The organism is Streptomyces sp. NPDC002754, assembly GCF_053592315.1.
In genome coordinates this window covers 1066942-1180228 of sequence record NZ_JBSFVM010000001.1, presented here as the reverse complement: position 1 = coordinate 1180228, position 113287 = coordinate 1066942, and the positions used below count along the sequence as shown (strand labels likewise).

At 71.3% G+C, this 113287-nt stretch carries 105 protein-coding genes, 1 pseudogene and 1 riboswitch (2 of these 107 running past the window's edge); of the genes and pseudogenes, 51 read left to right on the top strand and 55 right to left on the bottom strand.

Annotated features, from left to right (window positions below; genetic code table 11):
• Positions 1–763, top strand: the 3' portion of a protein-coding gene (locus ACWD2L_RS05680; protein ID WP_351331446.1) for an ABC transporter permease. 17 nt of this gene lie to the left of the window's left edge; only the last 763 of its 780 coding nucleotides appear in the window; its start codon lies off the left edge, out of view; its stop codon occupies positions 761–763.
• Here ACWD2L_RS05680 and ACWD2L_RS05675 read toward each other — a convergent pair.
• Positions 750–1187 (bottom strand): MarR family winged helix-turn-helix transcriptional regulator, encoded by a 438-nt coding sequence (locus ACWD2L_RS05675; RefSeq protein ID WP_351331445.1) that lies wholly within the window; start codon positions 1185–1187, stop codon positions 750–752. The genes ACWD2L_RS05680 and ACWD2L_RS05675 overlap by 14 nt on opposite strands.
• A gap of 111 nt (positions 1188–1298) precedes the next feature.
• Between ACWD2L_RS05675 and ACWD2L_RS05670 the strand changes: the two genes are divergently transcribed.
• Complete coding sequence (locus ACWD2L_RS05670) at positions 1299–2084, top strand: alpha/beta fold hydrolase (protein ID WP_351331444.1); 786 nt, start codon at positions 1299–1301, stop codon at positions 2082–2084.
• Here the strand turns inward: ACWD2L_RS05670 and ACWD2L_RS05665 are convergent.
• Both ACWD2L_RS05665 and ACWD2L_RS05660 read right to left on the bottom strand, forming a co-directional pair.
• Positions 2047–2562 carry a DedA family protein gene (locus ACWD2L_RS05665; RefSeq protein ID WP_351331443.1) on the bottom strand — a complete coding sequence of 172 codons (516 nt, stop codon included), beginning with the start codon at positions 2560–2562 and terminating at the stop codon, positions 2047–2049. The genes ACWD2L_RS05670 and ACWD2L_RS05665 overlap by 38 nt on opposite strands.
• Positions 2563–2803: 241 nt before the next feature.
• Positions 2804–2956, bottom strand: a complete 153-nt coding sequence (locus tag ACWD2L_RS05660) for a hypothetical protein (protein WP_451187277.1) — start codon at positions 2954–2956, stop codon at positions 2804–2806.
• 636 nt (positions 2957–3592) lie between these two features.
• On the opposite strand from ACWD2L_RS05660, the gene ACWD2L_RS05655 reads away from it, so the two are divergent.
• The 13 genes from ACWD2L_RS05655 (at position 3593) to ACWD2L_RS05595 (ending at position 16436) form a co-directional block, all read left to right on the top strand.
• The gene (locus tag ACWD2L_RS05655) at positions 3593–3967 is read left to right on the top strand and encodes a hypothetical protein (RefSeq protein ID WP_351331440.1); all 375 of its coding nucleotides are present in this window, start codon (positions 3593–3595) and stop codon (positions 3965–3967) included.
• A gap of 49 nt (positions 3968–4016) precedes the next feature.
• Complete coding sequence (locus ACWD2L_RS05650; RefSeq protein WP_351331439.1) at positions 4017–4514, top strand: glutathione peroxidase; 498 nt, start codon at positions 4017–4019, stop codon at positions 4512–4514.
• 72 nt (positions 4515–4586) lie between these two features.
• On the top strand, positions 4587–6122 hold the full coding sequence (locus tag ACWD2L_RS05645) for an ATP-dependent DNA ligase (RefSeq protein ID WP_351331438.1): 1536 nt from the start codon (positions 4587–4589) through the stop codon (positions 6120–6122).
• A 179-nt stretch (positions 6123–6301) separates the two neighbouring features.
• Complete coding sequence (locus tag ACWD2L_RS05640) at positions 6302–6787, top strand: cation:proton antiporter regulatory subunit (RefSeq protein ID WP_351331437.1); 486 nt, start codon at positions 6302–6304, stop codon at positions 6785–6787.
• Between the two features lie 4 nt (positions 6788–6791).
• Entirely contained in the window at positions 6792–8117 is a 1326-nt protein-coding gene (locus ACWD2L_RS05635; protein WP_351331436.1) for a cation:proton antiporter, read from the top strand.
• Between the two features lie 191 nt (positions 8118–8308).
• On the top strand, positions 8309–9844 hold the full coding sequence (locus ACWD2L_RS05630) for an MFS transporter (RefSeq protein ID WP_351331435.1): 1536 nt from the start codon (positions 8309–8311) through the stop codon (positions 9842–9844).
• A 245-nt stretch (positions 9845–10089) separates the two neighbouring features.
• On the top strand, positions 10090–10617 hold the full coding sequence (locus tag ACWD2L_RS05625) for a GAF domain-containing protein (RefSeq protein ID WP_351331434.1): 528 nt from the start codon (positions 10090–10092) through the stop codon (positions 10615–10617).
• Positions 10618–10769: 152 nt separating this feature from the next.
• Positions 10770–11495, top strand: a complete 726-nt coding sequence (locus ACWD2L_RS05620) for an ABC transporter ATP-binding protein (protein ID WP_351331433.1) — start codon at positions 10770–10772, stop codon at positions 11493–11495.
• The gene (locus tag ACWD2L_RS05615; protein WP_351331432.1) at positions 11492–12289 is read left to right on the top strand and encodes an ABC transporter permease; all 798 of its coding nucleotides are present in this window, start codon (positions 11492–11494) and stop codon (positions 12287–12289) included. Before ACWD2L_RS05620 ends, ACWD2L_RS05615 begins: the two co-directional genes overlap by 4 nt.
• The gene (locus ACWD2L_RS05610) at positions 12282–13583 is read left to right on the top strand and encodes a sensor histidine kinase (protein ID WP_351331431.1); all 1302 of its coding nucleotides are present in this window, start codon (positions 12282–12284) and stop codon (positions 13581–13583) included. Before ACWD2L_RS05615 ends, ACWD2L_RS05610 begins: the two co-directional genes overlap by 8 nt.
• Before the next feature lie 120 nt (positions 13584–13703).
• On the top strand, positions 13704–14363 hold the full coding sequence (locus ACWD2L_RS05605) for a response regulator transcription factor (protein WP_351331430.1): 660 nt from the start codon (positions 13704–13706) through the stop codon (positions 14361–14363).
• Positions 14356–14844 carry an NUDIX domain-containing protein gene (locus ACWD2L_RS05600; RefSeq protein WP_351331429.1) on the top strand — a complete coding sequence of 163 codons (489 nt, stop codon included), beginning with the start codon at positions 14356–14358 and terminating at the stop codon, positions 14842–14844. Before ACWD2L_RS05605 ends, ACWD2L_RS05600 begins: the two co-directional genes overlap by 8 nt.
• A gap of 197 nt (positions 14845–15041) precedes the next feature.
• Positions 15042–16436 (top strand): NADP-dependent succinic semialdehyde dehydrogenase, encoded by a 1395-nt coding sequence (locus ACWD2L_RS05595; RefSeq protein WP_351331428.1) that lies wholly within the window; start codon positions 15042–15044, stop codon positions 16434–16436.
• On the opposite strand, the gene ACWD2L_RS05590 is transcribed toward ACWD2L_RS05595, so the two are convergent.
• The 4 genes from ACWD2L_RS05590 to ACWD2L_RS05575 all read right to left on the bottom strand — a co-directional run bounded on the left by ACWD2L_RS05590 (position 16411) and on the right by ACWD2L_RS05575 (position 22422).
• Complete coding sequence (locus ACWD2L_RS05590; RefSeq protein WP_351331427.1) at positions 16411–17286, bottom strand: DUF2877 domain-containing protein; 876 nt, start codon at positions 17284–17286, stop codon at positions 16411–16413. The genes ACWD2L_RS05595 and ACWD2L_RS05590 overlap by 26 nt on opposite strands.
• Positions 17283–18797, bottom strand: coding sequence for a YlbE family protein (locus tag ACWD2L_RS05585; RefSeq protein WP_351331426.1), 1515 nt, complete (start codon positions 18795–18797; stop codon positions 17283–17285). The genes ACWD2L_RS05590 and ACWD2L_RS05585 overlap by 4 nt, the downstream gene beginning before the upstream one ends.
• Positions 18798–19056: 259 nt before the next feature.
• Positions 19057–20661: a transcriptional regulator gene (locus ACWD2L_RS05580; protein ID WP_351331425.1), complete on the bottom strand. Its 1605-nt coding sequence runs from the start codon at positions 20659–20661 to the stop codon at positions 19057–19059.
• A 192-nt stretch (positions 20662–20853) separates the two neighbouring features.
• A complete protein-coding gene (locus tag ACWD2L_RS05575; protein ID WP_351331424.1) occupies positions 20854–22422 on the bottom strand; it encodes a PucR family transcriptional regulator in 1569 nt (522 codons plus the stop codon).
• Positions 22423–22624: 202 nt separating this feature from the next.
• Between ACWD2L_RS05575 and ACWD2L_RS05570 the strand changes: the two genes are divergently transcribed.
• The 6 genes from ACWD2L_RS05570 to ACWD2L_RS05545 all read left to right on the top strand — a co-directional run bounded on the left by ACWD2L_RS05570 (position 22625) and on the right by ACWD2L_RS05545 (position 28312).
• The gene (locus ACWD2L_RS05570; RefSeq protein ID WP_351331423.1) at positions 22625–23719 is read left to right on the top strand and encodes a carbamate kinase; all 1095 of its coding nucleotides are present in this window, start codon (positions 22625–22627) and stop codon (positions 23717–23719) included.
• 81 nt (positions 23720–23800) lie between these two features.
• Positions 23801–24181, top strand: a complete 381-nt coding sequence (locus tag ACWD2L_RS05565; protein ID WP_351331422.1) for a hypothetical protein — start codon at positions 23801–23803, stop codon at positions 24179–24181.
• Entirely contained in the window at positions 24169–24933 is a 765-nt protein-coding gene (locus ACWD2L_RS05560; protein ID WP_351331421.1) for an acetamidase/formamidase family protein, read from the top strand. Before ACWD2L_RS05565 ends, ACWD2L_RS05560 begins: the two co-directional genes overlap by 13 nt.
• 82 nt (positions 24934–25015) lie before the next feature.
• Positions 25016–26299 carry an amidohydrolase family protein gene (locus ACWD2L_RS05555; protein ID WP_351331420.1) on the top strand — a complete coding sequence of 428 codons (1284 nt, stop codon included), beginning with the start codon at positions 25016–25018 and terminating at the stop codon, positions 26297–26299.
• 1 nt (position 26300) lies between these two features.
• On the top strand, positions 26301–26870 hold the full coding sequence (locus ACWD2L_RS05550) for a DUF1097 domain-containing protein (protein WP_351331419.1): 570 nt from the start codon (positions 26301–26303) through the stop codon (positions 26868–26870).
• 89 nt (positions 26871–26959) lie between these two features.
• Entirely contained in the window at positions 26960–28312 is a 1353-nt protein-coding gene (locus ACWD2L_RS05545) for an esterase-like activity of phytase family protein (protein ID WP_351331418.1), read from the top strand.
• Between the two features lie 18 nt (positions 28313–28330).
• Here ACWD2L_RS05545 and ACWD2L_RS05540 read toward each other — a convergent pair whose 3' ends face one another.
• Both ACWD2L_RS05540 and xylA read right to left on the bottom strand, forming a co-directional pair.
• A complete protein-coding gene (locus tag ACWD2L_RS05540; protein WP_351331417.1) occupies positions 28331–28588 on the bottom strand; it encodes a hypothetical protein in 258 nt (85 codons plus the stop codon).
• Between the two features lie 278 nt (positions 28589–28866).
• Entirely contained in the window at positions 28867–30033 is a 1167-nt protein-coding gene (gene xylA, locus ACWD2L_RS05535) for a xylose isomerase (RefSeq protein WP_351331416.1), read from the bottom strand.
• A gap of 120 nt (positions 30034–30153) precedes the next feature.
• On the opposite strand from xylA, the gene xylB reads away from it, so the two are divergent.
• The 8 genes from xylB (at position 30154) to ACWD2L_RS05495 (ending at position 39767) form a co-directional block, all read left to right on the top strand.
• Positions 30154–31593 carry a xylulokinase gene (gene xylB / locus ACWD2L_RS05530; RefSeq protein WP_351331415.1) on the top strand — a complete coding sequence of 480 codons (1440 nt, stop codon included), beginning with the start codon at positions 30154–30156 and terminating at the stop codon, positions 31591–31593.
• Positions 31594–31786: 193 nt separating this feature from the next.
• Entirely contained in the window at positions 31787–32977 is a 1191-nt protein-coding gene (locus tag ACWD2L_RS05525; RefSeq protein WP_351331414.1) for an ROK family transcriptional regulator, read from the top strand.
• Positions 32978–33258: 281 nt separating this feature from the next.
• On the top strand, positions 33259–34281 hold the full coding sequence (locus tag ACWD2L_RS05520) for an acetamidase/formamidase family protein (protein WP_351331413.1): 1023 nt from the start codon (positions 33259–33261) through the stop codon (positions 34279–34281).
• A gap of 60 nt (positions 34282–34341) precedes the next feature.
• Positions 34342–34947 (top strand): N-acetylmuramoyl-L-alanine amidase, encoded by a 606-nt coding sequence (locus tag ACWD2L_RS05515; RefSeq protein ID WP_351331412.1) that lies wholly within the window; start codon positions 34342–34344, stop codon positions 34945–34947.
• Between the two features lie 212 nt (positions 34948–35159).
• Positions 35160–36419, top strand: coding sequence for a GAF domain-containing protein (locus tag ACWD2L_RS05510; RefSeq protein WP_351331411.1), 1260 nt, complete (start codon positions 35160–35162; stop codon positions 36417–36419).
• A gap of 111 nt (positions 36420–36530) precedes the next feature.
• Positions 36531–38054, top strand: coding sequence for an acetaldehyde dehydrogenase ExaC (exaC, locus tag ACWD2L_RS05505; protein WP_351331410.1), 1524 nt, complete (start codon positions 36531–36533; stop codon positions 38052–38054).
• 139 nt (positions 38055–38193) lie between these two features.
• Positions 38194–39276 (top strand): NAD(P)H-dependent amine dehydrogenase family protein, encoded by a 1083-nt coding sequence (locus ACWD2L_RS05500; protein WP_351331409.1) that lies wholly within the window; start codon positions 38194–38196, stop codon positions 39274–39276.
• A gap of 11 nt (positions 39277–39287) precedes the next feature.
• Positions 39288–39767 (top strand): carboxymuconolactone decarboxylase family protein, encoded by a 480-nt coding sequence (locus ACWD2L_RS05495; protein ID WP_351331536.1) that lies wholly within the window; start codon positions 39288–39290, stop codon positions 39765–39767.
• 40 nt (positions 39768–39807) lie between these two features.
• On the opposite strand, the gene ACWD2L_RS05490 is transcribed toward ACWD2L_RS05495, so the two are convergent.
• From ACWD2L_RS05490 to ACWD2L_RS05480, 3 genes are all read right to left on the bottom strand, one after another.
• Entirely contained in the window at positions 39808–41451 is a 1644-nt protein-coding gene (locus ACWD2L_RS05490; RefSeq protein ID WP_351331408.1) for a GMC oxidoreductase, read from the bottom strand.
• 135 nt (positions 41452–41586) lie between these two features.
• On the bottom strand, positions 41587–42717 hold the full coding sequence (locus ACWD2L_RS05485) for a fatty acid desaturase family protein (protein WP_351331407.1): 1131 nt from the start codon (positions 42715–42717) through the stop codon (positions 41587–41589).
• 7 nt (positions 42718–42724) lie between these two features.
• The gene (locus ACWD2L_RS05480; protein WP_351331406.1) at positions 42725–43780 is read right to left on the bottom strand and encodes a ferredoxin reductase; all 1056 of its coding nucleotides are present in this window, start codon (positions 43778–43780) and stop codon (positions 42725–42727) included.
• A gap of 87 nt (positions 43781–43867) precedes the next feature.
• Between ACWD2L_RS05480 and ACWD2L_RS05475 the strand changes: the two genes are divergently transcribed.
• Both ACWD2L_RS05475 and ACWD2L_RS05470 read left to right on the top strand, forming a co-directional pair.
• The gene (locus tag ACWD2L_RS05475) at positions 43868–45007 is read left to right on the top strand and encodes a PucR family transcriptional regulator (RefSeq protein ID WP_351331405.1); all 1140 of its coding nucleotides are present in this window, start codon (positions 43868–43870) and stop codon (positions 45005–45007) included.
• 65 nt (positions 45008–45072) lie between these two features.
• Positions 45073–45411: a thioredoxin family protein gene (locus ACWD2L_RS05470; RefSeq protein ID WP_351331404.1), complete on the top strand. Its 339-nt coding sequence runs from the start codon at positions 45073–45075 to the stop codon at positions 45409–45411.
• A gap of 6 nt (positions 45412–45417) precedes the next feature.
• Here ACWD2L_RS05470 and ACWD2L_RS05465 read toward each other — a convergent pair whose 3' ends face one another.
• The 3 genes from ACWD2L_RS05465 to ACWD2L_RS05455 all read right to left on the bottom strand — a co-directional run bounded on the left by ACWD2L_RS05465 (position 45418) and on the right by ACWD2L_RS05455 (position 47205).
• Positions 45418–46038: a TIGR03086 family metal-binding protein gene (locus tag ACWD2L_RS05465; protein WP_351331403.1), complete on the bottom strand. Its 621-nt coding sequence runs from the start codon at positions 46036–46038 to the stop codon at positions 45418–45420.
• The gene (locus tag ACWD2L_RS05460; RefSeq protein ID WP_351331402.1) at positions 46035–46484 is read right to left on the bottom strand and encodes a hypothetical protein; all 450 of its coding nucleotides are present in this window, start codon (positions 46482–46484) and stop codon (positions 46035–46037) included. Before ACWD2L_RS05460 ends, ACWD2L_RS05465 begins: the two co-directional genes overlap by 4 nt.
• 76 nt (positions 46485–46560) lie before the next feature.
• Positions 46561–47205, bottom strand: coding sequence for a TetR/AcrR family transcriptional regulator (locus ACWD2L_RS05455; RefSeq protein ID WP_351331535.1), 645 nt, complete (start codon positions 47203–47205; stop codon positions 46561–46563).
• 151 nt (positions 47206–47356) lie between these two features.
• Between ACWD2L_RS05455 and ACWD2L_RS05450 the strand changes: the two genes are divergently transcribed.
• Entirely contained in the window at positions 47357–47761 is a 405-nt protein-coding gene (locus tag ACWD2L_RS05450) for an FKBP-type peptidyl-prolyl cis-trans isomerase (RefSeq protein ID WP_351331401.1), read from the top strand.
• A 72-nt stretch (positions 47762–47833) separates the two neighbouring features.
• Positions 47834–48739 carry an alpha/beta fold hydrolase gene (locus tag ACWD2L_RS05445; RefSeq protein ID WP_351331400.1) on the top strand — a complete coding sequence of 302 codons (906 nt, stop codon included), beginning with the start codon at positions 47834–47836 and terminating at the stop codon, positions 48737–48739.
• Between the two features lie 26 nt (positions 48740–48765).
• Here ACWD2L_RS05445 and ACWD2L_RS05440 read toward each other — a convergent pair whose 3' ends face one another.
• Genes ACWD2L_RS05440 through ACWD2L_RS05425 form a run of 4 tightly spaced genes read right to left on the bottom strand, consistent with a single transcriptional unit; the run spans position 48766 to position 52351 of the window.
• Entirely contained in the window at positions 48766–49791 is a 1026-nt protein-coding gene (locus ACWD2L_RS05440; RefSeq protein WP_351331399.1) for an NAD(P)-dependent alcohol dehydrogenase, read from the bottom strand.
• Positions 49788–50507, bottom strand: coding sequence for a metal-sulfur cluster assembly factor (locus tag ACWD2L_RS05435; RefSeq protein WP_351331398.1), 720 nt, complete (start codon positions 50505–50507; stop codon positions 49788–49790). Before ACWD2L_RS05435 ends, ACWD2L_RS05440 begins: the two co-directional genes overlap by 4 nt.
• A 1-nt stretch (position 50508) precedes the next feature.
• Entirely contained in the window at positions 50509–51510 is a 1002-nt protein-coding gene (locus tag ACWD2L_RS05430; RefSeq protein WP_351331397.1) for an amidohydrolase family protein, read from the bottom strand.
• Between the two features lie 46 nt (positions 51511–51556).
• Positions 51557–52351 carry an acetoin reductase gene (locus tag ACWD2L_RS05425; protein ID WP_351331396.1) on the bottom strand — a complete coding sequence of 265 codons (795 nt, stop codon included), beginning with the start codon at positions 52349–52351 and terminating at the stop codon, positions 51557–51559.
• A 219-nt stretch (positions 52352–52570) separates the two neighbouring features.
• On the opposite strand from ACWD2L_RS05425, the gene ACWD2L_RS05420 reads away from it, so the two are divergent.
• Positions 52571–54361, top strand: a complete 1791-nt coding sequence (locus ACWD2L_RS05420; protein ID WP_351331395.1) for a sigma-54-dependent Fis family transcriptional regulator — start codon at positions 52571–52573, stop codon at positions 54359–54361.
• Positions 54362–54385: 24 nt separating this feature from the next.
• Here the strand turns inward: ACWD2L_RS05420 and ACWD2L_RS05415 are convergent, their stop codons facing one another.
• Positions 54386–55816 carry a DEAD/DEAH box helicase gene (locus ACWD2L_RS05415; RefSeq protein ID WP_351331394.1) on the bottom strand — a complete coding sequence of 477 codons (1431 nt, stop codon included), beginning with the start codon at positions 55814–55816 and terminating at the stop codon, positions 54386–54388.
• Between the two features lie 282 nt (positions 55817–56098).
• On the opposite strand from ACWD2L_RS05415, the gene ACWD2L_RS05410 reads away from it, so the two are divergent.
• A complete protein-coding gene (locus tag ACWD2L_RS05410) occupies positions 56099–56797 on the top strand; it encodes a phosphatase PAP2 family protein (protein WP_451187739.1) in 699 nt (232 codons plus the stop codon).
• A gap of 15 nt (positions 56798–56812) precedes the next feature.
• Here ACWD2L_RS05410 and ACWD2L_RS05405 read toward each other — a convergent pair whose 3' ends face one another.
• The 25 genes from ACWD2L_RS05405 to rpmB form a co-directional block, all read right to left on the bottom strand.
• On the bottom strand, positions 56813–58150 hold the full coding sequence (locus ACWD2L_RS05405) for a glutamate-1-semialdehyde 2,1-aminomutase (RefSeq protein ID WP_351331393.1): 1338 nt from the start codon (positions 58148–58150) through the stop codon (positions 56813–56815).
• Between the two features lie 31 nt (positions 58151–58181).
• A complete protein-coding gene (locus tag ACWD2L_RS05400) occupies positions 58182–58733 on the bottom strand; it encodes a dTDP-4-dehydrorhamnose 3,5-epimerase family protein (RefSeq protein WP_351331392.1) in 552 nt (183 codons plus the stop codon).
• Positions 58730–59938, bottom strand: coding sequence for a polysaccharide pyruvyl transferase family protein (locus ACWD2L_RS05395; RefSeq protein WP_351331391.1), 1209 nt, complete (start codon positions 59936–59938; stop codon positions 58730–58732). Before ACWD2L_RS05395 ends, ACWD2L_RS05400 begins: the two co-directional genes overlap by 4 nt.
• The gene (locus ACWD2L_RS05390) at positions 59935–60882 is read right to left on the bottom strand and encodes a glycosyltransferase family 2 protein (RefSeq protein ID WP_351331390.1); all 948 of its coding nucleotides are present in this window, start codon (positions 60880–60882) and stop codon (positions 59935–59937) included. The genes ACWD2L_RS05395 and ACWD2L_RS05390 overlap by 4 nt, the downstream gene beginning before the upstream one ends.
• Positions 60879–62171, bottom strand: coding sequence for an MATE family efflux transporter (locus tag ACWD2L_RS05385; protein ID WP_351331389.1), 1293 nt, complete (start codon positions 62169–62171; stop codon positions 60879–60881). Before ACWD2L_RS05385 ends, ACWD2L_RS05390 begins: the two co-directional genes overlap by 4 nt.
• Positions 62168–63451 carry a DUF4910 domain-containing protein gene (locus ACWD2L_RS05380; RefSeq protein WP_351331388.1) on the bottom strand — a complete coding sequence of 428 codons (1284 nt, stop codon included), beginning with the start codon at positions 63449–63451 and terminating at the stop codon, positions 62168–62170. The genes ACWD2L_RS05385 and ACWD2L_RS05380 overlap by 4 nt, the downstream gene beginning before the upstream one ends.
• The gene (locus ACWD2L_RS05375) at positions 63439–64464 is read right to left on the bottom strand and encodes an NAD-dependent epimerase/dehydratase family protein (protein WP_351331387.1); all 1026 of its coding nucleotides are present in this window, start codon (positions 64462–64464) and stop codon (positions 63439–63441) included. The genes ACWD2L_RS05380 and ACWD2L_RS05375 overlap by 13 nt, the downstream gene beginning before the upstream one ends.
• Positions 64465–64467: 3 nt before the next feature.
• Positions 64468–65145 (bottom strand): PIG-L deacetylase family protein, encoded by a 678-nt coding sequence (locus tag ACWD2L_RS05370; protein WP_351331386.1) that lies wholly within the window; start codon positions 65143–65145, stop codon positions 64468–64470.
• Positions 65142–65936, bottom strand: a complete 795-nt coding sequence (locus ACWD2L_RS05365; RefSeq protein ID WP_351331385.1) for a sugar phosphate nucleotidyltransferase — start codon at positions 65934–65936, stop codon at positions 65142–65144. The genes ACWD2L_RS05370 and ACWD2L_RS05365 overlap by 4 nt, the downstream gene beginning before the upstream one ends.
• Entirely contained in the window at positions 65933–67186 is a 1254-nt protein-coding gene (locus ACWD2L_RS05360; protein WP_351331384.1) for a class I SAM-dependent methyltransferase, read from the bottom strand. Before ACWD2L_RS05360 ends, ACWD2L_RS05365 begins: the two co-directional genes overlap by 4 nt.
• On the bottom strand, positions 67183–68418 hold the full coding sequence (locus tag ACWD2L_RS05355) for a glycosyltransferase (RefSeq protein ID WP_351331383.1): 1236 nt from the start codon (positions 68416–68418) through the stop codon (positions 67183–67185). Before ACWD2L_RS05355 ends, ACWD2L_RS05360 begins: the two co-directional genes overlap by 4 nt.
• Positions 68419–68420: 2 nt before the next feature.
• Entirely contained in the window at positions 68421–69674 is a 1254-nt protein-coding gene (locus ACWD2L_RS05350; protein ID WP_351331382.1) for an O-antigen ligase domain-containing protein, read from the bottom strand.
• Position 69675: 1 nt separating this feature from the next.
• Positions 69676–71214 carry a right-handed parallel beta-helix repeat-containing protein gene (locus ACWD2L_RS05345; RefSeq protein ID WP_351331381.1) on the bottom strand — a complete coding sequence of 513 codons (1539 nt, stop codon included), beginning with the start codon at positions 71212–71214 and terminating at the stop codon, positions 69676–69678.
• A gap of 15 nt (positions 71215–71229) precedes the next feature.
• Positions 71230–73167: a heparinase II/III family protein gene (locus tag ACWD2L_RS05340; protein ID WP_351331380.1), complete on the bottom strand. Its 1938-nt coding sequence runs from the start codon at positions 73165–73167 to the stop codon at positions 71230–71232.
• Complete coding sequence (locus ACWD2L_RS05335) at positions 73164–75335, bottom strand: bi-domain-containing oxidoreductase (RefSeq protein WP_351331379.1); 2172 nt, start codon at positions 75333–75335, stop codon at positions 73164–73166. The genes ACWD2L_RS05340 and ACWD2L_RS05335 overlap by 4 nt, the downstream gene beginning before the upstream one ends.
• Before the next feature lie 19 nt (positions 75336–75354).
• Complete coding sequence (asnB, locus tag ACWD2L_RS05330; protein ID WP_351331378.1) at positions 75355–77289, bottom strand: asparagine synthase (glutamine-hydrolyzing); 1935 nt, start codon at positions 77287–77289, stop codon at positions 75355–75357.
• Positions 77290–77293: 4 nt separating this feature from the next.
• Complete coding sequence (locus ACWD2L_RS05325) at positions 77294–78814, bottom strand: Wzz/FepE/Etk N-terminal domain-containing protein (protein WP_351331377.1); 1521 nt, start codon at positions 78812–78814, stop codon at positions 77294–77296.
• Positions 78811–80169, bottom strand: coding sequence for a Wzz/FepE/Etk N-terminal domain-containing protein (locus tag ACWD2L_RS05320; RefSeq protein ID WP_351331376.1), 1359 nt, complete (start codon positions 80167–80169; stop codon positions 78811–78813). Before ACWD2L_RS05320 ends, ACWD2L_RS05325 begins: the two co-directional genes overlap by 4 nt.
• Entirely contained in the window at positions 80166–81413 is a 1248-nt protein-coding gene (locus tag ACWD2L_RS05315) for a glycosyltransferase family 4 protein (RefSeq protein WP_351331375.1), read from the bottom strand. The genes ACWD2L_RS05320 and ACWD2L_RS05315 overlap by 4 nt, the downstream gene beginning before the upstream one ends.
• Positions 81414–81417: 4 nt before the next feature.
• Positions 81418–82743: a nucleotide sugar dehydrogenase gene (locus tag ACWD2L_RS05310; protein ID WP_351331374.1), complete on the bottom strand. Its 1326-nt coding sequence runs from the start codon at positions 82741–82743 to the stop codon at positions 81418–81420.
• 72 nt (positions 82744–82815) lie between these two features.
• Positions 82816–84339 (bottom strand): sugar transferase, encoded by a 1524-nt coding sequence (locus tag ACWD2L_RS05305; RefSeq protein ID WP_351331373.1) that lies wholly within the window; start codon positions 84337–84339, stop codon positions 82816–82818.
• A 556-nt stretch (positions 84340–84895) separates the two neighbouring features.
• On the bottom strand, positions 84896–86902 hold the full coding sequence (locus ACWD2L_RS05300) for a beta-N-acetylhexosaminidase family protein (protein ID WP_351331372.1): 2007 nt from the start codon (positions 86900–86902) through the stop codon (positions 84896–84898).
• Positions 86903–87018: 116 nt separating this feature from the next.
• Positions 87019–88863 carry a SpoIIE family protein phosphatase gene (locus ACWD2L_RS05295; protein ID WP_351331371.1) on the bottom strand — a complete coding sequence of 615 codons (1845 nt, stop codon included), beginning with the start codon at positions 88861–88863 and terminating at the stop codon, positions 87019–87021.
• A gap of 150 nt (positions 88864–89013) precedes the next feature.
• A complete protein-coding gene (gene rpsN / locus ACWD2L_RS05290) occupies positions 89014–89319 on the bottom strand; it encodes a 30S ribosomal protein S14 (protein ID WP_351331370.1) in 306 nt (101 codons plus the stop codon).
• A complete protein-coding gene (gene rpmB, locus ACWD2L_RS05285) occupies positions 89319–89555 on the bottom strand; it encodes a 50S ribosomal protein L28 (RefSeq protein ID WP_351331369.1) in 237 nt (78 codons plus the stop codon). The genes rpsN and rpmB overlap by 1 nt, the downstream gene beginning before the upstream one ends.
• A gap of 82 nt (positions 89556–89637) precedes the next feature.
• On the opposite strand from rpmB, the gene rpmG reads away from it, so the two are divergent.
• From rpmG to rpsR, 4 genes are read left to right on the top strand one after another with little or no spacing between them, the layout of a single operon-like run.
• On the top strand, positions 89638–89802 hold the full coding sequence (rpmG, locus tag ACWD2L_RS05280) for a 50S ribosomal protein L33 (RefSeq protein ID WP_351331368.1): 165 nt from the start codon (positions 89638–89640) through the stop codon (positions 89800–89802).
• Positions 89803–89848: 46 nt separating this feature from the next.
• The gene (locus ACWD2L_RS05275) at positions 89849–90103 is read left to right on the top strand and encodes a type B 50S ribosomal protein L31 (RefSeq protein ID WP_351331367.1); all 255 of its coding nucleotides are present in this window, start codon (positions 89849–89851) and stop codon (positions 90101–90103) included.
• Positions 90103–91257 (top strand): CobW family GTP-binding protein, encoded by a 1155-nt coding sequence (locus ACWD2L_RS05270; protein WP_351331366.1) that lies wholly within the window; start codon positions 90103–90105, stop codon positions 91255–91257. The genes ACWD2L_RS05275 and ACWD2L_RS05270 overlap by 1 nt, the downstream gene beginning before the upstream one ends.
• A gap of 25 nt (positions 91258–91282) precedes the next feature.
• On the top strand, positions 91283–91519 hold the full coding sequence (gene rpsR / locus ACWD2L_RS05265; RefSeq protein WP_351331365.1) for a 30S ribosomal protein S18: 237 nt from the start codon (positions 91283–91285) through the stop codon (positions 91517–91519).
• A gap of 21 nt (positions 91520–91540) precedes the next feature.
• Here the strand turns inward: rpsR and ACWD2L_RS05260 are convergent, their stop codons facing one another.
• The 3 genes from ACWD2L_RS05260 to ACWD2L_RS05250 form a co-directional block, all read right to left on the bottom strand.
• Positions 91541–92806, bottom strand: coding sequence for an amidohydrolase (locus ACWD2L_RS05260; protein ID WP_451187239.1), 1266 nt, complete (start codon positions 92804–92806; stop codon positions 91541–91543).
• Positions 92807–92872: 66 nt separating this feature from the next.
• Positions 92873–93661 carry a class II aldolase/adducin family protein gene (locus ACWD2L_RS05255; protein WP_351331363.1) on the bottom strand — a complete coding sequence of 263 codons (789 nt, stop codon included), beginning with the start codon at positions 93659–93661 and terminating at the stop codon, positions 92873–92875.
• Positions 93658–94671 carry a C-terminal binding protein gene (locus tag ACWD2L_RS05250; RefSeq protein ID WP_351331362.1) on the bottom strand — a complete coding sequence of 338 codons (1014 nt, stop codon included), beginning with the start codon at positions 94669–94671 and terminating at the stop codon, positions 93658–93660. The genes ACWD2L_RS05255 and ACWD2L_RS05250 overlap by 4 nt, the downstream gene beginning before the upstream one ends.
• Before the next feature lie 157 nt (positions 94672–94828).
• Between ACWD2L_RS05250 and ACWD2L_RS05245 the strand changes: the two genes are divergently transcribed.
• Complete coding sequence (locus ACWD2L_RS05245) at positions 94829–95728, top strand: Lrp/AsnC family transcriptional regulator (protein ID WP_351331361.1); 900 nt, start codon at positions 94829–94831, stop codon at positions 95726–95728.
• Positions 95729–95865: 137 nt separating this feature from the next.
• Positions 95866–96820: pseudogene (locus ACWD2L_RS05240) on the top strand (IS481 family transposase).
• Positions 96821–96992: 172 nt separating this feature from the next.
• Here ACWD2L_RS05240 and ACWD2L_RS05235 read toward each other — a convergent pair.
• Both ACWD2L_RS05235 and ACWD2L_RS05230 read right to left on the bottom strand, forming a co-directional pair.
• Positions 96993–97583: a hypothetical protein gene (locus tag ACWD2L_RS05235; protein WP_351337997.1), complete on the bottom strand. Its 591-nt coding sequence runs from the start codon at positions 97581–97583 to the stop codon at positions 96993–96995.
• Entirely contained in the window at positions 97583–98677 is a 1095-nt protein-coding gene (locus ACWD2L_RS05230) for a baeRF3 domain-containing protein (RefSeq protein WP_351337999.1), read from the bottom strand. Before ACWD2L_RS05230 ends, ACWD2L_RS05235 begins: the two co-directional genes overlap by 1 nt.
• Positions 98678–98860: 183 nt before the next feature.
• Here ACWD2L_RS05230 and ACWD2L_RS05225 point away from each other — a divergent pair, with 183 nt between their 5' ends.
• From ACWD2L_RS05225 to ACWD2L_RS05200, 6 genes are all read left to right on the top strand, one after another.
• Positions 98861–100312, top strand: a complete 1452-nt coding sequence (locus ACWD2L_RS05225) for a basic amino acid/polyamine antiporter (RefSeq protein WP_351338002.1) — start codon at positions 98861–98863, stop codon at positions 100310–100312.
• A 35-nt stretch (positions 100313–100347) separates the two neighbouring features.
• Positions 100348–101610, top strand: coding sequence for an arginine deiminase (locus tag ACWD2L_RS05220; protein WP_351338005.1), 1263 nt, complete (start codon positions 100348–100350; stop codon positions 101608–101610).
• A 30-nt stretch (positions 101611–101640) separates the two neighbouring features.
• Entirely contained in the window at positions 101641–103827 is a 2187-nt protein-coding gene (locus ACWD2L_RS05215; RefSeq protein WP_351338007.1) for a hypothetical protein, read from the top strand.
• 53 nt (positions 103828–103880) lie between these two features.
• Positions 103881–104070, top strand: a riboswitch (cobalamin riboswitch).
• A gap of 36 nt (positions 104071–104106) precedes the next feature.
• Positions 104107–105159: an ABC transporter substrate-binding protein gene (locus ACWD2L_RS05210; RefSeq protein WP_351338010.1), complete on the top strand. Its 1053-nt coding sequence runs from the start codon at positions 104107–104109 to the stop codon at positions 105157–105159.
• 59 nt (positions 105160–105218) lie between these two features.
• Complete coding sequence (locus ACWD2L_RS05205) at positions 105219–106232, top strand: FecCD family ABC transporter permease (protein WP_351338117.1); 1014 nt, start codon at positions 105219–105221, stop codon at positions 106230–106232.
• Positions 106229–107014 (top strand): ABC transporter ATP-binding protein, encoded by a 786-nt coding sequence (locus ACWD2L_RS05200; RefSeq protein WP_351338013.1) that lies wholly within the window; start codon positions 106229–106231, stop codon positions 107012–107014. The genes ACWD2L_RS05205 and ACWD2L_RS05200 overlap by 4 nt, the downstream gene beginning before the upstream one ends.
• A gap of 1 nt (position 107015) precedes the next feature.
• On the opposite strand, the gene ACWD2L_RS05195 is transcribed toward ACWD2L_RS05200, so the two are convergent.
• Positions 107016–107636, bottom strand: a complete 621-nt coding sequence (locus ACWD2L_RS05195; protein ID WP_351338015.1) for an L-threonylcarbamoyladenylate synthase — start codon at positions 107634–107636, stop codon at positions 107016–107018.
• 158 nt (positions 107637–107794) lie between these two features.
• Between ACWD2L_RS05195 and ACWD2L_RS05190 the strand changes: the two genes are divergently transcribed.
• Entirely contained in the window at positions 107795–108943 is a 1149-nt protein-coding gene (locus ACWD2L_RS05190; RefSeq protein WP_351338018.1) for a hypothetical protein, read from the top strand.
• An 80-nt stretch (positions 108944–109023) separates the two neighbouring features.
• On the opposite strand, the gene ACWD2L_RS05185 is transcribed toward ACWD2L_RS05190, so the two are convergent.
• The gene (locus ACWD2L_RS05185) at positions 109024–109389 is read right to left on the bottom strand and encodes a hypothetical protein (RefSeq protein WP_351338021.1); all 366 of its coding nucleotides are present in this window, start codon (positions 109387–109389) and stop codon (positions 109024–109026) included.
• Positions 109390–109463: 74 nt separating this feature from the next.
• Here ACWD2L_RS05185 and ACWD2L_RS05180 point away from each other — a divergent pair, with 74 nt between their 5' ends.
• Positions 109464–109820 carry a DUF779 domain-containing protein gene (locus ACWD2L_RS05180; RefSeq protein ID WP_351338024.1) on the top strand — a complete coding sequence of 119 codons (357 nt, stop codon included), beginning with the start codon at positions 109464–109466 and terminating at the stop codon, positions 109818–109820.
• Here ACWD2L_RS05180 and ACWD2L_RS05175 read toward each other — a convergent pair.
• On the bottom strand, positions 109817–110248 hold the full coding sequence (locus ACWD2L_RS05175) for a MarR family winged helix-turn-helix transcriptional regulator (RefSeq protein WP_351338027.1): 432 nt from the start codon (positions 110246–110248) through the stop codon (positions 109817–109819). The genes ACWD2L_RS05180 and ACWD2L_RS05175 overlap by 4 nt on opposite strands.
• A gap of 96 nt (positions 110249–110344) precedes the next feature.
• On the opposite strand from ACWD2L_RS05175, the gene ACWD2L_RS05170 reads away from it, so the two are divergent.
• Together ACWD2L_RS05170 and ACWD2L_RS05165 are read left to right on the top strand one after the other, a co-directional pair.
• Positions 110345–111166, top strand: coding sequence for an SDR family NAD(P)-dependent oxidoreductase (locus ACWD2L_RS05170; RefSeq protein WP_351338030.1), 822 nt, complete (start codon positions 110345–110347; stop codon positions 111164–111166).
• Positions 111167–111210: 44 nt separating this feature from the next.
• On the top strand, positions 111211–112443 hold the full coding sequence (locus ACWD2L_RS05165) for a phosphodiester glycosidase family protein (protein WP_451187237.1): 1233 nt from the start codon (positions 111211–111213) through the stop codon (positions 112441–112443).
• An 89-nt stretch (positions 112444–112532) separates the two neighbouring features.
• Here the strand turns inward: ACWD2L_RS05165 and ACWD2L_RS05160 are convergent, their stop codons facing one another.
• Both ACWD2L_RS05160 and ACWD2L_RS05155 read right to left on the bottom strand, forming a co-directional pair.
• On the bottom strand, positions 112533–112727 hold the full coding sequence (locus ACWD2L_RS05160) for a hypothetical protein (RefSeq protein ID WP_351338033.1): 195 nt from the start codon (positions 112725–112727) through the stop codon (positions 112533–112535).
• A 111-nt stretch (positions 112728–112838) separates the two neighbouring features.
• Positions 112839–113287, bottom strand: partial view of a phosphatidylinositol-specific phospholipase C/glycerophosphodiester phosphodiesterase family protein gene (locus ACWD2L_RS05155; protein WP_351338036.1) — the 3' portion only. It continues 433 nt past the right edge of the window; the window shows 449 of its 882 coding nt (coding positions 434–882); its start codon lies off the right edge, out of view; it ends in the stop codon at positions 112839–112841.

Here is a 113287-nt window from a genome sequence, read left to right as displayed (position 1 = left end):
GGCTGCGGCCACCCTCCTGCCCGTCAACGGAACTCTCGTGGCGGTGCTCGTCGTTCTCCTCGTGATCGCGGCGGCGGTGACGGCGGTGTACCGCCTCTCCCCGGACGGGTCGCGCCGCCGGGCCCGCGACATCGCGATCGCCGGGGTCCGGGCGGCGGTCCAGCTGGCCGTGGTGTCGCTCCTGATCGGCTGGGTGGTGCGCCACGAAACGGCGCTGCTGGCCTTCCTGCTGCTCATGCTGGCGGTGGCCGCGCGTACGGCGGGCCGCCGCCTCACCCCGAACCGGACGTGGGTCTGGGCGGCCCTGCCGATCGCGGCGCCGGTGATTCCGCTCGTGGCCTCGCTCATCGCCTGCGGCCTCCTGCCCCTCCGTGGCATCGCCGTGATCCCGGTGGCCGGCATCCTGATCGGCGGCGCGCTCACGGCGACCGTGTTGGCGGGGCGCCGCGCCCTCGACGAGCTGACCGCGCGCAAGGGCGAGGTGGAGGCGTGCCTGGCGCTCGGCCTGCTCCCCCACGAGGCCCGCCTCGAGATCGCCCGCCCCGCCGCCTCCGACGCGCTCCTCCCGGGTCTCGACCAGACGCGGACGGTAGGTCTGGTGACGCTCCCGGGCGCCTTCGTGGGCATGCTCCTGGGCGGGGCGTCACCGGTGACGGCCGGGGCGGTGCAACTCTTCGTCCTGGTGGCGCTGATGGCCGTACAGGCGATCGCGGTGGCGACGACGGTGGAGCTGGTGGCGCGGGGGCGGCTCAGTCGTCCATGACGGCGAGGAGGCCGGAGAGGACGCGCAGGCAGGTCTCGACGTCGTCCTCCGTGAGCTCCCCGTCGACGCCCCGCAGGGTTTCCCGCTCGCGGTCGAGCACGGCGCCGATGACGGTGCGCCCCTCCTCGGTCAGCCGGATCAGGGAGGACCTCTTGTGGGCGGGGTTGGGTGCGGTCTCGACGAGTCCGCGGGCGGCGGCGTCGTTCACCATCCGCTGCACGAACTGTCGGCTCAGCGCCTGGAACCGCCCCATCTGAGGAACCGTCATGGGGCCCCGCCCGTGCAGCATGCTGAGCACGGCCCGCACGCCCACCGACAGCCCTTCGGCCGCGACGTCCCGCTCGACTCTGACGTACGCGCGCCGGTACAGCGGCCCCACGAGGTCGAACACCTCGGAGAGCCGGTCGGCCACGTCTGCGGACACCGGACTGCGCCCTGTCTTGTCGCTAGCAGGCTTGTCACTCACCTCGCCATCATGACACCCAAGTTGTCATTCTGCTTGTAAGTGCACGGCGGTAATGACAACCTGGTTGTCATGTCTGATCTCTCCGACCTCTTCTGGATCGACGAAGGCACCGGCCGCCCCCTCGTCCTGCTGCACGGCGGCTTCCTCGACCACCACATGTGGGACGACCAGATCGCGCATCTGGCGGCGGCCCACCGCGTCATCGCCCCCGACGCCCGCGGCCACGGCCGGTCCCCCAACGCCGCGGGGCCGTTCCGACACACGGACGATCTCGCCGCGCTGCTGCGCCAGTTGGGCGTTGGCCCGGCGGTCCTGGTGGGCATCTCGATGGGAGCCAGTATCGCGATCGACACCGCGCTGGAGCACCCGGCGTTGGTCGGCGGCGTGGTGATCAGCGGCGCCGGCACCAGCGAGCCGTACTTCACGGACCCGTGGACGACCGGGATCTGGACCACCTGGCAGGCGGCGATGGCCGCGGGCGATGTGGCGGCCGCGGTGGAGGCGTTCACCGTCTTCGGGGCAGGCCCGCACCGCACCCTGAGCGACATCGACCCCCGCGTCGTGGACCGCCTGCGCACGATGACGTGGAACACGATGTCCAAGCACACCGCGGAGGAGCCCGACTGGAGCGTCCCCCTCAAGGACACCTGGCTCCGCGCCGCCGCGATCCCGGTCCCGGTCCGCGCCGTCAACGGCGCGCTCGATTCCCCCGACCACATCGGCATGGCGGAGCGCCTGACGAGCAGCGTCACCGACGGCCTGGCGGTCTCGATCCCCGACGTCGCGCACTATCCGAACATGGAACATCCGGAGGCCTTCAACCAGGCGCTCGCGGCGTTCTTGCGCGACATGTGACGGCGCCCGCCAGGATCGCCACGACTCCCGAGATCGCCAGCCCGAGCAGCGCGCCGGCGAACGGCCCGCCCGCGGCGACCCCGCCGAGCAGGCCCACACCTATCGAGTACGAGGCCCAGGCCGCCTCGGCGACACCAGAGGCGACGAGAAACCGGCCCGGCCGTACGTCGACGAGCCCGGCCGACACCGCGCCGACGAACCGCCCGGTGGGCAGGAACCGGATGCCGATGATGAACGGGATCCCGTGCCGACGCACCCGTACAGCAGCCCAATCGAGCAGCACGGCACGCCGCCGCTTGCGCCGCAGCCGCCGCACCACCGGCCCTCCGAACCGCCGCGTCGACCGATACACCAGCAGGTCGCCGAGGATGGCGGCGCCCATCACCACCAGCAGCACCAGGACGAGTTGGAGACGGCCGTCCGCCGCCATGGCCCCAGCACTGACGAGCAGCCACGAATTGGGCACCAGCGGGGGCATGACGCACAGAAAAAGAAGGCCGTAAACCAAGTAGTCGGGCATAACTACAGGTAAAGGTACGAAAGTTAATAAAACGAGAGGGGGCGACGTATCTCGGGGAAACCTCTGGGAGTGACCCCTAGGGGGCGCGGAGTGCGGCTTCACGACCGAAGGGACCGACGCCCAAGTGCCGGTCCAGGACACCACGATGCCCGCGCACGACACGAGACACACTGGGGCAGCCACCCCAAACGAGGTGGGGCTACCCCCCGGCAGCCTCGTACTCGTGCGCGCGCCCGCCGCGCCACTGGATGATCGGCGAGTCCCCGGACACCAGTTGATCGGCATCATCCAGTCCGGCCCGGCGCAGGAACTCGACCAGGTCGTGGTCGTCACAGGCGAGACCGAAGTCCACGCCGCCGACCGTGACCCTTCGCCCTCCGCCCGACGCGGACGACCTGTGCACGACTATCTCCGGCACCATGCACCCACCGCCACCACGAGCTTCGCCCTGCGAGCCAGAGGCGGCGTCACGCCCGACTCCGCGCCCGCCGGCGCAGTTCCGCTTTCTGCGTCGGAGTGAGCTTCTCGCCCGCCAACACCCGGGACAGATACAGCAGACGCCGCCGCAGAGCGGTACGACCGGGCCGATCGGCAAGCTGCCGGTAGGTCGCGTCCCACTCCCGCTGTGTCTGAACGAGGTCTTCAGTGATCGTGTTCCGCATAACCCAGATTAGATCGCGTGTTCGATTTTCAACGCAAGCCGACACGCACGGCGCGGTCGGCACGCGCGCTTATGATCACGCCACGTCAACCAAGGGGCGCTGCTCACCGGATGCAACTCGGGGGAGGGCGCGAGCGATGGGGCGGCCGCCCAGAAAGCAGCACGCGCGAAGCCTGCCGCCAAGCCAGTCGCTGTACTGAAGGCCGGCCATCTCAAGCGCGCGCTGCCCGATGGGCGATCCCTCCCGGGATGGAAGCGGATCGGGCAACCCCTGACGGAAAGTGATGGCTTCCTGTGTGCGCCGTTCGGCGGTTCAGATGCTCGGACGTGGTCGTCGACGGCAACATCAACTTCACACGTGGCGCGCTCAGAACGCCCGACTGGCTCCGCTTCAGGTTCAACGTCTATTCGTGCAGCACCCCAGGTGCGGCCCATGGCCTCTACGAGAAGCTCGACACCGGCGACGAGAAGTTTCCTTCCATGGGTGACGAAAGCAACGCGGAGCGCAAGATGGTCGGCAAGCAGGCGTACTTCGGCACCAAGGTGCGCGTAGGGACGACGCTTCTCTGGGTCTACGTCACAGGCTCGAAGGAAGCTGTCACGGCTGAACGGGCCGAGGCGGCGACGCGGCTACTGACCAAGCGGGTCCAGCAGGCCCACCAGGGTCTGCCCCCTGACGCACAGGCACGCGTCGTCTCCTGAGCGGGGACAGGTCGCGATCACGGCGTGGCAGCGGCGTACGCTCCGGATCATGACCGTTTACGACGCAGTAGAAATCAACAGCCTGCAGGGCGGGTCCGCCGACCCGAGCCAGTACCTCGGCAAGGCCGTCCTGATCGTCAACGTCGCCTCGAAGTGCGGGCTCACGCCGCAGTACACCGCCCTGGAGGAGCTCCAGAAGCAGTACGCGGACCGTGGGTTCACGGTGCTGGGCGTGCCCTGCAACCAGTTCATGGGGCAGGAGCCCGGTACCGCCGACGAAATCTCCGAGTTCTGCTCGGCGACGTACGGCGTCACGTTCCCCATGACGGAGAAGGTCGACGTCAACGGCGAGGAGCGGCACCCGTTGTACGCGAAGCTTGTGGACACGGCGGATGCCGAGGGGCACACAGGCGATGTTCGTTGGAACTTCGAAAAGTTCTTGGTGAACGGTTCCGGTGACGTCGTCGCCCGCTTCTCGCCCCAGACGACGCCGGACGCCCCGGAGGTCGTGGCGGCCATCGAGCGGGAGCTCTCGACCGGCAGCTGAACGAACCGGGAGCGGGCAGGAGGTGCCGGCGGTCCTGCTGCGCCTCCACCTCCCCCGTAGCACCATGGCTACATGCTGTTCGCCCGGCTCGCTCAGGTGTCCCAGGACGTCGCCGCCGCCTCCGCGCGGTCGCGGAAGATCGCGCTGCTTGCCGAGTTGTTCCGGGACGCCGATCCGGACGACGTGCCGATCGTCATCCCGTATCTGGCGGGGCGGCTGCCCCAGGGGCGGCTCGGCGTCGGGTGGCGGGTGCTGAGCGAGCGGGTCGAGGCGGCGCCGGAGCCCCGACTGAGCGTGCAGGACGTCGACGCACTGATGACCGAGCTCGGGGATGTGTCCGGCGCCGGGTCGCAGGCCGAGCGGAAGCGGCTCGTCGGGCAGCTGATGGGGGCCGCGACCGAGGGTGAGCAGCGGTTTCTGTTCGGGCTCGTGACCGGTGAGGTGCGCCAGGGCGCCCTGGACGCCGTCGCGACCGAGGGCCTTGCGCAGGCGACGGGCGCGGCCCCCGCCGACGTACGGCGTGCCGTGATGCTGGCGGGTGGGCTGCAGGACGTCGCGCAGGCGCTCCTCGCCCGCGGACCCGAGGCGCTCGACGAGTTCCGGCTCATCGTCGGCCGGCCCGTGCTGCCGATGCTCGCGCACAGCGCAGGTGGCGTCGGCGAGGCGCTCGCCACGTTGGGTGCCTGCGCCGTGGAGGAGAAGCTCGACGGCATTCGCGTGCAGGTTCATCGGGACGGCGATGTCGTACGCGTCTACACACGGACGCTCGATGACATCACCGGCCGGCTTCCCGAAGTCACCGACGCCGTACGGGAGTTCCCCGGTGACCGGTTCATTCTCGACGGGGAGGTCATCGCGCTCGGCGAGGACGGTCGGCCGCGGGCGTTCCAGGATGTCGCGGGGCGGGTCGGTTCGCGGGTCGACGTCGCGCGTGCGGCGAAGGCGCTGCCGGTCTCCCCCGTGTTCTTCGATGTGCTGTACGTCGACGGGCGGGATCTGCTGGACCTGCCGTTCGCCAGGCGGCACGAGCAGCTGGCCCGGCTCGTGCCGGAGGCGATGCGGGTACGGCGCCTCGTGGTCGAGGACGACGGCGCGGACGCCGCCGAGGCGTTCTTCGCGGACACCCTCACGCGCGGCCATGAGGGGGTTGTACTCAAAGGGCTCGAGGCCCCGTACAGCGCGGGCCGCCGCGGCGCGTCCTGGGTGAAGGTCAAGCCCGTGCACACGCTGGACCTGGTCGTCCTCGCCGCCGAGTGGGGGCACGGGCGGCGCACCGGGAAGCTGTCCAACCTGCACCTGGGCGCTCGCCGCCCCGACGGCACGTACGCGATGCTCGGCAAGACGTTCAAAGGGCTCACCGACGCGCTGCTGACCTGGCAGACGCAGCGGCTGCGCGCCCTGGCCGTCAGTGACGACGGTCACGTCGTGACCGTGCGGCCCGAGTTGGTCGTGGAGATCGCCTACGACGGGTTGCAGCGCTCGACGCGCTACCCGGCAGGCGTGACGCTCCGCTTCGCGCGCGTGGTGCGGTACCGGGAGGACAAGCCTGCCGAGCAGGCGGACACGGTGGAGGCGGTGCTCGCCGCGCATCCCCCGCTCGGCGCGTGACCGTGTCGATGCACGACCGCTCGGCGTACGGCCTCGTATGACTTCGTACGGCCTTTTCTACGCCTGACCGTTTTTTTGCCAAAGCTTGGCGCGTATAGGGTGACGGACATCCATCTAAAGTTGCATCTGCCATCTATTGGTCGCCGGGACAGCGGCCACGCACGGACAAGGGGAGAGACGTGCCCGCTTCACGCCTTAGCAGGACACCATTGCCGGGAATCGGCTACCGCTACGACCTCACGACCCGCGAGCAGCGTCAGCTGTCGGTCGTCGCCCATCGGGACGGGGGCCGCACCCTCAGCGCCTACCGGGCGGACGACCCGGACGCCTGCGACCTGTCGCTCAAGCTGACGTCGGGGGAAGCGACGTATCTCATCGACGCGCTGATGCCCTCGCACCACAGCCCGAACCTGCTGCACACCACCGACCTGGGGCTCGTCGCCGAGCGCATCGAGATTCCGGGCGCCTCGATCTGGAACGGGCGGCTGCTCGGCGAGACGAAGATGCGGACCGATACCGGCGCGTCGATCGTGGCCGTACTGCGCCGCGCCGACGCGATTCCGTCGCCGACGCCGGACTTCCGGCTCGCGGGCGGCGATACGGTCATCGTCATCGGTACCCGCGAGGGCGTCGACGCGGCGGCCATGATTCTGGGGCGGGAGTGACCGCATGCACAGTGCTCTCTTTCTGATCGAATTCGGTGCCATCACCTTGGCACTCGGGCTGCTCGGGCGGCTCGCGGGACGGCTGAGATTCTCACCGATCCCGCTGTACCTCCTGGCGGGACTCGCGTTCGGCGAGGGCGGTCTGCTGCCGCTCGGCGCGAGCGAGGAGTTCGTCGCCATCGGCTCCGAAATAGGCGTGATCCTGCTGCTGTTGATGCTCGGTCTCGAGTACACGGCCAGCGATCTCGTCACCAATTTGAAGACGCAGTATCCCGCCGGCCTCGTCGACATGACGTTCAACGCGCTGCCCGGTGCCATCGCCGCGCTGCTCATGGGGTGGGGTCCCGTGGCGGCCATCGTGCTCGCCGGTGTCACCTGGATCTCGTCCTCGGGCGTGATCGCCAAGGTGCTCGGGGACCTGGGCCGGCTCGGCAACCGCGAGACGCCGGTGATCCTCAGCATTCTGGTGCTCGAGGACCTGGCGATGGCGGTGTACCTGCCCATCATCACGGCGCTGCTCGCCGGTGTCGGCTGGGCGGCCGGCGGACTCACGCTCGCCATCGCGCTCGGCGCCGCGGGTCTGGTGCTGTTCATCGCGGTGCGGTTCGGGCGGCACATCTCGAAGTTCGTCTCCAGCGACGACCCGGAGAAACTGCTCCTCGTGGTGCTCGGTCTGACCATCCTGGTCGCGGGCCTCGCACAGCAGCTCCAGGTGTCCGCGGCCGTGGGCGCGTTCCTCGTGGGCATCGCGCTGTCCGGTGAGGTCGCCGAGAACACGCATACGCTGCTGTCCCCGCTGCGCGACCTGTTCGCGGCCGTCTTCTTCGTCTTCTTCGGCCTGCACACCGACCCGGCGAGCATTCCGCCGGTGCTGCTGCCCGCGCTGCTGCTGGCCGTGGTCACGGCCTGCACGAAGATCGCGACGGGGTACTGGGCAGCGCGCCGGGCGGGGATCTCCGTCAAGGGACGCTGGCGGGCCGGTGGCGCCCTGGTGGCGCGCGGCGAGTTCTCCATCGTGATCGCGGGCCTCGCCGTGACCTCCGGAATCGAGCCACGCCTCGGCCCGCTGGCCACCGCGTACGTGCTGATCCTGGTGATCGTGGGCCCGCTCACCGCGCGGTTCGTCCAGCCCCTCGCGCAGCGGCTTTTCCCGCAGCGCCAGGCGGCGGTCGTGGGCGCGGGTACGGGTACGGGTACGGGTGCGGTTCCCGAGCCGCGCGCGATCGAGCAGTCCGCGCAGGGGGACGCGAAGCCGGACGCGGAGCCGGACACCGAGCCGGGCGGCAAGCCCGACGAGAAGCCGGCCGCCCTGGACGAGCACAGCCGCTGACGAACCTCCGCTGACGCTCAGCACAAACCGCCGAACTCGGCATCCGACGGGGCCGCCCTCCAGACATGGGGGCGGCCCCGTTCTCCATGTCTGCGGAACGGCCCCGTTCCCTCTCCAGTCGCCTGCCATGACCAGGGCGCTTAGCGTGGTGGGCGAAGTCGATCGGGGGGTCCGGTCGTTTGGAGGCCACGATGGATCGCTCGTCCGACACCTCGCAGGCAGGCGCCGAACCCGGCATACAGAACTCCCCGCCCGACGGCGGCTCCGTGCCGTACGCGGGCGGGGGCAGGCACGAGCACCGATGGCTGATCCTCGCCGTGATCGGCCTGGCACAGCTGATGGTCGTCCTCGACGCCACCATCGTGAACATCGCGCTGCCGTCCGCCCAAAAAGACCTCGGGTTCTCCGACGGAAACCGGCAGTGGATCGTCACCGCCTACTCCCTTGCCTTCGGCAGTCTGCTGCTGCTCGGCGGACGGATCGCCGACCTCGTCGGCCGCAGGGCCGTTTTCCTCGTGGGCCTCGTCGGCTTCGCGGTGGCCTCGGCGCTCGGTGGTGCGGCGACCAGCTTCGAGATGCTGGTCGCGGCGCGCGCACTGCAGGGCGCGTTCGGCGCGCTGCTCGCGCCGGCCGCGCTCTCCCTGCTGACGACGACGTTCACCGACCCCAAGGAGCGGGCCAAGGCCTTCGGCATCTACGGCGCCATCGCCGGTGCGGGCGGTGCGGTCGGGCTGCTGCTCGGCGGTGTGCTGACCGAGTATCTCGACTGGCGCTGGTGCCTGTTCGTGAACCTCGCCTTCGCCGCCTTTGCGTTCCTGGGCGGCCTGCGTCTGTTGCACGGCGGGCGTCCCACGGACCGTCCGAAGCTTGACGTACCCGGCACGATCCTGGTGTCGGCGGGCCTGTTCTGCATCGTGTACGGGTTCTCCAACGCCGAGACCCATGACTGGAGCGCGTTCGCGACGTGGGGCTTCCTGGTGATCGGCGCGGTGCTGCTGGCCGCGTTCGCCTGGTTCGAGACGCGCGCCACGCATCCACTGCTGCCGCTGCGCGTGCCGCTCGACCGGGATCGCGGCGCGTCGTACCTGGCGATGTTCATCGCCGGTGCGGGCATGTTCGGCGTATTTCTCTTCCTGACGTACTACTTGCAGCAGATCCTGGGGTTCTCGCCGGTGCAGACCGGTGTGGCGTTCCTGCCGATGGTCGCCTGCATGATCTTCTCGTCGATGATCACGCAGAACTCCCTCGCGCCGAGGTTCGGGCCGAAACCGATCGTTCCGCTGGGCATGGCCCTGGCGGTGGGGGCGATGATCTGGCTGACCTTCCTCGACATCGACAGCACGTACGCCGGTCATGTGCTGCCGCCGACGTTGGTGATGGGCCTCGGCATGGGCATGATCTTCGCGACGGCCATGAACCTCGCCACCTCCGGTGTCGCGACGCACGACGCGGGAGTCGCCTCCGCGATGGTCAACACCAGCCAGCAGGTGGGCGGTTCGATCGGCACGGCGCTGTTGAACACGCTGGCCACGACCGCCGCGACCAGCTACCTCGTCGGCAAGCGGCCCACACCGCTGGTGCGGGCACAGGCCGCGATCGAAAGCTATTCGACCGCCTACTGGTGGTCGGCTGCCTTCTTCGGCGTCGGCTTCGTCGTGACGCTCCTCCTGTACCGGCCGGGGCCGCCGAAGGTGATGTCCGGCGAGGGGTCGGCCGTGCACATGTGAGGCGGGGCGGGGCGCGCGGCGGCTGCGCCGGTGCGATCGGCTCGTACGCCGTCGATTCGTGTGGCTTCGGTTCTCCCGACTTCGGTTCGTACGCCGTCGGTTCGTACGCCGTCGGTTCGTACGCCGTCGGTTCGTACGGTCCGCCCAGGGGGCATACCCCCTGAGCACAGTCCGCCCGCCGGGCAAGTGGCAGGACGGGTGGCTGCGTCGCGCGGGGCGGACGAGACAGTGGCAAGGGGACCGTCATGCGTGGCGTGCCGTACGAGGCGAACCAGGTGGACAGCGAGCGGCTGGCGACGGCGTTCGTGGAAGTGGCCGACGCCGCCGTACACGGTGGTGCGCAGGCCCTCGGTGCACTCGTCGGCAACTGTGTGTCGCTGCTCGGAGTCGCGTCGGCGGTGGCGGTGCTGAACCCGCCCGCGACCCGGGTCGAGGTCGCGGCGTCCGACCCACGCGGCCTGCGCCTGGAGCGGGCCGCACTGACCTGGGGCGAGGGCCCCGGTCTGGACTGCCGCAGCTCCGCCACGGCCATCAGCGGCGTTCCGCTGGCGCATCCGTACGCGCGCGCCAACTGGCCGTCGTACACGGCGATGGCGCGCAGCCTGGGCTTCGCGTGTGTGGTGGCGGTGCCGCTGCGGGCCTCGGACCGGGCGGTGGGCTCGCTGAGCCTGCTGTCGGAGCGGCCGGGGCCGATCGGGCCCCTGCGGTTGCGTCTGGGGCAGCATCTCGCGGACGCGACGGCGTTAGGGGTCGTGCCGCGGGGGCGGGCCTGAACGAGCACCTGCTCCTCCCCCGCGTCCGCGGCCTGGGGGTTTTCCCCCAGCAAGGTCGGAGGACAACCTCGTTCCGGCGGATCGTCCCGCTTCCTAGCGTGGATGTCACACGAAAGATGCGACGTCGGAGCACGCGGGCAGAGGGAGTCGGGATGATCGAGGCCAGGGGTCTCACCAAGCGGTACGGCGAGACGGTCGCCGTTGAGGACCTGAGTTTCCGGGTGCGCCCCGGGAGCGTCACGGGCTTCCTCGGGCCGAACGGGTCGGGGAAGTCCACGACCATGCGCATGATCATGGATCTCGACCGGCCGGACGCCGGGCACGCCACCATCGACGGCCGCCCGTACGCGGAGCTGGACTGGCCGTTGCGCCAGGTCGGCGCGTTGCTTGAGGCCCGCACATTCCATCCGGGCCGCAGCGCGCGCAGCCATCTCGCGGCGCTCGCCGCGGGCGGTGGCATCGACCCGGCGCGGGTGGACGCGGTCCTTGAGACCGTCGGTCTGGCCGCAGTCGCGCACAAGCGGGCGGGTTCGTTCTCGCTCGGCATGGCGCAGCGCCTCGGGATCGCGTCGGCGCTCCTGGGCGACCCGGCGGTGCTGCTGTTCGACGAGCCGGTGAACGGCCTGGACCCCGAAGGCGTCCGCTGGGTACGGGAGTTGCTGCGCTCGCTGGCCGCCGAGGGACGTACAGTCCTGCTGTCGAGCCATCTGATCAGCGAGATGGCCCTCACGGCCGACCATCTCCTGGTGATCGGCCAGGGCAGACTGCTCGCTGACACATCGGTCGCCGAACTCACTGCGGACGGACGGTCGTTGGAGGAGTCGTTCTTCGCGCTCACCGGCGGCGCGGCCGTGTACCAGGCAGGAGGAGCCCGATGAGCACCATGCCGTACACGCCCGCCTTGGCGGGGCACTACGGCTTCCGGCAGGCCGCCCGGATGGAGTGGATCAAACTGCGGAGCCTGCGCTCGACGATGTACGCGCTGCTCCTCACCGTGGTCGGCATGATCGCCATGGGCGTCGTGACGATCGCCAACACCAAGGCGCCGCAAGGGGCTTCGAAGGTGGCGTCCTTCGACCCGACGAACAACGTCTTGGCGGGCGTGGCCCTCGGTCAGCTCATCATCGGCGTGCTGGGCGTCCTCGTGATATCAGGCGAGTACTCGTCGGGGACGATCCGCTCGACGTTGGCCGCGGTCCCCGACCGGCGGCTCGCGCTGGCGGCGAAGGCCGCGGTGTTCGGCGGGCTCGCGCTGGCCATCGGCGAGGTGGTGACGTTCGTGACGTTTCTCGCGGGGACCGCGGCGCTCTCCCCCGGTGTGCCGCGGCCCTCGCTCGGTGACCCCGTCGTGCTGCGCGCCGTGCTGATGTCGGGCGCGTATCTGGCGATGGTCGGCCTGATGGGCCTTGGGATCGGCGCGATCACCCGGCACACGGCGAGTGCGATAGGTGTCCTGGTCGGCATCACGTATGTGCTGCCCGCGCTGCTGGCCGGGACCACGGGGCCGGCGGTCGCGAAGTTCTTCCCGACGATGATCGCCGGCAATTCGCTGGCGGTGACGGTGCCGGTCGACGGGATGCTGTCGCCGTGGGCCGGGTTCGGGGTGCTGTGCCTGTACACGGCGGCGTTCCTCGCCGTGGGCGACCGGCTGCTGGCGCGCCGCGATGCCTGACTTCCCCTTCGTCGGCCTGCCGACCGTGCGGGCGGCGCTGACGGCCTGCGTGACGCGGCGGGCGTGGGCGGAGGCGGCGTACTGCCTCCTGTGCTACGCCCCCGCGCTGGCGGGTTTCCTCCTCGTCGTGGTCGCCCTGGCTCTGGGGTCCGCGCTGACTCTGACGGTGGTCGGGGCGGTTCTCGGCGCGGTGTTCCTGCTGGCCGGGCTCTACCTGGCCCGCGGCCTCGGCGCGCTGCATCGAAGCCTTGCCGGTGTGCTGCTCGGCGAGCGGGTGCTGGCGCCGGGCCCGCCGCCGGCCGAGGGCGGGATGTTCGCGCGCGTGGAGGCGCGACTGCGGGACGGGACTGCGTGGCGGGCGGTCGCGTACGTGCTGGTGAAGCTGCCGCTGGCGACGGTGGGCCTGTACGGGGTGATGTGGTGGGTGATCGGCGCGGTGAACATGGCGGCGCCGGTGCGGTGGGCGTTCACGCCGGAGGACCTGACGCTGGTGACGCCGTTGCCATGGGGTGGGCAGCCGCAGGTGCACTCGCTGACCGGTGCGTTCGGTGCCGCGCTGCGGGGTGTGCTGATCGTAGTGATCGCGCCGTGGCTGATACGGATCGCCGTCAAGGCGGATCGCACGCTGATGCCGGCGCTGCTCGGTCCCGGCGAACTGGCGGACCGTGTACGCGACTTGGAGGAGAAGCGGGCGCTGGCGGTGGAGGAGGCCAATGAGCGGCTGCGCCGGCTCGAGCGGGATCTGCACGACGGGGCGCAGGTCCGTCTGGTGGCGCTCGCGATGAGTCTGGACATGGTGCGTGAGCAGTTGGACGACCGGGACCGGCCGGAGCTGCACCGCATGGTGGAGGCGGCGCGGGACAACGCGACGGAGGTCCTCACGGAGCTGCGCGATCTCTCGCGTGGCCTGCACCCGCCCGCGCTCGACGGCGGGCTCGGTGACGCGCTGAGCACGCTCGCGGCGCGCAGCACGCTACCGGTGGACGTCAGCGTGGATCTGCCGGAGCGGCCGGCGCCCGCGATGGAGAGCCTGGCCTACTTCTGCGCGGCGGAACTGCTGGCCAACGCGATAAAACACAGCGGGGCGCGGCACTGCGGGGTGGAGTTGGCCGCCGGGGACGGCACGTTGCGGCTGCGGGTGACGGACGAAGGGAAGGGCGGTGCACGCGTGGAACCGGGCGGCGGTCTCGCGGGCCTGGTGCAGCGGACCCGGACGGTGGACGGGTCGCTGGAGGTGACGAGCCCGCCGGGCGGGCCGACAGCGGTGACGGTGTCGCTGCCGCTGCACACGTAGGCGCGGCGGAGGCGAGAGCGGGCGGGAGGCGGGAGGCGAGAGCGCGAAGTGAATACGGACAGAACTACGGACGGAACTACGGGCAGGACTACGGAGAGATCACGTGAGACGATCCCGGCCATGCGCGTAGTCATCGCCGAGGACGCCGCTGTGCTGCGGGAGTTGCTGGCCCAGATGTTGTCCATGCGGGAGCACGAGGTCGTGGCGGCGGTGAGTGACGCGGATGCGCTGCGAGCGGCGGTCGCGGAACACCGGCCCGACGTGACAGTCGTCGACATCCGCATGCCGCCGACGCACACCGACGACGGGCTGCGCGCGGCGATCGACATCCGGCGCGAGCAGCCAGGGACCGGTGTGCTGCTGTTCTCGCAGTACGTGGAGACGAAGTACGCCACGCGACTGCTCGCCGAGGGCTCGGCGGGCGTCGGATATCTGCTGAAGGAACGGGTGGCGAACGTCGCGGAGTTCACGGACGCGCTCACCCGGGTCGCGGCGGGCGGCACCGCGCTTGACCCGGAGGTGGTGACGCAGCTCGCGGGCGCGGGCCGGGCGACCGAGGAGCTGAGTTCGCTCACGGAGCGGGAGCGGGACGTGCTGGAGCTGATGGCGGAGGGCCGGTCGAACGCGTCGATCGCCGAGTCGCTGCATGTGTCGGCGGGCACGGTGGAGAAGCACGTCGCGGCGGTCTTCGGGAAGCTGGGGCTTCCCGTGTCGGAGGATCACAATCGCCGTGTACTCGCGGTCATCCGGTTCCTGCACCGAGACTTGGCGCATGGCTGATGGGACGAGGCGAGGAAAGCGCAGCGCGGGCCTGCTTCTCTTCCGGCGCGCGGCGGGAGGGGCGGAAGGGGTCGAGGTGCTGCTGGGGCATATGGGCGGCCCGTTCTGGGCGCGAAGGGACGCGGGCGCGTGGGGTGTGCCGAAGGGCGAGTACGAGCCGGGTGAGACGCCGTGGGAGGCGGCGCGGCGGGAGTTCCAGGAGGAGCTGGGACTCCCGCCGCCGGCAGGGACCGCGCTGCCGCTGGGTGAGACGGTGCAGTCCGGCGGCAAGCACGTGACCGTGTGGGCGGTGGAGGCGGATCTGGATCCGGCGGAGATGGTGCCGGGGACGTTCACGATGGAGTGGCCGCGCGGTTCCGGTCGCATGGCGGAGTTTCCCGAGCTGGACCGGGTGGCCTGGTTCGGCCTCGATCCGGCGCGGGACCGGATCGTGAAGGCGCAAGCGATCTTCCTCGACCGGCTCGCGGCTCAGGTGTTCTGAACCGGGCGATCGTGCCAGCGGCTCTTCAGGCGTGCGCCGCGGTGCGGTGACTGCGGACAGTGATCAGCGGCGATGATCCAAGGGGCGGGCGTCTGACGGGCCTGCCCGCGGGTACCCGGGATCGCCCCGCGGCCCGCGTTGCGCGCGTCCGTGGCGCGCGGGAAGGTCATAGGAACCCCGCAGAGGAGGTCGGCAGCATGCCCATCGCGACGGTCAACCCGGCGAACGGCGAGACCCTCAAGACGTACGAGGCCCTGTCCGCGAAGGAGATCGAGCGCAGGCTCGCCCTGGCGGCGCGCGCCTTCGACTCGTACCGGACGACGACGCTCTTCGATCGGGCGAGGCTGCTGCAGCGGGCCGCGGACCTGCTGGAGGCGGACGCGCCCGACGTCGCCCGCACGATGACGACCGAGATGGGCAAGCCGGTCGCGGCGGCTCGGGCCGAGGCGTTGAAGTGCGTGAAGACGATGCGTTGGTACGCGGAGCACGCGTCGGAGCTGCTCGCGGACGAGCATCCGGCGGAGTCTGACGTGCACGATTCGGGCGCGGTGCGGGCGCACGTGCGCTATCGGCCGCTCGGCCCGGTGCTCGCGGTGATGCCGTGGAACTTCCCGCTGTGGCAGGTCGTGCGGTTCGCGGCGCCCGCTCTCATGGCCGGGAACGTGGGCCTGCTCAAGCATGCGTCGAACGTGCCGCAGACCGCCCTCTACCTGGAGGATCTCTTCCACCGGGCCGGTTACCCCGAGGGTTGTTTCCAGACGCTGCTGATCGGTTCGGGCGCGGTCGAGGGGATTCTGCGCGACGAGAGGGTGGTCGCGGCGACGCTCACCGGCAGCGAACCGGCCGGCCGTTCCGTGGCCTCGATCGCGGGCGACGAGGTGAAGAAGACGGTCCTGGAGCTGGGCGGCAGCGACCCGTACGTGGTGCTGCCGTCGGCGGACGTGGCGAAGGCGGCGGAGAAGGCCGTTACGGCGCGCGTGCAGAACAACGGTCAGTCGTGCATCGCGGCCAAGCGGTTCATCGTGCACGAGTCGGTGTTCGAGGAGTTCCGGGACGCGTTCGTGTCCGGCATGCGGGAGCTGCGGGTGGGCGATCCGCTCGACGAGGACACGGACGTCGGCCCGCTCTCCAGCGAGCAGGGGCGCAGCGATCTGGAGGAGCTGGTCGACGACGCGGTGGAGAGCGGCGCGACCGTGCTGTGCGGCGGGCAGCGACCGAAGGACTTCGCCGACCACGGCTGGTTCTACGAGCCGACCGTCATCGCCGATGTGACCCCGGAGATGCGTATCCACCTGGAGGAGACGTTCGGTCCGGTGGCGACCCTGTACCGGGTCGCGGACCTGGACGAGGCGATCGCCGTCGCCAACGACACGCCCTTCGGGCTGAGTTCCAACCTGTGGACCGGTGACGAGGACGAGATCGAGCGCTTCGTGCGCGACAGCCAGGCCGGCGGCGTCTTCGTCAACGGCATGACGGCCTCGCACCCGGCCCTCCCCTTCGGCGGCGCGAAGCGTTCCGGCTACGGCCGCGAGCTGTCGGACCACGGCATCAAGGAGTTCTGCAACATCACCACGGTGTGGATCGGGGCCTGACAGCAACACGTCGACGGCTCCCCCGCGGCGAGCCGTCGACGCACGGGCGACCCGCCCCGGCGAGCCGCGCCCCCGCGCACAGCCCGTGCAACAGGTCGCTCCCGGAGCTGTGGCCGACGGCGAGCAGGTCGCTGACCGGTGCGGCCAGATCCGCGCCGGTTGCCGCCGCGTGCAGCAGCGCCGCCACCTGCGGAATGCAGTGACCGTCGGCGGCGTGCCGCAGGAGCGCGGCCGAGACCGGAGGTGTACGTGTTCCGGCCTGTTCCGCGGTGGCTACGAGGACGGGCAGCCAGGTGGCTGGCAGCGGGGAGAGGCGGGCGGCGAGCAGCAGGCCGCACAGAAAGTCGTCGCCGGATGGAGTGGCTCCGGGCCCCAGACCCAACAGGTCATCGGCAGCGCGGCGTCCCGCACCGACGGCCCCGTGCGCGAGGGCGCGGACGAGCACGGTCGCCGCGGGGCGGGCCTCGGCGGCCAGGGGGCGGGGCGGACGCAGCCGTGCGAGCCGGTCGAGGGCGGGGCCGTGCGGGGTGTCCTGGACGCGGGGCGGCGCCCAGAACTCCCCAGCGGCCAGCCGCAGATGCCCGACCGCGACGCGCCCGCCCCCGATCCGGCCCGCGTCCCCGACCGCCACGCCGCCGAACGGCCGCTCCCCCGCCGCCCGCGGCAGCACCACGGCGGTCGGCACGCGCACGGCTCCGGGCACGATCACGGCGAGCGCGGTGTCACCGTCGTACGGCAGCAGGTACAGGGCCTGCCGGGCGACGGCCATGACACGGGCGGGGCGTGGCGGCCCGGCCAGCAGGGTGCGGGTCAGGGTGCTGACGGTGCAGGGCAGGTGGGCGGGGCTCATGCCCGGGGAGCAGCCATGTCGCCGGCCGCCTCCGAAACCGCGAACCCCTCCGGAATCGAGGCCGCCTCCGGATCCCCGAACGGCTCCGGAACCCCGAACGCCTCCAGCGCCTTGCGGAAGCACTCCAGCGGCGCGTGTGCCAGGCCCGCGCCGATCTGGCCGATGCCGGGTTCGCGGTGTGCGATGCCCGTGGTGACAACCGGTTCGATGCCGGTGTCGAGGACGGCCCGCACGTCGATGCCGACCGGTGAGCCGATGCCGCCGAGGGCCGGCAGCCGGTAGGCCTCGTGCCGGGCGAGCGTGATGCGGGCCATGTCGCGGCTGGTGCGCAGCGCCTCCTCCACGGTGCCGCCGACGAAGCCGGTGATGGCGGGCGCGGCGGCGAGGGCGAAGCCGCCGAGGCCGTTGGTCTCGGTGATGGCGCTGTCGCCGATGTCGGGGTTGGCGTCCTCGGGCCCGTATCCGGCGAAGTACAGGCCCCGCACCTCGGCGGCGGGCGCCGTGAACCAGGCGTCGCCGAGGCCGCTGACGCGGATGCCGACCTCGACGCCGTTGCGGGCGAACGCCGTGACGAGTGTGGAGTGGGCGACGCCGTGGGCGGCGGAGGTGGCGAGTTTGGCGGCCGCCATCGAGAAGTTGAGGAACCAGTAGTGGTTCCCGGCGAGGAACTCCAGGACCTCGGGGCCGTGCGGAACGCGCGCGAGCGGCGCGGCGATGTCCCGCAGCAGCAGCGCGGAGGCGGCGGTGTTGCGGCTGTGGCACTCGTCGCCCATCTGGAGTGCCTGGGCGACGACGGAGCGCAGGTCCACGCCGTCGGGCCGGTCGGCGAGGGCGGCGCGCAGCGCGGGGGCGAGTACGTCGGCCATCCAGCGCAGCCGGTCCATCACGTCGTCGCCGAGCGCCCCGTAGCGCAGGCAGCGGCCCGCTCCCTCGTTGAGGTTGGCGTAGGCGCGTCGCCCGGTGGCCGGGTCCTCGACGACGAGCACGGACATGGACGGGGAGGTGATGCCGCCCATGGGGCCGACGGCCTCGTGGTGGTGGCACGGCTCGAAGCGCAACGCGCCCGAATTCGCGAGGAGTTCGGCCTGTTCCGGGGTGTCGGCCCAGCCTTCGAGCAACGCGGCACCGATGACCCCCGCACGCATCGGGCCGCACATGTGGGCCCAGTCGACGGGCGGTCCGGCGTGCAGGAGGACGCGTTCGCCGGTGGCCCGGTCGTCGAGCACCGGCAGGACGTCGCGGGCGGTGCGCACGTCGCGCCACACGGGTCGCACGGCGAGCAGCCGGTCGACTGCCGTGCGGTTGGCCGCCTCGACTGCTTCATGGCCGGTGAGTTCGGCCAGCTTCCAGGCGAGGTCGGGGTCGCCGCCCGCGGGCGGCCGCCAGTCGAGGGTGCTGACGTGGGCGCCTGCGGTGCGAGGCACATCACTGAAGTCGGCCACGCCGACGGCGGCGATACGTGGCGGGGTGTCGCCCGCGTTGAGCAGATCGGAAACGAGGTGAGGGGTCATGTGCGGCCTCCTGGATGAAAGTTGGCGTGGGGCGGGACGGGCGGGCGTCACGCGATGGCTGGCGGGCGGTGAGGCGAACTGGCGTCACCCAACGGACGGCGTGCGGTGAGGCGGAGGCCCTCACGCGACGGTCGGCGCGGGCCGGTGTTCGGCCGTCTCCGGCAGCGGCACCCGGGACCCGGCGTCCGCCCGCACCTGGCGGCGCGAAAGGCGTCAGCCGCAGCGTCGAGCAGGCGGCTTCAGCCGCGTCGAAGCGGCATCACTGTCCCGCCCTCGCCGCAGGCACCAACTCCGCCGCGTCCCGTCGCGGTTCGTCCCCCGCCTCCACCAACGACACCGCCCACTCCGCCGCATCCGTGCTGGTCGGCGCCAACAGCGCACCCGCCTTCTCCAGGCGCGCCCGCACCGCGTCGACGTCCTGTGGGTCGCCATCCGTGCCGACGACGAAGGCGATGACCGGCGGCCGCCCCCGCTCCCCGGCCCGTTCCAGCTCGGTCGCGAGCGGCCCGGCAGGGTCTGCGCCCGCGCCGTGTCCGAGGACGACGTCCAGGACCACGGCCGCGGTGTCGGGATCGGACAGTGCGGCGCGCAGATGGGCGGCGCGCACCGTGGGGTCGATCATCGGGTGGGGGCGGCCCGCGGTGTAGGCGTCGTCGCCGAGGTCGAGCACCACGTGGCCTCCAGGCAGGGCAATTTGGCGACCGGGAACGTAGGGGTCGACGGCTGTAACAGCCCCCGGCAGCAGTTGCCGCGCCTCGTAGGCGAAGGTTCCGCCCGCGTACAGGGCGCGGAGGTACCGTCCGGGTCCCGCGTCCACGGCGGGCGGCGCCCACTGCGGTGCCCGTACGCCGCCGAGGGTGCGCACCACCGCGCGGACCGCGTCGCGCAGGGTGCCGACAACGGTGACGGAGCCCGACGCCCCGTGCCGCCCGGCGCCCGCGAGATCGCCGAGCGCGGCAGGCCTTTCGGTACCGAGGAACGCGGCGACGACCGGCTTGCCCGTACGTCCTGCACGGGCGATGACGCGCTCGGCCACCTCGGGCGCGGGCGGCTTCGACACCAGCACGATCAACTCGCAGCCGGGGTCGGCGGCGAGCAGGTCGAGCGCGTCGAGCGTGGTGCGCGCGCCGACCTCCGCGCCGAGGTCGCGGCCGCCGGTCCCGATCATCTGCCGGACCCCTTCGCCTGCGGCGTCCAGTAGGCAGGACACCTGCTGAAGTCCCGTTCCAGAGGCGCCGATCAGGCCGACGCGGCCGGGGCGCAGGACGTTGGCGAAGCCGAGCGGGACACCGTCCAGGACGGCGGTGCCGCAGTCGGGTCCCATGGCGAGCAGGCCGCGACGGTGTGCCTCGTCCTTGATGCGGATCTCCTGTTCGACGGGGACGTTGTCGCTGAAGACGAAGGCGTGCATGCCGCAGCGCAGCGCCTTGAGCGCTTCGGCCGCCGCGTACGGGCCGGGGGTGGAGATCAGCGCGAGGGCGGTCGCCGGGTCGGCCTCGGTGAGGGCGCGCGGCACCCGGGCGTCGGGCTCGGCGCTCTCGGAGGCGGCGGGCTGTTCGAGCAGCGCGGGCACCTCGCCCAGGGCGTGCTCGATCGCGTCGGCGGTGCCGCGCAGCGCGACGATCAGGTCGGCGGGGCGTGCGACGCGGCCGTCGTCGGTGAGGAGTTGGGCGTCGGCGAGCAGCCGCAGGTTGGGTTCGGTCGCCATGACGAGGCTGGCGGCCGTGATGCCGGGCAGCCCGGTGAGGTGCTGGGCCGCGCGCATGAGCGCGACGGAATCGGCGTAGGCGTCGCACCGCACGGAGTTCGACGTCAGGGTGTCCGGGGCGGGGTGGCCGTCGGTGGCGGGCGGGGTGGGCTCCATGGCAGCGACGCTACGGCCGCCACCCGGGCGCGGTCTTCGGCGAGCGGTGCCAGCGCGCGGGTGTGGATCACCGGCACCGGCTGACAGTGACCGGGCCGCCGACGACGCACCAGCATGTTCGGGGACACCCGCAGCCCTACCCCGCCGCGTACCGACGCCGCCACGGTGGCCGAAGCGCCGGTCCGGCCACCGTCAGTGCGCGCGTGCGCTGAGCAACCGGTGGGCGTGGACGGCCAGTTCCGTCTGGAGGCGGCGCATCGGGTCCTTGTCGGGTGCGCCGGTAAGACGTTCGATCTGCTTCAGGCGGTAGCGCAGCGTGTTGTAGTGGATGTGGAGTTCCTCGGCTGCCTCGACGCCGTTGCGGTCGTGTCGCAGATACACGGTGAGGCTGTGCACGAGGCTGCCGTCGTGCCCGGCGTCGTAGGTCAGCAGGGGGCCGAGGGCGTCGTCGACCAGTGCGTGGAGTTCGCCCGCGGGCAGCTGGTCAAGCAGCCGGTACACCCCGCTCTCCTCGTGGAGCCGGACGAACGAGCGGGCGGGGCCCTCCAGCTCACGGCCGAGCGCGAGCGCGCTGAGTGCCTCGCTGTGGCTGAGGTGGAGTTCGGTGAAGTCGCCGCGGATCGTGCCCGCCGCGACGGCCACGGTGCGCCCCGGGCAGGCGGCGGCAACTGCGCGTCGCAACGCCTCGCAGCGACCGCGCAGTTCGGCGCCGTCGGGGGCCACGAGGGCGGTGAGGCCTCCGGGGGTGCCCCAGGCGGGCGTGTGGGCTCCCAGTGCGGTGCGGGCGGCGGCGAGCAGGCGTTCCTCGGCGAGGCGGGCGCCGCCGCCGTCCGGGGGCGCCGCGGCCTCGACGACCACGGCGGCGCGCGGGCGCTCCAGGTCCCAGCCGAGGGCCGCGGCCCGGCGCGCCGACTCCGCGCGGTCGCGCGGCGGGTGGGAGACGAGTTCGGTCAACAGCAGGGTGCGGTACCGGCGTTCGCGCTCGGCCAGTACGCGTTCCTGCACGGCGAGCATCCCGGCGAGGCTGGCCACGTGGTCGGCGGCGGTGCCCCACTCCTCGCCGGGCGTGCAGCCGGGCCCGGCCCATAGGGCGACCTCGCCGGCGCTGCGGTGCCCGACGGCGATCGGCCGGGTCACGGACGCGGGGGTGCCCTCGGGCACGTCCCCCGCCGCCGCGAGGAGAGTGCCGTCCGGGCCGCGGATCGCCGCGGGGCAGCCGGTCTCCGCCGCCAGCAGGACGACGAGTTCGCCGTAGGAGCCGCCCCCGAGGACGGCCTGCGAGAGCCGGTCGCGCAGCGCCTGCGAACGCTCCAGGCTGAGCGCCTGCCGGTTGAGTACGGTGCCGATGACCTCGGAGAGGATGTCGTTCAGCATGACGTCGCCGAGCAACTCGACGATGGGGAAGCCCAGTTCGTCGGCGCTGCGCAGCATCGGGGCGGGCAGCCGCGGCAGGTAGGGGCCGACCTTCACGCCGAGGGCCGCAAGTCCGCGGTCGGCGAGTTCGGGCACCAGGCCGGTGAGCGCCTGCTCGTCGTCGCGGACCGCGTAGGCGGTGGTGAGGAGGAACTCGCCGCCGCGCATCCAGCGGATGATGTCCGGCACTTCCATGATGTTGGCGACCCTGATGCCGCGGCGCGCGCCCGCCTCCCCGGCCACCAGACGGGCACCCGCGAGCGCGGGCAGCTCCAGCGCCTGTGCCACGGTCAGGGCCGCGGCGCCGGCGGGGCCGGGTGCCGTCACAGTGCGCGGAACAGGGGTCACGCAGCTCACTATGGGCGCCCCCGCGAGGGCTGTAAACGCTCATGACACGAGGTTGTATACGATCCTCGGATACGGTGACGGTGCCGACGCCCACCCCCATCCGGCCGCCCCTGAAGCACTGTCAGCGAGCGTCAACACCCCCGCGTACACGCTGGCACCGGCTGCCCATGACCGCCGCGCCCGGCGTTCCTATCGTCCTGACATGCCTCCAGGAACCGCGCCCCCACCAGCCGCTTCCCCCGTGCGGCCGCCGGCCGTCACACACCCTGCCGCCCCTGTCACCGTCCTCGCCATCGGCGGCAACGCGCTCCTCAGCGGCGGACCGCGCGCCACGATCGCGGAACAGTTCGCCGCCGCCCACCAGTTGGCGCGTCCGGTGGCCGAGCTCGTCCGCGCCGGGCACCGCGTGGTCGTCACGCACGGAAACGGCCCGCAGGTCGGCTTCATCAAGCGGCGCGCCGACCTCGCGGCCGAGCTCGCCCCCGAACTCCCGTTGCTCGACCTCGACATGTGCGTCGCCGACTCGCAGGGCAGCATCGGCTACATCCTCGTACGCGGCCTCTCGGACGCCCTGCCGGCCGGGTCGCGGCCCGTCGCGCTGCTCACGCACACCGTCGTCGACCCGGACGACCCGGCGTTCGCCCGGCCCACCAAGCCCATCGGCGCCCACTACGAGCGCGCGGAGGCGGAGCGGCTGGCCGCCCGGTACGGGTGGGCCGTCGCCGATGACGCGGGGCGTGGGTGGCGCCGCGTGGTGCCCTCGCCGGCGCCACAGGCCGTCGTCGAACTCGATGCCATCGGCGCCCTGTTGGACGCCGGCCACGTCGTGGTGGCGGGCGGGGGTGGCGGCATCCCCGTCACGCGCGGGCCCGACGGAGCACTGTGCGGCGTGGAGGCGGTCGTCGACAAGGACGCGACGTCCGCGCTGCTCGCCTCCGCGCTCGGCGCGACCGAGCTGATCGTGACGACCGGAGTGGAGCGGATCGCCCTCGACTGGGGCACCCCGCAACACCGCGACCTCGACCGCATGGACGCGGCGCAGGCCCGCGAGCATCTCGCGGCGGGGCAGTTCCCCGAGGGCAGCATGGGGCCGAAGGTGCGCTCGGCCCTGGACTTCCTCGCGTCCGGCGGCCACCGTGTGCTGATCACGTCGCCGGGCGCGCTGAGCGAGGCACTGCGCGGCACGACGGGCACACGCATCGTCCCGACGGCCGGGGCCGCCCGGCCGGTCAACGGCGATTTCCCCAGCAATGCCTACAGCAGCGGCAATGGCAACACGACGGCTTCGGAGCCGTAACACAACGACAGCAAGATCATCTGTCTGTGCCGCGACTCCCCCGCGCCCGCTCACAGCCCCCTCACGGCCGAAGGACCTCATATGACGCTGACCTCCGCCGCCCCCTCCCCCGACGCCATGCCCGTCGACGGCCGCCACCACCTCGCCACCACACCCGACACCGCCCGCTGGGGTGTGCTCCCCCGCGCGGACAGCGCCCCGGTGCTCAAGGTCGACGACGGTGACACGGTCACGTTCGACCTCGTCTCCCACGAGGGGATCCTGCCGGACCAGGGCCGCGACCCGGTGGAGTTCTTCGGCGGTTACGGAGTACCGGCCCACCAAGTGCCGCGCGACGCACAGGAGATCGCGGCGTGCGACCTCGGGCGCGGGCCGGAGAGCCTGATCGGCCCGCACATCGTCACGGGCCCCGTCGCGGTGCGCGGCCCCGGCCCGGTGATCTGTTGTGCGTGCGCACCCTGAGCCTGCACCGGCGTACCCACTACGGCATCGTCTCCAACCGGCACTCCCGCGGCTCGCTGCCCGGCGAACTCCCGGATCCGGCCGCCGAGTTCACGAGCCCGGACACCAAGCGCGCGGCGGAGGGCACGGTCTCCTCGTTCTGCACGGTCGAGCGGGACGGCGACGGCGCCGAGTTCGGCGTCCTGCGCTGCACGCCGACGCTGAGCGCACGCTTCCCGCTCGGCCCGTTCGTGGGGATCATGGGCGTGACGGACGACCGCTCGGACACGCTCAGTTCGGTGCCGCCAGGACCCTTCGGCGGCAACCTCGACATCAAGCACCTGACCTGCGGATCGAACCTGTACTTGCCGGTACGTACCGACGGCGCGGGCTTCTACGCGGGTGACCCGCACTTCGCGCAGGGCAACGGGGAGGTGGCCCTCACCGCGCTGGAGGCGCCGCTGCGCGCGACGGTCCAGCTGTCGGTGGTGCGCGGTGCGGCGGCGCGCCGGGTGACCGGGCTGCTCGCGGAGCCGTTCGCCGAGAACCGTACGCACTGGATCGCGCTCGGGCTCGACGCCGACCTCGACGAGGCGATGCGCCAGTGCGTGCGCTCCGCGCTCGGCTTCCTCACGGCGCGCACCGGCATGGACCGTGCCACCGCGTACGCCTATCTCAGCGCGGCAGCCGACTTCGAGGTTTCGCAGGTGGTCGACCAGGTCAAGGGCGTCCACTGCCTGATCCGCAAGGCGGACTTCCCCGCCGAGACGTAACCACCAATCCCCCCAGGTCGCGCCCGCACGCACCGCACCCGCACTTGCCCGTCACGCATCTCTCGACCGAAGGAGAACCACCGTGACCGCTCTGCTGCTGCGCCACGCGCGTGTGGAGGACTCGCCCGACCCGACCGACATCCGTGTACGCGGCGGACGGATCGAGGCCATCGGCCCCGCTCTCGCTCCGCCGGAGGACATCGGAGCCGAGACCCTCGACTGTGCGGGCCGTGTCGTCGTGCCCGGTCTCATCGAGGCCCATCTGCACCCGGACAAGGCACTGCTCGACGGGCTGACCCCGGAGGGCACCGGTTCGCTCGCGGACGCCATCAGGATCACCGCGCAGTGCAAGGCCGGGTTCACCTACGACGAGGTACGCGCGCGTGCCGAGCAGGTGCTCCGGATGTGCGTCCTGCACGGCACCACCGCGATCCGCACCCACCCCGACGTCGACCCGGTGGCGGGCCTGACCGGGCTCAACGTCCTGCTGGAACTGCGCGACAAGTGGGCGGCCCTGGTCACCCTCCAGGTCGTCGCGTTCCCCCAGGAGGGCATTTTCAAGGCGCCCGGCACGGAGAAGCTGCTCCGTGAGGCGCTCGACTCGGGCGCCGATGCCGTCGGTGGGTGCACCTACAACGAAGCCTCCCTCGCCGACTGCCACCGGCACGTGGAGCTGGTCCTCGATCTCGCCGTCGAGTACGGCGTGCCGGCCGACCTGCACGCGGACTTCGGCGACGACCACGGCGACGGCCGCTTCGCCCTCGCCGAGTTCATCGCCGCCCGCACCGCCGAGCGCGGCCTCCAGGGGCGGGTGACGCTCGGCCACGCCACCTCGCTCGCCGGGCGTCCGCCGGCAGAGCGACGCGCGGTCCTCGCCGCGCTCGCGGCCGCCGGGGTCGCGGTCGTGCCGCTGCCCGCCACGGATCTCTTCCTCGGCGGTCGCGGCGACGACACGGCGCCGCGCCGGGGCCTGGCCCCCGTGCGCGAACTCTGGGGCGCGGACGTCCTCACCGCCTGCGCCACCAACAACATCCGCAACGCCTTCACCCCGTACGGCACCGGCGACGTCCTGGAGACCGCGCTGCTGCTCGCCCGGATCGCGCAGCTTTCGGGCCCCGCCGACCTGCGCCGGGTGCTGCGCATGGTGACGTACGACGCCGCGCGCGTGCTCGGCATTCCGGAAGCGGACTACGGGGTGCGCGAGGGCGCGGTCGCGGACCTGGTCGTCCTGGACACCCGCGATTACGACACGCTGCTCCTGGACCGGCCCGCGCGCACCGCGGTGGTCAAGTCGGGTCGGGTGGTGGCCCGTTCGACGGCCTCCGCAGAACTCGACGGTTCCCTCATCGCGGGCGGGGTGGTCTGACATGGCCGAGGCGACGACAGGGACGAACACGTCCGCTCCGGTGACACCCGTGGTCCGGGAGCGGATTCCGCACGAGATCGTGGCGTCGGTGCTCGCCGCGACGACCGCGTTCGTGGGCGGGACCGCGCTGCATCTGCCACCGTGGGCGATCTTCATTTCGTGGGCGGGCATGTTCCTGATGGGCGGCCCGAACCTCGCCGGCGCGCGCAAACTGTGGTGCGCGATGCCGGTGGGTTCCACGTACGCGCTGCTCATCGTGCTCCTGGAGACCCACGCGGGCACGGCCTTCGGCGAGAGCCAGCTGGCCAAGAACACCTTCGGGGCGCTGTGCATCCTCGTCCTGAACAGCGCGCTCATGTACACCGGCCGGGTCCGGTTCTTCTCCCTCATTCCCGGCATGTTCTTCGGTTTCGCCAGCTACTTCGCGACGTTCTTCGGCGGGTTCGGCTTCGAGGCGGGCAACCCGTGGTCGGCCTGGGTGTGCGTGGTCGCCATGAACGCGCTCGGCCCGGTGTACGCCTGGCTGTCGATGCGGCTGACCTTCCCGGTGGAGATCAAGTCGCCTTCCTGAGCCGCCCTGTTCACCCTGACGTCACTCCGCGTTCGGGGCGGGGGTCGAACGTGTGCGCTGTACACGCTCACCGCGCCTCAGGAGGCCCCATGTCCCCGCTCGTCCCCGGCAAGCGCCGCGTCCTCGGCCGTTCCGTCGCCGCGGGTGTCCCGCTCGCCGCACTGGTGGCGCTCAGTGTGACGCCGGCCGCGACGGGTGCGCCCAGCGGGTCCGGCGCGGCCGAGGTCACCGGCAGCGCGACGCTCGGCGACGTGCCGCTCGGCGGGTTCAGCAATGCCCTGCTGCCGGGGACGGTCGACGACGACCGGGGCGTGGACCTCGGCGGCGTCGGCTCGGACCTCTACCCGGCGGGCCGCAAGGGCGAGTTCTGGACGGTGACCGACCGCGGCCCGAACGGCCAGATCAAGGTCGATGGAACGAAGCGCCGCACGTTCCCCGTGCCCGGCTTCGACCCGGCGATCGTCAAGATCCGCGTCACTGGCGACCAGGTGAAGGTCCTCGACGCGCTCCCGCTCACCACGAAGTCCGGCAAGCCCGTCACCGGCCTGCCGAACCAGGAGGCCCGCGACGAGAAGCCGTACTCGTACGACGCCGGGAGCCCGCTCTCGTACAACCCGAACGGTCTCGACACCGAGGGCATCGTGCGCGCGGCGGACGGCAGCTTCTGGCTCGTCGACGAGTACGGTCCCTCGCTCGTGCACGTCTCCGCGGACGGCCAGGTGCTCGCCCGGCACGTGCCGAAGGGCCTGAAGCTGCGAGGCGCCGACTATCCGGTCGTCGAGTCACTGCCGTCCGTGCTGCTGCACCGCAAGGTAAACCGGGGCTTCGAGGGACTCGCCCAGCTGCCGGGCGGGGACCTGGTGCTGGCCGTACAGAGCCCGCTGTCGCTGCCGGACGAGGACGCGGGCGACGCCTCGCGGACGACGCGCCTGCTGCGGTTCTCCCCGAAGAGCCAGGCGGTCACGGCGGAGTACGCGTACCGCTTCGACCCGGTGGACGTGGTGAACCCGGGCGAGGACGACCCCTCCGAGCTGAAGATCTCCTCCGTCGTCGCGGTCGGCGGCAATCGGCTGCTCGTCGAGGAGCGCACCGACAAGGCGGCCCGCCTTCAGGAGGTGCGGCTCACGCGCGGCGCGGACATCCTGGGCGGGCGCTGGGACGACGACGCGACGTCCCCGTCCCTGGAGGAGCTGAAGGACCCTGCGGCGAAGGGTGTTCCGGTCCTCCGCAAGCGACTCGTGGTGGACCTGAACACGGTCGACGGCGTCCCCGAGAAGATCGAGGGCATCGCGCTCGCGGGCCGCGACACCCTCGCCCTCATCAACGACAACGACTTCGGAATGACCGACGGCGCGGGTGCGTTCGACGCGGACGGGCGGCTCGTGGACAGCGGCGTCGAGACGAAGGTGACGCATGTGAAGCTGCCGAAGGGCGCTCTGTAGGGGCGCGCGTCGGCCGTCTCACCCGCCCAACGCGCTGGGCAGCTCGCTCGGAAGCTCACTGGGCAGCTCGGAGGGCAGTTCGCTCGGCAGGCCGCTGGGGAGTTCGCTCGGCAGGTTGCTGGGCAGCGAGGGCGGCAGCTCGCTCGGGATGCTGGGCGAAGCCCGTTCGCTGCTCTCGGCGGGGGACTTCTTGTCGTCCTCGGAGGGACCGGAGGAGTCGTCGCGGGTCATCACGAGCACGACGGCACCCACGATCACCACGAGAGCGACGAGCACCGCGATCAGCAGGAGCGGGCGCCGGCCGGAGCGGCGCGGCCCTTCGGGCGGCGGCGCACCGAAACCGCCTCCCGAAGGTGGGGGTGCACCGAAACCGCCGCCCGAAGGCGGCGGCGCGCCAAAGCCACCTCCGGGCGGGGGCGGCGGCTGGGGAGGTATCGGAGGTGTGGACACCCTTCAAGCATTGCCGCCCGGGCGCCAACACGCGAGACCCTCCGGGAAGTTGACCGGCCGGATGCTGTGCGCCCGGCCGGTCCGCCCCCGACGCAGGACGGGCGTCAGCCGCGCACGCCCAGCAGGTGGTCCATCGCCAGCTGGTCGAGGTGCTCGAAGGCCATACCGCGCTCGGCGGCGGCGTTCACGTCGAACTCCTCGAAGGCGCTCTTGTCGGCGAGCAGCGCGGACAGGCCGTCGGCGGCGGTCGGCTGCGCGAGCTCGTCCAGGCGGGACGCGGCCAGGGCCGCCTGGACCTCCGGGTCGGCGCGGAAGGCGGCGGCCCGGTCCTTGAGGATCAGGTAGTTGCGCATGCAGCCGGCGGCCGAGGCCCACACGCCGTCGAAGTCCTCGGTCCGCGGCGGCTTGAAGTCGAAGTGCCGCGGGCCCTCGTAGCCGGCTCGCTCCAGCAGGTCGACGAGCCAGAACGCGGCGCGCAGGTCACCGGCGCCGAAGCGCAGGTCCTGGTCGTACTTGATGCCGGACTGGCCGTTGAGGTCGATGTGGAAGAGCTTGCCCGCCCACAGGGCCTGGGCGATGCCGTGCGGGAAGTTGAGGCCCGCCATCTGCTCGTGGCCGACCTCGGGGTTGACGCCGTACATCTCGGGCCGCTCCAGGCGCTCGATGAACGCGAGGGCGTGGCCGAGGGTCGGCAGCAGGATGTCGCCGCGCGGCTCGTTCGGCTTGGGCTCGATGGCGAACTTGAGGTCGTAGCCCTGCTCGATGACGTACTCGCCGAGGAGGTCGAAGGCCTCCTTCATGCGGTCGAGCGCGTCGCGCACGTCCTTGGCGCCACCGGACTCGGCGCCCTCGCGGCCACCCCACGCGACGTACGTCTGGGCGCCCAGCTCGGCGGCGAGGTCGATGTTGCGGATGGTCTTGCGGAGCGCGTAGCGGCGCACGTCGCGGTCGTTGGCGGTGAAGCCGCCATCCTTGAAGACCGGGTGCGTGAACAGGTTCGTGGTGGCCATCGGGACGACCATGCCGGCGGCGTCGAGGGCCTGCCGGAAACGCTTGATGTGCGACTCGCGCTCGGTCTCGGAGGACCCGAACGGGATCAGGTCGTCATCGTGGAAGGTCACGCCATGGGCGCCGAGTTCGGACAGGCGCTGCACGGACTCGACCGGGTCGAGCGCCGGACGGGTGGCGTCGCCGAACGGGTCGCGGCCCTGCCAGCCGACGGTCCACAGACCGAAGGTGAACTTGTCCTCGGGGGTGGGCTGGTACGTCATCTTGCGGCTCCCTCGCCGACTATTTCGTCATGGCGCTTTACAAATTAGTATGCGGGAACGCCGCTGGGAAGAGCCGACGGCCTCACAGGCCCAGATTTCCCGAGATTTCAGGAGAGCCGCATGTCAGCTGCCGATGGACCCCTCGTCGTAGGAGTCGACAGTTCCACGCAGTCCACGAAGGTCCTGGTCGTCGATGTCGCGACGGGCGCGACCGTGGCGAGCGGGCAGGCGCCGCACACGGTGACCTCGGGCGCGGGCCGCGAGAGCGATCCCGAGGAGTGGTACCGGGCGTTGCGCGAGGCGCTGGCCCAGTGCGGCGACGCGGCCCGGCGCGCCTCGGCGGTGTCGGTCGGCGGGCAGCAGCACGGACTGGTGACGCTGGACGCGCGGGGGCGGCCGGTGCGGCCCGCACTGCTGTGGAACGACGTGCGCTCCGCGCCGCAGGCCCGCCATCTGGTGGACGAGTTGGGCGGGGCGAAGGCGTGGGCGGAGCGATTCGGCGTCGTGCCGGCGGCCTCCTTCACCATCTCGAAGTGGGCGTGGCTGGCCGAGCACGAGCCGGAGGCCGCGCGCGCCACGGCCGCGGTCCGGTTGCCGCACGACTACCTCACGGGACGGCTGACCGGTGACGGCACGACGGACCGGGGCGACGCGTCCGGTACGGGGTGGTGGGCATCGTCGACCGAGGCGTACGACGAGGACGTGCTCGGGCGTGTGGGGCTCGACCCGGCGCTGCTGCCGCGCGTGGTGGCGCCAGGCGAGGTCGCGGGCTCGGTACGCGCGAGGGCCGGAGAACTGCCTTTCGCCGAGGGCACGTTGGTGGCGGCCGGTACGGGTGACAACGCAGCCGCCGCGCTCGGCCTCGGCCTGCTGCCGGGAACTCCTGTACTGAGCCTCGGCACATCGGGCACGGTGTACGCGGTGTCGCGGAACCGGCCCACCGATCCCTCCGGCACGGTCGCCGGTTTCGCGGACGCGCGCGGCGACTGGCTGCCGTTGGCCTGCACGCTGAACTGCACGCTCGCGGTGGACCGGATCGCGACGCTCCTCGGCCTGGACCGGGAAGCCGTCGAGGCAGGCGGTACGGCGACGATCCTCCCCTACCTGGACGGCGAGCGGACGCCCAACCTGCCGGACGCCTCGGGCCTGTTGACGGGTCTGCGGCACGACACGACCGGTGGCCAGCTGCTGCAGGCGGCGTACGACGGGGCGGTGCACGCACTGCTCGGCGCCCTCGACCGGGTGCTCGACGCGGACGCCGACCCGGCGGCTCCGCTGCTGCTCATCGGCGGCGGGGCGCGCGGCACGGCCTGGCAGGAGACGGTGCGGCGGCTGTCGGGGCGGGCGGTGCAGGTGCCGGAGGCCGGGGAACTGGTGGCCCTGGGCGCGGCCGCGCAGGCCGCGGGCGTACTGACCGGCGAGGACGCGGGGGCGGTGGCCCGCCGCTGGGACACGGCACGCGGGCCGCTGCTGGAGCCGGTGGAACGTCGGGACGAGGCGACGCTGGAGCGGATTTCGGGAGTGCTGGCGGGGGCGGGGGCGCTGCTGGGGGACGGGTGAGGGCCAGTCGACACGTGGGGCCCACGCGACGAGTGAGGCCTACCCGACAGGTGAGAACTGCGCTGCAGGTGGGGCCTGCTCGACGAGCGGGATCCCTCCGCCGAGTGCGGCCCGCCCGACTCGTGAGGCCTGCCCGGCTCGCGAGCCCACCCTCCGGAAGACCCCACCTCACCGCCCCTGGGAGCATGAGCGCATGACCGCACCACTGCACCGGCCGCGACCGGGCACGTCCGACACCCAGCAGGCCATGCGCCGCCGCAACCTGTCCCGCGCCATGCACGCGATCGCCGCCGAGGGGTCGCTCTCGCGGGCCGCGGTGGCGCAGCACATCGGCCTGACCCGGGCGGCCGTGTCCACGCTCGTCGACGAGTTGATCCGGGCGGGGCTGCTGGAGGAGCTGGGGCCGCAGCGTCCGGGCGGCGTGGGGCGGCCCGGCAACGCGCTCGCCGTCAGCGGTCAGGGCCCTGCCGGTCTCGGCGCCGAGGTGGGCGTCGACCATCTCGCGGTGTGCGCGGTGGACCTGCGGGGCGAAGTCCGGGCGCGGGCAAGGCGCCGGGTGAGCAACCGGGGGCGCGCACCGAAGCCCGTACTGGACGAACTCGCCGAACTGGTACGGGAGGTGACCGGCGAGGCGCGAGCCGCCGGGCTGCGGCCCGCGGGGCTCGCGATCGCCGTGCCGGGCCTGGTGGCGCGCGGCACCACGACCGTCGTGCGCGCCCCCAATCTCGACTGGCACGACACGGATGTCGCGTCCCTGCTCCCGGACGAGGTGCCGGTCACCGTCGAGAACGAGGCGAACTTCGGCGCCCTCGCCGAACTGTGGCTCGCCGAGGACTCCCCCGCCGACTTCCTCCATGTGTCGGCGGAGATCGGCATCGGCGCGGCGCTCGTCGTGGACGGCCACCTCCTGCGCGGAACCCGGGGGTTCGCGGGCGAGCTGGGCCATGTGCCGGTGCGTCCAGAGGGGCCCGCGTGCCCGTGCGGCGGGCGTGGCTGCCTCGAGCAGTACGCGGGTGAGGAGGCGGTGCTGCGTGCCGCCGGCATCGATCCTGGCCCCGACCGGGTGTCACTGCTCGCCGAGCGGGCCGCCGACGGTGACACCGCGACGCGCGGGGCGCTGCGCTCTGCGGGCACCGCACTCGGCATCGCGCTGACCGGGGCGGTCAACCTCGTGGATCCGCGGGCGGTGGTCCTCGGCGGCGCGCTGTCGCGCCTCTCGCCGTGGCTTCTGCCGTCCCTGGAACGGGAGTTGACCCGCCGCACGGCCTCCCCGGAGGACGGCGTCATCGCCTCCGGCCTCGGTTCGGACGGGCCGCTGCTGGGGGCGGCGCATTCGGTGGTGCGGGCGGTGCTGGACGACCCGATGGGGGCGGTGGCCGCCTGAGGGCGGGCCCACGGCCCGAGAGAACGGGGCGGGTTCCACCGCCGGGGCACCGCTCCCCCACGTGCCACTGGTTCGGACCTCTGACGTGCGGTTGTTCACAACGCGCCGGTTGTCCACAGATCTTCCGTGCCCTCTTCCGCCCCAACCTGCGGGCCCCGTAACGTGATTCACGCGAGGCGCCGCAGGTACGACCGACCGACGGGGGCGGCGCGCGCACGGGGCGGCGTCGTCGGCTTCCCTTCGTCCCTCCCCCACTGCCCACAGAGCGGAGCGCAGTCCTCATGAGCGATCTGCGGATGCTGACCGTCCGGCCGGAGCCCGGCGAGTACGCCTGGACGTTCGGCGGTGCGCCGCCCGTCGCGCGTATCGCTCCGGGCACGGCGCTCGACCTGTTCACGGAGGACTGCTTCGCGGGCCGGGTCCGTTCGGAGAAGGACCTGGTCTCGGAGGTCTGCGAGTTCCCCTTCCTCAACCCGCAGACCGGCCCGTTCCACATCGATGGCGCCGAGCCGGGCGACACCGTGGCGGTGCACTTCGTGTCGGTGGAGCCCGCGCGCGACTGGGCGGCGTCCACGACGGTGCCGCTGTTCGGGGCGCTGACGTCGACGCACGCGTCCGCGACGTTGCAGCCGCCGCTCCCGGAGACCGTCTGGATATGGCAGCTGGACCGGGCGCGCCGCACCGCCCGGTTCACGGCGCGGGACAGCGAGTTCACCGTCGACCTGCCGATGGACCCGATGCACGGGACGGTCGGCGTAGCGCCCGCGAATCTGGAGGTCCGCTCGGCGCTCGTGCCGGACGCGCACGGCGGGAACATGGACACGCCGGAGATGCGGGCAGGCGTCACCTGCTATCTCGGCGTGAACGTGGAGGGCGCGCTGCTGAGCCTCGGCGACGGGCACGCGCGGCAGGGCGAGGGCGAGACCTGTGGTGTCGCCGTGGAGTGCGCCATGCACACCGTCGTCATCGTGGAGCTGCTCAAGGGCGTGGCGACGCCGTGGCCGCGCATCGAATCGGACACGCACATCGTCTCGACGGGTTCGGCCCGCCCGCTGGAGGACGCCTTCCGAATATCCCAGCTCGACCTGGTGCAGTGGCTCGTACGGGACTACGGCTTCAGCGAGTTGGACGCGTACCAGTTCGTGACGCAGACCGTGGAGTCGCCGCTGGCGAACGTCTGCGACACCAACTACACGTGCGTCGCCAAGCTCCGCAAGGAGTGGCTGCCCGCACGCGAGACGCACCGCGGACTGCACGCACGGCTGCGCGAAAGCGCGACGGCCCTGCCCCGCCCCGAACTCTGAGCCCCACCTCACTCGAACTCTGAGACCCGCCCCACCGGTGACCTGAGAGGCAGGATTGACATGGACCGAGCAAGCACATCGTTCCCGAGCCGCCGCCGGCTGCTCCAACTCGGGGCGCTCGCCGCGGCGCCCAGCGCACTACTGGCCACGGGCCGGGCCGACGCCCTGCCACTGGCGACGGTGGACTACCCGAAGGCCGAGTCCGTCCCGGCGAGCAAGTCCAACTACACGGAGTCCGGGCGCCCGTTGTCGTACCCGGTCGAGTTCGTGATCGTGCACGTCACCCAGGAGGACTACGCGACGACGCTCGACATCTTCAAGAACCCCGCCAAGCAGGTCTCCGCGCACTATGTCGTGCGCTCCTCCGACGGGCACATCGCCCAGATGGTGCGGGAGAAGAACGTCGCCTGGCACGCGGGGAACTGGGACTACAACACGCGCAGCATCGGCATCGAACACGAAGGGTGGGTCGACAAACCGGAGTACTTCACCGAAGCAATGTACCGGGAGTCGGCGGCGCTGACCGCGTCGATCTGCACGCGCTACGGCATTCCGAAGACCCGCGAGCGGATCATCGGCCACGTGGAGGTGCCGGGCGCGGACCACACGGATCCGGGACCGAACTGGGACTGGGACCGGTACATGCGGCTGGTCGTCGCTGCCTGATCCCGGCGGTCGCGACCGCCTCCGCATCCTGATTCCGGCGGACGCGACCGTCTCCACATCCTGATTCCGGCGGACGCGACCGGCTCCGCAATCCGTGAGTGGCATGTGCCGAATCGCCCGATCCGTGTTCCGCTCCTTGTCGGCCCGCGCCCCCGGGGTGACGATGGTCGCGCCCGCCGCACCGTCGCGAAGGATCCCGCCTGGAGGCCGCGTTGACCGAACAGTGGGTCGCCCTGGAGCCGGGCACCGACCCGTCCGAGCGGGTCAGGGCGCTGCGCCGCGCGCATGACCGGTTCACCGCGGCGGGCACCGTGGCCCGTCCGGTTCGGCCCGTCGTCGCCGCGTCCTGGCGCCGCTCGGCCGGCGCGCACGTCAACCCGGACGCCTCGGCGTCGGTGGAGATGCCGGAGGGCGATCTCGGCAGCTACCGGGCGGAGCATCCGCTGGCCCGCGTGATGCCGCTGTTCCGCGAGCTGATGGGCACGTTCGCGGCCGACGGCGAGCATCTGCTCGCGGTGTGCGACGCGCACGGCAGGCTGCTGTGGGTGGAGGGGCACACGCGTACGCGGCAGGCGGCGGACCGGATGAACTTCGTGCCGGGCGCCCGCTGGTCGGAGTCGGCGATGGGCACGAACGCGCCGGGCACGGCCGTCGCGGTCGACCGCCCGGTGCAGGTCTTCGCGGCCGAGCACTTCATCCGCAAGGTGCAGCCGTGGACCTGCGCGGCGGCTCCCGTGCACGACCCGCACACCGGACGACTGCTCGGCGCCATCGACATCACGGGCGGCGACCGCCTCGCGCACCCGCACAGCCTGGCGTTCGTCCAGGCGGTGGCGAGCGCGGCGGAGTCCCACCTCGCCCTCCTTGCCCCGCCGCCGGCGGCCGAACCGGCCCTGCGTCTGACCGTGCTCGGCCGCGACGAGGCCCTGCTCGTCACCCCCGACGGCCACAAGCTCCGCCTCAGCCGCCGGCACAGCGAACTCCTCGTCCTGCTCGCCCGCCACCCGGAGGGCCTGACCGGCGACGAACTCCTCTGCTTCCTGTACGAGGACGAGTCCGTGACGCCGGTGACGCTGCGGGCCGAACTGGCCAGGCTGCGCCGGGTGCTTGGCCCCGATGTGCTGCGCTCGCGCCCCTACCGGCTGTCGGCCCCGGTCGACTCGGACCTCACCACGGTCGAGCGCCGCCTGGCCTCGGGAGCGGTCACCGCGGCGGCGTCCGCGTACAGCGGACCACTCCTGCCCTCGTCGCAGGCGCCCGCCGTGGCCCGCATCCGGCACCGCCTCGCCGACGAACTCCGGGCCGCGCTCATCGCCCGCGGCGACCCCGACCTGCTCGCCGACTGGGTGCACGCCCCATGGGGCGAGGACGACCTGGACGTCTGGCGCGCGCTCGCGGCGACCCGTCCGACGCCGCCGGTCCTGGCCCGCCTCACCGCACTCGACGACGAACTGCGCTCCCCGGCTCCGTAAGCGCCCACCCGCCACCCGCACGCACGCACGCAACGTCACTGCAACGTCCGGACTCCTAGCCTCCCTGCGAACGCTGCCCAAAGGCGGGCAGCCGCAGAGGAGGCCAGCACCATGACCCGCTACGCAGCGCCCGGCACCGAGGGCTCCGTCGTCTCCTACCAGGCCCGCTACGACCACTTCATCGGCGGCGAGTACGCGCCGCCCGCCCGCGGCCAGTACTTCGAGAACCCGAGCCCCGTCAACGGACAGCCGTTCACCGAGATCGCCCGCGGCACGGCCGAGGACGTCGAACGCGCCCTCGACGCCGCGCACGCCGCCGCTCCCTCCTGGGGCCGCACGGCGCCCGGCGCCCGCGGCGACATCCTCCTCAAGATCGCCGACCGCATGGAGCAGAACCTCGAACTCCTCGCGGTCGCGGAAAGCTGGGAGAACGGCAAGCCGGTCCGCGAGACCCTCGCCGCCGACATCCCCCTGGCCATCGACCACTTCCGCTACTTCGCGGGCGCCGTCCGCGCACAGGAGGGCAGCCTCTCCGAAATCGACGACGACACGGTCGCCTACCACTTCCACGAGCCGCTCGGCGTCGTCGCGCAGATCATCCCGTGGAACTTCCCCATCCTGATGGCGACATGGAAACTGGCCCCGGCCCTCGCCGCCGGCAACGCGGTCGTCATCAAGCCCGCCGAACAGACCCCGGCGTCGATCCACGTCTGGCTGGACCTGGTCAAGGACCTGCTGCCGCCAGGTGTGGTCAACATCGTCAACGGCTTCGGCGTGGAGGCGGGCAAGCCGCTGGCTTCGTCCTCCCGCGTGGCGAAGGTCGCGTTCACGGGCGAGACCACGACGGGACGCCTGATCATGCAGTACGCCTCGGAGAACATCAAGCCGGTCACGCTCGAACTCGGCGGCAAGTCCCCGAACCTCTTCTTCGACGACGTCTGGGCGAAGGACGACGACTTCCGCGACAAGGCCCTCGAGGGCTTCACGATGTTCGCCCTCAACCAGGGCGAGGTCTGCACCTGCCCGTCCCGCGCGCTCATCCAGCAGGGCCACTACAGCGAGTTCCTCGAAGCGGCCATCGCCCGCACCGAGGCCATCAAGCCCGGCCACCCCCTGGACACCGACACGATGATCGGCGCCCAGGCCTCCAACGACCAGCTCCAGAAGATCCTCTCGTACCTGGACATCGGCCAGCAGGAGGGTGCGAAGGTCCTCACGGGCGGCCAACGCATCGAGTACGACGGCGAGTTGGCGGGCGGCTACTACGTCCAGCCCACCATCTTCGAGGGCCAGAACCGCATGCGGATCTTCCAGGAGGAGATCTTCGGCCCGGTCGTCTCGGTCGCCTCCTTCGCCGACTACGACGACGCCATCAAGATCGCCAACGACACGCTGTACGGCCTCGGGGCCGGGGTGTGGACCCGCGACATGAACACGGCGTACCGGGCGGGCCGTTCGATCCAGGCGGGCCGCGTCTGGACCAACTGCTACCACGCGTACCCCGCGCACGCGGCATTCGGCGGCTACAAGCAGTCGGGCATCGGCCGCGAGAACCACAAGATGATGCTGGACCACTACCAGCAGACGAAGAACCTTCTCGTCTCGTACTCGGCGCAGAAGCTCGGCTTCTTCTAGGAGACACAAAGCGGCGCCCGCCCTGGCCTGTCCAGGTCGGGCGCCCGCTCGCGCGAGCCGACACGGCCGGGTCGCGGCGAGGCCGCAACTCCCGTGGAGGGTCTATGAACTGACGACACGTCACGTTACGCTCCGGCGCATGACTTCCACGGTGGTCTGGGGCACCGGGAACGTGGGACGCGCGGCGATCCGAGCCGTCGACGCCCACCCCGGGCTCGAACTCTGCGGCGTGCTCGTGCACGACCCCGCCAAGGACGGCCGCGACGCGGGCGACCTGGCCGGTTACGACCACGCCCTCGGTCTCACCGCGACGACGGACGTCGACGCGGTGCTCGCGGCCCGGCCCGGCGCCGTCTTCTACGCGGCCTCCGGCGAGCTGCGCCCCGACGAGGCCCTCGACGACATCTGCCGGGCCCTGCGCGCCGGTGCCGTCGTCGTCACCCCGGCCCTCTATCCGCTCTACGACCACCGCAGCGCGCCGCCCGACTTCACCGATCCTGTGCGCGCGGCGATCGCGGCGGGCGGCGGCTCGCTGTTCGTCTCCGGCGTCGACCCCGGCTGGGCCAACGACGTACTGCCCCTGCTGGTCAGCGGTCTCGGCACCCGCGTCGACGTGCTGCGCTGCCAGGAGATCTTCGACTACTCGACGTACGACCAGGAGGACTCGGTACGCGATCTCGTCGGCATGGGACACCCCATGGAGTACGAGCCCCTGATGCTGGCGGAGTCCATTCCGACGATGGTGTGGGGCGGGCAGCTGAGACTGCTGGCGCGGGCGCTCGGGGTCGAACTCGACGACATCCGCGAGACGTTGGAGCGCCGGGCCCTGGAGAGCGACGTCACGACGGCAGCCATGGGCGACTTCGCCGCGGGCACCCAGGGCGCGGTCCGCTTCGAGGTGCAGGGCGTCGTGGACGGTGAGGTGCGCATCGTCGTCGAGCACGTGACGCGGATTCATCCGTCCTGTGCGCCCGACTGGCCGCTGCCACCCGGTGGCGGGGCCGGCGCGCACCGGGTGATCGTCGAGGGCCGCCCGCGCATCGAAGTCACCGTCCAGGCCACCGACGAGGGTGGCAACCACGCGGCGGGCGGAAACGCGACCGCCGTCGGACGCCTCGTCGGCGCGATCGACTGGCTCTGGTCCGCGCCGCCCGGACTCTACGACGCGCTCGACGTGCCGGTGACCCCCGCCGTCGGCCGGCTCGGAAGGAAGCAGCCATGAGTGAGGCAGCCATGAGGATCGACATACCTGACGGCCAGGAACCCATCCCGTACGTGTGGGGCGAGATGGTGCCCGCCATCGGGCCCGCGGCGGCGCAGTTCTCCATGGCCGTGTACGACCACTCGGCCCTGGGACTGCGGGAGTTCGAGGCGGCGCGGCTGCGGATCGCGCAGATCAACGGGTGCCTGTTCTGCCTGGACTGGCGCACCGAGCGGGACGGCGAGAAGGTCGAGGAGTCGTTCATCGACGCCGTCGAGGGCTGGCGCGAGACCGAGGCGTTCGACGAGCGGACCCGGCTCGCGGCCGAGTACGCGGAGCGCTACGCCGTCGACCACCACGGCCTGGACGAGGAGTTCTGGAAGCGGATGACCGCTCATTACGGCCAGGCCGAGATCGTGGAGCTGAGCATGGCCATCGGCTCCTGGCTGGCCTTCGGACGGCTCAACCACGTGCTGGGACTCGACACGGTGTGCGCCCTGCCCAAGCCGTGAACCACCCCCGGGCGGCCGCGACTTGGGCAGGTCGTGGCCGTCAGAGGTCCGTGGCGACGATCTTGGCGATATTGCGCTCGGCGAGCGCCGTGATGGTCACGAACGGGTTGACACTGGTGTTGCCCGGGATCAGCGCGCCGTCGATGACGTAGAGGCCCGAATGGCCGTGCAGGCGCCCGTAGTTGTCGGTCGCCTTGTTCAGCACCGCGCCGCCCAGCGGGTGGTACGTGAGGTGGTCACCCCAGATCTTGTACGTACCGAACAGGTCGGTGCGGTAGATCGTGCCCTCCTTCGCGTTGATCTTGTCGAAGATGGTCTTGGCCATGTCGATCCCCGACTGCTTCCACGCCGTCTGCCAGTTCAGGTCCACACCGCCGGACGTCGGGTTGTACGCGAACTCGGCGCGGTGCGGGTTCTTCGTGATGGACAGGTAGAACGACGCGTAGGTCTCGATGCCGGTCGGCAGCGGAGCCACTTCGGCGAAAGCGCCGCCCGCGGCCCAGTTGTCGATGCCGCCGGTGGGGATCGACGCCTGGAGCGAACCGGTCGGGTCCCACAGGTGGTTGGCGCGCCCGCACATGACGTTGCCGTTGTCGCCCCAGCCCTTGCCGATCTCACCGTTGAGCGCGGGGAGGGCGCCGGTCGCCTTGAGCTTGGTGAGGAGTTTGCTGGTGCCGACGCTGCCCGCGGCGAAGAAGACCCGGTCCGCGGTGACTTCCTTGGTGGTCGTGACGGCGCCGGCGGTGTCCAGCTGGTCCATGCGCACGGTGTAGCCGCCGCTGGCGGCCGGGGCGACCGACGTCACCTTGTGCAGCGGGGAGATGGTGACCTTCCCGGTGGCCGCGGCCCGCGCGAGGTAGGTCTTCTGCAGTGACTTCTTGCCGTAGTTGTTGCCGTAGAGGATCTCCCCCGCGAGCGCCGACTTCGGCACCGTCCCCGCGGCCTCCTTCTTCATGTAGTCCCAGTCGTACACGTCAGGGACGAACACGAACGGGAAGCCCGAACGCTGGGCGTGCTTACGGCCGACGCGCGCGTACTGGTAGCACTCGGCGGTCTCGAACCAGTCCGGGTCGATGGTGGCGACGCCGAGCCCCGCGTTGGCGCGCGGGTAGTACGTGCCGTACATCTCACCCGCGTCGACGGAGGGCAGGATCGCCGCGAAGTTCTCCCGCTTGGGCGTCACCGCCATGCCGCCGTTGACCAGCGAGCCACCGCCGACGCCGCGGCCCTGGTAGACGGTGATACCGGCGAAGTCCTCGGCGTCCAGGATCCCGGTGTACTTCGGGATGTCCTTGTCGATCGGGAAGCCGAGGAAGTTGCTCAGGGGCTGCTTGGTTCTGGTTCTCAGCCAGAAGGATCTCTTGTCGGGTGTGGTGGTGTTGGCGAAGATCTTGCCGTCGGATCCCGGGGTGTCCCAGGCCATGCCCATCTCCACCATCCGCACGGCGACGCCGGCCTCGGCGAGCCGGAGCGCGGCCACGGAGCCGCCGTACCCGGTACCGATGACGAGGGCGGGCAGGCGTGCCCCGTCGGCGAGGGGAGCGGCGGCCGCCCCGGTGGAGCGGTCGGCCGCGGCGGCGTGACCGCTGAGGGCCACGGCGCCGAGAAGAGAACTTGTTCCTGCGATGAAGCCTCGGCGGGAGATCCCGTTACGGGCCACTTCAGGCCGGGTTGAGTCGGTCATTGCACGTTCCTCACTCTCGACGGAATGGGAACGAGTTCTACTGTTGATCGCCAATCAAGTCGATGCATACCGATAGGTAATGTGCGTCCAATTCACGCCAACTTCTCCCGATCTTGGGCGGCCAGTACTCGGGAGTCAGACCGCGACGAGCTCCCGCTCACGCTCCGGCGCCTCGACCTCGACCTCGGCCTTGGGCTTCTTGTTCGGCAGCGAGAGCCGGAAGACCTTGTGCCAGGCGGAGAACACCTGCTTGGGCAGCGGCCCGGTGACGTAGTCCAGCTCGTACTTCTCGAACAACGCGCGCACCTTCACCGCGACTTCGGCGTACCGGTTGCTCGGCAGGTCCGGGAACAGGTGGTGCTCGATCTGGTGCGACAGGTTGCCGCTCATGAAGTGCATGGCCTTGCTGCCGCTGATGTTCGCCGAGCCCATCATCTGCCGCAGGTACCACTGGCCGCGCGTCTCGCCCTTGATCGAGCGGCGCTCGAAGACCTGCACGCCCTCGGGGAAGTGCCCGCACATGATCACCGAGTGGGACCAGATGTTGCGGACCAGGTTCGCGGTGAACGTGGCGGCGAGCGTGGGGAGGAATGACGGACCCGACAGGGCCGGGTGGATCACGTAGTCCTTGAGCACCTGCTTGCGGATCTTGCGGCCCACGGCCCTGGCCCGCGCGCGGAACTCCGGGTTCTTGCGGCGGTGCTTGCTGAGGTTCTTGCCGAGTTCCAGGTCGTAGGCCGCGATGCCGTACTCGAAGAAGCAGGCGTTGATGAAGTTCCACACCGGCTGGCCGAGGTGGAACGGGTGCCACTTCTGGTCCTCGTCGACGCGCATGATGCCGTAGCCGAGATCGTTGTCCTTGCCGATCACGTTGGTGTACGTGTGGTGCAGCTCGTTGTGCGAGTGCTTCCACTGATCCGACGGCGAGACGTGGTCCCACTCCCAGGTGGTGGAGTGGATCTTCGGGTCCCGCATCCAGTCCCACTGGCCGTGCAGGATGTTGTGGCCGATCTCCATGTTGTCCATGATCTTCGCCACGGAGAGCCCTGCGGTGCCGAGCAGCCACGCGGGCGGGAAGATCGAGAACAGCAGCACGCCCCTGCTGACCAGTTCGAGCTTGCGCTGTGCCGAGATGACCTTGCGGATGTAGGCGGCGTCCTGCTCGCCGCGTCCTGCGATCACCTCGTCGCGGATCGCGTCCAGCTCGCGGCCGAGCTCTTCGATCTGTTCCGAGGTCAGATGTGCGGTGGGGTCGATGGCGGTCACGGTGCTCCTACCGTTCGATGTCGCAGGGGCCCGCCGCGGCGGACACACAGGTCTGGATGAGGACGCCGGGATCGGCCTCGGTGATCTCGCCGGTGCGCAGGTCGCGGACGGCGCCCGCCTTGAGAGGCGTGACGCAGCCGAAGCAGATGCCCATGCGGCACCCGGAGGGCATGAGGACGCCGGCCTCCTCGCCGACGTCCAGCAACGGCGTGGCGCCGTCCGCGTCGACGGTCTTGCCGGTGGCGCTGAACGTGACCTCGCCGCCGTCACCGGCGACGACGATGCTGGGGCGGAAGCGTTCGGTGTGCAGGCGCTCCAGGGCGCCGTGCTCGGTCCAGTGCTCCTCGGCGGCGTCGAGCAGGCCCGCGGGCCCGCAGGCCCAGGTCTCGCGCTCGGCCCAGTCGGGCACGAGTTCGCCGAGACGGGCGATGTCGAGCATGCCGTCGGTGTCGGTGTGCACCTCGGTGAGCCGCAGCTTCTTGTCCGCGACCAGGCCGTGCAGTTCGTCGCGGAAGATCACGTCCTGCGGCTGTGGCGCGCAGTGGATCATGACGACGTCGTCGAACGCGGTCTCGCGCAGCATGCCCATCACGGGCGTGATGCCGCTGCCGGCCGTCAGGTAGAGCACCTTGGCGGGCTTGGCCCGCGGCAGCACGAAGTCACCGGTCGGCTGGTCGAGCTGGATCAGCGTGCCCGGTTGCGCCCTGCGGACCAGGTGGTTGCTGACCTTGCCGTCCGGGATCGCCTTCACGGTGATCGTGATGCGGCCGTCCTGGCGGTTCGTGGGTGAGGTGATGGAGTAGGCGCGCCACAGGCGCACCCCGTCGACGTCGACCCCGATGCGCACGTACTGACCGGCCGTATGGCCGCGCCAGCCCCGTCCAGGTCTGATCACGACGGTCGCGGCGTCGCCCGTCTCGGGGTGCACGGCCTCGATGCGCCCACGCAGGTCGGCGCCCGCACGCAGCGGGCCGACCAGGTCGAGGTAGTCCGACGGCAGCAGTGGCGTCGTGACCATCTCCAGCAGTTTCCACGCCCTGCTGCGGAGGGCTGTACTCGTCATGGCACCAGCTTGCTGTGCCTCAAGGCGTAAAGTCCTGACCGCAGGACGTAAATCCAGTCGAGTGAATTGTTCGCAGGGAACAAAAACGTGAGCCATGCCATCCAGAGGGCCAGCGAACTGGCCCTGGACAAGACGACGGTCACCGCGCTGCGGGCCACGCTGAGGACCACCGCCGACGAGGTCGTCCAGGCGATCATCGACGAGGTCCCTCCCTACGCCAACGCACTTTCGGGCCGCATGGGCGCCACCATCCGCCGGGCCGTCCGCACGGCCCTGGGGCACTACCTGGACCTCGCGAGTGGTCATGCCACGGGCGGTGACGGTGGTGACGCGGCCTACGAGCTGGGCCGCGGCGAGGTGCGCGACGGCCGTTCGATGGACGCCCTACTCAGCGCCTACCGGGTCGGCGCCCGCGTGGCCTGGCGATATCTGGCGGCGGGTGCCGTGCCCGCGGGTCTGCCCGCCGCGGAGGTCGCCAAGTTCGCCGAGCTGACCTTCGCCTACATCGACGAGCTCTCCGCCGCGAGCGCCGCGGGCCACGCCGACGAACTGGCCGCCCGGGGCAGGGCCCACGAGCTTCACCTCGAACACCTGGCCCGCGACCTCCTCGCCGGCGCGGGCCCGGACGTGCTGCTTGCCTCCGCACAACGGGCCGGGTGGCAGCCTCCGGATTCGCTGACCGCGGTCCTGCTCCCCGCCGCCCAGGCCCGGCCCGCCTACCGCACGCTCGACCCGAGCACCCTCGTCCTCGACGATCTGCCGGACGCCACCGGTGTGTTGCTCGTCCCCGATGCCGACCGATCACGTCTCTTGCGGCAGCTGTCCGACCGCACCGCCGTGGTCGGCCCGGCCCGGCCATGGGCTCGCGCGTCCGCCTCGTACGCACGGGTCGTCCGCGCGCGCTCCCTCTCCGCTGGCATCCGCGACACCGAGGACCACCTGCCCGAGCTGGTGCTGAGCGCCGACATGGACGCGTTCGCAGACCTGCGGGCCCGAGCCCTCGCACCGTTGCGGGCCTTGCCTGTCGCGACCGCGCGGCGCCTTGAGGAGACGTTGCGGGCGTGGCTGCTGCACCAGGGCAGGCGGGACGAGGTGGCGGCGGCGTTGTTCGTCCATCCCCAGACGGTCCGGTACCGGATGTCGCAGTTGCGGGAGCTCTTTCCGGACCTCGCATCGCCGAACCGGGCCCTCGAACTGACGCTGGCGGTCGCTCTTCGGGGCGGCTGACGCGGACGTCGACCGTGCGCGGGATGATGGAGATGGAATGACGGAACGTAAGGCTAGGAGCTTCCATGGCGCAGCGGGTTCACCGGCCCCGTGAGGACGCGGAGTTCGACTTCATCCTCAAAATGAGCGGAGTTCCGGTCCTCGCGTACTTCACCGGGACATGGCCCAAGGCCATCGAGCCCTGCCGGGTGATGGACCTCGTCGTGGGTGGCATCGCCGACGACTACGCGGGCCGCCTGACAGCCGTCCGTACCGACATCACGCGCTGTCCGGCCGCGACCGAGCGATACGGGATCACCGGAGCACCGTCCTACGTCCTGCTGAAGGAGGGAGAGGCGGTGGCGCACGGCACGGGGCCCACGACCACCGCCGAGGTACGGAAGGTTCTGGACGGCCATCTCTGAGCCCGGCTAGTTGTCCGATGGTTCGGGGGCCCAGTGGGGGCTCCGGCCGAGAAGGGTCAAGGTCTCCGTCAGGGGTGTCGACTGCGCGGACGTCGGCCGGGCCGGGGCGAAGAAGGCGTCGGGCCCGCGTGTCTGCTCGTCGGTCGGCACGCGGCGTGCCAGTCGCAGGGCCGACTCCCAGATGCTGTGCGGGAGTTGAACCTCCAGTGCGAGGGTGCGGGCGAGGTCCCAGGCATGCACCGCGAGGTCGAGGAAGTGGAATGACACGGCCACCCGGCCGGGAAGCGCGCGGCCCAGTTCGGGCAGTACGAACTCCCGCTCACCGCCGCCCGCTTCGGCGAACGGCACGATGAGCGCGGCCACGGACTCCGCATAAGCGCGCGCCGGGTCGGCGGCGATGTCCGGCACCCGCCAGTGTGCGGGCAGCCCGCCCTCTCCTCGTGCGGCCGCCGCGAAGCCGTGGTTCTGCGCCGTCATGTGACCGAGGAGATCGAGCAGGGTCCAGTCGGCGCAGGGGGTCGGCCGGCCCCAGGTCTCCTTTCCGTCGTCGGCGGCGGCTGCCGCGCCGCGTACGAGACGTAACGTCTCCAGCGCGGCGATGCGGTCCAGCTCCACGAAGTTCGTCACGCGTCCTCCAGGCGAACGAAGTCCTGCGGCCAGGAAGTCGTGCCGGTGAGCAGGGCGCGGGCCCGGCTCCACACGGCGTACGGATCGAAGTCCTCGGCCTCCCAGGCGGCTGCGCGCATCGTGCCGCGCCCCCGGTGGGCCCTGACGACCGCGATGTGGTCGGGGCGGCCCACGAACTCGTTGAGCGCGCGCTCGTCGCGCCACACGCTCACCGAGCCCGAGCGTCGGCTTGCCACCTCGGCCCACAGCCACATGCCGAGCGCGCCCGGTGTCCGGGGCCAGGTGCGGCGAAGGCGCAGGCCCGCGAGGGCGATCGCGCCCGCCTGCGGATGGCTCGTCGCGGTGAAGTCGGTGACGCTCACGACGACGGGGCACAGGGTCAGCGGTACGGGTCCGGAGCGCCAGCGGGTGCGCAGCAGCCGGGAGGTCACGGGTCGAGGTGTCATGACGCCGAGCATAAAACTACACGACCGGTCGTGCTACTACTTTTGCCGCGTGAGCGAAGATGAACGGCCTTGCACCTCAGGAGATTTGGGGCACCAGCGCGGAATCCGTCGCCGTCGCACGCAGCCTGGAGGTGATGCCCGTCCGCGCCCGGTCGTACGGCAGTGTCTCCGCGGTCAGGAGCGAGTGCGCGTTGGCCGTCTCCATCAACGCCACCAGCTCGAAGGCCAGCTGCGCCGTATCGGTGTCGTCGCGGAGTTCACCGGCTGCCCGCGCGTCCACCGCGCATCCCTCCACGTACGCCATCCACGTCGCCAGCGACTGCACGAGCGCATCGTGCACCGGGCCCTGCCGGGCGTCGAACTCGGCCATCACCGCAGAGAAGAAGCAGCCCCCGGGAAACACGCGGCGCTGCGAATAGCCGAGCCAGCTCTCGCAGAGGCGCGCGAGGCTGGTCACTCCGGCGGGGATGCCGTCCACCGGCTCGAGGACCTCGTCGACGAAGATCTTCGACGCGGCCCGGACCGTGGCCAGTTGCAGCTCCTCCTTGGAGCCGAACAGCGCGAACACCCCGCTCTTGCTCAGCCCGAGCTCGGTCGCAAGCCGTCCCACCGACAGGGCTTCGAGTCCCTCGACGGAGGCGATGTCGACGGTCCGGCGCAGCACGAGGCGCCGGGTGCGGTTGCCCCGCTCGACCCGCCCGTCCTCCTTCGCGGAGTTCACCACTGCGGCGCCATGGGGGCCGCCCACCCGGGCGCTGATGTCGTTGCTGCTCATCCGCCCTAGTCTGCCAGCACGGCGGGCGCGACCGGGAGGCCCCCGACCCTGCCACGATGTGCACGAAGGGTATTCCGCGGAAAGTGAAGAGGGTGCAATGAGTGAACTGACGAAGCCCGAGGTCGACGTTCCGGAGGGTGCCGCGCCTACCGAGTTGACCATCCGGGACCTGGTCGTCGGGGACGGGGCCGAGGTGAAGCCGGGCATGGTGGTCAGAGTCCACTACGTCGGGGTGACCTTCGAGTCCGGGAAGGAGTTCGATGCCTCCTGGGACCGGGGGCAGCCGTTCAAGTTCGCGCTGGGCAGTGGCAGGGTCATCAAGGGCTGGGACCGAGGGGTGAAGGGGATGAAGGTCGGCGGTCGACGCGAGATCGTTGTTCCCCCTCGTCTCGGCTACGGCAAGCAGTCGCCGTCACCGTTGATCCCGGCGAGCTCGACGCTCGTCTTCGTGGTGGACCTCCTCGACTCGTATTCCAGCACGGCCGGGTGGAGCAAGGCCTGATCCATTACCCCATCAGCTGATGTTCGTTGGGCTTGGTGACCATTGTCCGCTGCTACAAGGAGTCACCTGCTCATGCCTGAGGAAATCGTGCGTCGGCTGCATTTCAAAGGGTTCGACTATGACTGCCGCATCGTCGAGAACCCCGCTCCTCGGACAGAGCCCATCGTTCTGCTGGGCGGCTCCTTCCAGGACATGTACGCCTTCCGGCGCCTGGAGAAACCGTGGACGGAGATCGCGACGGTCATCACTGTCGACCTCCCCGGGTCGGGCAAGGCCGACGATCTGCCGGCGGAGTACGGGTTCGATTTCCTCGCCGCGGTACTGGGTGATCTGCTCGAACAGCTGGAGTTGGGGCCCGTCAATCTGTTCGCCGCGTCCTACGGCGTGCCCATCGCGTACCGGCTGGTCCAGCAGCGTCCCGAGCGGGTCGAGCGGCTGATGCTGGCCGGGGCTTCCATGGAGTATCCGGCGGAGTGCCGGACAGCGCTTCGGGCCATGGTCGACAGCCTCGCTGCCGGGGACGTGTCCAGCGCCTACGGCCGGGTGACCGTCGAGGCGCTCATGGCACACCCGGACCGGCCCGTCCGCAAGCGCGCCGTGACGGCCCGGCTGCTGGCCTGCACGATGAGCGCCATCACCGACGCCGATGTGCCACGGCACATCGCCATCCTGGAGCGCGTCCTCGCCACTCCCGGTCTTCCGCCCGGTGGAATCCCCGACGTGCCGACCCTGTGCTTCACGGGTGAGTTCGACGAGTTCTCCACTCCGGACCGCGTACGCGAAGTCGCCGCAACGATTCAGCAGGGGCAATTCTCCCTGATCCGGGAGGCCGACCATCTGCCCAACCTCGAACGGGGCAAGGAGTTCTCCCGGCTCATCGCCGACTACTTCACCGACCAGCCGATCGACGCGCTCGACTTCCTGACGGAGGTCGAGCGGCCGGCGCTGGAGAGGGTGCCTGCCGTCGCCGCGTCGTAGGCAGGCACCCCAGCCGTCGGGAGCGGTCACGGCGTCAGGATCGCCCTGCCTCGGATCCGCCCGCTCTCCAGGTCGTCCAGCGCGTCCTGGAAGCGGTCGAGCGGGTACTTCGCGGTGTGCAGGCGGACGCGGCCCTGTGCGGCCAGGACCATCAGTTCGCACAGGTCGTTGTACGAGCCGACCAGGTTGCCGATGAAGTTGATCTCGGCGGAGATGATGTCGATGGTCGGCACGTCGATGTTCTCGCCGTAGCCGACCACGTGGTAGTCGCCCGCCGGGCGCAGCATGGCGACGCCGTCCTTGGTGGCGCCGCCCTCGCCCACAAAGTCGATGACCGCCTCCGCCCCTTGTCCGCCGGTCAGTTCGCGCACCCGGTCGACGTGGCCCCCGTCGGCGACGATGCCGTGGTCGGCCCCGATGGACGTGGCCAGGGCCACCGCGTCGGGGTTGCGGTCGACGACGAGGAGCTCGGCCGCGGTGAGGGCCTTGAGGACCTGTACGCCGATGTGGCCGAGCCCGCCCGCGCCGATCACGACGCAGCGGTCCCCCGGCCGCAGCGTGCGGGCCGCCTTGGCCGCGGCGTGGTACGCCGTGAGGCCCGCGTCGGCGAGCGCCGCGACGTCGGCCGGTTCGAGGGAGTCGTCGATCCGCACCACGCTGCGCGCGGAGGTCTTCAGGTACTCGGCGTAGCCCCCGGCCGTGTCGATGCCGGGGAACTGGTTGTTCTCGCAGTGGACGTCGTCGCCCGCCCGGCAGGCCCGGCAGAGCCCGCAGGTGATCAGCGGGTGCACGATGACCTTGTCGCCCTCGGCGACGTTGGTGACGGCGCTGCCGACGGCGTGCACCCAGCCGGCGTTCTCGTGGCCGATCGTGTAGGGCAGTGTCACGCCGGACTTCTGCGCCCACTGCCCTTCCAGGATGTGGATGTCGGTGCGGCACACGCCGGCGCCGCCGATCCTGACGATGACGTCGAACGGGCCGGTGACCTCGGGAGTCGGTACCTCGGCCATCTCGAGGTTCTTGCCGTAGCCCACGACCTGGACTGCCTTCATGAGACCTTCTCCTTCGATTGGTCGGCCGCGGACTGCGGGTAGCGGGTGCGCAGCAGCCCCCGGCAGAAGTGCGCGTTGCCCTCGATCGACACCCGGACCGCGCGGGCGAAGCGCAGCCGGAGCGGGATCTCGCCCGGCGGGAAGCGTCGACCTTCCTCGTCCACCAGGACCGGGTCCGACGGTGCCACGCCGAGGCCGAGCGCCTCGCGTCGCCGCAGCAGCGCACCGGAGGCCGCCGCGTCGGGGAGGTCTCCGATGACCACGTCGTGGAGGTCCTCCTCGGCGAGGTCGGGGTTCTCGCGGAGCAGGAGAGTCAACGCCCGCTCCATCGCCGCGACATGGGCCTTGCGGCGGAACGTGAGGCGCAGCGCTTCGAGGTCCTTCTCGGCCTCGGCGCCGAACGTGCCGCGGTAGCCCGCGTCCGCGGCGAGCCCCTGGTTGATGAGGTCCGAGTCGTGGTGGTCGTCGAGCAGCACCACGACATCGCGCGTCCAGGGCAGCGCGCTGAGCGCGTCCTTGGAGTCCGAGGCCATGAGGTACGCAAAGTTGGGCGAGCAGAACGAGGTGGGGAGCCGGAGGCGGACGGTGAGCGCCCTGTCGGGGGTCACCGTCACGGAGCGTACGAAGCCCAGGTCGGTGATCGGCTCGTCCAACTCCGGGTCGAGGACGGTGTCGAGCGCGGCGCGGGCGGACCGTTCCCGTTCGTCGGGGCGCATGTCAGGCCACCGCCGGTGCGCCGACGCCGAGGCCGGCCGGGACCTCGATGTCGTACATGGCCGCCGCGTTGAGGCCGAGGATCTTCTTCTTCTGCGCCAGGGTGATCGGCGCGTACTCGGGCGTCATGTCTTCGGGGATCTGGAAGTCGACGAACCGCTCGATCAGCCAGCGCGGTGTCCAGAGCGCGTAGTCGCTGGAGAACTGGATACGGTCCTCGTCCAGCCAGTAGAGCAGTTCGCCGATGATCTGCGCGAAGTACCGCGGCCTGGTGTGGATGAAGGGGATCGCGACGGCGAGGCCCGCGTGCACGTTGGGTTCCTGCGTGGCGATCCAGCAGAAGTCCTCGAGGCGGGGCAGTCCGCAGTGCTCGACGACGAAGTTCATCTCGGGGAACTGCGTCGCCACCTTGTCGACGTCCGCCACGTCGAAGGCGTCCCGGTCGAGCGGACGGATCGTCGGCCCCTTGTGGACGTGCACGTTGTTGATCCCGAGTTCCTGGCACACCTCGAGATAGCGGTACGTCCACGGGTCGTCGAGCTTGTAGCCGCGGCTGTCGCCCTTCCACTCGGCGGTGTACAGCTTGACGCCCTTGAGCTGGAACCGCTCGGCGTCACGCCGCAGTTGGTCGAGCCCCTTCTGCTCGTACCGGGGGTCCCAGGAGTGGTTGTACGTCAGCTTGTCGGGGTGCTGCTGGGCGAGCGCGAAGGCCTCCTCCGTCTGCCCGAAGCCGTTCCGGTAGAAGGCGCCGAGGCGTGCGGGCTGGAAGATGGCGTGGTCGACGTACCCGTCGGTGAAGAGGTCCTTCATCAGGCGTTCGCCGCCCTGGTAGAGGTACTCCTCGTACGGCCACAGCTCGGACTCGGGGCTGAGGTTGCGGTGGTAGTCGTAGAAGCAGTCGATGAACTGCTTGCCGTGGATGTTGAGTTGGTTCTCGGGGCGCGCGTCCCAGAGCGCGATGTGCGCGTCGACGATGAAGTAGTTCTCGCCATCCTTGGAATACATCTGTCTCCTCAGGTCCTCGGTTCCTTGGTTGGTTCCTTGGTGTGCGTCAGGAGAACTGGATGCCGCCGTCGATCATGACGGACTGGCCCGTCATGTAGTCCGAGTCGCGCGAGGCCAGGTACGAGACGAAGGACGCGACGTCCGTGGGCTCCTCGACGCGGCCGAGCGCGATCGCCTCCGCGTACTTCTTGATGGCCTTGCCCTTCTGCAGGCCCTCCTCCTGCGCGAGGCGCTCGTCGATGAGGTCCCACATGTCGGTGCCGACGATGCCCGGGCAGTACGCGTTGACGGTGATGCCGTGCTGCGCCCACTCCATGGCGGCGGCCTGGGTCAGTCCGCGTACGCCCCACTTGGACGCCGAGTAGGTGCCGAGCAGCGCGAACGGGCGGTAGGCGACGATGGAGGCCGCGCCGATGATCTTTCCGCCGCCGCCCTGGGCGATCATCTGCCGGGCCGCGGCCTGGTAGGAGAGGAAGACGCCGCGCAGGTTCACGGCCATGATCTGCTCGAACTCGTCGATGCCGGTGTCGAGGAGTGGAGTGACCCTGGCGATACCGGCGTTGGCGACGTAGACGTCGACCTTGCCGAAGTGTCCCGCGACCTCCTCGACGAGTGCGTCGGTCTGCTCCTTGCTGGACACGTCGGCGTGCACGGCGAGGGACCGGCGGCCGGTCTTCTCGATGCCGGCGGCCACTTCGCCGAGTTCCTCGCTCATGCCGGGGAGGTCGGCGACGGCAACATCGAGTCCGTCCTGGGCCAGTCGCTCTGCGATGGCGCGGCCGATGCCGCGGGCGGCGCCGGTGACGATCGCGGTGCGGGGTGCGTTGTCGGCGGAAGTCATAGCGGGCTCCTGTGCTCGACGCTGGGCGGCCGCACCCGTTGTGCGGCGCCGACCATCAGCGTGGAGGCCGGGGGCTCCGTCGAGTTTTTCAATGTGGAACACACCGGGCGCCACTCCTGCACCCGTGCACGGAAAACGCACAAGGACTCTTGGCGAACAGCCTGTTGTCGGGTACAAACACCTCCGTAATATGGCGGAAACACGCCCATCGGAGACGCCATGCTCAGTGACAGCACGGAGCGGGACCAGACCATCGCGCGAGCGCGCCTGCAGTTCCTCACGCATGCGGAGCCGCCTGCGCAGATCGTGCCCGAGGGCATCCGCAATTCCTGGCAGCGGTCCAAGTACCTGGGGGTCGGCACGGACGAGGTGGTCGTCCCCTACCAGCCGGACTACGACCGGGAGAGCCGGCTGGTCCGCGCCGCCGCGCCCGTCCTCGATCGGCTGGAGCAGGCGCTGGCGGGTTCGGACGCCTCGGTGATCGTGACGGACCGCAAGGGCTGGGTTCGGGACCGTCGCGTCGGGGAGAAGCGGCTCTCGACGCACCTGGACCGGGTTCATCTGGCCCCCGGCTTCAACTACGCCGAACAGTTCGTCGGTACGAACGGCATCGGGGTCGCCCTGGAGGAGCGCAGGCCCAACGTGGTCCTCGGTACCGAACACTTCAACGAGCGCCTCCAGGGCGTCTCCTGCGCCGCCGCCCCGATCCGCAACTCGGTCACCGGACGGGTCGAGGGAGCCATGAACCTGACGTGCTGGAACGGCCCGGCGCGCATGCTCATGGCGGCCCTGGTGCAGGAGGCCGCCGGTGACATCGAGCGCGTCATGTACGAGTTCAGCAGCTCGCACCAGCGTGCTCTGCTGGAGGCGTTCCAGCAGGTGAGCCACTACGGTGACCGGCCGGTGCTCTGTCTCGGCCAGGATCTCGTGCTCGCCAACTCCGCGGCCTCCGCCCGCCTCACGGGCGACGACCACCGGCTGCTGCACGAGGCCGCCGCCGAGCTGGGGCACGCGCCGCGCGCCCGCACGCAGGTGCAACTCACAGGCGGGGAGACCGTCCTGATGCGCTGCCGCCAGGTCGACAGCTCGGCGGGCGCCGCCGGGTATCTACTGGAGTTGGCCTTCGCGGAGCTCCCCTCGGGCGGGCACCCGCCCCGTTCCGGCTCCCGTACGCGGACGGAGCAGGACGCGAGCAGGCCGTGGCCGCTGCCGGGCCTGGCGGGGACGGACCCGGCGTGGAACACCGTCTCCCGCACGGCGAGCCGCTGCGCCCGCGAGCGGACACCGCTCCTGCTCCACGGCGAGGCCGGAACGGGCAAGTCGGCGCTGGTCGGTGCCGCGCACGCGCTGACCGGGGCGGCATCGGCCCCCGTCGTCGTGGATGCCGAGGCAGCCGGGGGCGTACTGCCCACCGCACTGCGCGAGGCACCCGCTGAGGCGGGCCGCGCCCTGGTCCTGCGGAACGTGGACGCCGTGGCCCCCGAGCAGGGAGCCGCCGTCGCCCAGGCGCTGGAGGCAGCGGCTGCGCAGGGCACCTGGATCGTGGGCACGCTGCGCCAGGCCCAAGGCGTACCCGAGCCACTGAGGCGCTGTTTCGTCGAGGCGGCGGCCGTTCCCGCTCTGCGGCACCGCCTCGCGGATCTTCCCGCCCTGGCGGACTGTCTGCTGCGGCGCGTCGGCGCGGACGTCGAGTGCGCACCGGAGGTGCTGCCGCTGCTGCGCCGGCACGACTGGCCCGGCAACATCCGCCAGCTGGACGCCACCCTGCGGGAGGCCGCGTCGGGCCGCCGTACGTACCGGATCGAACTCGGCGACCTGCCGCCGTCCCTGCACAGCGCGGGCGGCCGGTCGCTCAGCGCCTGGGAGGCCTCCGAGCGCGACACCCTGGTCCAGGCCCTGCTGGCGGCGGACGGCAACAAGTTGCTGGCGGCGCAGCGGCTCGGCATCTCCCGTACGACGATCTACCGGAAGATGCGGGCCTACGGGATCACGCTTCCCGCGCGCGGCTGAGTCGCCTACGCGCGTCGCCGGGTCTCAGCCGCCGCGCCTGACCCGCGCCGCCTTCCGGGCCTCCGCGAGCTTGCGGGCCTCGTTGGTCTTGCGGGAGCCCCGGCCGCCCGAGCCGGAGCCCGAGCCGGAGGCGGTGGTGGAGCCGCTCTTCGGGTCCTTGGTGCTGCCCAGGCCGCGGAACGGGGCGTTCTGGTTCTTGGGGCGCTGGGCGGGGCCGCCGTCGAGGGGCCTGCCGGAGGGGGCCTTGGCGCCGGTGATGCGGCTCAGCTCCGCCTCGCCGGACCGCACCTTGGTGACCTTCGCGCGGACGTCGGCGTCCGCCATGACCTGGCTCGTCTCGCGGCGCTGGCCCGACAGGACCAGCGAAACGACGGTGCCGGAGCGGCCGGCGCGGGCGGTGCGTCCGGCGCGATGGAGGTAGTCCTTGGGCTCGGTCGCCGGGTCGACGTTGACCACGAGGTCGAGGTCGTCGATGTCCAGGCCGCGTGCGGCGACGTTCGTCGCCACCAGCGCGGTGATCTCGCCCTTCTTGAACTGGGCCAGGGTCCGGGTGCGCTGCGGCTGGGCCTTGCCGCTGTGCAGGGCGGCGGCGGCCACTCCGCTGGCCCGCAGATGCTTGGTGAGCTGGTCGACGCCGTGCTTGGTGTCGAGGAACAGCAGGACGCGGCCGTCGCGGGCGGCGATCTCGGTGGCGACGGACCACCGGTCCGGGCCGTGCACGACGAGGAGGTGGTGCTCGATCGTGGTGACCGCGCTGGAGGCGGGGTCCACGGAGTGCTCGGCCGGGTCGCGCAGGTAGCGCCGCACCAGCTGGTCGACGTCGCCGTCGAGGGTGGCGGAGAACAGCATCCGCTGCCCGTCGGGTCGCACAAGGTCAAGGATTTCGGTGACCTGCGGCAGAAAGCCCATGTCGCACATCTGGTCGGCCTCGTCCAAGACCGTGATGGCGACCCGGCCGAGGCGGCAGCCCTTGCGTTCGATCAGGTCGTGCAGCCGGCCGGGCGTGGCGACGACGACCTCGGCGCCGTCCCGCAGCGCGGCGGACTGCCGACCGATGGACACGCCGCCCACCACGGTCGCGAGCCGCAGCCGCAGCGCCTCGGCGTACGGCGTGAGCGCCTCGCTGACCTGCTGCGCCAGCTCCCGGGTGGGCACCAGCACGAGGGCGAGGGGCTCCTTGGGCTGTGCGCGCCGCCCGGCGATCCGGGAGAGCAGTGCCAGGCCGAAGGCGAGGGTCTTGCCGGAGCCGGTGCGGCCCCGGCCGAGGACGTCCCGCCCCGCGAGCGCGTTCGGCAGTGCCGCGGCCTGGATGGGGAAGGGCTTCGTCACACCGTGCTCGGCGAGCGTGCGCAGCACCGCGGCCGGCAGATCGAGGTCCGCGAAGGACGTCACGGGGGCGGTACCCGGCGCGTCGTCCTGCTGCCGGGCACCGTCGGCACGTGCTGATTCGCTCACAGAGAGCCTTCCTGGCGAAGGGTGGGACCGTACCGAGGAAGGCGCGGCGGGGTCGCGGCGGCCGAGCGGCGGCGCCCATCGGGACACCGGCACAGCTGCGCTGCAAACGCTCAACGCTAGCACGGAACGCATGGCGGGCTTCACCTCACCCGCTGACGCATCTACACTCCCCCGGTTCAACTCCGGTACCTACTTGCCGAGTTGAAGAGGTGCAGTGTGCACCTTGCGGATAGGGTCGCCGAAAGGTGGGTGGGACACGACGGGGGGATCGCGGTGGATCACCTGACTGAAGCGGGGCCGGGGCGTGGCCATCGTGGCGGGACCACTCCCGAGCCTCCTGAGGTGCTGCCCGGCGCGCTGCGCGCCTGGCTCGGGCTGGTCGCGGCGCTCTCCGCGCTCGTGGTCGTCACCATCGGGGTCATGTACGCGGGGCACAGCGCGTCCGGCCGGGTGGACCGGTGGTTCGTGCTGCCGACGGACGACAGTGTCCAGCCGCCGTGGCGGGGCGTCGCCCTGGCCGTCGACTTCCTGGGGGAACCCGTCGGCGCGGCGGTGCTGGTCGCCGCCGCCGTGGTGTGGTGTCTGCTACTGCGCCGTCCGCGCGCGGCCGTGCTGATGGTGGCAGCCGTCGCGCTGACCGTGGGGACGGGGACGGTCATCAAGTCCGTGGTGGGGCGCACCATCCACGGTCCGGGGAACCTGTCCTATCCGAGCGGGCACACGGCCTTCCTCACCGCGCTCGCCCTGGTGGTGGCGCTGGTCGCGGTCGGGCGGCTCGGGCTCGGCAGAGCGGCCGGTGCGGCGCTCGTGTTCGGTGCGGGGCTGGCCGCCGGCGCCGTCATGGGGTGGGCGGAGGTCGCGCTGAGCGCGCACTATCCGACGGACGCGGTCGGCGGCTGGTGCACCGCGCTCGCGGTGGTGCCCGCGACCGCGTGGCTGGTCGACCGCGTGGCGGACGCCGGCCGACCAGCTCGCCGCTGACATCACACCAATCGGTCACACCAGGCGGCGGAACACCGGCTTCACCGGCCGACCGGCCAGCCACGGTGTCGGGTCACCGGCGTCGACCGCCTTCCGGTAGACCGCGCACGCCTCGGCCACCACGTCGACGGTGCGGTCGATGTCGCCGTCGCCGAGTGCGCTGCTCACCACGAACGACGGGGCGAGGACGCCGCCCATCAGCAGTCGGCGCAGGAACAGGGTCCGGTACTCCTGCGAAGGCTGCCCGTTCTCGTCGAGCGTGGCGAAGACCAGGTTGCTGGCCCGGCCGCGGACGAGGACATGTTCGCCGACGCCCATGCTCGACGCCGCCTCGCGCACCCCTGCGGCCAGCCGCTCGCCCAGGGTGTGCAGGCGCGCGGAGATGCCCTCCTCCACGTAGGTGCTCTGGACAGCCATCGCCGCCGCCAAGCAGTGGGTCTCCGCGCCGTGTGTCGTGGAGAGCAGGAAGACCCGCTCTCCGGAGTGGCGCAGCCCGCCGTACTCCATCAGCTCCCGGCGCCCGGCCAGCGCCGAGACGGCGAACCCGTTGCCCAGTGCCTTGCCGAACGTGGAGAGGTCGGGCACGACGCCGTACAGGCCCTGGGCGCCCGCCTCCGACCAGCGCAGACCGGTGATCATCTCGTCGAAGATCAGTACGCAGCCGTGCCGGTCCGCGAGGTCGCGCAGCCCTTCGAGGTAGCCGGGCGGAGGTTCGCGGTGGGCGGCGGGTTCGAGGATCAGGCAGGCGACGTCGTCCGCGTACCGGGTGAGGAGTGCCTCCGTGGCGGCGAGGTCCCCGTACGGGAAGGACACGGTGAGGTCGGTCGTCGACGCCGGGATGCCCGCCGGCATGGGTGTGGTGCCGATGAACCAGTCGTCGGTGGAGAAGAACGGGTGGTCGGCGCAGATGGCGACCCGCCCGCGCCCCGTGACGGCGCGCGCCAGGCGCACCGCGGCGGTGGTGACGTCGGAGCCGTTCTTCGCGAACTTCACCATGTCGGCGGTCGGCACGGTCGCCAGGAAGCGCTCGGCGGCCTGGACCTCCACGATGGACGGCCGCACGAAGTTGCTGCCGCGGTCGATCTCGCGCCGCACCGCCTCGTTCACGCGCGGGTGGGCGTGGCCGAGGCTGACCGAGCGGAGGCCGGAACCGTATTCGATGTAGCGGTTGCCGTCGATGTCCCACACATGGGCGCCGCGTCCGTGGCTGATGACCGGGGCGAGGTGCTCGGGGTACTGGTCGTCACCCTTGGCATAAGTGTGCGCGCCGCCGGGGATCATGGCGTGCAGCCGCTCGTTCGCCGAGCGCGACCGGGGCAGTTGGAACTCTTCGCTGTCAGGCGTGTTGGACATGGTTGCGTTGTTCTCGGTGGGCACGCCGGCCTCAACTCCCCTTCCGCTTGAGGACGTCGGCGAGGCTCGGCGCCTCCCGGTCCCGCTTGGACATCGAGGTGACCGGCAGCGGCCACGGAATGGCGAGCTCCGGGTCGTCGAAGGCGATCGTCACGTCCTCGGTCGGGTCGTGCGGGCGGTCGATGCGGTACGAGGTGTCGGCGGTCTCGGTCAGCGCCTGGAATCCGTGCGCACACCCCGCCGGGATGTAGAGCGTCACCTGTGTGTCGCCGGACAGCTCGAACGTGGCGCGGTTGCGGTACGTCGACGAGTCCGGCCGCAGGTCCACGACGACGTCGAAGATCTTCCCGTACGAGCAGCGCACCAACTTGGCCTCGCCGTCGCCGGCGCGCAGGTGCATGCCGCGCAGTACGCCGCGGACCGAACGGGACACGCTGTCCTGGATGAAGGCATGCGGGTCGAGGCCGACCGAGCGGAGTACGTCGGCGTCGAAGGTGCGGCAGAAGAAGCCGCGTTCGTCGGCGTGCGGCGTGGGTTCGAGCAGGAACGCCCCGGCGATCTCCGGGACTTCGGTCAGTTTCATCGATTCCCCCGAGGTGCACGTTCCGGGCCGGTGGCCGGGAACAGGGTGGCGGTCAACGCGTTGAACTGGTGGGTGAGTTGTTGTGCTGCGGCCTCATTGCGTTCCGCGAGCGTCTTTCGCAGTTCCGCGGCGTGCTTCTCCAACTCCCGGAATTGTTCGAGGAGTCGGTCGGCGTCGACCTCGCGCGCCGGGTGGCAGTAGGCCCCGAGGCCCATCCGCTCCATGAGCGCGTCGCTCTTCGCCGCGTAGGTGAGGGCGAGGGTGGGTGTGCCGGACTTCAGGGCGCAGATCAGGTTGTGGTAGCGGGTCGCGATGACGGTGTCGGCGGCCGCCGTCTCCTTCATCAGGTCGGCGAGGGAGGCCGTCTCGGCGGCGGTGACCAGCGGCGATTCGACCGCGGCGAGGATCGCTTCGACCACCGACGCGTCGCAGTCGTCCCCGATGAGCAGCCTGACCCGCCTGCCGTCCTCGACGAGTGCCCGGACGATCCGGGTCGTCCCGTCGAGGTAGCGCCGGTGGATCTCCTCGGCCCGCGCACGGTCGTCGTTGCCGCCGTGGAAGTCCATGCCGCCGACGCAGACCGTGCCCTCGGCCGCCGTCGCCGCGGGTGTCGGCAGGGCGAACGCGAGGTCCGGGTAGACCGCGTCGCGCGCGGTGTTCACGCCCATCGCCCGCATCGCGTCGCGGGACCCGGCGTCGCGGTACGAGCGGTAGGCGGCGAGCCGCGCCGACCAGCGGACCAGGGCCCGGGTCGGCCGGACCTTGATCTCGGCGGCGCCGACGCTGACCAGCGCGACCTTCGTGCCGAACAGTCGGCCGCTCGCGCAGAGCAGGAACAGCGAGTATGGGAAGCCCCACGGCCGCAGCGGCAGCGTGGCCTCCAGGACGCCCATGCCCGGCACGATCACCACGTCGTGCCGGCGCACCCAGGCGGCGGTGCGGACGATGTCGACGAGTTTGCCGAGGCCCTTGGTGGCCGCCGCGCCCGCGCGCGACGCGGTCCGGTACTCGCCGCGGTTCCAGTGCAGCCGCGTCGCGGGGATCCCGTACCGGGCGGTGACGACGTCGGGTCCGCCGCACAGCGCGTCCACGGGCGCGTCCGGATGCTCGGCGCGGAGGTAGCCGAGGACGGCCTCCAGTGAGCCGTCGTTGCCGAGGTTGCCGGAGCCGAGCAGGCCGAACACCCCGACGCGTACGGGGGTCATGGCTGCTTCCCCGTCCGGCCCGCGACGAGGTCGTCGACGGAGACGTCGAGCTGGGAGGGGTCGACCGGCGCCCGGTCCTCGACCCGCTCCCCCGCGCCCGGCCTGGCGCGGCTGGTCGCCCAGGCCGCCAAGTGCCGGTAGCACTCCGCCCGTTCGGCCGAGGAGAGCGGCGCCCGCCGGATCGCGGAGACGAAGCCCAGGACGTACTCGGCGAGCAGCCGGGGGGTGGGGTGCAGTGGTCCGGCCCTGCGCGGGTCGAGGTTGACGCTGCGGGAGCGCTTGGCGGGGTTGGCCCGTTCGGCGCGGGTGGGGTGGTCGCGGCGGAAGTACAGCAGCTCGGGGACCTGGTAGAAGGGGCCGTGCAGGCCGATCTCGGCGACGAAGGTGCGGTCGGCGTGGTGGTAGCTGTCGTGCGGCTTCACCTTGCGCAGTACATCGGCCCGGATGACGCCGTAGAAGTCGTCGCCGCCGGGCTCGAACAGCATGCTGCGGAAGCGTTCGGGCGCGCGCGGCGAGTCGGTGTTGAGCGTGTACGCGTAGGGGACCTTGACCTTGCCGTCCTCGTCGATGACGGCCTGATCGGCGTGCGCGAGGATGACGTCGGGGTGCTCGTCGAGCGCCAGGACGCAGCGGCGCAGCAGGTCGCGGGCGTACAGGTCGTCGTGCGATGCCCATTTGAAGAGTTCGCCGTGGCACTGGGTGAACACGTAGTTGTGGTTCGGCGCGGCGCCGATGTTGCGGGGCAGCCGGATGTAGCGGATGCGCGCGTCCTGCTCCGTGTACCGGCGGCAGATCGCCTCGGTCCCGTCGGTCGAGGCGTTGTCGGTGATGACCAGCTCGAAGTCCTCGTAGGTCTGGCCGAGCAGCGCGTCGAGGGACTCGGCCAGGTACTCCTCGCCGTTGTAGACGGGCAGGCCGATACTCAGTCGGGGGTGGGCGGTCATGTGCTCCTCGCTTCGGGTGTGGGGTTGTGGTGGTGCTCGCGCAAGGCGTGCCGCAGGTGCAGCCACCACACGGCGGAGCCGGTGACGGTCGCGGCGGCGACACCCCAGGCGGAGCCGACCGTGCCGCCCGCGGCCGCGCCGCCGAGCCCGCCGCCGACGTAGCAGGCGGAGGCGAACAGTTGGGAGCGCAGGCTGAGCCGGGCCGCGCCGAGCGCGCGCAGTCCGGCGGCGGCGCCGGTGCCGAGCCCCGCGCCCGCGACGCCGAGGGTGACCGGCACGATGAGCTGCGAGGCGGCGTTCCACACGTCGCCGAGCAGCAACTCGCCCGCCCGGTCCGGGACCAGGAGCAGCGCGCCGCCCCACAGCAGCGCAGCGACGGCCTGCCCGCCGCCGAGCAGCAGGCAGAACCTGCCGAGCTTGTGCGGCGCCCGGCGCAGCACGCGGGCCGCCTCGGCGACGGTGACCAGCGAGAGCCCCATCAGGACGGCCATGAACGGGCCGAGCAGTAGTTCGGCGCCGCGGACCACGCCGACCGCGCCGACGCCGACGATCACGCCGAGCCCGTAGGCCCGCAGTTGACTGCCGCCGCTGTTGCTGACGTTCTCGACGAGGTAGCGGGTGCCGAGGTCGCGGTGCTCGCGCAGCCACGCGCGCGCTTCGGTGAGCCGGGGCCGGATGCCGGACTGGAAGCAGCCGTACGCGGCGGCGACCGCGGCGGATCCGCCCCAGGCGAGCACGAAGGCGGGCACGCCGCCCACGCGGGCCGCCACCACCAGGGCGGGCACCAGCGCGACGCACCACACGATGTCGTTGACGAACGCCTTACGCCCGGTGCCCGCGGCGAAGAACGCGAACCGCCAGGAGTCCTGAAAGAGCAGTCCTGGCAGGACGACGCCGAGGCAGGCGAAGGCGGCGCCCAGCCGGCCGCCGAGGGCGAGGCCGAACACCAGGGCCGCCGCTCCGAGGGCGATCCCGACGCCGAGCGCGGTGCCCGAGGCCCGGGCCACCGCCCCGCGCCAGGCCGCCTCCGGCACCGCGCTGAAGCGCACCATGAGCGGGTCGGTGCCCAGGCCGCGGGAGACGTTGAGCACCACGCCGTACGTCACCCAGGCCAGGCTGAACACGCCGAACGCGGTCACGCCCAGCGAGCGCGCCACGTAGACGCCCACCGCGAAGTTGGACACGCTGGAGGCCGCCTGGTCGGCGAGGCCCCAGGACAGCCGGCCGGCGAGGGCGCGCCTGGTGGAAGTCTTCGCCTGCTTCTCCTCTCCGGTGGTCGTCGACGTCATGCCTTGACCAGCCCCGCGGCGCCCAGGGCGTCGGCCGCGTCGGCGACCGTGGCGAACGGCAGCCCGGACCGCTCGGCGATGTCGAGCAGAGTGTGCTCGCCGTCGGAGAGGTTGAGCACCCACAGCATCGCCATCTGGGCCTGCTTGGTGTCACTGCGCCCGCCGAGCGCGTCGTACAGCCCACGCCGCCCCAACTGGGGCTCCCCGTAAGGGCTTTGGTTGAGATAGCGCCGGTTGCGGTCCAGGACGGCGAACGCCTCGCGGCATACGGCGAGGGTGTCCGCCATCGCCTCCGGGGAGACGAAGTCCAGGTTGTCCGCGGAGGTGTGGTACTCGGGGTATCCGGCGTACGGGGTGCGGGTCAGCGAGCCCACGCCGAGGTCGAATCCGGGCGAGCAGTACTGCCGCTCGTCGTATCCGTAGGGCGTGAACTCCTTTGTTTCGTGCCGGCGTTGTGATGCCGACAGCGTGTGCGCCATCACACGGTCGATCTCGGCGTCGCCGCGCCTGCTCCGCTTGTACGTCAGTGAGCCCCGGTCCCCCGCACAGGCCAGCACGAGCCCGTGCTTGACCTGGCCCACCCGCTCCTTGTTGCGGGCGAGCCAGGTGATCGCGCCGATGGTGCCGGGCGCGAAGATGAACCGGTAGGTGTAGTACGGCTGGTGTTCCGCCAGCGCGCGGGCGAGGTACGTCGCCACCGCGATGCCGGCCAGGTTGTCGTTGGCGAGCGACGGGTGGCACACGTGACAAGAGACGATCACCTCGTCGGGGACCTGGCCCGGTACGACGTGCTCGGCGTAGGTGAGGTGGCCGTCCTCCAGGGTGGAGTCGACGCACACCTCGTAGTCACCGTCGGGCAGCGCGTCCAGGGTCTCCTGGGCGAGGCAGAACCCCCAGTCCGGCTTGTAGTAACTGGTGCGGTACGGCACCAGGTTCGGCTGGTCCGGCAGCGTGTGCAGGTGCGCGCGCAGCTCGGACAGCGGCAGCGTCGCCGACACCGGGACGCTGTAGCCGAGTACGTGCAGGCTGGACTCGGCGAAGTCGACGACCCGCTTTCCGGACGCGTCGGCGACGTACGCGTCGCGGATGTTCCACTCCTGCGGCACCGTCCAGTCGAGGACCTGGGTTCCGGTGGGCACCTCGTGCACGTCGAGGGGGATGTACTCGCCGACGATGGCCAGGGTGGCGCGCACACCATCGCCGGTGATGCTTCGGCAGAGCGGGTACATCCGCTCCACCAGCTCGTACATCTCCTGGCCTGTCGTGGTCATGGGCGCCACCGCAGGGTGTCGTCGACGGAGCCGGCCTCGGACGCCGCGCGCAGTACGGCGAGGCGGGTGAAGCGGTTGTCGAAGCCGTCCTTGGTGAGGCCGAACTTCCGGTAGGCATCGGCGAGTTCGAGCGCTCCGCGCAGAACCGTCCACTCGCAGTCGAAGCCGGGGATCGCGGCGCGGAAGCGGGCGAAGTCCACCCGGTAGGAGCGCGGGTCGGCTCCGTTCTCCCCGGTGATCCGCACCTTCGCGCCGGTGACCGCCTCGGCGACCTGCTCGGCGATTTTGGCGACCGTGACGTTGTTGGTCTCGCTGCCGATGTTGAACGCCCGGTCGTGGACCGCCTCGCGGGGCGCGGTCAGCGCGGCCGTGAAGGCGCGGGCGATGTCGGCGGCGTGCACCAGCGGTCGCCACGGCGTGCCGTCGGAGAGGACGAGGACCTCACCGGAGAGCAGTGCGTGGCCCACGAGGTTGTTCAGGACGATGTCGGCGCGCAGCCGCGGCGAGTAGCCGAAGGCGGTGGCGTTGCGCATGTACACCGGCGTGAAGTCGTCGTCGGCGAGCGCGTGCAGGTCGTCCTCCACCCGCACCTTGGACTCGGCGTAGGGCGTGACGGGGCGCAACGGGGCTTCCTCGCCGACGAGTTCGTCGCCGCCGGCCGCGCCGTACACCGAGCACGTGGAGGCGTAGAGGAAGCGCTTGACCCCGGCCTCGCGGGCGAGGCGGGCAAGGTTGACGGAGGCGTGGTGGTTGATGTCGTAGGTGAGTTCCGGTGCGAGGGAGCCGAGCGGGTCGTTGGAGAGCGCGGCGAGGTGGATCACGGCGTCCACCCCTGCCACGTGCTCGGCGGTGACGTCGCGCAGGTCGACGCGGTGCCCTTGCGGGTCGTCGGGTGTCGGGCCGAGGACGCAGTCGGCGAACAGGCCGGAGTCGAGGCCGACGACGTCGTGTCCGGCGGCCCGCAGGACCGGGGCCATCACGGTGCCCAGGTAGCCCTGGTGTCCGGTCAGTAGTACGCGCAAGGTTCAATCCCCCAGAGTGAGAGCGCCCGGTGCGGGAGCGCCCAGGTCGAGCGTGAATTTGGTGACGGCGAACGCTTCGGCGTAGCGCTCCTGGCATTCGATGCCGCGGATCCGGGCGAGGCCGAGGAAGGCCTCGCGGTCGTACCAGGGACGGTGCCGCTGCGAGGCGTAGTGCTCTTGGAGCAGCCGCACCTTCTCCTCGGCGATCTCCGGTGCCAGCGGCTGGTAGGCCGACATCCGGCCGAGGTCGCCGTCCCACTTGACGATCTCGTAGCCGAGTACGAGGTGGTCGCGGAAGGCGGTGGGGATCAGCTGGGCGAGGCCGCGGTGGTCCTGGTGCGCGTCGTCCGCGCGCGGGGCGAGGACGAGGTCCGGGTCGCACTGCAGGCGCAGTTCCTCGACGGCGGACTTGGCCTCCTCCCAGTGCGCGGGCAGCCGGCCGTCGGGGAGCTTGTGCACGGTGAGGCGCAGGTCGGCGTCCGGGCAGAAGGCGGCGAGCGCGGCCCGCTCCTCCTGCTCGCGGTCGGTGCCGCTGCCGGTGAGCACCAGCGCGTCGACGCGCAGTCCGGGGCGCGCCCGGCAGAGCGCGAGGAGGGTGCCGCCCGCGCCGATGGCGATGTCGTCGCAGTGGGCGCCCACCGCGACGATCCGGTCCGGGCGGCCGGCTGCGAGCCGGATCACACGCTCACCCCCGCGCCGTCCCGCTCCCAGACTGCCCACGGGCGGTCACCGCGCGCGTAGCCGGCGTCGAGCGCGGCCCGTTCCTTGACGGTGTCGGTGGGCTTCCAGAAGCCGCGGTGCTGGTGCGCCACGAGGCGTCCCCGCTTGGCGAGTTGGGCGCAGCCGTCGGCGACCAGGTCCCCGTTCTCCGGTATGTGGTCGAAGACCTCCTGGCGGAGCACGAAGTAGCCGCCGTTCTCCCACAGCGGCATGTCGCTGACCGCGGTGATGCCGCCGACCATGCCGTCCTCGCCGAGGTCCACGCAGTGGAACGAGGACTGCGGCGGGACCACCATCATCGACGCGCCCGCGTCGCGCTGCGCGAACCGGTCGACCATCTCGTCCAGCGGGGCGTCGGTGAGCACGTCGGCGTAGTTGGCGAGGAACATCTCGTCGCCGTCGAGGTGGTGGCGCACCCGACGAAGGCGCTCCCCGATCGGTGACTCGATGCCGGTCTGCGCGAACGTGATCGTCCAGTCGGCGATGTCGTTCGACAGCAGCTCCGTCTGCCCCTTGCGCAGCACGAAGTCGTTGGACGTCGTCTCCTCGTAGTTGAGGAAGAAGTTCTTGATGTGGTGCGCCCCGTAGCCGAGGCACAGGATGAACTCCTTGTGCCCGTAGTGCGCGTAGTAGCGCATGACGTGCCAGATCAGGGGCCTGGGACCGACCATCGCCATGGGCTTGGGCACGTCGTCGGTGGCGCCGCTGCGCATCCGCATCCCGTAGCCGCCGCAGAACAGAACGACCTTCATGCTGCACTCTCTTTCACGACGAGCACCTCGACAACGCTCAGTTCCGGGATGGGGAAGACGAGTCGGCCACCCCATTCACCGACGTACGACAGTTGTTCGGTCAGCTCGGTCCGCAGGTTCCACGGGAGGACCAGGACGTAGTCCGGCTTGTCCTCGGCGATCCGCTCGGGCGGCAGGATCGGGATGCGGGTGCCCGGGGTGAACCGGCCGTGCTTGTAGGGGTTGCGGTCGACCGTGTAGGCGAGCAGGTCGGGGCGGATGCCGCAGTGGTTGAGCAGCGTGTTGCCCTTGCCCGGAGCGCCGTAGCCGACGACCGTCTTACCCGCCTCGGCCGCGGTGACGAGGAACTTCAGGAGGTCGCGGCGGACCTTGGCGACCCGGGCGGAGAACTCGGTGTACCCGGACAGCTCCTGGAGCCCGGCCGCCTTCTCCCGGGCCAGCACGTCGGCGACGCGCTGCGAGGGCTCGCCCGCCACCTCGGCGGGCCGCGCCCACAGCCGGATCGAGCCGCCGTGGGTGGGCAGCAACTCGACGTCCACGAGGGCGAGTCCGCCGCTGGCGAGCGCGGGGATCGCGGAGGCGACCGTGTAGTACTGGAAGTGCTCGTGGTAGATCGTGTCGTACTGGTTCTCCTCGATCAGGGTCAGCAGGTGCTGCACCTCGATGGAGACCCAGCCGTCGTCCGCGACCAGGGCGCGCAGGCCCTGCGTGAAGCCGACGACGTCCGGGATGTGCGCGTACACGTTGTTGGCCGCGACCAGGTTCGCCGGGCCGTGCTCGGCGCGGACGGCCGCTCCGGTCTCCGGGCTCAGGAACTCGGTGAGCGTGGGCACGCCCCCGCCGCGCGCCACCGCGCCGACGTTGACCGACGGCTCGATACCCAGGCAGCGGATCCCCCGGTCCACCACGTGCTTGAGCAGGTAGCCGTCGTTGCTCGCGACCTCGACCACGAAGGCGTCGGGGCCGAGGCCCGCGCGCTCCATCGCGTCGGCGACGTACGTACGCGCGTGCTCCACCCAGGACGTGGAGAACGAGGAGAAGTACGCATACTCCTTGAACGTCTCCTCCGGCGTGATCAGCGGCGGGATCTGCGCCAGCCAGCAGTCGGTGCAGACCCGCAGGTGCAGCGGGAACGCGGGCTCCGGCGCGTCCAGTTGGCCCGCGGCGAGAAAGCTTTCGCACGGCGGTGTCGCGCCCAGATCGACGACGCTCGCGAGCGTCGCCGAGCCGCAGAGTCGGCACTGTGTCATTTACTGCCCCCCATTGATTCCGTCCCCCATGTGTTGCCTTGTTCCGACCGGCCCGCGATCGCGGATCGGTACTCCTCTTGCAGGCGCGCGAGGCCGACGGCCGGGCTGAAGCCCTGCTCGTAGCGGCGCCGGGCCGCGCGGCCCATCTCCCGGTTGGCGGCCGGTTCGGCCGTGATGCCGCGCAGGCAGGACGCGAGCGAGGTGCGCTCGCCCGGCCGGTGCAGCAGCCCGGTCTCCCCGTCCGCGACGAGTTCGACGAAGGCGCCGTGACCGGCGGCGACGGCCGGGACACCGGCCGCCATCGCCTCCGCGACCACCAGGCCGAACGTCTCCGGGGCCAGCGAGGGCGCCACCACGGCGACCGACCGGGCGATGGCCTTGCGGACCTCGTCCGGGTCGAGCAGGCCGACGTAGCGCACGTCGTCCCGGCCCCGCGCCCAGGCGGACACCTCCCGCTCCAGCGGTCCCGAGCCGGCCATCACCAGCGGCACTCCCACCCCGCCCTGCGCGGCGACCATGTCCCAGGCGGCCATGAGCACCCGCACGCCCTTGGCCTCCGCGAGGCGGCCGAGGTAGAGCAGTTGCTCACCGTCCCCGTCCCTGCCGACTCCCGGGTCCGGTACGAAGTTGTGCTTCACGGTCAGCAGCTCGGCCGGCATGCCGGAGCGCACCAGGACGTCGCGCTGCGCCGCGGAGATGCAGAAGAACCGGTCGACGCCCGACCACCACCGCTGCCGGTTGACGGACAGGTTGATCGCAAGCGGCACCGTCGCGAGGCGCGAACCCCGGTAGCAGCCGTGCCGGACCGCGGGCAGCGGCAGCTTCGAGCCGACACAGTCGCTGCACAGCCGGCCGTCCCGCTGCAACGTGCCGGGCGGACACACCTGGTAGTAGTTGTGGAGCGTGGCGACGGCGGGCACCCCGGCGTCCGCGCAGGCGGCGAGGACCGCGGGCGACAGCAGCGGGAACACGTTGTGGACGTGCACCACGTCGGGGCGGTCCGCACGGAGCTTGGCGGCCAACTCCCTGCGGACGGCCGGGTTCCACGGCACGAGCAGCGGCACCGCGACCTTGCCGAGCAGCGACCGGTCGGCGATGTCGTCGCTGCGCCGCTCGAACACCTCGACGCGGTGGCCGGCCGCGCGCAGCAGCCCCACCTCCTCGTCGACGACCCGGTTCTCGCCGCTCGGCTGACCCGAGGAGTAGTAGTTGTGCACCACCAGAATGTGCATGGTCAGCTCACCTCCCGTTCCCGGGCCCAGCGCGGGATACGTCGTCGGGGCTCCGTGGGCGTCGGAAGCGCTGTGGTCCCGGTGGGCGCGGCCAACAGCGTGGCGGCCAGGGCCAGATGCAGCAGATAGGGCGAGGCGTCGCCCAGGCCTGCCTCGGTGTACGACGAGAGGACGACGTACGTGATCAGGAAGATCGCGCAGGCCCGTTGCAGCGACGGTGGCCGCAGCAGGGCGACGGCCCCGAGGACGAGGAGGACGGACGCGACGAGGGTGACACCGATCAGGCCCTGTTCGTTGTAGACGGCCAGCCAGCTGTTGTCGATCGGCAGCCCGCCGAACGACTTGTCGCCGAGGCCGGTGCCGAAGAACTGCTCGGCGCCGGTCCTGGGCGCCGCGAGGAGCGCGTCCCAGACCTTGGCCCGGCCGGTGAGGCTGGTGAAGTACTCCTTGTTCTGGCCGCGCAGGAACCACGCCTGGACCGCGCCGGCGAAGCCCACCCCGGCCACCGTCACCACCACCACCGACCATCCGAAGAAGCGGCGGGCGGCGGCGCTGGTCAGCAGCAGCGAGCAGATCGCGACCGCGAGCCCCGCGAGCAGGCCGACCGTGGCCGTCCGGGTGTGGGTGAGCGCGAGCAGCACGAGGCACGGGACGATGACCATCGCCGCGCTCGCCCTGTCGATCCGGCGGCCGACGAGGAGCAGCACGGTGAGTCCGATGATCACCGCCGTGTACTGGCCGATCTGCGGCGGCGTGAGCGGCCACAGCGCGCCGACGAGCCGTCCGCCGTACAGCTCGGGCATGGCGGCGCCCGGGGAGACGGCCAGGCCCGCGACCACCGTCACCAGGATCCCGAAGTACATCCGGATGTGGTAGCGGACGAAGGTCAGGCTGCCGTCCCACCAGCAGCTCAGCAGCCACAGGGTGCCGATGAACAGGGCGAGTCGGCAGCAGCGGAACAGTCCGCCGGGGCCGATCCCCAGGCTGGAGATCACGCTGGGCACGAGCAGCAGCGTCAGCAGGAACACGAAGGCGCTGGGCCGGATCCGCAGGCGCGTGTTGAGCGCGAGCGCCAGTGCGAAGGCGGCGACCAGCGAGCCCATGGTGACCAGCTGGATGACGGAGCGCGGCAGCGGGATGATGGTCTTCGCTCCCGCGGAGCCCATCGTGTTGATGCCGAGCAGCAGCCAGACGATGCCGACGGCCTTCGGTGTGGCGAGCCTGTTCCGTGTGGCGAGCCTCTCCCCTTCCGCCATCTCAGCCACCTGCCTTTCGGCCGAAGGTGCTGCCGGCGTCCTGCTTGTACGGCGCGTCCTGCCAGTCCCCGCGGTCGACGACCCGGCTCATGTCCTCGACGACGAAGGTCCACGGCCCGCGGTAGACGTTGTCGTGCCAGCGGTTGTCCTGCTTTCGGGCGATCGCCTTCGCGACCCGCGTGTCCTTGTAGGGCGACCACTTCGGGTACGTGCCGTAGAGGGACAGGACGCCCATGCGACCGCACCTGTTGTCCGTGCACTTGACGACGGAGGTGTCGAGGAGGAAGCGGTTGTCGTGGATGTCGACCCGCTGGGTCTTCCACCGGCAGTCGTCGTAGAGCGGCGCCTTCGCGATCGCCGGCTGGACGCAGCGCTTGACGTCCTTCACCAGCAGCGTGCACTCACCGGTCGAGGTGTTGGCCGGGCTGTTGCAGAACCGGTTGGCGTTCTCCCACAGGGTGATGCCGTTCCAGTTGTTCTCCATCAGGTTCCGGTAGATCTCGAGCTTGTCGGTGCGGGCCTTGACCCGTGGTTCGCCGCCCGCCTCGGAGATGTAGATGGTCCCGTACGGGAAGCTGTCGCCGCGCTCGGCCGGTTTGCCGCCGCTGATCCAGTTGTTGCGCCGGATCGTGTTGTTCCGGATGACCGCGTTGTAGCTGGTCTCGTACATCACGGCGGCGCCGTCGTTCTCCTCGATCAGGTTGTTCTCGATGAGGAAGTCGTTGTTGTTGTTGTCGGCCCACACCCCGACGCCGCGGTTGTCGTGCACCCAGTTACCGCGGATGTCGGCGCTCTTGACGGCCCAGAACTTCATGCCCGCGGTGCAGCCGCAGCCGGGCTGCTTCTTCTCCCAGTCGTCGGTGTTGTTGCCGACGACCTCGTTGTCCTCGATCACGAGGCCGCGGGCCGTGTCGCCCTCCTTGTAGCCGTTCACTCCGTACTGCCCGTTGTCGCGCAGGCAGTTGGAGCGGATCTTCTGGTGGGAGCCGGTCATCATTCCGGCGCCCGCGTTGCGCTGGATCGTCGAGTGCTCGATCACCCAGCCGTCGGCCGAACCGGGGTTGACGACGCCCTCGTTCTGCTGCGGGACGAAGCGCTCCACCGTCAGATGGCTGATGACGACGCCGTCGGCATGGCCGCCGAAGGCGTACTGGTTGACCTTGCGGCCGTCGAGCACCGCGCCGGGCGCGCCGATGTAGCGGTTCCCCTTCTTGGGGATGACCTGGGCGTAGCGCGCCGACTCGAGCCGGTGCTTGCCGGGACGCAGCCAGAACGTGGTGCCCGCCGGGTGGCTCTTGGTCTGTTCGGTCAGGTCGTTGACCTTCTTGGGGTCGACCGTGACCGCGCCCTTCGGCGCCTTCTTCGGCCCGCCCGACGGTTTGTCGCAGACGCGGGCCACGGCCGTCCGTGCTCCCTGCCTGGACGGCGAGGCGGACGCCTTCGCCCCGGCGTCCGACGAGCTCGTACAGCCCGTCGCCGCCAGCAGGACGAGCGTCAGCGGTGCCGCCGGCCACGCCAGGTGCCGCCACTTGATTCCCACGTCTCCCCTCCCCTCCTAGCCCAGGAACCTGAGCACGGTGGTGAACTCCCCCGCGCCGTCGGCGGATCCGCTGCCGATCAGCGTGGTGGCGGGTTCCTTGCGCCCGAAGCCGGCCGAGTACCAGCCGAGTGGCGGCTCGACCTCGCCGCGGTGCGCCCGCCAGGACAGCCTCTCGGGCAGCGCGAGTTCGGCGGAGCGGTCCTCGCCGTCCCGCGTCCAGGTCAGCAGGGCCCGGTCACCCGACAGCTCTGCGGTGACCTCCGGTCCGAGGTGGAACGCGAGGCGCAGGTCGCGGCGCGGCCCGGTCACCTCGTCGACGACCGTCAACGCCTCGCCCACCGTGTCCAGTTCGACGCGGCGGCGGTGCATCGAGGGCCCATAGCCGTCGTGTTCGGCGCGCCAACGGTCCGCGCCCGCCTCCAGGACCTGGGTGCGGGCATGCCGGACCCACAGGAACGGGCCGCCGGACTCGGACTGGTCCGTGCCGTCGAGCTCCAGGGTGTTGTGGCCGATGGTCGACCGGAAGGAGCTCCGCCAGTCGGGCTGGCCGTGGTAGCAGTACGTCCCCGGGTCGGCGAGCACGTCGACCCCGTCGTGCCGGACCTCCACGGACAGCGCGTCCGCGTGGGCGTGCGCGGCGATGGACAGGAAGCCGTGCGGTCCGCCGTCGCAGCGGCACCAGATCTCGCCCGCCGCCCCCTGCCCGCGCAGGATGGTGAGCCCCGCGTCCGCGAAGTGCGCGGGCCGGCTCGCCGGGCGCCGTACGACGGGTGCGGGGGGCTTGATCAGCGCGGCGAGCAGCGGTGTCCGTACATCGGTGGAGGGCACTTGCGGCCACCAGTCGAGCCGACCGAACACGGCGGCCCCGGTGGCGAGCAGCGAGCCCCAGCGGTCGGTCCCCACGCCGTCCACCATCAGACCGTGGCCGTCGTCCGCGTCCCCCTGGCGGGGCGGCCGCAGCCGGTTGTCCACGACGGCCGCGAGCGCGTCGGTCATCCGCAGCAGCACGATCCGTACGGTCGGCGGCAGCGGCACCCCGGCCGCGTCGGCCTCGGCGACCGCCGCCAGACCCAACTCCAGGACGAGGCCGTGGTATTCGGTGGCCAGTTCGCGATTGAGGCCGGAGTGGAAGGTGTTGCTCCGCAGGTGCCGCTCCAGCGACTTCAGCGCGCCCGACCGCCAACGCGCCGACGACGGGAACCAGTTGAACGCGCAGGACGCCGCGAACTGTCCGGCGGCCTCGGCGATGACGTGGTTGTTCGCCGACGAGCCCCGGCTGGGAAAGGCGGCGAGCCAGCGCTGGTGGTGCCAGATCTGGTGCACCGCCACCGGGTTGTCCTCGAACAGGTCGAAGACGCCGGGCCAGCCGTCGAGCAGCCGGCGGATCCACACCCAGGAGAGCAGCCGGATGCCCAGCTCGATGCCACTGATCCAGTGCACGCCGCGCAGCGGCGGGTTGGCCGCCCACCACGAGCGCAGGTGCTCGGCCACACGCTCGGCGTACCGGTCGTCGCCGGTGACCGCGTAGGCGGCGGCGAGTTGCGTCAGGTACTGGTGCCGGGACGGCTCCCAGATCTGCTTGATGTCGCCGACCACGTCCTCGTCGCGGTACGGCACGCCGAAGGCGTAGCCGAACGGGGCCCGGCGGCCGGTCTTCGGGTCGTGCCACCAGTCCGGGTCGACCATGTCGTCGCGGACCACGCCGAAGAACTCGGCGTGCCCGTACATCAGCCGGTCCGCCTCCGCGACGAGCCGCTTCGCGGCGTCCGGCGGCACCGCGGCGAGCGCCCCTGCGGGCAGCACCGAGGTGAACCGGGCGCCGGTCACGCGCGGCGGAGTGGGCCGCGCCGAGCGCCAGCGCCGCCTGCGTGCTGTGTCGACCGCCCGGCCCGCGACCTCCTGCGGCCCCATCCGGGACAGCCGCCGCAGGTACCAGCCCGCACTCATCGTCATCGCGGCCCCGCCAACGTGACGGGCACGCCGCCGGCCAGGCCCGCCTGCACGGCGAGGGTGGCCGCGGTGGTGGCGACGAGCGACTCCAGCGGCACGGGCATCGGGCCGCCGGTCCGCACGGCCTTGATGAACGAGGCCAGTTCGGCGTTCTGGCCCTTGTCCCGGGCCTTGGGCAGCCGCGAGCTGACCCATCGCTTACTCCCGAACACTGACGCGCGTACGAAGTCGTCGAGCCGCAGCGCCCTGCCGTCCGCGACCAGGTCGAGCGTCTCCTTCGGGAAGGCGGCCGGCCCTGTGGTGACGTAGGCGATGGTGGCGGTGGAGCCGTCCGGGTAGCGCAGGACGACCTGGAGGTCCTCATCGCCGGACGTGGCGGTCACGTACACCGAGACCGGGTCGGCATCCAGCAGCCAGCTCGCCGTGTCGATGAAGTGGCCGCCCTCGCCGACGAACCGGGAGCCCTCGGTGCCCTGCCGGAGGTACCAGCTGCCGTGGTCGAGGCGGCCCGCGTTGACCAGGTAGCGCAGGTGCGCCGGTCCGTTGCGGGCGCCGAAGCGCTGCTTGGCCTCGCGCAGCAGCGGCGAGAAGCGGCGGTTGAAGCCCACCTGGAGGCGGTCGTTGCCGGACTCCTCCACCGCCGCGAGGACACTCGCCAGCTCGTCCTCATCGAGCGCGAGGGGCTTCTCCACGAACACGGTCTTGCCCGCGAGCAGGGCCTGCCGGGTCAGGTCCGCGTGCGAGCTGTGCCGGGTGACCACGAACACCGCGTCGATGGACTTGTCGCCGAGCACGGCGTCGAGGTCGGTGGTCGCATCGGCGAAGCCGAACTTGCGCTGCGCGTTGGCCGCGGACAGCGCCGTCGTCGTGACGACGGTCGCCAGCTCGACACCCTCGCGTCCCGTCAGGTGCGGCAGCAGCATCGACGTCGCGTAATTGCCGGCGCCGACGAACGCGAGGCGCACCGGCGTCCTGGCGGCGCGTGCGAACCCCGGCTTGACGCTCACCGCGGGCACCGTCACCTCGGGCGCCTCGACCTCCACCGTCTGCTCCGGGTAGCGAAACAGCGCGGTGATCGCCTTGAGTTCGCCGTCCTTCAGGCGCTGGTACGTCTCGACGGCGTCGTCGAAGTCGGCGACGTGGGTGATCAGCGGCTCCACGTCCACCCTGCCGCGCGCGAGTAGCTCGAGGAAGCACGCCAGGTTGCGGCGCTCGGTCCAGCGCACGTAGCCGATCGGGTAGTCGCGCCCCTCCAGCTCGTACGACGGGTCGTAGCGACCCGGCCCGTACGACCGGGAGAACCGGACGTCGAGTTCCTTCTCGTAGTACGCGTTCCAGGGCAGGTCGAGGCGGCACTTGCCGATGTCGACGACGCGGCCGCGGTCCCGGCACAGCTTGGCGGCCAGCTCGACGGGGCCGTTGCTGGAGCCGCCGGCCGCCAGATACACCTGGTCCACGCCGTGGCCGTCGGTCAGTTCGGCCACGGCCGCCACCACAGCGGCGGACTCCGGGTCCCCGCAGGTCTCGGCGCCCCGCCCCTCGGCGAGTTCGCAGCGCGACGGGTCGGGGTCGACGCCGACGACGCGGACACCCGCGGCGGCGAGGAGCTGCACGACCAGCTGGCCGATCAGGCCGAGGCCGATGACGAGGGCCGACTCGCCGAGCTGCGGCTCGCCCTGGCGGACGCCCTGGAGGGCGATCGAGCCGACGGTGCCGAAGGCGGCGTGCCGCGGCGCGAGGCCGTCCGGCACGCGCGCGTAGAGGTTCTTCGGCACCCAGTTGAGCTCGGCGTGCAGCGCGTGCTCGTTGCCGGCGCAGGCCACGAGGTCGCCGACCTTCACGTCGTCGACGCCCGCGCCGACCTGCTCGACGGTGCCGCACAGCGAGTAGCCGAGCGGCGTGTAGGAGTCGAGCTTGCCCATCACCTTGCGGTAGGTGGCGGGCACGCCGTTGGTGGCCACGCTCTGCATGACCTTCGCCACCTGGTCGGGGCGCGAGCGGGCCTTGCCCAGCATCGACATGCCGGCCTCGGACACCTTCATCAGCTCGGTCCCGGTGGAGATCAGCGAGTAGCCGGTGCGCACGAGCACGCCGCCGGGCTTGCACCCGGGCACCGGCACGTCGAGCACCGCCAACTCGCCGCTCTTGTAGTTCTGAACAACTTGCTTCACGCGAACTCCTCTGAATTCCTCATCCGTTGACCGAAGTGCTCTTGTCGGACCCAGAGGTCGCGTCGCGATACCAGTACTCGAGGGTCAGTACGTGCCACAGGTGCTTGGAGTGGTCGCTCTGCCCGGCGGCGTCCTCGGCGGCGAGCCGTTGCAGCGCGTCGCGGCGCAGGAACCCGGAGCGGACCAGCACCCCGTCGTTGATCACCTCGCGCACGAGGGGTGCCAGGTCCCGGCTCATCCAGGCCCGCAGCGGGGCGCTGAACAGGCCCTTGGGCCGGTGGACGATCTCCTTGGGCAGGATCGAGGTGGCCGCCTCTTTGAGCACGGCCTTGCCCTGCCGTCCGACGATCTTGCGGTCGCCGGGGAAGGCGAACGCCGCCTTGACCACCTCGACGTCGACGTAGGGGACGCGCACCTCGGTCGACGCCGCCATGCTGGAGCGGTCCGTGTACGTGAGGTTGAGGCCCGGCAGGAACATCCGGGCGTCGGCCAGGCACATGCGGTTCACGAAGTCGTCGAGGTCGTTGTCCTCGTAGACGTCCGCGTGCTCTGTCAGCACGTCGTCGACCGCCGGTGCCAGGTCCGGGTTGAGCAGCGCGAGCAGCTCCTGCTGGTCGTACATGGTGTAGCTGCGCCGGAACGCGGTCTCCTCCGGCAGCTCGGCGAAGGACAGGAACCGCTTGGCGAAGCGCACCGATCGCAGGCCGCGCCGGGACGTGGCGACCGGCAGCCGGTCCACGGCCGCGGTTACGCCGCGCCGCAGCGGCCGGGGCACCCGCTGGTAGCGCAGCGCGATCAGGTTGGCCAGGTGCTTGCGGTATCCGGCGAACAGTTCGTCGGCGCCCATCCCCGATAGCATCACCTTGACTCCGGCCTCGCGGGCGGCCTGGCAGATCAGGTACGTGTTGATGGCGGCGGGGTCGCCGATCGGCTCGTCCAGGGAGTGCGTCATCTGCGGGAGCAGATCCAGGACGTTCGGCGCGATCTCGATCTCGTGCAGGTCGACGCCGAAGCGCTGGGCGACCTGCCGGGCGTAGCGCAGATCGTCCGGCATCGCCTCGAACTTGGCGTCCTCGGCGCGGAATCCGATCGTGTAGGCGGAGATCCCCGGCTGTTGGCGGGCCGCGATGGCGGTCAGATAGCTGGAGTCGAGGCCGCCGGAGAGGAAGGTCGCCACGGGCACGTCGGACATGAGGTGTCGCTTGGTCGACTCCTCGACAATGGCGGCCAGGTCGGGCGTCTCACCGGCGCGGGCCCGGTCGCGGCCCTCGGTGGCGACGTCCTTCAGGTTCCAGTACCGGCCGCGCTGCACCTGCCCGTCGGGCCGGAATCCGATCCAGCTGCCCGGCGGGAGCTTCTCCGCCTCGCGGTACGCGCAGCGCGAGTCCGGCACCCAGTAGTAGAGCAGCGAGGCGACCAGCGCCGTGTGGTCCACCTCCAGCCTTCCGCCGGTGGCGGTGGCGAGCGCCTTGAGCTCGGAGGCGAACACCAGGCCTCCGCCGCGCCGCAGCAGGAACAGCGGCTTGATGCCCAACTGGTCTCGGGCGAGCACCAGTTCACCGGTGCGCTCGTCGAAGATCCCGAACGCGAACATGCCGCGAAGGCGGGGCAGGCAGTCCGTGCCCCAGCGTCGCCAGGCCTCCAGGAGCACTTCGGTGTCGGAGGTGCCGCGGAAGCGCGCCCCGCCGGCCTCCAGTTCGGCGCGCAGTTCGGGTGCGTTGTACAGCTCGCCGTTGTAGGTCAGGGCGAGGCCGTCCGAGACCATCGGCTGGGCGCCGGTCTCGGACAGGTCGATGATGGAAAGTCGGCGGTGCCCGAGCTGCACTTCGCCGTCACCGACGGGGTGGCCGTAGCGGCCGGCCCCGTCGGGACCGCGGTGGGCGAGGGTGTCGGTGAGCCGGTCGGTCACGACCTTCCCGTCCGGCCACCGATAGGTGCCTGCGATGCCACACATGTGCTTACCGAGCCTCCTGGTCGTTGTCCGCGCCCCGTGCGGCCCACGCGGGCTTGCGCTCCGTGCGCCGCGGGCCCGAACCGTTCTGCCGGGCCGACCGCTCGCCGCGGCCGCGCAGCGCGGTGTGCAGGCCGTCCCAGAGCGTGCCGTCGGTGCGGTCGCGCGGGTCGGGGTCGATCAGCACCACACCGATCACCGGGATGCGCTGCTCGGCGAGCTGGCGCGCCACGGTGTGCAGCCATGCGGCGCTGCCGTACCCGGCCCGTACGACGAGCACGGTCTGGGTGCCGAGGTACTGGAGGTCGGTCCACGCCGCGCCGGGCGCGACCGAGCCGACGCCGATCCGGCGGTCCTGGGGCGACAGCGCCGCGGCGTGCTCGGCGCCGACGACCTTGGGGCCGCCCGGCTGTGGGCGGTGGTCGGCGAACTGCGGCCTTGGCAGTCCGTCGATGACGGCCACCGGGCCCTCCGCCGCCAGGGCCCCCGCGAGGTCCAGGGCGATCGCGCTCGTGCTGGGCGCACAGCCCAGTTCGAGCAGCGACAGCGGTTCCGCGGAGCCGTGCACCGCACGGGCCAGGGTCGCGGTGAGGCGTTCGCGGGTGGCCCGCGTGTCCCGGCGCCGCCAGGGTCCGCCGGATCGCCGGGGCAGCTCCGCGATGACGGAGGCGCCCAGGTTCGCCGAGATGTCGCGGCGCAGTACGGGGCGGTCCGCGACCGCCGCGCCGACCGCGGACAGGGCGAGCCCGAGGACGAGACCGAGTGCGAGGCCGATCGCGGCGTTGGTGGCGGCCGCCTTGGGCAGCGAGTGCCGCACCGCGCGCGGGGCGTCGACGATCTGCGTACCGGCGACGACCTTGGGTGTGCCGGTGCGCGCCTCCGCGGCGCGCTGGTCGAAGTCGGCGATCCGCGAGTTGAGTTCGGCCCTTCGGGAGAAGAGCGACTCGGTGGTGGCCGACGACTCCGGGTCACTGTCCGGCGATTGGCCGCCGATCTCCTTGTTGACCCGGGCGAGCTCCTCGCGCATCCGATCGCGCTGGTCGAGCAGGGCCTGGGACTCGGCCTTCGCCGCCGCCTGCATCCGGCGTACGTGGTCGGCGATGAACGAGTCGGCGAGCGCCTTGGCGCGGTCCACCGCCAGCGCGTCGCTGGCGGCCGCCACATCGATCTGGAGCACGTTGTTGGTCAGACCGGTGCCCCGGTAGTCCCGCATGAAGTCCTCGGGGTGCTCCTGTGACCTGAGGGTCCGCAGGGCGTCGTTGGCGATGCGTGTGGTCCCCAGCACCTCGATGTCGGTGCGCATCAGTGTTCCCGTGTCGTTCGGCTGGTCCTCCTCGTGCGCCACCAGCACCTTGGTGACCGCGCTCGGCGGCGGCGGCATCAGAACCGCCACCGCCGCGCCGACGATCAGCCCGAGCAGCGCCAGGGCACCCCACAGGCGGCGGCGCCTGCGCACCGCGGTCACCAGTGCGTGCAGGTCGAGCAGTGGGGTGCCCGCCGCCGACTCCGCATTCCTGTTCGTCGTCACGCCGAGCCTCCCGTCGCGTGGCCGCGCACCGCGAGCGCGGGAGTGGCATGGTCCGGCGGCGGTTCCGCGGAGCCCGCCGGGCGGGCCCTGACCGGTCCCGCCACGACGATGCCGACGATCTCGTGCCTGCCGTCCGCGCACGCCTCGGCGATGCCGGTGAGCTCTTCGGCGGTCCAGCTGCCGGCGCTGAGGACGACCACGGCGCCCGACTCGGCGCCGCGGTCCGGCACGATCGGCCGGTCGACCGGGACCACGACCACGCGCAGCACGGGGTCGCCCTTGGCCTCGGCGACGAGCTGCCCCGCGGCCCGCAGGGCGAGTTCGTCGCCGTCCGGGACGACGGCCAACAGACGCCGGGGCGCCGGTAGTTGGGTACGAATGCGGGCGCACACCCGCCGGTAGCGGGTGCGCCGCGCGGTCTCGTCTCCGGACCGCTGCGGGGCCGGCACGTCCCAGCGGGTGTCGGTGCCGAGCAGCCGGCGCAGTCCGGCCCGGCCGCCGCCCCCCTGGGCCCGCTGCTCGCCGGGCACGTCGACGGCCCCGAGGAGCGTCGAGCCGAGCGCGGCGGCGATCTCCTGCTCGGTGCGCAGCCGGCGGTTGATCCGGGCGGCGGTGAGATGGCCGATGACCGCGAGCAGGAAGAACAACAGCGCCCCGGCGACGATGAGTTGTGTCCTGGTCGGCGGCGACTGGCCGGTGGGCCGGGCGGCCGGTCCCATGACGACCATGCTCGCCTTGTCGGTCGCCGGGTCGGCCTCCTCCAGCTTCTTCATGGCCGCCTCCAGCGAGTTGCGCAGGTTCTCCAGCGCGGTGCGGGCCTGCACGCCCTCGACCGTCCGGCCGCGGTCGGCCCCCTTGGCCAGCTCGGTGATCCGGCGGTTGGTCTCCTGCACCTTCTTGCGCAGCGCCTCGGGTCCCGCCGCCGCGTCGGCGTCGGTCGCGCCGCCCGCGATCCGCGTGGAGAACGCGACGAACTGCTGGGCCACCCGGTCGGTGAGCCGCTGCGCGCGCTCCGGGCTCTCGGCCGTGCCCGAGACCGTGATGATGTTGCCGTCGGCGGCCTTGGCGGCGACCCGGCCGCGCAGGTCGGTGCCGTTGACACCCGCCCAGTCGAGCTTGGCGGCCGCACGGTCGGCCACCGACGAACTCGTGGCGATGTCCACCTGGGTGAGCAGCTCGCGCTCTTCCCACTGGCCCGGCAGCAGCACCGATGCCGACGCCGTGTACTTCGGCGGGAACACCACGGAGATGCCGTAGCCGACGAGCGCTCCCACCACGGTGAGGGCGGCGAGAAGCCGCCACCTTCTACGGAGAATCCGGCCGATCGTGACCAGGCGGATCGTGTCCTCGCTCAACGACGCCGCCTCCTCCTTGCCTGGGCGGGGGCGCGCCTGGCCACCGCGGCGGCATAGGCGGCCAGCAGCGACTCCTGCGAGTTCCGCCAGGACAGTGGGCCGCCGATGCGCTCCTGGCCGAGCTTGCCCATCCGGGCCCGCTGCTCCGGGTCGTCAAGGAGCCGCGCGATGAGTCCGGCGAATTCGGCCTCGTCGTTGGCACGCGCGTAGACAGCCGCTTCACCTGCGGAGACGCGCGCCTCTCTCAGGTCGAACGAGACGATGGGGCGGCCCATCGCCATGTACTCGAGGACCTTGTTCATGGTCGACACGTCGTTGAGCGGGTTGCGCGGGTCGGGCGAGAGGCAGACGTCCGCGGTGGACAGGTAGCGCACCAGGTCGGCGTCCGGGATGCGCCCGGTGAACTCCACCTGGTCGCCGAGGCCGAGCTCCTGGGACAGCTCCACCATCGCGTCGAAGGCGTCGCCGGAGCCGACGAACACGGCGTGCCAGTCGCTCCGCCCGAGTCCGTCGCGCAGCTTGGCGAGGGACCGCAGCGCGTAGTCGACGCCGTCCTGGGGCCCCATCACGCCGAGGTAGCACAGCAGATGGGGCTTGCCGCGCTTCAACTCCGTTTCGGGCGGCACCGGTTGGAAGCGCTCGACCTGGGGTGCGCTGCGCACCACGAAGACGTCCTCCGGCCGCTTTCCGCCGCGGCCGAGCGCGACGTCCCGGTAGCTCTCGTTGGTGGCGAGCACGACGTCCGCGGCCCGGTAGGTGCTGCGTTCGAGCGCGCACACGGCGCGGTGGAGCAGGTCCTCGCCGCGGTCGAACCGCGAGAGGTACAGCTCGGGCACCAGGTCGTGCTGGTCGAAGACGAATTGCGCGCCGCGCCGGCGCAGCCAACGGGCCGCCAGGAACAGCAGATCCGGCGGGTTGCAGGCGTGGACGACGTGGACCGGTCCCACCTTGCGTGCGAGCCGGGCCGTGTGCCACAGCGCCGATCCGTACTCCCGCAGATAGCCGGCCGGTCCCCCGGTGGCGGCGCGCAACGGGTAGCGATGGATCCGCACCCCGTCGATCACCGTCTCCGGCTCCGTGTCCCGCTTCGTGCCCTGCGGGCCGATGACGTGCACCGTCCAGCCCGCGTCGCGCAGCGTCGTGCACTCCTGCCACACCCGCCGGTCGAAGGGGACGGACAGGTTCTCGACCAGAATCAGCGCCCGCCGCTCCGGCCCGCCGCCGTGGGTTGTCTCTTCGTTCATCGCGTCACCAAGCAAGGCCCACGTACCCCGGTTCGGCCCGACGAGCTTCGGCGTCGGGAAGGCGGACGAGATCGACGATCGCCGGGCCACCGCTGAGCGGCAGCGCCGACAGGACGGTCTGATCTCTGGTGCCGACGAGGCAGACCTCGGCGTGGCCGAGCACCTCGTCGACGGAGTCCGCGAGCAGCTGCGCGAGGTGCGGGAGCCGGCCCTCGATGTACTCGCGGTTCGCCCCCATCAGCCGGGAGAGGCTCACGTTGGCGTCGTAGATCTTGAGGTCGTATCCCTTGCCGTACAGCCGCTCGGCCAGTTCGACGAGCGGGCTCTCGCGCAGGTCGTCGGTGCCCGGCTTGAAGGACAGGCCGAACAGGCCGACCTTGCGCTTGCCGGTGCGCTCGACGAGCTCCACGGCGCGCTGGAGGTGGTCGGCGTTGGACGCCAGTACGTGGGAGAGGATCGGTACGGAGACGTCGGCCCGCCGCGCCGCGTGCACGAGGCTGCGCAGGTCCTTGGGCAGGCAGGAGCCGCCGAAGGCGAAGCCGGGCCGCAGGTAGGCGGAGCTGATGTTGAGCTTGCGGTCGGCGAGGAACACGTCCATCACCTGGTGCGAGTCCACGCCCAATGCCTGGCACACGGCGCCCAGTTCGTTCGCGAAGCCGATCTTGAGGCCGTGGAACGAGTTGTCCGCGTATTTGATCGCCTCGGCGACCGGCACCGGTACCCGGAACACCTCGCCGGGCAGCCCGTCGTACAGCTGCGCCACGACGTCGCCGCTGGCCTGGTCGAGCTGGCCGATGACGGTCTTGGGCGGGTCGAAGAAGTCCCGCACGCTGGTGCCCTCGCGCAGGAACTCCGGGTTGACCGCGACGCCGAAGTCGACGCCCGCCGTGCCGCCGAGGCTCTTCTCAAGGATCGGCACCAGCAGGTTCAGGCAGGTGCCCGGGAGCATGGTGCTGCGGAAGACGACCGTGTGCCGGCCGCCCTTCCCCCCGCGTTCGGCCAGCGCGGCGCCGATCTGCTCGGCGACCCGCTCCAAGTATGTCGTGCACAGGCTCCCGTTGGGCTCCGACGGCGTACCGACGCAGATCAGCGACACCTCACTGTCCATGATCGCCGCACGGACATCACGGGTGGCACGCAAGGCCCCGGTCCGCACGACCTCCGCGGTGAGCTCGCCGATCCGCTCCTCGACCACGGGGGCCCTGCCGCTGTTGACCAGGTCGACCTTCGCCTGGTTCACGTCCACGCCGATGACCTCGTGGCCCTGTCCTGCCAGACATGCCGCCGACACACAGCCGACGTAGCCGAGCCCTAGGACGCTGATCCTCACGATTGTTCCTCCCCCCAGAGCAGGCCCTTGTGGCCTGCCGTTCCTACGCCGACGGATCGGCGCCCCCCTGCTTCAGTACGCCCCTTGTCCGTGGAGCACGGCCCGCAATGTCTTCCACAAGATCACCGTGTCCAGGGCGAGCGACCAGTCCTCGACGTAGCGCAGGTCGAGGCGGACCGCCTCCTCCCACGGCAGGTCGCTGCGCCCGCTGATCTGCCACAGGCCGGTCAACCCGGGCTTGACCAGCAGCCGCCGCCGGATGTCCGGGCCGTACGCCGCGGACTCCTCCGGCAGCGGGGGCCGCGGGCCGACGAGCGACATCGATCCGGTCAACACGTTGAACAGCTGCGGGAGTTCGTCGAGCGAGTAGCGGCGCAGCACGTGCCCCACGCGTGTCACTCGCGGATCCCGCCGGAGCTTGAACAGCAGCCCCGCACCCTCGTTCCGGTCGGCGAGACCGGCCCGCTTCCCGTGGGCGCCCGTGACCATCGTGCGGAACTTGACGATGGTGAACTCGCGGCCCTCCTTGCCGACCCTGCGCTGCCGGTAGAACACCCCGCCTCTGGTGTCCGCCAGGACGGACAGGGCGACGAGCACCATCAGCGGCGCGAACAGCAGGATCAGGAGCGTCGCACCCAGCCGGTCGAAGATCGCCTTTATCGCCCGACGCCCCCCGGTGAACGCCGGCATGCTGACCCGCAGCAGCGGTATCCCCAGTACCGCGTCCACGTGCAGCCGCGGTCCCGCCACCTCCATCAGTACGGGGGCCACGACCATTTCGGCCTCGCTGCCCTCGAGATTCCAGGCGAGGCGTTGCAGCCGGTCCGGCGTCCAGTGCGGATCGGGGGTGACCGCGACGACCCGGTAGCCGTCGCGCGTGACATGGCTCGCGACGTCCGTCAGCGGGCCGACGACCGGCACTCCGTCCAGATGGCCCCCTTCGAGGCCGTGTCCGTCCGCCGTGCAGACCGCCTCGACCTGCCAGCCGATGTGCGGGAACTTGCGGGTTCTGCTGATCAGGTCGCGCACGGTGGCCGGGCTCCCCGCGGCCAGTACCGGACGCAGACAGCGTCCTTCCTTGCGCTGTCTGTGCAGCCACAGGCGCAGCAGATAGCGCGCGGTCATGGTGACGAGCGCGATCGCGGGGATCGCGACGAATATCCAGAGCTTGATGTTGCGTGAGGTGAGGGCGATCCCGCCGAGCGCGAGGACGACCGTCGCCGCGAACAGCGAGCGTCCAAGCCGGCGGAATTCCTCGGCGCCCTGACCGAGCACGGCCGGGGCCCACGAACGGCTCAGCGCCAGCGCTCCCAGCACCAGTAACTCGGTGCCGAAGGCGAGGATCTTCCACTTCTCGTGCCAGTTCGCCGCGTCCCGCACCCCGAAGAAGCCGCCGAAAGCGGCCACGACGACGGCCGTGGCCACCGTATCGCTGATGATCACGATGCGCTGGTAGCGCTGCTCCCAGTCGCTCGCGGGCCTACGAAGCGCCCCGTTCGCCGGATGTCCGCCGACCGTCGGGAAGGGGCCGCCCCGTTCACCTTGTTGTACAGCCCCGTCCGAGTCGCCAGCGGGTTCGACGTGCTCACCCAACACGGATAATCCCCCCTAGGGAGGCCGCCGCCCCCCGTGCTGTTTCCCCTCCCCGGGAGGCCCCCCGCCCCCCGTACCGCACTGCTCCTCCCCCTCGGGAGGCCCCCGCCTCCCGTGCATGACGTGCCGGTTGATTCGGCGCCGCGCGAGCAATCCGCTCAGTCGGTTGCGGACTTGACCCGCTGGCCGGGATCCGAAGGTCGATGCGCTTCGGCTTCCCTCGACACCTCGGACGCTCCCCGCGTCCCAGGTCCCCTGTCGGGCATCACGAAACGATCACCCCCCGTTCGATTTCGGTGTGGCCGCGGTCGGTCGCGTGCCACACCGGCCCCCAATAGATCGCCTTTTGTCGCCTAGTGTCCCGGCATGTGAAGCACGGTCAATCTAGACCATTGAGCCCGCTCATAGAGAGTGATGTGTGGAATTTGTGGTCAAGGTTTGAAGTTGCCTACACGATCAGCCAATTACGGCGCGACGCCGCCCCCGCACACCGGAACGGCGCCCGGACATGCCGACGCCCGCCCCAATTCACGTACTGGGGCGGGCGTCAGAGGGGTCGTCACATCTGGGGCGCCTTCTCGATGAAGGTGTCCAGCACTCCGTCGGCCACCTTGATCGGGCCCTGCGGACGGGTGGTGCCGGGGATGGTGGTGAGGGCGGAGGCCTGCTTGGCCAGGTCCGCCGCCTTCGCGAAGTCCGCTTCCCCGCTACCGGAGTTGAGCTGGGCACTCAGTCCGTCCAGGGTGGCGTTCAGGGCGCCGCCCCACAGGTCGAGGGCGTCGAGCCACGGCTTCGTCTGCGCCAGGAAGGCCTGGTCCCGCATTCCGGCGCGAATCCGCTCCGGCGCCCCGGCGAGCACGTCCGCGTAGCCCGAAAGCTTGCGCAGCGCGGCCCGCCGCTCGGCGCTCGATCCGCCGTCCCACGCCGTGCGGAACTCCGCGATCCGCGAGGCGAGTTCGGGTGCCTGCGGCTGCCAGTTCGTGTCGCCGAAGGTCGGTGCGAGGTGCTGGGTGTCGAAGAAGGCGAGCAGGGCCCGCGCCGTCTCCCGGTCGCCGCCCGCCAGGTAGTCGGCGGAGGCGCGCCAGGTGCGGTCGGCGTCGTAGTCCTCGTCGTTCCAGGCGAACGACGCGCCGCCGAAGAGCGCGACCTTGCTCGGCGCCGCCTGGTTCATCGGGTTGAGCACGATGCCGCTCAACTCCTTGTGCAGACCGGCCTCCCGCTTGTCGTACGGGGCCATCAGGAGACGTCCCGTGGTCTGCCCGTAGTCGTTGACCGGATAGTTGTCCCAGAGGAACACCTTGCGTCCCCACACCGTGGACGCGGCCTTGGCGTCCGCGAGACTGATCGCGGGCGGCACGACATCGGTGCCGGTCCACTGGACGACGACCTTCGGGTCCAACTGCTCGCGCAGCACCGACTTGTACGCCGAGTCCGCCGTGTCGGAGTACTCGGTGGGCACGAACTGGAGCGGCTTGGCGCCCTCGTGGGTGTCGATGAACTCCTGCTGCACCGCGTTGAGCAGATCGGCCTGCGCCTGCCCCGCGGCGGCCCGGCCCGGCGCCCCGTACTTCGCCTGGTCGGCGTCGCAGTTCCACTTGGTGTAGCTGATGTCGTCGAGCGCCACGTAGAAGCTGCGCGCGCCCTGGTCGTACAGCGAACCCAGCTTGTCCTTCAGAGCCTTCACGTCGTCGGGGTCGCTGTAACAGACGGACAGGCCCGGGGAGAGCGCGTACGTGAAGTCCACATGGTGGCTGGCGGCCTGCTCGATCAACTCGCGCAGATCGGCGAGCTTGTCCGCGGGATACGGGGTCCGCCACTTCTCCCGCAGGTACGTGTCGTCCTTCGGCGTGTAGATGTACGTGTTCGCCTTGACGTCGCCGTAGAACGCGAGTTGGTCGACGCGGTCGCTGTGCGACCAGGGCGCACCGTAGAAGCCCTCGATGCTGCCGCGCAGCGGCATGCTCGGGTAGTCGTTGATCGAGACGGCCGCGATGCTGTGTGCTCCGGTCACCAGCTGGCGCAGCGTCTGGGCGGCGTAGTAGACACCGTCGCCGTCGTTGCCCGCGAGGACAACGATGTCAGAACCGGCGTCGCCGCGGGACGCGAGGGAGTAGCCCTCCGGTTTCAGGGTGTCGGGCACGGAGCCGCCCGCCGCCTTGAGTGCGGCGGCCACCCCGGCGCCCTTGATGGAACCGGCCACAACGGTCAACACACCGCGCGGCGCCGCCTTCTTGGCCGCGTCAGCTGCCTTGACGGTGTCGACGGAACGGGCGCCGGCCGCGGCCAGGGCTCGCTTGATGACCTTGATGCTCGACGCGTCGACGCCGTCACCGAGGACGAGCCGCACCCGGCTGGGCACCCGCAGATCGGCGCCCGCCGATCTCATGTCCTGCGGGGTGGGCGTGACGACGGGCAACTTCGCCGCCGGGCCGGCGCCGACCGCCCCCGGCGCACCGTCGAACGCCTGGGCGGGCGCGGCGACCGCACCCAGGGTCAGCAGGAGCGCGGCACCGGCGAGCACGGGGCGGGAAACACGGGGACGACGGGGCGAATGATGCTCAGACATGCGGGACACAGCACCTCCACGGAAGCGGACCCTCACCTTCGGACGAGGGAGCGTGGTCTAAACCACCACCCATCCAGGGCGGTGTCAAGATCCCGCGTCCGAGAAGGAGTTGGCCGTCAGGGTTCCTCGGGCCCGTCCTCGTCCACCTCGAACCACACCGTTTTCCCCTCCGGCTCCGGGCGGAGGTTCCAGCGGTGGGCCAGGAGATCGAGGAGGACGAGGCCGCGGCCCGAGGAGGAGAGCTCGCCGGGGGCGCGACGGGCGGGCACCTCGTCGCTGCGGTCGGAGACCTCCACGCGCAGCCGGCGGTGGCCCTCGGCGCCGCTGATGTCGGCGCGCAGGACGGCGGCGTGCTCGGTGTGGATCAGTACGTTGCCGAGGAGTTCGGAGACGAGCAGGAGAACGGTGTCGACCTGTTCGGGGCGGGCCCAGTCGTGGAGCAGGCCCTGGAATTCGATACGCGCGTCGGCGAGGCCCTGGGCCTGGTCCTGTTCGAGGGTGAACCGCAGGGTGCGTCCGGGCCGGTCCGCGTGGTTGCCGAGGGGATCGCGACGCAGGAGCAGCAGGGCGATGTCGTCCTCGGTGAAGGAGGTGACGGGACGGTCGCCGGGCTGCGTGGTCTGCGGGGCCACGACCGCGTTCAGGAGCCGGTCGGCCATGCCGTCGATGTCGTCGGGGCCGCCGGGCGTCAGGGCGCCGCGCACCCGGAGCCAGCCGGAGTACATGTCGTGGCCGCCGGACTCGATCAGGCCGTCCGTGCAGAGCATGAGGATCTCGTTCTCACGCAGTGTGACGACGCTGACCGGGTAGTCGTCCTCGCCGAGGTCGAGCCCCAGGGGCAGACCGCCGCGCACGTGCTTGAGCAGGCAGGTGCCGTCCGGCAGCCGCAGGACCGGATGCGGGTGCCCGGCGCGGGCGATGCGCAGCGTGCCGCTCCCGGGGTCGGCCTCCAGGTAGACGCAGGTGGCGAAGCGGTCCTCCTTGAGCGACGCCAGGAAGCGGGAGGCGCGTACGAGGACGGCGTCGGGGCCGTGGCCCTCGGCCGCGTAGGCGTGGATGGCGGTGCGCAGTTGCGACATCAGCCCGGCGGCGTGCACATCGTGGCCCTGGACGTCGCCGATCACCAACCCGAGGCGCCCGTTCGGCAGGGTGATGCTGTCGAACCAGTCACCGCCGACCATCAGCCCGCCGCCGGTGGGTACGTAACGGGCGGTGACGGTGAGCCCCTCGGGGCCGGGGCCGATGCGGCCCATGCTGCTGCGCAGGCCCTCGGAGAGGGTGCGGTCCGCCTGGCCGTCGTAGGTCTGCTCGATGCACTGGCCGAGGAGGCGGGCGAGGGTGACCAGGAAGGCGCCGATGCCCTCCGCCATGTCCACCGGGGCGTCGAAGGCGGCCATCCACACGCCGGTGAGCTGTCCGTACGTGGTGAGCGGCAGGAACGCCCACGTCTGGTACCGGGCCGGCTCCGCGTACCCACTGGCGGAGGGGAACCGCTCCCGGTAGTCCTGCGGCGAGGTCAACACCACGGGCCGCCCGGTTCTCGCCACCTGCGCGGCGGGGTGGGCGGTGCGCAGCGGCAACCGAAACGCTTCGGCCTCGCCGTCGCTCAAGCCCAACTGGCCTACGCAGTGCAGTACTTCGCGGTCCGCCCGGAAGACCGCCTGGCCGCGGAGCGGGAGGTCGGCGTCGGCCAGCCGGGAGATCAGGGTGAGGGCCTCCCCCAGCGATGTGACGCGGGCCAGCGCGTGTCCGCCGAGGAGCAGGGCGGCGTCTCGGCGGCTCGCGCCCGTACGCCGCGCGGGCCGGTCCGAGCCCGCGCCCGGCCCTCCGGAGGCCGGGCCCGCCAGCCGGTTGAGCACGTCGACCTGGCGAACCTCGGCGTCGTACGCCTCGGGGCTCTCGTGGTCCTCGTGCCCCTCGGGCTCCTCTTCGGGGAATCCGTGCTCGCGCCCGCCACCCACCTGCGGCACTCCCCTCGGCTCGACGCACTCCGGTTTCCCTCCATCGTCCGACGATCGGCCGTGCCGCGCCCGCTCTCGCACGCCATGCGGGCGACCACGCCGGGCGTCCGACCGGGGCGGAGCCCGGCCGGACGCCCGGACGCCGCGTTGTCACCAGGAGGACTTGGTGACCCCCGGCAGGTGCCCCGCGTGCGCTTCTTCCCGCAGTCGCACGCGGGAGAGGCCGAACTTGCGCAGGTGCCCGCGCGGCCTGCCGTCCACGCTGTCGCGGTTGCGGACCCGCGTCGCACTGGCGTCGCGCGGCTGGCGGCGCAGCTCCGCCAGGGCCGCGGAGCGTTCCGCCTCCGGAGTGTCGGGGCGGCGGACGATCTCCTTCAGCGCCGCGCGCCGGGCGGCGTACCGCTCGACGACCGTCTTGCGCTTCTCGTTCTTCACGATCTTGCTCTTCTTCGCCATCAGACCTTCTCCCCTCGCGCGCGGATCCGCGCGACCGCGGCCTCGACGCCGATGACGTCGACCGTCTTGATCCCCCTGGCACTCAGGGTCAGGCGCACGTTGCGGCCCTCGCTGGGCAGCCAGTAGCGCTTGCTCTGGATGTTCGGGTCGAAGCGACGCGAGGTGCGTCGGTGCGAGTGGGAGATGCGGTTGCCGAAGCGCGGTGCGGCGCCTGTCAGTTGGCAGTGGGCGGACATGCGGTCCCTATCTGTCGTCCTGTGTCGTACGTGACCATGGCCCCGTTATTGAACATGGAAACCATTGCCATATACTAGCGGCATGGCACGCAACGAACTGCGCCCGATCGTCAGACTCCGCTCCACGGCAGGCACGGGCCACACCTACGTCACCCGCAAGAACCGCAGGAACAACCCGGACCGCCTGGTCCTGCGCAAGTACGACCCCGTGGCCCGCCGCCACGTCGACTTCCGCGAAGAACGCTGAGCCGCGCGCGAATCACCCGACCCACCCGAACCATCTGGAGTCCGCCATGAAGTCCGGCATCCACCCGGCGTACCGGCCCGTCGTCTTCCGCGACAAGGCCGCCGGATTCGCCTTCCTGACCCGTTCCACGCTCTCCACCGACCGCACCGTCGAGTGGGAGGACGGCCGCACCTATCCCGTGTACGACGTCGAGGTCTCCTCGGCGAGCCACCCCTTCTACACCGGCACCGCCCGCGTCATGGACACCGCGGGACGGGTCGAGCGCTTCGAACGTCGCTTCGGCCGCCAAGGGGCCCGGTGATGGGCGGCCGCGACCGGCTGCCCGTCGTGATCGTCGGCGGCCTGCACAGCGAGGCGCGCCGGGAGGTGGTGCGGGGCCTACTCGACGCGGTGCCGGCCGGCGTGGCCCTGCACCACGATCTCGGCACCGCCCCGTCGGGCACCGTGACCCGCACGATCCGGGACGCGACAGGTGAACTCGCCTGTGGTGAGGCCCCGTTGGTCAACGACTGCGCCTGCTGCGCCCTGCGCGAGGACCTCGTGCCGGAGCTCGAACGCCTCGCGGACGACGGGCTGACCCGCCTCGCCGTCGTGGAGCTGTGGGACTCCGTCGAACCGCAGGCCATGGCGGACGTCATCGCCGCGCACGGTGCGCCCGCGCTGCAACTGACCGGTGTCGTCACGGCCGTCGACCCCGCGCTCGTCCTCCCCTACCTCGGCAACGGGGACGACCTCGCCGAGGCCGGACTCGCGGCGGCCGCCAGTGATCAGCGTACGGTCGCGGACACCTGGGCACGGCAGCTGGAGTACGCCTCCGTGGTCGCCGTCACCGAGAGCCCGGAGGCCGACGAGGAGGACCGGGCCCTGCTCGCACAGCTGCACCCGACGGGGCGGCAGGTGCCGGCCCGGTCGACCGAACTGGCCCGGCTCGCCCTGGCCGGGTTCGACGTCGAGGCGGCGCGCAGCGCCCAGCACCCGGCCAGCGCCCGGCTGCCGCAGGAGGCGGAGGAGGCCGGGGTCGGCACCCTCGTGTGGCACCGGCACCGGCCGTTCCATCCGCAGCGGCTGTTCGACGCCCTGGAGGACCTGTGCTGCGCGGCGGCGCGCAGCCGGGGGCGCTTCTGGCTCGCCGACCGGCCCGACACCCTGCTGTCCTGGGACGCGGCGGGCGGCGCGCTGGGCGTCGACGACTGCGGGCCCTGGCTGCACTCACTGCCCGACGCCGCCTGGGAGTTGATGCCGCCCGAGCGGCGCGCCGCGGCGGCCATGGACTGGCACCCGGAGCACGGCGACCGCTGCCAGCACCTCGTGTTCACCTCCCCCGCCCTCGACCGCGACGGCCTGACCGCGCTCCTCGACTCCTGCCTGCTCACCGACGCCGAGTACGGCGCGGGCCCGGCCGGCTGGAGCCGGCTCCCCGCCGCCTTCGACCCGCTCCTCGACCCCGCACGCTGACCCACCGAAAGGAACCGGCACCGACATGCCCCGTCCCCGCATCCCACGCAAGCCCGCCAAGCCGCGCCCGAACCCGCTCGACGCGGCCGGCATCACCTACGTCGACTACAAGGACACCGATCTGCTGCGCCAGTTCATCTCCGACCGCGGCAAGATCCGCAGCCGCCGCGTCACCCGCCTCACGGTCCGCCAGCACCGCCAGGTGACGTCCGCCGTCAAGAACGCCCGGGAGATGGCGCTGCTGCCGTACGGGAACAGGTGATCGGGGCGGCCGCGGCGCCGCTCAGCCCTCGGGCGCGGCCAGCCACGCCAGCGCCGCCGCGGTGAGCGCGCGGACCCCCGTGTCGAGAGTGGGCTGCAGGACCGGCGCGAAGTACGGGCTGTGGTTCACCGGGATGTCCGAGGTGAGGCTGCCCGCCGCGACCGCCTTCTCGTACGCCGCCGGGTCCGTGCCCCCGATCCCCCAGTACGTGAACGGCACACCGAAGGCCTCGGGGATGCGGCTCATGTCCTCGCTCGCCGACTGGCGGTCGATGGTGTGGGCCCGCGCGCCGAAGTGCTCGGTGAAGGCGTCGGCGACGGTACGGGTCGGGGCCTCGTCGTTGACGGTGGCCGGAAAGGCGGCGAGCGTCTCGAACTCCGGGTCGCGCGTCGCACCGGAAGCGGTGGCCTCGGCCCGCACGATGCGCTCGACGGCGGCGCGGACCTCGGCCCGGGTGTCCTCGTCGTAGGTACGGACGTTGAGCTGAAGCTCGGCACGGTCGGGGATGACGTTCGGTCCCGTACCGGCCGTGATGCTGCCGACGGTGAGCACGGCGGGGGTCGCAGCGGCGAGCTCGCGGGAGACCACGGTCTGCAGCCTGACAACCACCATGGCGGCCATCACCACGGGATCGATGGCGTGCTGCGGCATGGAGCCGTGGGCCCCGCGCCCGTACAGCGTGACCTTCGTGCTGTCGGCCGCGGAGAGGAAGGAGCCGGATCTGGTGCCGACGCCGCCTGCCGGGTACGGCAGGACGTGCTGGGCGAGGACGACGTCGGGGCGGGGCGAGCGCTCGACCAGGCCGTCGGCGACCATCGCGTCGGCGCCAGAACCGTTCTCCTCGTCGGGCTGGAAGAGCACGACCAGGGTGCCACGCCAGGCCTCGGGCGCCCGGGCCATCAGCCGGGCGAAGCCGAGCATCGAGGCGACGTGCACGTCGTGGCCGCAGGCGTGCATGACGGGGACCGCGGTGCCGTCGGCGGTCTGCCCGGTGGCGGTCGAGGCGTAGGGCAGGCCCGTCGCCTCGGCCACCGGCAGGGCGTCCAGGTCGGCGCGGAGCATCACGGTGGGGCCGTCGCCGCCGCGCCGCACGCCGATCAGGCCGGTGCCGCCGATGCCCTCGGTCACCTCGTAACCGTCGGCGCGCAGGGCCTCGGCGACCTTGGCTGCCGTGCGGTGCTCCTGGAAACCCAGTTCGGGGTGGGCGTGGAGGTCCTTGTAGGCACCCTCCACCCAGGGGCGGATCTCGTCAAGTCCCTTGAGGACGGTGTCTGTTGCGCGGGTCACGAAGAGGTCCCTTCGACGGCGGCGTCCTCCCCAGTAGAACCCGCGCGGGGCGCCGCCGCTCCTGGACTACTCCTTGTAGTCGGGCGCGACCCTCTCCACGAGCCGCAGCAGGGCGCCCCAGGCCAGGTCGTACGCGATGTCGTCCTCGACGTCCGACGACGCCTCGCCCTCGCCGGTGAGCTGTTGCGCGGTGTACTCGCAGACCTGCTCGGAGGGGATGATCAGCTGCCCGCCCGCCTGCGCGGTGACCTGGATCTCGCAGGCCTTCTCCAGGTAGTACATGCGCAGGAACGCCTGCTTGGCGCTCTCGCCGACGGTCAGCAGCCCGTGGTTGCGCAGGATCAGCGCCGGGTGGGTGCCGAGGTCCTCGACGAGGCGCTTCTGCTCGTCGAAGTTGAGGGCGACGCCTTCGTAGTCGTGGTAGCCGACGCGGTGGTGGAACTCCATCGACATCTGGTTGACGGGGAGCAGCCCGCCCTGCTGCGCGGCGACGGCGCAGCCGGCCTTGGTGTGCGTGTGCAGCACGCAGTGGGCGTCGGTGCGGGCCTTGTGGATCGCGCTGTGGATCATGAAGCCGGCCGGGTTGACGGGGTGCGGGCTCGGCTCGACCGCGTTGCCGTCGAGGTCGATCTTGACCAGGTTCGAGGCGGTTATCTCCTCGAAGAGCAGGCCGTAGGGGTTGATCAGGAAGTGGTTGTCCGGACCCGGGAGGCGCTGCGAGATGTGCGTGAAGATCAGGTCGGTCATGCGGAAGTGCGCGACCAGCCGGTAGACGGCGGCCAGTTCGCGGCGCAGGCGCAGCTCCTCCTGGGCGGCGTCGTCGGCCGTGACAGGGGCGGTGAGGGTGTCGGTCACGCGAGTGCTCCTTGTGTACGAGTGGTGTCGGGCGACGCGGTGGGGTCGACGACGGGGGTGTGCGGGCGCCCGGTCGTCCACCAGGCGATGACGTTGCGCGCGGGTTCGGTGGCATAGGCGCGCAGCGAGGCGTCGGAGAGGAAGGCGCTGTGCGGAGACAGCAGCAGGCGTGGGTGGCTGCGCAGCCGGTCGTCCGCCGCGGGCGGTTCGACGGGGAAGACGTCGAGGGCGGCGCCCGCGAGGTGACCGCTGTCGAGGGCGGCGAGCAGCGCGCCCCGCTCGACGAGGTCACCTCGGGAGACGTTGACGAGGACGCTGCCGGGGCGCATGCGGGCCAGGAGGCCGGCGTCGACCATGCCCCTGGTCTGCGGGTTGGAGGGGATGTGCAGCGACAGGACGTCGGCGCGCTCCACGAGCGTGTCCAGGTCGAGGCGCTCGACGCCCGCGGGCCAGTTGGTGGCGCGCGGGTCGTGCGCGGCGACCTGGCCGAAGAGGGGTGCGGCGAGGCGGGCGAGGGTGCGGGCGATACGGCCCATGCCGACCAGGCCGAGCGTCAACTCGCTTGCGCGGCGCGGTACTTCGCGCAGCTCGCCGCTCCAGCCGCCGGAGCGGACGACGGCGTCGGCCTGCGGCAGTCGGCGGGTGAGCGCGAGCGTCTGGGCGAGGGCGTGCACGGCGACGTCCTCGGTGGCGCCACCCGGCAGGTTCGCCACCCACAGGCCGCGTCGCCGCGCCTCCGGGATGTCGACCATGTCGTAGCCCGCGGACATCGTGGCGAGCATCCGCACCGCGGGCAGGCGGTCGAGCAGGTCCGCGTCCACGCGCGCGTACCCGACGATCAGCGCGTCGGCGTCGTGCGCGACGGCGGCGATCGCCTCCGGGTCCCGGCTGCCGGCGATCCGCACCTCCCAGCCGGCGTCGACGAGGAGACGGACGCCCGGTGCGGGGTCCAGTTCCTCGGTGTCGGTGATCACGACGACGGGTCGCGGCACACCATCCTCCAGGGCCATCAGAATTGATTCGATCGACTTACGGGAACGAAACCTACGTTTCGACTGCCATAATTGTCCAGACCGAACGAGACGGTCGCCCACCCGGTGACCGACAATGAGCGGGCGCGGTCGGTCCACGGCCGGGCCGAAGCCGAACCGCCGAGGGGAACAGCACGTGGATCTCGACGAGACCGACCTGGGCATCGTGCGCGAGCTGCAGAGCGACGGTCGCCTCACGTACGAGACCCTCGCCCAACGCGTGGGCCTGTCCCGGCCCGCGGCGCGGATGCGCGTGCAGCGGCTCCAGGAGTCGGGCGCCGCACGGGTCGTGGCGATCGTGCATCCGGCGGTGCGCGAGCTGACGGCCTTCGCGCATCTGGCGATCGACACCGAAGGGCCGGCCGGCCCGGCGGCCCGCGCGATCGCCGCGCTGCCCGAGGCGCCGTTCGTGACGCTGACCAGCGGGCGGCGCGCCATCATGACGGAGGTGCGCACCGCGGGCTTTGGCGCGCTCGACCGGACCGTCGAGCGGATCCGGGCGCTGCCGGGCGTACGCGCGGTGGACGCGCTCGTCGCGACCCGGCACGTGAAGGACCCCTACCTCCTCACGCGGGAGCCGACCGTGAGTGCGCTCGACGCGGTGGACGAGCGGATCCTCGCCGAGCTGGAGGACGACGGCCGCCTGGCCTTCGCGGAACTCGCCGCGCGCGTCGGCCTGTCGGCGGGTGCGACCCGCGCGCGCACCCTGCGCCTGCTGGAGGGCGGCGTCGCCAAGGTGGTGGCCCTGGTCCGCCCCGACGTGCTCGGGATGGGCTACCTGTGCGGATTCAGCCTGCGGGTCGACGGGGCGGCCGGGGACGTCGCCGAACAGCTCGCCGCGTTCGACCGCGTGACGTTCCTGTCGACGTGCCTGGGCGGCGCCGAACTGGTCGGCACGATCACCGCCGAGTCGTTCGTGGCGGTGCGCACCACACTCGAGGAGATGCGCGCGCTGCCCGCCGTACGGGAGGTGGAGAGCTGGCTCCACCTCGAACTGATCAAGGAGCGCTACGACCTGGGCCCGCGCACGGACTGACCCGAACGACAGGCCCTAGGTGTTCTGCCTTGGGAGGTTGTGGACGGTGATGTAGGTCTCGGCTGGGGATCTTGAACGAGTGAGGGCCTTCCGGGTTCGGTGTGGATTGCGACGTCTACACCGACCGAAAGGCCCTCGTGTCCCACCGTAATGCACCCCTGACCGAGACCGGACGACTGCGTCTGGCCCGCTGCGTCGTCGAGGACGGGTGGCCCCTGCGCCGGGCCGCCGAGCGCTTCCAGGTCTCGCCGACCACGGCCCAGCAGTGGGCCACCCGCTACCGCGCACTCGGCGAGGCGGGCATGTCGGACCGCTCCTCACGCCCGCACCACAGCCCGCGCCGCACGGCGACCCGCACCGAGCGCCGGATCGTCAAGGTCCGCGTCCTGCGCCGCTGGGGACCGGCCCGCATCGCCTACCTCCTCGGACTGAACCCGGCCACCGTCCACCGCGTCCTTACCCGCTACCAGCTGGCCCGGCTCACCCATCTGGACCGGGCCACCGGGCGCGTCATCCGCCGCTACGAACGCGAGAAGCCCGGCGAGCCGGTGCACGTGGACATCAAGAAACTCGGCAACATTCCCGACGGCGGCGGTCACCAGAGCCTCGGACGCCAGGCCGGCCGCAAGACCCGCTCCGGTGCCCGGTTACAGCTACCTCCACAACGCCGTCGACGACCACTCCCGGCTCGCCTACAGCGAGATCCTCGCCGACGAGAAGAAGGAGACCGCCGTCGGATTCTGGCGCCGGGCCCACGCCTACTTCACCACCGCCGGGATCACCGTCGAACGCGTTCTGACCGACAACGGCGCCTGCTACAAGTCACACCTGTGGCGCAACTCCCTTGCCGGGCAAGGGGTGTCACACAAGCGCACCCGCCCCTACCGGCCCCAGACCAACGGGAAGGCCGAGCGGTTCAACCGCACCCTGCTGGACGAATGGGCCTACGCGAAGGCGTACCGGACCGAGACCGAGCGACGCGACGCCTACCCACGATGGCTGCACACCTACAATCACCACCGCGGACACACCGCGCTCAAGGGCCAACCACCCGCCAGCCGCGTCCCCAACCTCACGGGTCAGTACACCTAGGGCGTGTATCGGAAGTCCCGCCTGCCACGCGGCGTCTGGCACGCACGCTCGCGGCGTTGCCGAAACGCCCGAATAGCTCCGCTATTAGGGCGCTCCGGCGCCATGCGATCGCACGCACCAGACGCCGCGTGGCCCGCCCTTCGGGCGGACGACGGGACTTTCGATACACGCCCTAGTAGCGCTGCGCCTTCGCCACGCTCGCCTTGAGGTGCGGCTCGGGGGGCTTGGTGCTGATTGCCAGTGGCTGCGCCCTGTCCCCCGACTTCAGGTCCTTGGCGCCGACGACCTTGGTCTCGACCACCTTGCCGTCGGAGTCGCTGAAGTCGACCTGCACCGCGTACGAGGCGGTCTTGTCGGTGGTGTTGGTGATGTGGACGACGACGGCGCGCACGCCCTTCGTTTCCGAGAGGCGCTTGCCGGTCAGCTCGACGTCGCGCACCGCGTTGCCCTGCCCGTCGGCCTTGTCCAGCTGCTTGGTGAACTCCTGCCGCTTGCGCTCCACGTCGGCCGAGACGGACGCCTCGAACTGGCTGGCCCGCGCCGAGGCCGACTTGGCGGCCGCGGACGTGGAGGCCTTGATCGACGCCTTCTTCGACGCCAGCGCCGAGGGCGGCGTACCGGAGAACCTCGACGCGTCCGGTGAGCTGGCGGAGGCGCTGGCACTCGCACCCGTGTCCTCGTCGTTTCCCGAGCCGCATGCCGCGAGCGCCAGCACACCCGCGAGGGCGCAGGCGATCGGCGCGACCGTCGTCCGCCCGCGCATCAGAACCTCAACACCGCGGCGACGCGCCCGGCGTCCGCGAGGGTGTCGTCGGGGACGAACACCACCTCCGCGCCGGTCTCCAGGGCGGATTCGACGACCTCGTCGACGATGTCGTGCACGGCGTCGAGATCGTCATCGGCGGCCGGTTCCAGGTGGCCGTCGCCGGCCCGCACGGTGATCCGGTAGTTCTCCTCGACGACGAGCCGGCGGATCCGCCCGTCCTGGGCCTCCTGCCACACCTCGTCCACGCCCGCCGCGTACTTCTTCTCGCCGCGCGCCTGCTCCAGCTGGTCCAGCGCCTCGGCGACGGCCAGCCGCGCCGCTTCGTCCCGGGCCGGGGCCACCGCCTGCGCGACCTCCTCCGGGGTGCCCTGCGCGAGCCCGCCGACCGCCACCTCGATCGCCCCCTTCGCGGCGCTGCCGACCTCCGTCAGAAGGGTCAGCGCGGCCGACTCCCCGGTGACGTAGAGCGGCCTCGGTTCCTCGCCGAGGACGTCGCTCAGCTCGGTGTCCGCGTCCCGGAAGAACTGCCGGGTCTGCTCGTCCCGGAAGGTGCTGGGCACGTCGCCGATGCGCTCCTTGCGTTCGGCGTCCGGGTCCTCGAGGCTGCGGGTCAGCGGGAAGCCGTGCTCCGTGTTCTCGGTGACGCGGTCGCCGCGGCCGTCCCACAGCGTGATCCGGTCGGCGGCCAGGGCCAGCACCCAGTAGGGGCGCCGCGCGGCGTCGGCGGCGACCAGGTTCCGGGTCAGGAAGGTGTCGGCGACCACGACCCGCTCGGGGACGCCGCGGTCGACGGCCCATGTCTGATGCTCACCGGGCGCCGCGAAGACGATGAGGCCGTCGCGCGCCTGGGCGGGGTCGACCTCCTCGACCGCGGCCCGCAGCTGCGCGACGACATCCTCCTGGCGTTCCTTCGTCACCGCGGGATCCGCCGACAGCTGGCGCTCCGCCTCGCTGACGAGGTTGCCGAGCCGGACCGGGTCCTGACTGTTCTCCGGTCGTCGCCGATGAGTGGGCATCGCCAGGGACACGGCGGGATAGGAGCGCGGCTCGCGCAGCTCCCGAAGGATCACCGGGGTCAATGAGGAATGCATGGGTGCTTGTCCTTCTCCTGAGACGGCTCGCACCATGCTGCCCACAACTCGCACAATCGGCCATTTGGGATGGACATGTTGTGACACTCGAACCGTACGAAAAGGTGCAGTTCTCAACGTATTCGTAGAAAACTGTTCTCCGAGCGTCCCGGCTCCCACGCACCGCGAACCGAAGGGGATGTGATGGAGCAGCAGGCCTCTACGGAGTCCCAGGCCTCCCCACCACCCGCGAAACTCGCCCTGTTCACCCTCACCACCATGGTCATCGGCTCCATGGTCGGCGCCGGGGTGTTCTCCCTGCCGGCGCGCTTCGCCGAGCAGACCGGGGTGGCGGGAGCGCTCATCTCCTGGGCGATCGCCGGTACGGGCATGCTCATGCTCGCCTTCGTCTTCCAGTCCCTCGCCGTACGCAGGCCCGATCTGGACGCGGGCGTCTACGCCTATGCCAAGGCGGGCTTCGGCGAATACGTGGGCTTCTTCTCCGCCTTCGGCTACTGGGCCAGCTCGTGCGTCGGCAACGTGACGTACTGGGTGCTGATCATGTCGACGATCGGCACGATCTGGTCGGGGCTCGGCGAGGGTGACACCGCGCTCGCGGTGATCCTCTCCTCCGTGGGCCTGTGGGCGTTCTTCCTGATGATCCGCCGGGGCGTGAAGGAAGCCGCGGCCATCAACAGGATCGTGACCGTGGCGAAGGTCGTCCCGATCGTCATCTTCGTGATCCTGGCGCTCGTCTTCTTCGATCCCAGCGTCTTCGCCGAGAACTGGGGCGGCGCCGACTACGCGGGATCCTTGTTCAGCCAGGTCAAGGGCACGATGCTGGCCACCGTCTTCGTCTTCCTCGGCGTGGAGGGCGCCAGCGTCTACTCGCGGCATGCCAAGCGCCGCGAGGACGTCGGCAGGGCCACGATCCTCGGCTTCCTCAGCGTCTTCGCGATCTTCGCCTCCGTCGTGATCGTCTCCTACGGGATCATGCCGATGAGCGAGATCGCCGAGCTGCGTCAGCCGTCCATGGCCGGTGTCCTGGAGGACGCGGTCGGCACCTGGGGCAAGGTCTTCATCAGCGTCGGCCTCATCGTGTCCGTGCTCGGCGCCTATTTGGCGTGGACGCTGATGGCCGCCGAGGTGCTGTTCGTCGCCGCGAAGGACGACGACATGCCGCGCTTCCTGCGCCGAGCCAACCCCGCGGACGTGCCGGTGCCCGCCCTGCTGATGACCACGATCCTGACCCAGGTCGTGCTCGTGGTCACCGCGTTCTCCGACGACGCCTTCAACTTCGCGCTCGATCTGACCAGCGCCCTCTCCCTGATCCCGTATCTGCTCGCGGCCGCGTTCGCCGCGAAGATCGGCATGCGAGCCGATCCGCTCACCGCGGGCGGCCGCACCTCGAGCCGTGAACTGACCATCGCGTGGGTGGCCGTGCTCTACACGGCGTTCCTGCTGTACGCGGCGGGGCTGAAGTTCGTCCTCGTCTCGCTGATCTTCTACGCGCCGGCCACCATCCTGTTCGTGATGGCCCGCCGCGAGCAGCGCCGCCGCCTGTTCTCGCCGCGTGAACTCGTCATCCTCGCCGTCTCCGTGATCGGCGCGGTGGTCGGCATCGTCGCCCTGGCCGCCGGCTGGATCAGCCTGTGACCGCCCCGTCCCATCCTCTTCCCGGGAGGCACCCCGTGACCGACCCCGTCAGCTCCGCTCCCGCCGCCTACGGCGTCCACTCCGAGGTGGGCCGGTTGCGCAAGGTCCTCGTCTGCGCGCCGGGGCTCGCGCACCGCAGGCTGACCCCGACCAACGCGGACGACCTGCTGTTCGACGACGTGATGTGGGTGGAGAACGCCCAGCGCGACCACGCCGACTTCGTCAACAAGCTGCGCGGGCGCGGCGTCGAGGTCGTCGAGCTGCACGAGCTGCTCGCGGAGACGATGGCGATCCCGGAGGCGAAGTCCTGGCTCCTGGACCGGAAGATCGTGGCGAATCAGGTCGGGCTCGGCCTGATCGACGACACTCGCGCGTTCCTGGAGGGCCTCGATCACCGGCAGCTCGCCGAGTACCTCATCGGCGGGCTCGCCACCACCGACCTGCCCGACGACTACCGCTCCCCGTACGTGAACCTGGCGCGCGAAACCACGGGCGTGCGCGAGTACTTGATGCCGCCGCTACCCAACACCCTCTACACCCGAGACACCACCTGCTGGCTGTACGGCGGCCTCACCCTCAATCCGCTGTACTGGCCCGCGCGGCACGACGAGACGCTGCTGATGAAAGCGGTCTACCAGTTCCACCCGGACTTCGCGGGCTCGACCGTGTGGTGGGGTGATCCCGAACGGGACTGGGGGCAGGCGAGCTTCGAGGGCGGCGACATCATGCCCGTCGGCAAGGGCGTCGTCCTGATGGGCATGAGCGAGCGCACCTCCCGGCAGGCCATCACACAGGTCGCGGCCTCCCTCTTCGAGCGCGGCGCCGCCGAGCACGTCATCGTCGCCGGGATGCCGAAGCTGCGCTCCGCGATGCACCTGGACACCGTCTTCACCTTCGCCGACCGCGACATCGTCACCCTCTACCCGAAGATCATGGACGCGGTGCACACGTTCTCGCTGCGCCCCAGCGACAAGGCACCCGGCCTGGAGATCACCGACGAGCGCTCGGCCGCGTTCACCGACGTCGTCGCGAAGGCCCTCGGCATCGGCGACCTCCAGGTCATCGAGACGGGCGGCGACGTGTACGCGTCCGAGCGCCAGCAGTGGGACAGCGGCAACAACGCGGTGGCCCTCGAACCCGGCGTGGTCTTCACCTACGACCGCAACACCCAGACGAACACGCTGCTGCGCAAGGCGGGTGTCGAGGTCATCACCATCGTCGGCGCCGAACTCGGCCGGGGGCGCGGCGGCGGCCACTGCATGACCTGCCCCATCATCCGGGACCCGCTCCACTATTGAGGCGGCCCCCGGACAGGTACCTTCGAGGGCATGGAGAAGGTCACGCTCCATCCGCTGCTCCGCGTGGTGGCCCTCGTCGTGGCCACTCTCGCCACACTGACCGTGTGCGTCACGGCCACCGTCCGCGGCACGCTGCTCGACCCCGGCTTCCACGCCGCCGTCCTCGACGAGCAGCACGCCTACGACCGGCTCTACAACGAGGTCCTGGTCGACCCGAAGGCGTCCCCGGTCACCCGCGATCTGCTGGCCCGGCTCGCGGTGCCGGAGGCCCAGATCACCTCCAACCTGAAGCTGGTGCTGCCGCCCGACACGCTGCGCGACCTGACCCGGCAGCAGGTCGACGCGGTGGTCGGCTATCTGAACGGCGACCGTGAGGACCTGCGCCTCGTCGTCGACCTGCGCCCGGTCCTCGCCAACCTCGGCGACCTGGCGCACACCTATTTCGGGGATCTTGTCGCGGGCGTCCAGAACCGCTCCGAGCCCGACTTCGAGCGGTTCCGGTCGACGCTCGCCGACGAGGCGCGCGAGCTCGCCGCCGGGCGTGCGCCCGACGACCTGCCGCGGCTGCCGCTGACACCGGACCAGGCGAGCCGCGTCACCGACGCCCTGCTCGCCCTCGTACCGGCCGGGGAGCGCAAGGACCTGCGCCCGGAGGTCGAGACGGCGCTCGCGGAGGGAGACGTCGGCACCGCGCTCGCCGCAGTCGCCCCGGCCACCGTCACGGACCGCGTCCAGAGCGCGACGGCCCAGCTCCGCACGCTCGTCGACGGCGGCACCTGGGACCTGACGGACACCCTCGAGGCCTCCGGCAACGACCTGTCCGGTCTGCACGACGCGCGCCCGTACACGGCGGTCGGCCTCGGAGTGCTCGAAATCGTGGCGGCGGCGCTCCTGTTGGTGTCCCTTGCGGCGCTGTGGCTGCTCGCTCCGCGGCAGCCGGGGCGCCGACTGGTCCTGCTCGGGATTCCGCTCCTGGCCGGCGGGGTGCTCGCCGGGCTGGCCGCCTGGGTGACGCGCCTGGTCACCGACGGGCGGATCGTCGCGCCTCCCGACTCGTGGCCGCCGAGCCTGACCCGCCTCGTCGACGACGTGCAGCGCGCCGCGGTCGGTCACCTCACCGGCACCGCGCTGTGGGCCGCGCTCGTGCCCGTGCTCGCCGGGGCGCTTCTCGCCGGTGTCGGCCTGCTCATGCGGACCGGGCTCGCCGGCCGGGTTCCGCGGGTGGCGCGGGAGCGGCTCGGGTCGCCGCGGCGGACGGTCGGCCTGGGGTTCGGGGCGGCGTGCGTGGCGGTCGCGGGGATGGTCCTGATGCCGCTGGCCGCGTCACCCGCGGCGGCCCGCGAGTGCGAGGGCAGCACCGAACTGTGCGACCGCCCCTACGACGAGGCCACGTACCTGACCGCGCACAACGCGATGTCGACGACCGCCGACCACTTCATCGGGCCGCTCCAGGACCCGCGTATCAGCACGCAGTTGGACCACGGGGCGCGCGCCCTGCAGCTGGACACCTACCGCTGGGAACGGCCCGAGGAGATCGCCGAGCGTCTCGACGAATCCGACTTCACGGCCGAGCAGCGGGCGCTGGTGAGGTCCGCGGTCAACCGGATCAATCCACCGCGCAAGGGGCTGTGGCTGTGCCATTCGGTGTGCCGGGCCGGGGCGATCTCCCTGGTGCCGGTGTTGCGCGAGATCGGCGACTGGATGAAGGACCACCCGAATGAGGTGGTCAGCCTGATCATCCAGGACGCCATCTCCGCAGAGGACACCCAAAAGGCCTTCCACCAGGCCGGTTTGGACGAGCTGGTCCGCCGGCCGGACGCCGATCCGGCGAAGCCGTGGCCGACGCTCGGCGAGATGATCGACAGCGGCCGGCGTCTGGTCGTGTTCGCCGAGAAGGCGGACGGCCCGGCCCCCTGGTACCGCAACTTCTACCGCTACGGCATGGAGACCCCGTTCACTTTCCGCTCCCCTGACCAGATGAGCTGCGTCCCGCACCGCGGCGGCGACGACAAGCGGCTGTTCCTCCTCAACCACTTCATCACCAACAACGGCGGCAGCCGCATCGACGCGGGCGAGGTCAACGCCCGCCGCTACGTCCTCGACCGGGCACACCGCTGCGAACGCGCACGCGGCAGGCCGGTCAACTTCGTGGCGGTCGACTACGCGACGATCGGGGACGCGCAGGGGGCGGTGGACGCGCTCAACGAGGGCCGCTGAGCGACGACTACCGGGCCTCCTGGCGAGGGGGACCGCCCCGCGTGATAGTTTCGCCGAGCCAGTCGTACCTTTGTGTGTTTTTCTACGCACACGGGTCAGGGAATCCGGTGGGAAGCCGGAACTGACGCGCAGCGGTGAGGGTGACGGGCGGAGCCACTGCCACTGGGCCGGCACATCGGTCTGGGAAGGCGCTTCGCGCGGACGACCCCGAGTCCGAAGACCTGCTGGCGGCCTCCAGTGCCGCGTGGCGTGGAGGCGGACCATAGGCCGGCTCCGCGTATGAGCCCTGGACGCGAAGGAACCTCCGTGCTGTTCGCACGTCAACTCCGCCGATGTGCCCCGCTGTTGGCGGGCGCTCTGCTGCTCTCCGGGTGCGGCACGACCGCCGCCGTCGAGGACGGTGCCGCCGGTGGCGGCGGTGTCACGCTCGACAATTGCGGCCAGAAGGTGCGGGTCACGCATGCCCCGCGCCGCGCCGTCGCCCTCGATCAGGGGTCCGCCGAGATCATGCTCTCGCTCGGCCTCGAGGACCGGATGGTCGGCACCGGCACCTGGACCGACCCGGTACCCAAGGAGCTGGCGAAGGCCAATGCGAAGGTGCCGCGCCTCGCCGACCGCTACCCGTCGCTCGAGAAGGTCCTCGGCACCGAACCGGACTTCGCCGCGGCCTCGTTCACGTACACCCTCGGCAAGGGCGGTGTGGCGCCGCGCGCGGAGTTCGAGAAGCTCGGCGTGCCCACGTACCTTTCCCCCAGCGACTGCGTGGGCAAGGACAACGGCGACGGGGACGGGGTACGGACCAAGACTCTGGGGCTCGACGTCGTGTACGGGGAGATTCGCGATCTGGCGCGCGTCTTCGATGTCGAGGAGCGCGGCGAGAAGCTCATCGGCACGCTCAAGTCCCGGGTGCGGAAGGCCACTTCCGGGATCGACGCGCATGGAGTGGACGTCCTGTACTGGTTCGCCAACTCCGACTCGCCCTATATGGCGGGCTGTTGCGGCGCCCCCGGCGTCGTCACCAAGGAGCTCGGGGCGCGCAACGTCTTCGACGACACGCACGCGGAGTGGCCACAGGTCAACTGGGAGACGGTCGCGGACCGCGATCCGGACGTGCTGGTCATCGGCGATCTGACGCGCCGCTCGCAGTCGGCCGAGTCGGCCGCGCAGAAGATCAAGTTCCTGGAGTCCGACCCCGTCACCAAGCACATGACCGCCGTGAAGAAGAAGCGGTACGTGCGGCTGAGCGGGCAGGCGATGAACCCGACCATCCGGACGGTCGACGGCGTGGAGCGGGTGGCCGCGGGGCTGCGCGAGTTCGGCCTCACGCGGTGACGGCTCGCACGGTCGCGGCCCCCGCGGTCACGGCGGCGCAGCCGAAGGCCTCGCCCCGGATCACCCTTCGCGCCACGCTCGCCTGGGCGGCCGGCATCGCCGCGCTGTGCGCCTCGGTCGCCTTCGCCATCACCCTCGGGCCCGCGCGGATTCAGGTCGGCGACGTGTGGGCGGCGGTGGGCGACCGGATGGGCCTCGCGACCTCGGACCTCTCGCCGATCCGGGACGGCATCGTATGGAATCTACGGCTGCCGCGGACGCTGCTCGCGGCGGTGTGCGGGGCGGGGCTCGCGGTGTGCGGGACGGTGCTTCAGGCGCTGCTGCGCAATCCGCTGGCCGATCCGTTCGTACTCGGTGTCTCCTCGGGCGCGTCGACCGGAGCCGTACTCGTCGTCGTGCTCGGCCTTGGCGGGGGTGCCATCTCGGTGTCGGGCGGCGCGTTCGTCGGCGCCGTCTGCTCGTTCGCGCTGGTGCTGGTGTTGAGTCACACGCTGGGCGGCAGCACCGACCGTGTGGTGCTGTGCGGGGTCGCGGCGATGCAGCTGTTCTCGGCGCTGACCTCGTTCGTGGTACTGACGTCGGCGGACGCGGAGACGACGCGCGGCGTGCTGTTCTGGCTGCTCGGCTCGCTCAGCGGGGTCGGCTGGACCGAGGTGTGGATGTGCCTGGCCGTGCTCGCCGTGACGCTCGTGGTGTGTCTGGCGTACGGGCGCACCCTCGACGCGTTCGCCTTCGGCGCGGAGGCGGCTGCCACCCTCGGTGTCCGGGTGGCCCGCACCCGGATCGTGCTGCTGTGCGTGACGGCGCTGCTGACGGCGGCCCTGGTCAGCGCGGCGGGGGCGATCGGCTTCGTCGGCCTGGTGCTGCCGCACGCGGCGCGCGCCCTGGTGGGTCCGGGGCACACCCGGCTGCTGCCGGTGACGGCGCTCGCCGGGGCGGTGTTCCTGGTGTGGGTGGACACGGTGGCGCGGACGGTGCTCGAACCGCAGGAGGTTCCGGTGGGTGTGGTGACATCGCTGATCGGTGTACCGGCGTTCGTGCTGGTGCTGTACCGCGGGCGGGGTGTGCGGTGAGCCTTTCCCAGCAGGGGTTGCGTGCGGAGCGTGTGTCATGGTCGCCGGGCGGCCCGCTGGTACTCGACGGGGTGTCCGTGACGCCGGAGCCCGGCACCGTCACCGGCGTCCTCGGCCCCAACGGATCGGGCAAGTCGACGCTGCTCCGCCTGCTGTCCGGGGTGCTCGCCCCGGCCAGCGGCATCGTCACCCTCGACGGCGATCCGCTCGCCTCCGTGGGCCGCAGGCAGGCCGCGCGGCGCATCGCCATGGTGCAGCAACAGTCCGACGCCCAGGTCGAGTTGACCGTCGCCGACGTCGTGCGGCTCGGCCGGGTCCCGCACCGCCGCGCCTGGCAGCCCGCGTCGGCGGCGGACGAGGCGGCGGTCCGCGACGCCCTCGACCGCAGTGGCCTCGCCGACCGGGCGCACCGCTTGTGGCACACGCTGTCGGGGGGCGAACGCCAGCGGGTACAGATCGCCCGCGCCCTGGCGCAGGAACCGCGCGAGCTGCTGCTGGACGAGCCGACGAACCACCTCGACATCCAGCACCAGCTCGAACTCCTCGACCTCATCGGCACGCTGGGTATCACGTCCGTCGTCGCTCTGCACGACCTGAACCTCGCCGCCACCTACTGCGCGCGCGTCGTCGTGCTGTGCGAGGGCCGGGTCGTGGCGGCCGGTGAACCCGGCGACGTACTCACCGAGGGACTCATCGCCGACGTGTACGGGGTGCGCGCCGAGGTCACCCGCCCCGGCGCCCGCCCGCACATCCGCTATCTGGGCACCACTGCGACCGGCTGAGTCACTCGAAGCGCTCCGTGTCCCCCGCGCCGGCCCGTACGATCTCGGCCTCCCCGTCGGAGAAGTCGATGACCGTGGTGGGCACGGTGCCGCAGTCGCCGGAGTCCACGACGGCGTCCACCTGGTGGTCGAGGAGCTCCTTGATCTCCCAGCCCTGGGTGAGCGGCTCCTCCTCGCCGGGCAGCAGCAGTGTGCTGGACAGCAGCGGCTCGCCGAGCTCGGTCAGCAGGGCCTGCGTCACCACGTGGTCGGGGATGCGCACGCCGACGGTCTTCTTCTTCGGGTGCTGCAGCTGCCGCGGCACCTCACGCGTCGCGGGCAGGATGAAGGTGTAACTGCCGGGCGTGGCCGCCTTGATGGCACGGAACACGTCATTGTCGATGTGGACGAACTTCCCCAATTGGGCGAAATCCTGGCAGACCAGTGTGAAGTGGTGCCGGTCGTCGAGCTGCCGGATGGTGCGGATCCGGTCGACGCCCGCCCGATTGCCGAGCCGGCAGCCGAGCGCGTAGCAGGAGTCCGTGGGGTAGGCGACGAGCGCGCTGTCGCGGATACTGTCGGCGATCGCGGAGATGAGGCGCGCTTGCGGGTTTGCTGGATGCACGTCGTAGTACCTGGCCATTCGGCGAGCGTACGGGATCGGACGCGCCACGCCGGGGTACACGAAGGGCGAATCGGGCGCGTACGCGCGACAATCCCGACACCGGACCACCCTGCCCTGGCCCCCGCGCGCCCACGGACCCATACTGGTCGCGCCCCGATCACTCACAGAACGACTCCATGGCGAAGAAGAACTCAACTCCGACACCCGTCCCCGACACCGTGTGGCTCGCACGCGGACGCCACCTCGGGCCCGATCCCGAGCGCGACGTCCGGCGCAACCTCATCGCCCTCAAGGCGGCGGGCGTGCTCGACGACTTCCTCGACCTCGACTCCGAGGACGCGGCGCGCTCCACGGTGCTGCACCCGCGCGCGGAGGAGGCCGGGCCGGGACCCGGCGCCCGCCGGGTGTTCGAGGCGCGCTGGCGCGTGGCCGACAACGTCACCGTGCGCGGCCGGCTGACGACGTACGACCCCGACACCCGCACCAAGGACTCCGAAGGCGTCAGCTGGATCCTCGCCGCGGAGGCGGAGCGGCCCTGGGAGCTGGCCTGGCCGTCGCCCGCGCCGATGTTCTGGCCGGACAGCGAGCGGGTGCCGTGGGATCACGACACAGTGGCGGGGCTGCGCCTGCGGGCGCCGAACCACCTCCCCAAGGACGACGACGCCCTGCGCCGTCTCCTCAAGGACTGCTCGCGCTCCAGTTGGTACGTGCATGTCGTCATCCACGAGGCGATGACACCGGACGCCCAGGGGCAGCGGTCCATCACGCGGTTTCTGCCGCCGAGCCTGCAGCACCGGGTGATCGAGCACCGGGCGACGCCCGACCAGGCCCAGGTCGTGGACTTCGGGCTGCGCAAGGACTTCAAGGCCGGGATGCCCCGCGGCGGCGGCATCGTACTGCCGACCACACCGGCGCACCCGGACTATGCGGCGGACCGTTTCACCGTGCGCAGCGTGTTCCTCGACGGCAGCGAGCCGACCGAACTTGTCGACCGGATCCGGGAGTTCACCGCGTTCCCCCGACCGCTGACCGACGAGGCGGCGCAAGCCATCACGCGGCTGCGCGACGGCTGGCATCTGCTGACGCCCGACGAGGAGCTGACGCACGCGCAGGACATGGTCACGAAGTACGCCGAGGCGCTCGACGCGATGACCAAGTCCCGGGACAGCTACCGAGAGGCGGCCGAAGCGGCGCGGGCCGCGCTCGCGGAGGCGCCGCGCGGCGACGTCCCGACGCAGGCGCCGACGGACCCGGAGGCCAAGGACGCCTCCCCCTTCGGCACGCTCGGCAAGGCGTTCGGACGCTTCCGGGGGCCGAACAAGTAAGCACGGGCCCAACTGGCATTCAGGACCTGTGAGTCACGGAGACACGGCGCCCGCGCACGAGCGGGCGCCGGCCCGTCCCCTCACTCCTCCTCCGCCTCCTCCTCGGCGCCCGGGTCGGACATCCGCAGCGCGATCTCCTGCAGCAGTTCGCTGGATTGGACGTCGATCCGCCCCTCGTCGTGGACCTTGGCGAGCTGCGTGAAGAGGAACGCGAACGCCTCCACGAGCGACACGCTCGCCGGCATCAGCGCGGCGATGGCCAGTTCGGCCGCCTCCTCCGCGCTCGCCCCCGATGGGATCTCGACGGTCGGGAACACTTCCGACACGAGCCGCCCCAGTTGCGTCAGGTCGGTGTCGAGTGCCTCGCCGTCGCTGAGCCTGCGCACCATCTCGTGCGTCTCGGTGAGCACGCCGATGGCCCGCAGAATGATCTCCCTCTGTTCCATGTGCGGAGCTTATGCCGGGGCCCGCGTCGCGCGTGCAACGTGGTCGCAACGTCCCACCCCTTTGACTGGGTGTCATGACCGACGTCCCCCGCGTGGAGCTGACGGACGCGGCCGCCGAGCTGGTGCGGCGGCTGCGCGAGGCCCACGGCCCGCTGATGTTCCACCAGTCCGGCGGCTGCTGCGACGGCAGCGCGCCGATGTGCTTCCCGGCGGGCGAGTTCCGCACGGGAGCCTCCGACGTGCTGCTCGCCGATCTCGCGGTGCAGGGGGTGGCGGAGCCGGTCCCGTTCTGGATGTCCAAGAGCCAGTACGAGGTGTGGAGTCACACGCGGCTCATCGTCGACGTCGTCGAGGGACGCGGCAGCGGCTTCTCCCTCGAGGCACCGGAGGGCGTACGTTTCCTGATCCGCTCCCGGCTGGTCGGCGCCTAGGACCCTTCTGACGACGGTTCGCGCGCACGCCCCAGGAGACCGATCAGCTCGGTGAGCTGTCGATCGGTCAATCGAGCCAAAGGGCTCGCGGCGAGCGCGGCGTCGATGACCGCGCCCCGCACGCGGAGTCCCTCGGGCGTGAGAGCGACGAGTCGGGATCTCCGGTCATCGGGGTCGACGACGCGTTCGACGAAGCCGCGGTCGACGAGTTGCGTGGTGACGAAGCTCAGGTTCGGCGCGTTGCAGAACAACCGTTGAGCCATCGTCTTCATCGACGGCGCCTTCTCGTCGGGGTCGATGGCCCACAACGCCTGGGCCGTGGCCCCCGTGAGCCGGTACTCGGAGAGCGTGGCGTCGAGTCGGTCGTTCGTCTGTCCGACGAGCGACTGCATGGCCACCACCGCGGCCTCGAGAAGGCGTTGCTGCATGGGTTCACTCTAGCGGACTTGTTTCGAAACTCGAAGGACTATATGTTTCGAGTCTCGAAGCATCTTCGTTGCCGCCCAACCTCGGAGAGAGTCCACATGCACTCCTACTCAGGCACCACCGCCTTGATCACCGGAGCCTCGAAGGGCATCGGCAAGGCATACGCGAAGCAACTCGCCTCTCGCGGCGCCAACCTGGTTCTCGTCGCTCGCTCGACCGCCACCCTCGAGGCGCTCGCGTCCGAGTTGCGCGCCGACCACGGCACGCACGTCACCGTGCTGGCCGCGGACCTCTTCGACCGCGAGGCTCCGCAGACCATCGCGGACGCGCTCACCGAACGTCACCTCGACATCGACCTGCTGATCAACAATGCGGGCATGGGCGCCGTCGGCCCCTTCCTCACGCGCCCATACGGCCCGAACGTCGATTCGGTCGACCTCAACATCACCGCGCTGATGGGCCTCGCCCACGTCTTCGGGGCACGCATGCTGGAGCGCGGGCGCGGCGGGATCATCAACGTCGCCTCGATCGCCGGTTTTCAGCCGATGCCCTACCAGGCGAGCTACGCCGCGACCAAGGCGTTCGTCCTGTCGTTCACGGAGGCCCTCGCCGAAGAACTGCGCGGCAGCACCGTGCGTGTGATGGCCGTCCATCCCGGTCCTGTCGAAACCGGCTTCTTCGACGGCACCACCGCGACGCTGAACGCGAGGTCCGTGTCACCGGATCGCATCGCCGCCAGGTCGCTCGACGACTTCGCGCGCGGGCGGACGATCTCGTTCCCGGGCGAAGTGTCCGATCGTGCCATCGCCTTCGTCTCGCGACTGCTGAGCCGCAAACGCGTCGCACGTCTCACCGGCAACTTCAATCGCAGATTCGGCCACCACAAGGTCGCCGACCTCACCGCGCCGGCCGAGGCCTGACGCACGCCCTCGACGCGCGCCTCCGCGTCTGCTGAACTCCCCGCATGCAGACGAGAGTTGGCAAGCGAGGCAGAAGAGTCCTTGCGGTCCTCGGGGTCGCGTCGATGCTGGCCGGTGCCGCCCTGACGGGTGCGGCGCCGGCCGGCGCCACGTCGGGCGAGCGGGTCGCTCCCGGCGTCACGTACACGGAGTTCGACGTCCCCGCCGCGAAGGGCACCGCACACGCCCATGTCCTCACCGTCGATCTGACCGACCCGCGCGTGCGGGTCGACCTCCTGCACCCCGGCGCGGTCGGGGCCCGTGCCACCGTCTCCTCGATGTCCGACGCGGCCGGCGCCGTGGGCGGGGTCAACGGGGACTTCTTCAACATCACGGAGAGCCAGCACCCGGGCGTCGAGGTCACCGGCGCCTCCGTCGGACCGGCGACAGCGAGCGGGCACACTCTCAAGGCCGCCGTGCCGAACGGGCAGCGCTTCGGCCCGGCCCTGCCGCCGGGCACCTCCACCCGCGACGTCCTCGGTGTCGGCGTCGACCGGCGGGCCCGCCTCGACACCCTGGACCTCGACGGCTCGGTACGCACCCCCGACGACCGGCTGCCGCTGGGCGGGCTGAACCAGTACGCGCTGCCGGTCGGTTCGGTGGGGGCGTTCACGTCCGACTGGGGCAGCGTGTCGCAGGTGCGGGCCACCTGCGGCACGGACACCCAGCGGGCGGCTCCGTGCAGCACGGACACGTACGAGGTGACCGTGCGGCGCGGACGGGTCGTGTCGTCGGCGGACACGCCGGGCAGCGGGCCGATAGCGGCCGGTTCCACGGTCCTGGTGGGCAGGGAGGCCGGTGCGCAGTGGCTGCGCAAGCTGTCGCAGGGTGACCCGGTCGCGGTCCACCACCGGCTCGTCGCCGCGCGCTCGCACATCCCGTACCGCTTCGCGATCGGCGGCTATCCCGTGCTGCGCGACGGCGCGCCGCTGCCCGGCCTGGACGCGACGACGTCGGCGGTGCGCACTGCGGCGGGTATCGGGGACGGCGGCCATGAGCTGATCCTGCTGGCCCTGGACGGCGCCCCCGCCTACCGCACCGGCATGTCGATGACCGAAGTGGCCGAAGCGATGCGGTCCTTGGGCTCGGACGACGCGTTCAGCCTGGACGGCGGCGGTTCCTCGACCCTCGTGGCCCGCGCACCCGGCGCGCCCTCGGTGTCGGTCCGCAACCACCCCAGCGACCCGCCGGAGCGGGCGGTCGCGAACGGGATAGGGGTGTTCTCGGCCACGAAGTAGCGCCGCAGGAGAGTCACCACAGCGAGTCGCCCGGACGACGGAACCGAATCGTCCGGGCGACCGAGCGAGTTGACTGGTCGACTGGCTGGCTACGGGTTGAGGTTGCTGACCAGGGTGGCGGTGGAGTTGATGCCGTCGTGGATGGTCGGCGCGGCGTCCGTGCCCGCGAGCAGGAAGCCGAGCAGCAGGCAGACCAGCGCGTGCGAGAACTTCATGGCTCCGTTGCGCAGGAAGATCACCGCGACGATGAGCAGCAACACCACGACGGAAATGGACAGGGACATCGCCGAACCTCCTCCGCCACGTCAACGCCGTGGCTATCGGCCGCAAGTGTGACGCAGCGGAGGGCGCCGACCGGGGCATGACCTGTCCCCCGAACGGGTGTTAACCCGGGGTCACCGACCGGAAGGCTTGTCGTGGGTCACGTCGTGGGCCTCCAGGAACGCCCGCAGCCCCGCGAGGTCATCCGTGTTGAGGTGGTCGACATCCGCGGCGATCAATTCGGCCCAGACCGCATCCCGTTCGGGCCCGGCGACGTCGGGTGTCGCCCAGAAGCGGACGCGCTGGCCGCGCGCGTGGGCGGCGTCGACGATGCCGTGCAGCTTGTCGCGCTCGGCGGCCGGCATGGGCCCGCTCCCCAGCCACGTGAAGTTGTTGGCCCAGTTGTCGCTGATGAGCGGGACGAACGAGGCGGGCGCCGCGCTGCCGAGGTCGGTGAGGCGACCGTCGTAGAAGGCGCTGCGCCTGGCCTGCGCCTCCATCGGCGGGCGCGCGGCCCGGTCGCCGGAGATGACGACGGTGACGGCACCCTTGTGCACACGCCACCGGTCGTACCTGGTGAAGA

Coding starts and splice junctions, on each gene's coding strand:
- xylB (WP_351331415.1), top strand. CDS start 30,154: ATGTCAGCTGCCGATGGACCCCTCGTCGTAGGAGTCGACAGTTCCACG.
- ACWD2L_RS05225 (WP_351338002.1), top strand. CDS start 98,861: ATGGAGCAGCAGGCCTCTACGGAGTCCCAGGCCTCCCCACCACCCGCG.
- ACWD2L_RS05500 (WP_351331409.1), top strand. CDS start 38,194: ATGACTTCCACGGTGGTCTGGGGCACCGGGAACGTGGGACGCGCGGCG.
- ACWD2L_RS05420 (WP_351331395.1), top strand. CDS start 52,571: ATGCTCAGTGACAGCACGGAGCGGGACCAGACCATCGCGCGAGCGCGC.
- ACWD2L_RS05270 (WP_351331366.1), top strand. CDS start 90,103: ATGGGCGGCCGCGACCGGCTGCCCGTCGTGATCGTCGGCGGCCTGCAC.
- ACWD2L_RS05515 (WP_351331412.1), top strand. CDS start 34,342: ATGGACCGAGCAAGCACATCGTTCCCGAGCCGCCGCCGGCTGCTCCAA.
- ACWD2L_RS05570 (WP_351331423.1), top strand. CDS start 22,625: ATGCCTCCAGGAACCGCGCCCCCACCAGCCGCTTCCCCCGTGCGGCCG.
- ACWD2L_RS05400 (WP_351331392.1), bottom strand. CDS start 58,733: ATGAAACTGACCGAAGTCCCGGAGATCGCCGGGGCGTTCCTGCTCGAA.
- ACWD2L_RS05165 (WP_451187237.1), top strand. CDS start 111,211: ATGCAGACGAGAGTTGGCAAGCGAGGCAGAAGAGTCCTTGCGGTCCTC.
- ACWD2L_RS05625 (WP_351331434.1), top strand. CDS start 10,090: ATGCGTGGCGTGCCGTACGAGGCGAACCAGGTGGACAGCGAGCGGCTG.
- ACWD2L_RS05600 (WP_351331429.1), top strand. CDS start 14,356: ATGGCTGATGGGACGAGGCGAGGAAAGCGCAGCGCGGGCCTGCTTCTC.
- ACWD2L_RS05470 (WP_351331404.1), top strand. CDS start 45,073: ATGGCGCAGCGGGTTCACCGGCCCCGTGAGGACGCGGAGTTCGACTTC.
- ACWD2L_RS05480 (WP_351331406.1), bottom strand. CDS start 43,780: ATGACGAGTACAGCCCTCCGCAGCAGGGCGTGGAAACTGCTGGAGATG.
- ACWD2L_RS05405 (WP_351331393.1), bottom strand. CDS start 58,150: ATGTCCAACACGCCTGACAGCGAAGAGTTCCAACTGCCCCGGTCGCGC.
- ACWD2L_RS05585 (WP_351331426.1), bottom strand. CDS start 18,797: ATGACCCCTCACCTCGTTTCCGATCTGCTCAACGCGGGCGACACCCCG.
- ACWD2L_RS05360 (WP_351331384.1), bottom strand. CDS start 67,186: ATGACACAGTGCCGACTCTGCGGCTCGGCGACGCTCGCGAGCGTCGTC.
- ACWD2L_RS05230 (WP_351337999.1), bottom strand. CDS start 98,677: ATGCATTCCTCATTGACCCCGGTGATCCTTCGGGAGCTGCGCGAGCCG.
- ACWD2L_RS05610 (WP_351331431.1), top strand. CDS start 12,282: ATGCCTGACTTCCCCTTCGTCGGCCTGCCGACCGTGCGGGCGGCGCTG.
- ACWD2L_RS05605 (WP_351331430.1), top strand. CDS start 13,704: ATGCGCGTAGTCATCGCCGAGGACGCCGCTGTGCTGCGGGAGTTGCTG.
- ACWD2L_RS05435 (WP_351331398.1), bottom strand. CDS start 50,507: ATGCGCCCCGACGAACGGGAACGGTCCGCCCGCGCCGCGCTCGACACC.
- rpsN (WP_351331370.1), bottom strand. CDS start 89,319: ATGGCGAAGAAGAGCAAGATCGTGAAGAACGAGAAGCGCAAGACGGTC.
- ACWD2L_RS05160 (WP_351338033.1), bottom strand. CDS start 112,727: ATGTCCCTGTCCATTTCCGTCGTGGTGTTGCTGCTCATCGTCGCGGTG.
- ACWD2L_RS05390 (WP_351331390.1), bottom strand. CDS start 60,882: ATGACCGCCCACCCCCGACTGAGTATCGGCCTGCCCGTCTACAACGGC.
- ACWD2L_RS05315 (WP_351331375.1), bottom strand. CDS start 81,413: ATGAACGAAGAGACAACCCACGGCGGCGGGCCGGAGCGGCGGGCGCTG.
- ACWD2L_RS05235 (WP_351337997.1), bottom strand. CDS start 97,583: ATGCGCGGGCGGACGACGGTCGCGCCGATCGCCTGCGCCCTCGCGGGT.
- ACWD2L_RS05665 (WP_351331443.1), bottom strand. CDS start 2,562: ATGCCCCCGCTGGTGCCCAATTCGTGGCTGCTCGTCAGTGCTGGGGCC.
- asnB (WP_351331378.1), bottom strand. CDS start 77,289: ATGTGTGGCATCGCAGGCACCTATCGGTGGCCGGACGGGAAGGTCGTG.
- ACWD2L_RS05395 (WP_351331391.1), bottom strand. CDS start 59,938: ATGACCCCCGTACGCGTCGGGGTGTTCGGCCTGCTCGGCTCCGGCAAC.
- ACWD2L_RS05250 (WP_351331362.1), bottom strand. CDS start 94,671: ATGGCCCTGGAGGATGGTGTGCCGCGACCCGTCGTCGTGATCACCGAC.
- ACWD2L_RS05365 (WP_351331385.1), bottom strand. CDS start 65,936: ATGAAGGTCGTTCTGTTCTGCGGCGGCTACGGGATGCGGATGCGCAGC.
- ACWD2L_RS05180 (WP_351338024.1), top strand. CDS start 109,464: ATGACCGACGTCCCCCGCGTGGAGCTGACGGACGCGGCCGCCGAGCTG.
- ACWD2L_RS05450 (WP_351331401.1), top strand. CDS start 47,357: ATGAGTGAACTGACGAAGCCCGAGGTCGACGTTCCGGAGGGTGCCGCG.
- ACWD2L_RS05425 (WP_351331396.1), bottom strand. CDS start 52,351: ATGACTTCCGCCGACAACGCACCCCGCACCGCGATCGTCACCGGCGCC.
- ACWD2L_RS05445 (WP_351331400.1), top strand. CDS start 47,834: ATGCCTGAGGAAATCGTGCGTCGGCTGCATTTCAAAGGGTTCGACTAT.
- ACWD2L_RS05550 (WP_351331419.1), top strand. CDS start 26,301: ATGGCCGAGGCGACGACAGGGACGAACACGTCCGCTCCGGTGACACCC.
- ACWD2L_RS05440 (WP_351331399.1), bottom strand. CDS start 49,791: ATGAAGGCAGTCCAGGTCGTGGGCTACGGCAAGAACCTCGAGATGGCC.
- ACWD2L_RS05565 (WP_351331422.1), top strand. CDS start 23,801: ATGACGCTGACCTCCGCCGCCCCCTCCCCCGACGCCATGCCCGTCGAC.
- ACWD2L_RS05460 (WP_351331402.1), bottom strand. CDS start 46,484: ATGACACCTCGACCCGTGACCTCCCGGCTGCTGCGCACCCGCTGGCGC.
- ACWD2L_RS05615 (WP_351331432.1), top strand. CDS start 11,492: ATGAGCACCATGCCGTACACGCCCGCCTTGGCGGGGCACTACGGCTTC.
- ACWD2L_RS05490 (WP_351331408.1), bottom strand. CDS start 41,451: ATGACCGACTCAACCCGGCCTGAAGTGGCCCGTAACGGGATCTCCCGC.
- ACWD2L_RS05355 (WP_351331383.1), bottom strand. CDS start 68,418: ATGCACATTCTGGTGGTGCACAACTACTACTCCTCGGGTCAGCCGAGC.
- ACWD2L_RS05350 (WP_351331382.1), bottom strand. CDS start 69,674: ATGGCGGAAGGGGAGAGGCTCGCCACACGGAACAGGCTCGCCACACCG.
- ACWD2L_RS05340 (WP_351331380.1), bottom strand. CDS start 73,167: ATGACGATGAGTGCGGGCTGGTACCTGCGGCGGCTGTCCCGGATGGGG.
- rpsR (WP_351331365.1), top strand. CDS start 91,283: ATGCCCCGTCCCCGCATCCCACGCAAGCCCGCCAAGCCGCGCCCGAAC.
- ACWD2L_RS05630 (WP_351331435.1), top strand. CDS start 8,309: ATGGATCGCTCGTCCGACACCTCGCAGGCAGGCGCCGAACCCGGCATA.
- ACWD2L_RS05185 (WP_351338021.1), bottom strand. CDS start 109,389: ATGGAACAGAGGGAGATCATTCTGCGGGCCATCGGCGTGCTCACCGAG.
- ACWD2L_RS05190 (WP_351338018.1), top strand. CDS start 107,795: ATGGCGAAGAAGAACTCAACTCCGACACCCGTCCCCGACACCGTGTGG.
- ACWD2L_RS05595 (WP_351331428.1), top strand. CDS start 15,042: ATGCCCATCGCGACGGTCAACCCGGCGAACGGCGAGACCCTCAAGACG.
- rpmB (WP_351331369.1), bottom strand. CDS start 89,555: ATGTCCGCCCACTGCCAACTGACAGGCGCCGCACCGCGCTTCGGCAAC.
- ACWD2L_RS05175 (WP_351338027.1), bottom strand. CDS start 110,248: ATGCAGCAACGCCTTCTCGAGGCCGCGGTGGTGGCCATGCAGTCGCTC.
- ACWD2L_RS05215 (WP_351338007.1), top strand. CDS start 101,641: ATGGAGAAGGTCACGCTCCATCCGCTGCTCCGCGTGGTGGCCCTCGTC.
- rpmG (WP_351331368.1), top strand. CDS start 89,638: ATGGCACGCAACGAACTGCGCCCGATCGTCAGACTCCGCTCCACGGCA.
- xylA (WP_351331416.1), bottom strand. CDS start 30,033: ATGACGTACCAGCCCACCCCCGAGGACAAGTTCACCTTCGGTCTGTGG.
- ACWD2L_RS05275 (WP_351331367.1), top strand. CDS start 89,849: ATGAAGTCCGGCATCCACCCGGCGTACCGGCCCGTCGTCTTCCGCGAC.
- ACWD2L_RS05385 (WP_351331389.1), bottom strand. CDS start 62,171: ATGACGTCGACGACCACCGGAGAGGAGAAGCAGGCGAAGACTTCCACC.
- ACWD2L_RS05525 (WP_351331414.1), top strand. CDS start 31,787: ATGACCGCACCACTGCACCGGCCGCGACCGGGCACGTCCGACACCCAG.
- ACWD2L_RS05195 (WP_351338015.1), bottom strand. CDS start 107,636: ATGGCCAGGTACTACGACGTGCATCCAGCAAACCCGCAAGCGCGCCTC.
- ACWD2L_RS05590 (WP_351331427.1), bottom strand. CDS start 17,286: ATGAGCCCCGCCCACCTGCCCTGCACCGTCAGCACCCTGACCCGCACC.
- ACWD2L_RS05650 (WP_351331439.1), top strand. CDS start 4,017: ATGACCGTTTACGACGCAGTAGAAATCAACAGCCTGCAGGGCGGGTCC.
- exaC (WP_351331410.1), top strand. CDS start 36,531: ATGACCCGCTACGCAGCGCCCGGCACCGAGGGCTCCGTCGTCTCCTAC.
- ACWD2L_RS05520 (WP_351331413.1), top strand. CDS start 33,259: ATGAGCGATCTGCGGATGCTGACCGTCCGGCCGGAGCCCGGCGAGTAC.
- ACWD2L_RS05645 (WP_351331438.1), top strand. CDS start 4,587: ATGCTGTTCGCCCGGCTCGCTCAGGTGTCCCAGGACGTCGCCGCCGCC.
- ACWD2L_RS05580 (WP_351331425.1), bottom strand. CDS start 20,661: ATGGAGCCCACCCCGCCCGCCACCGACGGCCACCCCGCCCCGGACACC.
- ACWD2L_RS05545 (WP_351331418.1), top strand. CDS start 26,960: ATGTCCCCGCTCGTCCCCGGCAAGCGCCGCGTCCTCGGCCGTTCCGTC.
- ACWD2L_RS05170 (WP_351338030.1), top strand. CDS start 110,345: ATGCACTCCTACTCAGGCACCACCGCCTTGATCACCGGAGCCTCGAAG.
- ACWD2L_RS05670 (WP_351331444.1), top strand. CDS start 1,299: ATGTCTGATCTCTCCGACCTCTTCTGGATCGACGAAGGCACCGGCCGC.
- ACWD2L_RS05635 (WP_351331436.1), top strand. CDS start 6,792: ATGCACAGTGCTCTCTTTCTGATCGAATTCGGTGCCATCACCTTGGCA.
- ACWD2L_RS05620 (WP_351331433.1), top strand. CDS start 10,770: ATGATCGAGGCCAGGGGTCTCACCAAGCGGTACGGCGAGACGGTCGCC.
- ACWD2L_RS05495 (WP_351331536.1), top strand. CDS start 39,288: ATGAGGATCGACATACCTGACGGCCAGGAACCCATCCCGTACGTGTGG.
- ACWD2L_RS05300 (WP_351331372.1), bottom strand. CDS start 86,902: ATGTCTGAGCATCATTCGCCCCGTCGTCCCCGTGTTTCCCGCCCCGTG.
- ACWD2L_RS05210 (WP_351338010.1), top strand. CDS start 104,107: ATGAGCCCTGGACGCGAAGGAACCTCCGTGCTGTTCGCACGTCAACTC.
- ACWD2L_RS05430 (WP_351331397.1), bottom strand. CDS start 51,510: ATGTATTCCAAGGATGGCGAGAACTACTTCATCGTCGACGCGCACATC.